Origin of the sequence: Pseudomonas sp. PSE14, assembly GCF_029203285.1 — a bacterium.
Classification (GTDB): Bacteria; Pseudomonadota; Gammaproteobacteria; order Pseudomonadales; family Pseudomonadaceae; genus Pseudomonas.
The window spans coordinates 2,256,350-2,368,051 of record NZ_CP115669.1 but is presented as its reverse complement, the minus strand read 5'-3'; the positions used below and the strand labels follow the sequence as shown (position 1 = coordinate 2,368,051).

The window sequence follows — 111,702 nt, the reverse complement described above, 5'->3', positions numbered from 1 at the left end:
TGTGACGCAGCAGCGACTTCGGAGTCATCACGATCAGCGGCTTGCGCAGCGGACGGATCACCTGACGACGCAGCATGTGGTAGACCTGGGCCGGAGTAGTCGGCACGCAGACCTGGATGTTCTGCTCGGCGCACAGTTGCAGGTAACGCTCCAGGCGCGCGGAGGAGTGCTCCGGACCCTGGCCTTCGTAACCGTGCGGCAGCAGCATGGTCAGACCGCAGAGGCGCTGCCACTTGGTCTCGCCGCTGGTGATGAACTGGTCGATCACGACCTGCGCACCGTTGGCGAAGTCACCGAACTGGGCTTCCCAGATCACCAGCGCGTTCGGCGTGGTGGTGGCGTAGCCGTATTCGAAGGCCAGTACGGCTTCTTCCGAGAGGTAGGAGTCGTACAGGCTGACGCGCGGCTGGCCGTCGAACAGGTGAGCCAGCGGAATGTAGACCGAGTCGTCCTTCTGGTTGTGCAGCGCAGCGTGGCGGTGCGAGAAGGTGCCGCGGCCGACATCCTGACCGGTCATGCGCACCGGGTGACCTTCGAACAGCAGGGTGGCGTAGGCCAGGTTCTCGGCGAAGCCCCAGTTGATGGGCATGCCGCCGGCAGCCATCTTCGCGCGGTCTTCGTAGATCTTCTGCACCTGACGCTGCATGACGAAGCCGTCCGGAGTTTCCAGCAGCTTGGCGGACAGATCCTGCAGGGTCTTCAGGTCGAAGCGGGTGTCGTGACGCGCGGTCCAGGCATGGCCCACGTACGGACGCCAGTCGACGAAGAGCTCCTTGTTGGGCTCCTTCACCAGGCTCTTCACCACGTGCTGGCCGTTGTCGAGAGCGTCGCGGTATTCGTCGACCTTCTCCTGGGCCTGCGCGGCAGTCTGCACGCCCGCGGCGATCAGCGCGTCGGCGTAGATGTCGCGAGTGGTGCGCTGCTTGGCGATCTGCTGGTACATCAGCGGCTGGGTGCCGCTCGGTTCGTCGGCCTCGTTGTGGCCGCGACGGCGGTAGCAGACCAGGTCGATGACCACGTCACGCTTGAACTGCATGCGGTAGTCGACGGCCAGCTGGGTCACGAACAGGACCGCTTCCGGATCGTCGCCGTTCACATGGAAGATCGGCGCCTGGATCATCTTGGCCACGTCGGTCGCGTACTCGGTGGAACGAGCATCGTCCTGGCGGCTGGTGGTGAAGCCTACCTGGTTGTTGATCACGATGTGGATGGTGCCGCCCGTCTTGTAAGCACGGGTCTGGGACATCTGGAAGGTCTCCATGACCACGCCCTGCCCCGCGAAAGCGGCATCGCCGTGGATGGAGATCGGCACGACCTTGTCGCCACTGCCGTCCTTACGACGATCCTGACGGGCGCGTACCGAGCCCTCGACCACCGGGGAAACGATTTCCAGGTGCGAGGGGTTGAACGCCAGGGCCAGGTGGACTTCGCCACCGGTGGTCATGACGTTGGAGGAGAAGCCCTGGTGGTACTTCACGTCGCCGGAGCCCAGCTCGACCAGCTTCTTGCCTTCGAACTCGTCGAAGAGGTCGCGCGGGTTCTTGCCCAGGGTGTTGACCAGGACGTTCAGACGGCCACGGTGGGCCATGCCGATGACGATTTCCTTGACGCCGTAGGAGCCGGAGCGCTGGATGATCTCGTCGACCATCGGAATCAGGCTCTCGCCGCCTTCCAGGCCGAAACGCTTGGTGCCCGGGTACTTGGTGCCCAGGTACTTCTCCAGGCCTTCGGCAGCGGTCAGGCGCTCCAGCAGGTGGGAACGGGCGTCGGCGGAGTACGCCGGACGGCCACGCACGCTTTCCAGGCGCTGAGCGAACCAGTGGCGCTGCTCGGAATCGACGATGTGCATGAACTCGGCGCCGATGGTGCTGCAGTAGGTCTGCTTCAGCGCATCGACGATTTCACGCAGGGTGGCTTCTTCCTTGCCGATGTAGAGCTCACCGGTACGGAAGGTGGTGTCGAGGTCTGCAGCAGTAAGCCCGTAGTGCTCCAGCGACAGGTCGGCGGGAGCGGTACGCACCCAGAGGCCCAGCGGATCGAGCTTCGCCGCCTGATGGCCGCGCAAACGGTATGCCAGGATCAGGCGCAGGACTTCGACCTGCTTCTTCTCGTGCTCGGTGCTTACGCTGCCAGCGGAAACAGGCGCAGCGCGGCGCTGGTTCTTGGCCAGGAGTACGAAATGATCACGGATGGAGGAATGCGAGACGTCGGGGGCGGGATTGCCGTCGGCGGGGAGCTTCTGGAAGTACGTGCGCCACTCTTCTGGCACAGCGTTCGGGTCGTGCAGGTAGAGCTCGTAGAGCTCTTCGACGTAGGCAGCGTTACCACCGGATAGATGGGCACTGTTCCACATCCGCTGCATTACGCTTTCGTGCATGCTTGGTCACCCTCGGTAAGGGGACTCCACCTGATGAAATCTCTGGCTTGAAGTCATACACAGCGACTTCTAGCCACCGATTCCCGCAGATAGTCCGGGTACCAGCCCGGATGCCCCTGCTGGTCATATATACGTTTTCAAGTCAGGACCCCCGCTTTGTGGGCTTGGGTCCGCAGTACTGCACCGCCGGATTGTTCCGGCGGTGCAGGTGTTGCTCTTGCAGTGACTCGTGGCTTGGGCCGCGAATCAGGTGCCGCTTTGCAGCAGCATGTTACGTACGTGGCCGATTGCCTTGGTCGGGTTCAGACCCTTCGGGCAGACGTTCACGCAGTTCATGATCCCGCGGCAGCGGAATACGCTGAACGGGTCATCCAGCGAAGCCAGACGCTCTTCGGTCTTGGTGTCGCGGCTATCGGCCAGGAAACGATAGGCCTGCAGCAGCGCAGCGGGACCGAGGAACTTGTCGGGGTTCCACCAGAAGGACGGGCAGGAGGTCGAGCAGCAGGCGCACAGGATGCACTCGTACAGACCGTCCAGCTTCTCGCGCTCTTCCGGGGTTTGCAGACGCTCGATGGCCGGAGCCGGAGTATCGTTCTGCAGGAACGGCTTCACCTTCTCGTACTGCTTGTAGAAGATGCTCATGTCGACGACCAGGTCACGGATCACCGGCAGGCCCGGCAGCGGACGCAGCACCAGCTTGCCGCCTTTCAGGCCAGCGGCCGACAGCGGAGTGATGCAGGCCAGACCGTTCTTGCCGTTGATGTTCATGCCGTCGGAACCGCAGACGCCTTCACGGCAGGAGCGACGGTAGGAGAAACCTTCGTCCTGTTCCTTGATCAGCGCCAGCACGTCCAGGACCATCACGTCCTTGCCGTCGGTATTGACCTGGAAGTCCTGCATGTAGGGCGCAGCGTCCTTCTCAGGGTTGTAGCGGTAAACACTCACTTGCAACATGGCGGGCACCCTTAGTAAGTACGAACCTTGGGTTCGAATGCCGGAACAGTCTTCGGCGCGAAGTTGACGGCACGCTTGGCAACGCGCTTCTCACCCGGGAAGTACAGGGTGTGGCACAGCCAGTTCTCGTCATCGCGCTCCTCGAAGTCTTCGCGAGCATGGGCGCCGCGGGACTCTTTGCGATGCTCGGCGGCGATCGCGGTGGCTTCGGCCACTTCGAGGAGGTTCTGCAGTTCCAGCGCTTCGATACGCGCGGTGTTGAAAGCCTGGCTCTTGTCGTTGATCTTGACGTTCGCGATACGCTCACGCAGATCAGCCAGTTGAGCGATGCCCTTCTGCATGTATTCGCCGGTACGGAATACACCGAAGTAGTTCTGCATGCACGATTGCAGCTCGCGCTTGAGCGGGGCGACTTCTTCGCCGCTGGTGCGCTCGTTCACGCCATTCAGGCGCTTGAACGAAGCTTCCAGGTCGCTCTCGGAGGCGCCACGGTGCTCGATACCCTCTTTGAGGGCCTTTTCCAGGTGCAGACCGGTTGCGCGACCGAAGACCACCAGGTCGAGCAGCGAGTTGCCGCCCAGGCGGTTGGCGCCGTGTACCGATACGCAAGCCACTTCACCGACCGCGAACAGGCCTTCGACGATCTGGTCGTTGCCGTTGGCGTCCATGGTCAGGGCCTGGCCATGGATGTTGGTGGCAACGCCGCCCATCATGTAGTGGCAGGTCGGGATAACCGGGATCGGAGCAACGACCGGGTCGACGTGGGCGAAGGTCTTGGACAGTTCGCAGATGCCGGGCAGGCGGCTGTGCAGAACTTCCTCGCCGAGGTGGTCGAGTTTCAGCAGTACGTGGTCCTTGTTCGGGCCCACGCCGTTGCCGGCGATCACTTCCTTGACCATGGAGCGGGCAACCACGTCGCGGCCGGCCAGGTCCTTGGCGTTCGGAGCGTAACGCTCCATGAAGCGCTCGCCATGGGCGTTGATCAGGTAACCACCTTCACCACGGCAGCCTTCGGTGACCAGCACACCGGCGCCGGCGATGCCGGTCGGGTGGAACTGCCACATTTCGATGTCCTGGACCGGTACGCCAGCGCGCAGGGCCATGCCCACGCCGTCGCCGGTGTTGATCAGGGCGTTGGTGGTGGAGGCGTAGATACGGCCGGCACCGCCAGTGGCCAGTACCACGGCCTTGGAGCGGATGTAGACGGTTTCGCCGGTCTCGATGCAGATGGCGATGATGCCGACAACGTGACCGTCCTGGTTCTTCACCAGGTCGACCGCGTACCACTCATTAAGGAAGGAGGTACCGTTCTTCAGGTTGGCCTGATAGAGGGTGTGCAGCAGCGCGTGACCGGTACGGTCAGCGGCGGCGCAGGTACGGGCAGCCTGACCACCCTTGCCGAAGTCCTTGGACTGGCCACCGAACGGACGCTGGTAGATGCGGCCCTGCTCGGTACGGGAGAACGGCAGACCCATGTGTTCCAGTTCGAACACGGCTTCCGGGCCGACGGAGCACATGTATTCGATCGCGTCTTGGTCACCGATGTAGTCGGAGCCCTTGACGGTGTCGTACATGTGCCAGCGCCAATCGTCGTTCGGGTCGGCCGAAGCGATGGCGCAGGTGATGCCGCCCTGGGCGGATACGGTGTGCGAACGGGTCGGGAAGACCTTGGTCACCACGGCAGTCTTGTGGCCGCCCTGGGCCAGTTGCAGCGCGGCACGCATGCCGGCGCCGCCGCCACCAACGATGATGGCGTCGAAGGAAAGAGTACGGTTGCTAGCCATGGATCAGTTACCCCAGAGAATCTGCACACCCCAGACGAAGAATGCGAACATGGCCATGCCGCATACTGCCTGGACGAGGAAACGCACGACGGTCGCGGCTTTGCCGAGGGCCATCGGAGTCAGGTAGTCGGTAGTGATGGTCCACATGCCGACCCACGCGTGCACGCTCAGGGCAACCAGCGTCAACAGGCTGAAGATTTTTATCAGGCTGTGGGAGAACAGACCATGCCACTCCGCGTACGAGATGTTCGGGTGCGCGACGAGGTAGCCCAGCAGGAACAGAACATAAGCCGCGAGAACGACCGCGGAAACGCGTTGAGCCATCCAGTCATAGAGGCCGGAACGCGAGAAGTTAGTGACGTTAGTTACCATACCCAGACCCCCGCCAGAACGATCAGTACCACTGCAACAGCGAGTACGATTTTCGAACCACGCTTACCGCCTTCCAGCGTTTCACCGACACCCGCGTCCATGACGAGGTGACGAACACCAGCTACCAGGTGGTACAGCAGCGCAGACAGCAGGCCCCAGATCACCAGTTTGGCCAACGGATTGGCCAGACACGCCTTCACCTGCTCGAAGCTTTCTTCCGATGCGAGGGACTTGTCGAGTGCGAACAGCAGCACGGCAATGCCCACGAACAGGATGACGCCAGAGATGCGGTGGAGAATGGACGTGTAAGCGGTGACAGGGAGTTTGATGGTCCTTAGGTCTAGGTTTACAGGTCGTTTGCTATTCACGGCTTTTTTCACACTGAGAGCCCTTTAGGAGCAGGGCTAGTTGTCGGGAGGTGCACTTGTCAGGTACCCATCACCTTCGGGAGTGACAACCACCAATCAAGCAAGGCCGGACGGCCCTTGGCGGCTGGTCGCCGAGTATAGACAGTTAGGCCCCTAATGACAACGGAAAGACCTCCACCTAAGGACTAATTGCCGCACCCCCCTAAAAGGCGTAAACAGGCAATTTTTTTCGCCAAAACAGAGGCTTGGAGGAGCCGATCTCGTCCGATTGTGCAAATTGACATTCGGATTTATCTCTCTATAGTGGTGCGGGCCCTGCGTGGGGGGTCGTACAGATGATTTCAAGCATAAATAGGAGGCCTACATGGCTGACAAAAAAGCGCAGTTGATCATCGAGGGCGCAGCCCCCGTCGAACTGCCTGTCCTCTCCGGCACGCTGGGTCCCGACGTTGTCGATGTTCGCGGCCTGACCTCCACCGGCCACTTCACTTTCGACCCCGGCTTCATGTCCACCGCCTCCTGCGAGTCGAAGATCACCTTCATCGATGGTGATAAAGGTGTCCTGCTGCACCGTGGCTACCCGATCGAGCAGCTCGCCGAGAACTCCGACTACCTGGAAACCTGCTACCTGCTGCTCAAGGGCGAACTGCCCACCGCCGAGCAGAAGGAGCAATTCGTCGGCACCATCAAGAACCACACCATGGTTCATGAGCAGCTGAAGACCTTCTTCAACGGCTTCCGCCGTGATGCGCACCCGATGGCCGTAATGTGCGGCGTGATCGGTGCCCTCTCCGCCTTCTATCACGACTCCCTGGACATCAATAATCCGAAGCACCGGGAAGTCTCGGCACATCGCCTGATCGCCAAGATGCCGACCATCGCCGCCATGGTGTACAAGTACTCCAAGGGCGAGCCGATGATGTATCCGCGCAACGACCTGAACTATGCAGAAAACTTCCTGCATATGATGTTCAACACTCCTTGCGAGACCAAGCCGATCAGCCCTGTGCTGGCCAAGGCCATGGACCGCATCTTCATCCTGCACGCCGACCACGAGCAGAACGCCTCCACCTCCACCGTACGCCTGGCGGGCTCCTCGGGGGCCAACCCGTTCGCCTGTATCGCCTCGGGCATTGCCGCCCTGTGGGGCCCGGCTCACGGCGGTGCGAACGAAGCCGTTCTGCGCATGCTGGACGAGATCGGTGACGTATCGAACATCGAGAAGTTCGTGGCCAAGGCCAAGGACAAGAACGATCCGTTCAAGCTGATGGGCTTCGGCCACCGCGTGTACAAGAACTTCGACCCGCGCGCCAAGGTCATGAAGCAGACCTGCGACGAGGTTCTCCAGGAGCTGGGCATCAACGACCCGCAGCTGGAACTGGCCATGAAGCTGGAAGAAATCGCCCGCCACGATCCCTACTTCGTGGAGCGCAACCTCTACCCGAACGTGGACTTCTACTCCGGCATCATCCTGAAGGCCATCGGTATTCCGACCAGCATGTTCACCGTGATCTTCGCCCTGGCACGTACCGTGGGCTGGATCTCGCATTGGCAGGAAATGCTCTCCGGTCCGTACAAGATTGGCCGTCCGCGCCAGCTGTACACCGGCAGCGCCCAGCGCGACTTCGTGTCCCTCAAGGACCGCAAGTAAGCGCCACGGCGTAAAGAAAAGGCCGCCTTCGGGCGGCCTTTTTATTGCTTTGGCGGGAAACCCCTCCTGTAGGAGCGAGCTTGCTCGCGAACAGGGCTCCCGGCGACACCAGCATCAAGCGGCTCGCGAGCAAGCTCGCTCCTACGAAGAGCCGACCGACATGCTCCTACCGGGAAAGAAAAAGCCGCCCGAGGGCGGCTTTTCGTCTGGGCAAACAGCGCTTACTTCTTCTCGGCAACGCTGCGCAGGCCCTTCAGGGTGTTCATCGGCGCATCGACCACGAAGCTGTTGGCCAGCCAGGACGGAATGCTGCCGCCCGGTTCGGTCTGCACCTGGTAGGTCACCTCGGTCACGCCGGCAGCCTTGGGCACCAGCTTCCACTCGCCGATCAGTTTCGGCACGCGGATTTCACCCTTCTCTTCCGGAATGTAGGTCGGCTCGGCCTTCAGGTGGCGGATCAGGCCACCGTCGGCGGTCTTCTCGGTGGTCGCGTGGATCACCACGTCACGCCCGGTCACCGGCCACGGCATGTCGATCTTCGAGTAGGTCCAGGTGTCAGCGCCCTCGCTCTTGAGCAGACGCATCTCGCCGCAGGCGTGAATCCACTTGCAGGAGCCTTTGACGTCCTCCTGCAGGGCGCTGATGGTTGCCACGTCAGCCTTGATGTCGACGACGCCACGGTAGGCCTTGTACTTGGAGCCCGGCACGCTGCTCAGATAGACCTTGACGCCATCCTCGTCCTTGGCCAGCTGCCAGTCTTCCGCCATCGCGGTCCCGGCCAGCCCCATCACGGCAGTGGCCAGCAGGGTCATACGCAGTACACCACGCATCGTCATACCTCTCTTTATTCTTGGTTTGTCGGGCACGCTCGCCCTCGGAATCCGCGGTCTTGAGCGGAATGGGGCTCAGTATGGCCCCTAAAATCGTGACCTCCAAGTCACTCAGACCGCGGTGATCCGCTCCCATTCGGTGAGGATGCGCAGGGCCTGCTCGTTGCTCTGGCCGCAGGCTTCGGGGTCGGCATCGAATGCCGAGCAGACGGCCGGCCGGCGCGCATCGCCGAACAGCTTGCAGAGATTGCGCTCGTCCAGTTGCACGCAACGCACACCCGCCGGCTTGCCATCGGGCATACCGGGAATGGGCGAGGAAATCGACGGCGCGATGCAACAGGCGCCACAGCCGATACGGCACTGCATTCGGGGACTCTCGAGTCGGACATCCGCCCAGGCAGGACGGGATGGTGAAAATCGGGCGCCGAGGATATAGCCCGCCGCGCTTGCCGCCAAGCTGACCGGATCAGTGGCCCGGACCTTCCTGTCTCACCAAGCATCCATTAGGCTTCGCACACCTCTCAGATGGAGCTCTTCACCATGCCGGTCTGGCTGCAAACCACCTTTCTCCTGGTGCTTTCCAACCTGTTCATGACTTTCGCCTGGTACGGCCATCTGAAGACCCTCAACACCAAGCCGTGGATAGTCGCAGCGCTGGTCAGCTGGGGGATCGCGCTGTTCGAATACCTGTTGCAGGTACCGGCCAATCGCATCGGCTACACAGCACTATCGGTCGGACAACTGAAGATCATGCAGGAAGTGATCACCCTGGCGGTGTTCGTGCCGTTCAGCGTGTACTTCATGCAACAGCCGTTGAAGCTCGATTACCTGTGGGCCGGCCTCTGCCTGCTCGGCGCGGTGTACTTCATCTTCCGCGCCTGAGACCGAACGGGTGCCGCCGCTGGCGGCACCCTCCCCGCTCAGGACTGCGGGCCGTCCTTGAGACGGGTGATCAGGCTGGAGGTATCCCAGCGGCCGCCGCCAGCGGCCTGCACCTCGGCGTAGAACTGGTCCACCAGTGCAGTGACTGGCAACTGGGCGCCGTTGCGGCGCGCCTCGTCGAGCACCATGCCCAGGTCCTTGCGCATCCAGTCCACCGCGAAGCCGAAGTCGAAGCGCCCCTCCAGCATGCTCTGGTGGCGGTTCTCCAGTTGCCAGGACTGCGCCGCGCCCTTGCTGATCACTTCCATGGCAGCCATGCCATCGAGGCCCGCGCTGCGGGCGAAGTGCAGGGCTTCCGAGAGCCCCTGCAGCAAGCCGCCGACACAGATCTGGTTGACCATCTTGGTCAACTGGCCGCTGCCCACGGGCCCCATCAACCGCACCATCCGTGCGTAGGTGGCGATTATCGACTCGGCACGCTTGAAGATCAGCAGATCGCCACCGACCATCACCGTCAGCGCACCGTTCTCAGCCCCCGCCTGGCCTCCGGACACCGGCGCATCGAGGAAGCCCAGCTCGCGCTCCGCCGCCAGCACCGCGAGCTCGCGAGCGACCTGCGCCGACGCGGTGGTGTGATCGATCAGTACCGCGCCCGGCTGCATGCCCGCCAACGCGCCGTCCTCGCCCAGCACCACGCTGCGCAGATCGTCGTCATTGCCCACGCAGCACATCACGAACTCCGCCCATTGCGCCGCCTCGCAGGGCGTCGCCGCCGAGCTGCCGCCGAATTGTTCGACCCAGCGCGCCGCCCGTGACGCCGTACGGTTGTACACGCACACCTCGTGCCCCTCGCGCTGCAGATGGCCCGCCATGGGGTACCCCATCACACCCAGGCCGATGAAAGCGACTTTAGCCATGCCCTACCCCTCGCCATCGAAAGGCGCTGAGCCTAGCACAGCGGTTTGCCGGTCCTGAAAAGCCCTTCCATACTGCGGAGACCTTCATCCGCGAGCATCCACTATGCCCCACTGGCTGGTGATCGACCTGGAAGCCACCACCGAGGAAGGCGGCTGGCCGGTCGAGGAAATGGAGATCATCGAAATCGGCGCAACGCTCGTCGCCGAGGCCGACGGCCGCGAGCTGGATCACTTCCAGCGTTTCGTCCGGCCACAGCGCCGGCCGCTGCTGACCAGTTTCTGCCGCGAACTCACCCACATCAGCCAGGCCAACGTCGATGCGGCAGCGCCCTTGCGCGAGGTCTGGCCACAGTTCGAACGTTGGCTCGCGCAGCACAGCCCGCGCCTGGCCGGCTGGACCAGTTGGGGCGACTACGACCGCCACCAGCTTGAGATCGAATGGCGCAGGCAGAGCCTGGACAGCCACCTCGCCCGCGTGCCACACATCAACCTCAAGCAACGCTTCGCCGAGGCCCGCCAACTGAAACGCCCGGTCGGCTTGAATGCCGCATTGCACCTGGCCGGCCTGCACTTCCAGGGGCAACAGCACCGCGCCCTGGAGGACGCCCGCAACACCGCCCGCCTGCTGCCGCTCGCCCTGCCGGTCACCAGCTGAATCCACGGTTCGCTGCCGACCGCACGGTCCCCTGCTGCGCCTCTAGTGACGCCGCCTGCGCCCTTGGGCATACTGGCCAGCCCTTTTTCACCCCTCTAGCAGGAGAAGCCCATGTTCAAGGTCAACGAGTACTTCGACGGCACCGTCAAATCCATCGCCTTCGACATGACCGCAGGCCCGGCCACCATCGGCGTGATGGCCCCCGGCGAATACGAATTCGGCACCAGCCAGCTGGAGGTGATGCACGTCGTCGCCGGCGCGCTGACCGTCAAGCTGCCGGGCAGCGACAACTGGGAAACCTTCGCCGCCGGCAGCAAGTTCACCGTGCCGGCCAACAGCAAGTTCCAGCTGAAGGTTGCCCAGGACACCGCCTACCTCTGCGAATACCGCTGAGTTCGGCACGTCATGAAAAAACCGGCCCTGATGGCCGGTTTTTTATGGCCCGTAATATCGAGGGCGAGCATGGCCTTGCAGGTGCCTGGATCAGACATCCTTCTCGCAATTGATCAGCCACGGCACCCCGAAGCGATCCTCCAACGAGCCGAACAGAACGGCCCAGAAGGTCTGTTCCAGCGGCATTGTCACCTTGCCGCCCTTGCTCAGGGCGTCGAAGATGCGCCGGGCCTCGGCCTTGCTATCGACATTGAGGGTGATCGAGCAGCCCTTCACCCCTTCGTATGTCCCGCATTGCGGCGATGCGTCCGAACCCATCAGCACGTGACCGTCCACCTCCAGGCGCACGTGGATGATGCGATTCTTCATTTCCGCCGGCATGTCTTCGCAGCCCGGCGCGTCGGAGAAGCGCATCAGCGCCGGCAGTTTGCCGTTCAGCACTTCGGCGTAATAACGGAAGGCTTCTTCGCAATTGCCGTTAAAGGTGAGGTAGGCATTCATCAACATGGTGGTTTCCTCCGATTTCAGGATTTGCGAGCGATCTGCTCGCGGATACGGTCTTCCTGCTCACGCAGTTCCGGGGTGAATTCGGCGCCGAAGTCCTCCGCCTCGAAAATCTGCCGGATCTCGATCTCCGACGGGCCGTCGAAGGGATTGGGGCAGCGCCTGACCCAGTCGATGCACTCCTGCAGCGAAGCGGTCTGGAAAATCCAGTAACCGGCGATCAGTTCCTTGGTCTCGGCAAAGGGACCGTCGACGACCGTACGCGAGGCACCGTCGAAGCGAACCCGTGCGCCCTTGGAGCTGGGTTGCAGCCCTTCCCCGGCGAGCATCACGCCGGCCTTGGCCAGCTCCTCGTTGTAGGCCCCCATTGCAGCGAGCAGCTCTTCCTTGGGCATCACACCGGCTTCGGATTCGGCGGTGGCCTTGACTATCACCATGAAACGCATGGCTTTTCTCCTCTTTGTATGGGTCATCGTGCGGCCGGGTATTCCCGGTTCCTGACGAGTAGTCGAAGGGCGCGCAGTGAAATCGACATCGGCCCGAAAAAATTTCGCGGCGTCTCGCAGGATGCCTGAGCATAGGCGGGAATGACCGGAACGCCCGGCCACCAGGAGGCGCGCGACAAAAGGCGAGAACCACCGCACGCGACGTGTCGCTCCCCCCATGCATCGGCCCCATGAATCCCACCGAGACAGACCAGCCTGCAGAGCCGTGGGCAGCGGAATTGCCGGAGCGTTCACCGAACCCGATGACAGGTCCGCGCCGACGACTGGACAGGCCCCGGTCCGCTCCCTAGATTGGAATGTTTTCCCAGTACAGGAAGCCTGCCCATGAGCCTGGAATCGGTTCGCGCCTTCTTCGCCGAAAAGGCCCCCGACATCGCCATCATCGAGCTGGAAACCAGCACCGCCACCGTCGCCCTGGCCGCCGAGGCCCATGGCGTCGAGCCGGGGCGGATCGCCAAGACCCTGTCCCTGCGGGTGGGCGAACGCACCGTGCTGGTGGTAGCCCGTGGCGATGCGCGGCTGGACAACCGCAAGCTCAAGGAGGCTTTGGGCGGCAAGGCCAAGATGCTCGGCGCCGAGGAAGTGGTGGAGCTGACCGGGCATCCGGTGGGCGGGGTTTGTCCGTTCGGGCTGGCCACGCCGCTGCCCGTGTATTGCGATGTGTCGCTGCAGGCATTCGACGAAGTGCTGCCGGCGGCCGGGGCGGTGCACAGCGCGGTGCGGATCGAGCCGCAGCGCCTGGCAGAGCTGGTGGCGGCGGATTGGGTGGATGTTTGCCAGGAATTGGCCTGATCGTCTTTGACGCCCATGACGTCTGATCTGTAGGAGCAACTGTCTTCTACCGGGTTAATCCCTGCCTGCGCTTCCCCCTCAGCCCAGCCCTCTCCCTCAGGGAGAGGGAGCCGTCCGTGCCGGCTGACACTACGGTTTCATCCTGCACCGAACAGTCCCCTCTCCCGCTTGCGGGAGAGGGTTAGGGTGAGGGGCCCTTGATCTTGTAGGAGCGGACTCTGTCCGCGATGCTTTTCGTTTGGGTGTTTCTGCGCCGCTTCGGCGTGCACTGAGAGATTTTGTTTCGCCCCCTCGGGCGACCTCCTTTGGCAAACGCCCCAAAGGAGGCAAAGGTCTTGCCCCGGACATCCGGTTTTTCGCTTGGGGCGAAAAATACCCTCGTTGAAGCAAAGTTTCAGGGGCGCGCCGCGAAGAGCCATCCCTGGCCCATCGCAGCTCTCGCGGCATCCATGCCGCTCAACCCCTGAAACTCCGCTTCAACGAGGCCTCCTGAACGGGGCGGTCGGAGTGCATGGACATTTCTCTGGAAATCTTCAGAGCCAAAGCCCAAGCCGGAGATATGGGCTCTTCGTAGGAGCGAGCTTGCTCGCGAACCGCCCAACGCCGACCATTCCCTTAATGGAGCGGGCCATGCTCGCGATCGCGGGCATGGCCCGCTCCTAGACCTGCTCCAGCACTGTTGCCCCAGCAACACCCACCCAACACTTTGCTGTCCATCCAGCGCTCCAACTGTTGGACAAAAACACCAACTAATTGATTTATAAGTAATTTAATTTCCGGCACAGCTTGTGCAATGACCTCATCAGACACACCCGAACACCGGGTCGATTCATCTGCCGAGGTCGCTGTACTGCCATGCCCCAACTCCCCGTATCCGCCCACTACGACATCCGCGAACCCAACGCGCACCGGATCGGCTCCGACGCCGAAGCCCTCTCAGTCGCCCACAAGGTCGCCGCGTTCCTGCTCGAAGGCGCCGCCGAGCGCGACCGCAACCGTGAAGTCCCACCGGAAGTCGTCGAGGTCTATTCCAACAGCGGCCTGTGGGGGATCACCGTGCCGCGTGAATTCGGCGGCGCCGAGGTGTCCTACGCCACCCTGGCCGAAGTCATCGCCATCGTTTCCGCCGCGGACCCGTCGCTGGGGCAGATTCCGCAGAACCACTACTGCCTGCTGGAAGACATCCGCCTGCAGGGTAGCGACGAACAGAAGCGCTTCTTCTTCGACCTCGCGCTCAAGGGCAACCGCTTCGCCAACGCGCTGTCGGAAACCGGCGGCAAGAACGTCCAGGACATCCAGACTCGCCTGCGCCATGAGGGCGACAGCGTGGTGATCGACGGCCGCAAGGGCTACTGCACCGGTTCGCTGTACGCCCACTGGATCGGCGTGCTGGGCCTCGACGAGCAGAACAACGCCCAGCTCGCCTTCGTCCCGCGCGGCACGCCGGGCCTTGTCATCGTCGACGACTGGGCCAGCATCGGCCAGCGCACCACCTCCAGCGGTACCGTGCTGGTGGAAGGCCTGCGCGTGCCGGCGTTCAATGTCTTCCCGACCCACCGCTCCTATGACGTGCCGACCCTGGCCGGCCCGTTCGCCCAGATCACCACCGCCGCCATCGACGCCGGCATCGCCCGCGCGGCACTGCGCGACACCATTGCCTTCGTCCGTGAGCAGGCGCGCCCGTGGATCGACGCCGGCGTGGAAAAGGCCAGCGAAGACCCGCTGACCATCATCCAGGTCGGTGAACTGGGCATCCGCATCGAAGCCGCCGACGCCCTGCTGGAACGCGCCGGCAAGGTGATGGACGCCGCCCGCCCGGCGCCCGACGAAGACAACGTCGCTCGCGCCTCGGTCGCCGTGGCCAAGGCCAAGGTACTGACCACCGAAGTCGCCATCGACGCCACCAACAAGCTGTTCGAGCTGGGCGGCACCCGTTCCACCCTCGCCCGCCACGGTTTCGACCGCCACTGGCGCAACGCCCGCGTGCACACCCTGCACGACCCGGTGCGCTGGAAGTACCACCTGGTCGGCAACTGGCTGCTCAACGACAAGCGCCCACCGCGCCACGACTGGAACTGAGGAGGCGCGATGAGCAAGCAGATCCGCCTCAACGCCTTCGCGATGAACTGCGTCGGCCACCTGTCGCCCGGCCTCTGGCGCCACCCGCGCGACCAGCAGGCCGCGCGCTATACCGACATCCACTACTGGATCGAGCTGGCGAAGACCCTCGAAAGGGGCAAGATCGACGGGCTGTTTCTCGCCGATGTGCTGGGCGTGTATGACGTCTACCATGGCAACGCCGACGCGGCGCTGTCCGCCGGCGCGCAGGTGCCGGCCAACGACCCGCTGCAGATCGTTCCGGCCATGGCCGCGGCCACCGAGCACCTGGGTTTTGGCATCACAGCTTCGGTGTCCTTCGAGCACCCGTTCCCCTTCGCCCGGCGCATTTCCACGCTGGACCACCTGACCCGTGGCCGCGCCGGCTGGAACATCGTCACCTCCTACCTCAACAGCGGCGCGCGCAACCTGGGGCTGAAGCAGCAGCTCAACCACCAGCAACGCTACGCCCTGGCCGAGGAATACCTGGAGGTCTGCTACAAGCTCTGGGAGGCCAGCTGGGACGACGACGCGGTGGTCGCCGACCGCGCCAGCGGCGTCTACGCCGACCCGCGCAAGGTGCACCCCATCGAACACAAGGGCGAGCACTTCGAAGTGCCTGGCTTCCACCTCAGCCAGCCGTCGCCGCAACGCACCCCGGTGCTGTACCAGGCCGGTGCGTCGAGCCGAGGCAAGGCCTTCGCCGCCGGCAACGCCGAATGTGTGTTCGTCGCCGCGCCGACCAGGCGTATCCTCCGCGACCAGGTGGCCGACCTGCGCCGCCTCGCCGTAGAAGCGGGCCGCCAGCCGGGCGACGTGCTGGTGCTGAACCAGCTCACCGTGATCGTCGCGCCCACCGACGAGGAGGCCCTGGCCAAACTGGAAGACTACCGCCAGTACAGCGACCGCGAAGGCGCCCTGGCGCTGGTCTCCGGCTGGACCGGCATCGACTTCGGCGAGTACGCACCAGACCAGGTGTTGCGCCACGTACAGAGTGACGCCATCCAGTCCGCGGTGGACGCCTTCAGCGCCGCCGACCCGCAGCGCCAGTGGACCGCCGCCGAGATCGCCGACTACTGCGCCCTCGGCGGCGACGGCCCGCTGCTGGTGGGTTCGCCGCAGACCGTGGCGGACCAGCTGCAGGCCTGGGTCGAGGAAACCGACGTCGACGGCTTCAACCTCTCCAGTCTGGTGGCGCCGGAAACCTTCGTCGACATCGTCGACCTGCTGGTGCCCGAGTTGCAGGCACGCGGGCTGTTCAAGCGCGAGTACGAGCAAGGCACCCTGCGCCACAAGCTGTTCGGCCAGGGCGACCGCCTGCGCGCGCCGCACCGTGCGGCGAAGCTTCGCCGGGGTAAACAGTGATGGACGGCTGGTTCCGCAACCTCGACTGGCACGACCTCGGCCAGGCCTGCCTGGACACCCTCGCCATGCTCGGCGGCGCGCTGGCCTTTACCGTGCTGCTGGGCCTGCCGCTGGGCGTGCTGCTCTACCTCACCGGCAAGCGCCAGCTGCATGAGAAACCCGGCCTGTACCGTGCGCTGTCGGTGGTGGTGAACATGCTGCGCTCGCTGCCGTTCATCATCCTGCTGATCGTGCTGATCCCGGTCACCACGCTGGTCACCGGCACCTCGCTGGGCGTGCCCGGCGCCATCCCGCCGCTGGTGGTGGGCTGCACGCCGTTCTTCGCGCGGCTGGTGGAAACCGCCCTGCGCGAAGTCGACCGTGGCCTGGTGGAAGCCACCCAGGCGATGGGCGCCAGCACCTGGCAGATCATCTGGCACACGCTGCTGCCGGAGGCGCGCACCGGGCTGATCGCTGCCGTGACGGTCACCGCCATCGTGCTGGTGGACTACACCGCGATGTCCGGCGTGATCGGCGGCGGCGGCCTGGGCGACCTGGCCATCCGCTTCGGTTACCAGCGCTTCCAGACCGACGTGATGATCATCACCGTCGCCCTGCTGATCCTGCTGGTGCAGGCGCTGCAGATGAGCGGCGACCGCCTCGTCGCGCGCTACACGCGGCGCTGAATTCCCCGCCCACTCCCCGCCCGGGAGCGGCACTTGCGATCCAGCCGCCGGCAGCCGGCCCCGCTGCCAACAAGGCCCCACGTCCACCCCACGACGGCCCACCCACTACTGCAACTTTCTAAACTAGCCACGGAGCAACACCCATGAAAAAGGCCATCGCCATCCTGGCGGCCGTCGTCGCCTTCTCCGCCCAGGCGGGGGAAAAACTCGTGGTCGGCGCCACCCCGGTGCCCCACGCCGAGATCCTCGAATTCGTCAAACCGGAACTGGCCAAGGAAGGCGTCGACCTGGACATCAAGGTCTTCACCGACTTCATCCAGCCCAACCTGCAACTCGCGCAGAAGAACCTCGACGCCAACTACTACCAGTACCGTCCGTTCCTCGATGACTTCAACAAGACCCGCCACACCGACCTGGTGCCGGTGGTGGGCATCCACATCGAGCCCTTCGGCGCCTACTCCACCAAGTACAAGTCCCTCGCCGAGCTGCCCGATGGCGCCAGCGTGGCCATCCCCAACGACCCGGTGAACACCGGCCGCGCTCTGGTGCTGCTGGCCGAGAGCGGCCTGATCAAGCTCAAGGACCCGAGCAATCCGCAGTCCACCGAGCGCGACATCACCGATAACCCCAAGCACCTGAAGATCCGTGAGCTGGAAGGCGCCCTGCTGGCCCGCGCGGTGAAGCAGGTGGACCTGGCCTTCATCTTCGCCAACTACGCGCTGGAAGCCGGCATCGACACCAAGAGCGCGCTGATCGTGGAGAAAGGCAAGGACCTGTATGCCGAGTTCCTCGTCGCACGCCCCGACAACATCCAGGACCCGGGCATCCAGAAGCTGGCCAAGGTGCTGAATTCGCCGGAGGTCCGCCAGTTCATCCTGACCCGCTACAAGGGCGAGATCGCGCCAGCGTTCTGATGCGAGATCGGGCGCGGGGGCGAAGCACCCTCTCCCCCCGCCCTCTCCCTGAAGGGAGAGGGAGCTATCTGAGCCGCCTGTGATCTCTGCTAGCACCTGCAACTGCACCACGCGCCTGGCCGGCTGAATCCGAGCTGGCAACGCACTCCGAACGGCCCCCTCTCCCTTCAGGGAGAGGGTTGGGGAGAGGGAGTCTCCCGAACAGCGATAACCACAGGAAACCGCATGACCAACGAATCCGCACCCAAGGACCTTCGTGACCAGGCGCCCCGGCTACTCCCGGCGCGCCGTATCGAGAACGATGCCCAGGCACTCGACGCCGCCCACGAAGTGGCCCGCCTGGCGAAACCCGGCGCCGCTGCCCGCGACCGCGAGCGCGCGCTGCCCTGGCGCGAGCTGGAGCATTTCACCGCCCTCGGCCTGGGCGGCATCAGCATTCCCCGCGAGTACGGCGGCGCGCAGGTTTCCTACGCCACCGTGGCCGAGGTATTCCGCGTGATCTGCGCCGCCGACCCGGCGCTGGGGCAGATTCCGCAGAACCAGTTCGGCCTGCTCAACGTCATCGACAACGTCGCCAGCGAGGCACAGAAGCGCGTGCTGTTCGGCGGTGTGCTCAGCGGTCGGCGCATCGGCAATGCCGGCCCCGAACGCAACACCCGCAACACCCTCGAACTCAAGGCACGTCTGGTTCGCAACGGCGAACACTTCCGCGTCAGCGGCGAGAAGTTCTATTCCACCGGCGCCCTGTTCGCCCACTGGGTCGCCGTGAAGGCCATCGACGAGCAAGGCCGTGCGGTGATGGGTTTCGTCGAGCGCGGCGTGGAAGGCCTGCGCATCGTCGACGACTGGTCCGGATTCGGCCAGCGCACCACCGCCAGCGGGACCGTGCTGCTGGACAATGTTCCCATCGCCGGCTCGCTGGTGATCCACAACGGCCGTCTGGCCGACGTGCCCAACATCCAGGGCGCGGTGTCCCAGCTGATCCAGGCCGCCATCGACGCCGGCATCGCGGCGAACGCCCTGGAAGATGCCATCGACTTCATCCGCACGCGCACCCGGCCCTTCATCGACGCGAACGTCGAGAACGCCAGCGAAGAACATTTCACCCTCTTCGAAATCGGCCGCCTGCAGGTCGAACTGCATGCCGCCGAAGCCCTGCTGGAGCGCGCCGGCCATGTGCTCGACGAAGTCAGCGCACGCCCCATCGACGACGAGTCCGCCGCCCGCGCGTCCATCGCGGTGGCCGAAGCCAAGGTGCTGACCACCGAGATCAGCCTGGCCGCCAGCGAGAAGCTCTTCGAGCTGGCCGGCAGTCGCGCCACCCTCGCCGAATTCAACCTCGACCGCCACTGGCGCAACGCCCGCGTGCACACCCTGCACGACCCGGTGCGCTGGAAGGTCCAGGCGGTCGGCGCCTACCACCTAAACGGCGCCCGCCCGGCGCGTCATTCCTGGATCTGAGGAGCGCCGATGAACAGCCTCGTTTTCACTAACCCAGAGCTGGCCAACCCCGTCCACATCATCCGCAGCGACGACGAAGCCCTGGAAGTCGCCCGCGCCCTGGCCGCCGACTTCCGCGAAGGCGCCATCGCCCGCGACCGTGAACGGCGCCTGCCGTGGGACGAACTGGAGCGTTTCAGCCGCTCCGGCCTTTGGGGCATCAGCGTGCCGCGCGAACATGGCGGCGCGGGCGTTTCCCGCGTCACGGTGGCCCGCGTGATCGCCATCATCTCCGCCGCCGATGGCTCGCTGGGGCAGATTCCGCAGAACCATTTCTACGCCGTCGAACTGCTGCGGGTGAACGGCAGCGAAGCGCAAAAGGCCCGCCTGTTCGCCGAAGTGCTGGCCGGCGTGCGCTTCGGCAACGCCCTGGCGGAAATCGGCACGCGCACCGCCCACGACCGCACCACCCGGCTCACGCGCGAGGACGGCCGCCTGCGTATTCACGGCCGCAAGTTCTATTGCACTGGTGCGCTCTACGCGCAGCGCATTCCGACCCTGGTGATCGATGACGATGGCGTGCAGCAGCTCGCCTTCATCGCCCACGATGCCCAGGGCGTGGAAGTGATCGATGACTGGTCCGGTTTCGGCCAACGCACCACCGGCAGCGGCAGCGTGGTGTTCGACGGCGCGCCGGTCGATGAGGACGATGTCGTGCCGTTCCAGAGCGCCTTTGAGCGCCCCACCACGGTCGGCCCCTTCGCGCAGATTCTCCACGCCGCCATCGACGTCGGTATCGCCCGTGGCGCCTACGAGGACGCGCTGGTGTTCCTGCGCGAGAAGGCGCGGCCATGGATCGATTCGGGCGTGGACAAGGCCAGCGACGATCCGCTGGCTATCAACGAAGTCGGCCGCCTGGCGATCCGCCTGCACGCCGCCGAAGCACTGCTGGATCGCTCGGGCCGCGTGCTCGATGCCGCCACTGCCGAGCCGACGGCCGAAAGCGTTGCCGCTGCGTCCATCGCCGTGGCCGAGGCGCGGGCGATCACCACCGAGGTCTCGCTGCTGGCCGGCAGCAAGCTGATCGAACTGGGCGGCAGCCGCGCCAGCCTCGCCGAGCTGGGCCTGGACCGCCACTGGCGCAATGCCCGCGTGCACACCCTGCACGACCCGGCGCGCTGGAAGTACTTCGCGGTGGGCAACTACTACCTCAACGGCAAGCTGCCGCCGCGTCGGGGGACGATCTGATGCTTCGTACCGAACACGCTTGTCGTAGGAGTGCTCTGCCCCGCACCGTGCCGGCTCTTCGTAGGAGCGAGCTCGCTCGCGAACAGCCCAAGCGCCAATCGGTTCGCGAGCAAGCTCGCTCCTACAGGGCATTTGCCAGCAAGGATTTCCCATGAGCCAGAAGCAGATTCTCCTCAACGCCTTCAGCATGAATTGCGTCGGCCACATCAACCACGGCCTGTGGACCCACCCGCGCGACCGCTCGACGGACTTCAACAAGCTCAGCCACTGGACCGACCTCGCTCGCCTGCTGGAAAAGGGCCTGTTCGACGGCCTGTTCCTCGCCGACATCCTCGGCGTCTACGACGTCTACCAGAACGGCATCGAGCTCACCGCCAAGGAGGCCATCCAACTGCCGGTGAACGATCCGCTGATGCTGGTCTCGGCCATGGCTGGCTCCACCCGGCACCTGGGCTTCGGCGTCACCGCCAACCTCACCTACGAGGCGCCCTACCCGTTCGCCCGCCGGCTCTCCACGCTGGATCACCTGAGCGACGGCCGCGTCGGCTGGAACATCGTCACCGGCTACCTGGAAAGCACCGCCCGCGCCATGGGCCAGGAGCGGCAGATCGACCACGACCGCCGCTACGACCGCGCCGATGAATACCTGGAAGTGCTCTACAAGCTCTGGGAAGGCAGCTGGGAAGACGACGCGGTGCTCGCCGACCGCCAGCGCCGCGTCTACGCGCAGCCAGGCAAGGTGCACAAGGTGCGGCACCACGGCGAGTTCTTCGATGTCGAGGGTTACCACCTCAGCCAGCCATCGCCACAGCGCACGCCGTTGCTGTTCCAGGCCGGTGCATCCAATCGCGGGCTGGCCTTTGCCGCCCGCCACGCCGAGTGCGTCTTCGTCTCGGCGCAGACCCGCGAAGCCACCCGCGTGCTGGTGGATCGCATCCGCCAGGCGGCGGTCGACGCCGGCCGCCGCCCGGACGACATCAAGGTGTTCATGGGCATCAACGTCATCGTCGCGCCGACCGAGGCCGAGGCCCGCGACAAGCTCGCCGAATACCGCCGCTTCGCCAGCGCCCAGGCGGGTCTTGCGCACTTCGCCAGCACCACCGGCATCGACTTCTCGCGCTATGCGCTGGACGAGCCGATCCGCTACGAGAAGACCAACGCCATCGAGTCCGCCACCAAGGCCCTGACCGTCGCCCGCACCGACGCCACCGTGCGCCAGCTGCTGGAGCAGCTCGCCCTCGGCGGACGCTACACCACGCTGGTGGGCGACCCGGTGCAGGTGGCCGATGAGCTGCTGGGTTGGATCAACGAGGCGGGCCTGGACGGGTTCAACCTGACCCGCACCGTGGAGCCGGAAAGCTACGCCGACTTCATCGACCTCGTGGTGCCCGAACTGCAAAGCCGTGGCGCCTACAAGACCGCCTACGCGGACGGCACCCTGCGGGAAAAACTCTTCGGCGCCGGCCGCGCCCGACTGCCCGCGCGGCATGTCGGCGCGAGCTTCCGCGCGCAATCCGCCACTGGAGCGACTCCGGCCCTCTCTCTTTAAGCCAATCAAAAAGGATTCGTTGCCATGCATGCACGCTTCAAGCTTTCCCTCGGCCTTTCGCTGAGCCTCCTCGCCGCCGGCCTCGCTCAGGCCGCCGACACCCTGCGCCTGGGCACCACCGCCGCCTTCGCTCCGCCCCTGGAAGTGGCAGTGAAGGAAGCCGCCCAGCAAGGGTTGAAAGTCGAACTGGTGGAGTTCACCGACTGGAACGCGCCGAACATCACCCTCGACCACGGCGACATCGACGCCAACTACTTCCAGCACACGCCCTTCCTGGAGAACGCCAACCGCGAGGGCGGCCTGCACCTGAAGGCGTTCGCGCCGGGGATCATCAACAACGTCGGCCTGTATTCCACCAAGTTCAAGGCCATCGCCGACCTGCCCGACGGCGCCAAGGTCGCCATCGCCAACGACCCGATCAATGGCGGCCGCGGCCTTCAGCTGCTGCAGAAGGCCGGGCTGCTCAAGCTCAAGGATGGCGTGGGTTACAAGGCGACGCTGGACGACATCGTGGCGAACCCGAAGCACATCCAGATCATCGAGCTGGAAGCCGTGCAACTGGTGCGCGCGCTGGATGACGTCGACCTCGCCCAGGGCTATCCGCACTACATCCGCCTGGCCGGAACGATCGACCCGAACAGCGCGCTGCTGTTCGACGGTATCGAGAACAAGGAGTACGTCATCCAGTTCGTCACCCGTGACGACTTCAAGGACCCGGACGGCCGACTGAAGAAGTTCGTCGACCTCTACCAGCACTCGCCGCAGGTCCGCGCCGCGCTGGACAAGGCCCACGGCTCGCTCTACCAGCCGGGCTGGAATTGACCCTGTAGGAGCGAACTTGCTCGCGAACCAACCACCCGCTGCGGGGCTGTTCGCGAGCAAGCTCGCTCCTACGAAGAGCACGCGTACCGACAGCACCTTTGCACTTACAGAACAGGCCCCCACCATGGTCAGCTTCAACCGCAATCTCGAACTCGCCACCCAGCACATTGCCCTGCGCGGCCTGGGCAAGACCTACGCCGGCCACCACGGCCCGGTGGAGGCACTGAGCGACATCGAACTCTCCGTCCGCCGCGGCGAAGTGTTCGGCATCATCGGCCGCAGCGGCGCCGGCAAGAGCTCGCTGATCCGCACCCTCAACCGCCTGGAAAACCCCAGCGTCGGCCAGGTGCTGATCGACGGCGAGGACATCGGCACCTTCGACGCCCAGCAACTGGTCGGCCTGCGCCGTCGCGTCGGCATGATCTTCCAGCACTTCAACCTGATGTCGGCCAAGACGGTGGCGCAGAACATCGCCCTGCCCCTGCGCGTGGCTGGCGTGCCGAAGGCGCGCATCGCCGAGCGGGTCGACGAACTGCTGCAGCTCGTGGGGCTGGAAGACAAGCGCTACGCCTACCCGGCGCAACTCTCCGGCGGGCAGAAGCAGCGTGTCGGCATCGCCCGCGCGCTGGTGCACCAGCCGGAAATCCTGCTCTGCGACGAGGCCACGTCGGCACTGGACCCGGAGAGCACCCAGGCCATCCTTGCACTGCTGCGCGACATCAACCGTCGCCTGGGCCTGACCATCGTGCTGATCACCCACGAGATGGCAGTGATCCGCGAAATCTGCGACCGCGTGGTGGTGCTCGAACGCGGGCGCATCGTCGAACAGGGCGACGTCTGGGAAGTCTTCGGCAACCCGCAGCACGAAGTCAGCCGCACCCTGCTCGGCTCGCTGCAGCAGCACCTGCCGCCGGACCTGCTGGCACGCCTGCAACATCCGTCCGCCGACGAAGTCATCCTCGACCTGCACTACACCGGGGTACGCGAACAGGAGCCCGACCTGCTGGCCATCGCCCAGGCCCTGGGCAGCCGCATCAGCCTGCTGCACGGTGGCATCGAGCGCATCCAGGGGCGCGCCCTCGGCCGCCTGCTGCTGAGCGTCGCCGCCCCCGCCGCCAGCGCCCCGCAACTGCTCGAACGTGCCCACGACGTTGCCGACCGCCTGGAGGTGCTCACCCATGCCTGAACGCCTGCTGCAAGGCCTGCTCGACACCCTGCTGATGATCGGCGCGTCCTCGGCCATCGTGTTCCTGGTGGGCATCCCGCTGGCCCTGGTGCTGGTCACCACCGGCCCCGGCGGGATCTTCCAGGCGCGCCTGGTCAACCGTAGCCTGGGCAGCGTGGTCAACGTACTGCGCTCGATTCCCTTCCTGATCCTGATGGTCGCGCTGATCCCCTTCACCCGGCTGATCGTCGGCACCAGCTACGGCGTGTGGGCCGCGGTGGTACCGCTGACCATCGCCGCCACGCCGTTCTTCGCGCGCATCGCCGAAGTCAGCCTGCGCGAGGTCGACCACGGCCTGATCGAGGCCGCGCAAGCGATGGGCTGCCAGCCCCGGCACATCATCTGGAATGTGCTGCTGCCCGAGGCGCGGCCGGGCATCGTCGCCGGCTTCACCATCACCCTGGTGACCATGATCAACTCCTCGGCCATGGCCGGCGCCATCGGTGCCGGCGGCCTGGGCGACCTGGCCTACCGCTACGGCTACCAGCGCTTCGACACCCAGGTGATGCTCACGGTGATCATTTTGCTGGTAGCCCTGGTGACGCTGATCCAGTTCGGTGGCGACCGTCTGGCGCGCTGGCTCAACAAGCGCCTGTGACGTTCGTCGGCTGACATTGCCACTGCCTAACTCCCACGCGGGTTGCGTCTAACCTGACAACACACCCGCCCCTCCGTGCCCTGGCACAGCTCGTGGATGCGTGGCGTCCCTGTGCTCACTGCGGAGGCGTTCGTCATGGCCAATCCCCTGTCCACCCTGGGTATCGTACATACCGTCATCAGCCTGGTGCCGCTCGTTGCCGGCCTCTGGGCGTTCTACCGGGCGGGGCGCATCGATCCACGCAGCCCGGCCGGGCGCTGCTATGTGTACGGCATGGTCCTCGGCGTACTGACCGCCTTCGGTCTCTCCAGCACCGGCGGATTCAATGCCGGGCACGCCATCGGCATCCTCTGTCTTATCGCCATCGCGGTGGGCAGCTATGCGCAACGGATCAGCGCGCTGGGCGGCCTGGGCGAATACCTGGAAACGGCGGCGATGAGCTTCAGCTTCTTCCTGATGATGATCCCCACGCTCAACGAATCACTGTCCCGCCTGCCGCCCTCCAACCCCATAGGCCACGGCCCGGACTCGCCGCCGGTGCAGACAGCCGTGATGATCGCCTTGCTGGTCTTTGTCATCGGCGTGCTCTACCAGTTCTACCGCATCCATCGGCGTCGCATGCCACCGGCGCGTCCGGCACACTGAGCGTCTATGCTGGCGGACTCCTGCTACGGAGTTTTGTCATGACCGTCCGCCGCATCGTCGCCAATCTCGCCACCGGCAAGCCCGCCGAGGTGGCGCGTTTCTACCGCGAACTCTTCGACCTGGAAATCGTCATGGACCACGGCTGGCTGCTCACCCTCGCCAGCGGCGGCAGCGCCCTGGCGCAGTTGAGCCTGGCCAGCGAGGGCGGCTCCGGCGCGCCGGTGCCGGACCTGTCCATCGAAGTGGACAATCTCGATGAAGTGCATGGCCGTGCACTGGCGGACCGTCACGAGATCGTCTATCCGCTGACCGTCGAACCCTGGGGCGTGCGGCGGTTCTTCCTGCGCGATCCGCTGGGGACACTGGTGAACGTGCTGGAGCACTGCGGCTGAGGACTCCGGCTTGCCGCAAGCCCCTTGGGCAACTAGGGTGAAACCACCCCACGAACAGCGCGCAGAACACCTGCAGGCGGCCCCTCATGTCCCTCGTGCTTTTTGGCCATCCGTTTTCCTCGTACACCCAGAAAGTCCTGATCGCCCTCTACGAGAACGACACGCCCTTCGAATTCCGCTGTCTCGGGCAGGACACCCCCGAACACTCGAAGGAATGGCTGCGCCTGTGGCCGTTGGCCAAGTTCCCGGTACTGCTGGACGGTGAGCGCAGCATCGCCGAGTCGAGCATCATCATCGAGTACCTGCAGCTCACCCAGGGCGGCGCGCAGCGCTGGCTGCCCGATGAGCCGATGACGGCCCTGCAGGTGCGCTTCCTCGACCGCTTCTTCGACCTTCACGTGATGAGCCCGGTGCAGCATGCCGTCTCCGGCGCCCTGACCGGCGACGCGGGCAAGCGCCAGGATGGCCTCACGGTCGCTAGCCAACGGCTCGAACTCGCCTACCGCTGGCTGGAAGACCACCTGACCGCCAGCGAACCCTGGGCCAACGGCGACGACTTCACCCTCGCCGATTGCGCGGCCGCGCCGGCCTTGTTCTACGCCGACTGGACCCACCGCATCAGTGATGCCTACCCGGTGTTGCGGGCATACCGTTCACGCCTGCTGGCGCGCCCTTCGTTCGCCCGCGCCGTCGACGAAGCCCGCCCCTACCGCCCGCTGTTCCCGCTCGGCGCGCCGAATCGGGACTGACGGCCGGTGCGGTTGCCCTCCTCCGGCAATTCTGCTGGGATGCCGGTTCCCCCGTTTGCAAGAGAAACACCCATGGCCTCCTACGAGGAACTCTTCTCCATCGGCGAAGGCTTCGATGCCTTCGTCGCCCACGGACTGCCGGACGAGATCGCCGGGGTGCGCAAGGTGCAGGATAGGCTGGCCGCGCCCGAGGCCATCAGCGCCGCCACCCGCCAGCGCCTGCAGGCCGTCTCGCGTCGCTATCACCTGCTGGTGGCCGGGGAAATGTGGTGCCCGGACTGCCAGATCAACGTCACCGTGATGGACTTCCTGCAGCGTGCCCAGCCGCGCATCGACCTGACGGTGATCACCAAGGGCCGCGCCGAGGACGACCTGCGCGAGCGGCTGGCGCTGGAGCGTATCCCGATCCCGGTGGTGGCCGTGCTGGATGAACGCTTCGAGCTGGTCGGCCGCTTCGTCGAGCGCCCGCAGGTGGTGATCGCCGGCGGCGACGCGCTGAAACCGGACTACCGCGCCGGGCAGTACCTGGAAGACACCCTGACCGATCTGCTGGACATCATCGAAGCAGCGGAAGGCCGCGCCTGATCCCCCGCCATCAACCCCCCGGCTGTCCCGCTCGCGGACAGCCGCCCATCCCCCGCGCTGCCCACCAGTGAACTCCTGCCGCCCATCGGCTGTCTGTCAGCTGTCGGCCCACCTGGGCGGGTTGCATGGCATTTCGCCATTTGATGCTGGATCGCGTCATTTCCCGCCCTGTTCATAACAATTTCCGGGCCGGCGATTTCACTCCCGCTCGCCGGGTCTGTTCCTATCGCCACGTGAAGATCAACCATGTCCCTATCTCGCCCGCTCGCTCCCCGTGTTTCCCCCCTCCAGACCCGTGCCCTGGGCGCCTGCCTGCTCGGTGGCCTGCTGGTGGCCACGCTGCCAGCCCGGGCCGAGGAGGCGCCCGGTAACGCCCGCTGGGTGAACGACAGCCTGACCACCTACGTGCGCAGCGGCCCCACCGATGGCTACCGCATCGTCGGCACCCTCGTCTCCGGACAGAAGGTCGAGCTGTTGAGCACCCAGGGCGACTACAGCCAGGTGCGCAGCGAGAGCGGCAGCACGGTGTGGATTCCCAGCCGTGAGCTGCAGGACAAACCCGGCCAGGCCGAGCGCCTGCCGCAACTGGAACAGAAGGTGGCCGAGCTGAGCAGCCAGCTCGACGGCATCAACGACAGCTGGAAGACCCGCGTGCAGGGCATGCAGGAAACCCTGGATGCGCGCAAGAAACTGATCGACGAACTGCAGGCGGCGCGCACCTCGCTGAACAACGAGCTGAGCCAGGCGCGCTCCGACCTGCGTTCGGTACAGGCGCAGCTGGGCGACGAGAACAAGCGCGTACTGATGCACTACATGGCCTATGGCGGCAGTATCGCCGGCGCCGGTCTGCTGGCCGGGCTGATCCTGCCGACCCTGCTGCGCGTGCGCCGCAAGCGTAACGATCAGTGGATCTGAGGCCAGCGGCGCTTCATTCCGCCAGGTGACAGACGCAACACAGCTTGTTGCCGTCCAGGTCGAGCACGTAGGCGCCGTAGTAGGTCGGCGAGTAGTTCGGCCGTAGCCCCGGCCCGCCTTCGTCGGCGCCACCCAGCTCCAGCGCGCGTCGGTGGAAGGCATCCACCTGCACACGGGTGCGCGCCTCGAAGGCCACCAGGCTGCCATTGCCGACGCTGGCCGGGCGGCCGTCGATGGGCACGTAGACGCAGAAGGCGATATCGCTGTCCGGGTGGGTGAACACCGCCCGCTCCGGGTTGTGGCGGTGCGCCAGCAGGCCGATGCCCAGGGGCTCGAGGATTCGCTGGTAGAACACGATGGCCCGCTGCAGGTCCGCGGTGCCGACGGTGATGTGGCTGAACATCGTGAGTCCTCGTTCCGGTAGCGCTATCAGAAGCCGCGCAGGTCATCCACCGGCATCGCCAACGCGCCGCCGGTGATGCGCGTCAGGGTGCGGGTCAGGATGTCGACGGCGTTGTCGAAGCAGCCATGGGCGGCGGCAATCTCCACCCGTGGGCTGCGGCAGGTAAGCACCTTCGGCTGGTCCAACAGCTGGATCTGCTTGCCCAGCGTAAGCCCCGCGCCGAGCAGCGCCTGCCGCCAGTCGCTCAGCGCCGCGCCGGTAGCGGAGGAGCCGTCCCAGCCGCGATAGTTCTGGTCCAGTACATTGGCCAGGCCGAGGATGGGCGTGCGCAGGTCGCCTTCCAGGGCATTGGACACCAGGTACAGCAGCGACTTGCGATAGAACGGCGTGGTGTGGTCGTCACGCTCAATGCGGTCGGAGAGGATGTCCAGGTACAGGTTCTTCATCAGCCGCGCGTGGGGCGCGTAGTGGCGGTTGGCGAACTGCACCGTGCACGCCGGCGCGTAGAGGTGGATCGTGGCGATCCGGTCGTCCACCCCACGCGCGGCCATCACGTCGACCAGCCAGCCAAGGAAGATCGCTCCGGCGGAGTGGCCGATCAGATGGATTTGAAGCTGCTCGCCCCAGGTGCGTTTGAGGTTCTGCAAGGCGCTCACCAGCAGATCGCCGCCGCGCGTGGGCAGGCTGGCGAACTCGGCGTTCTCCTTCATCTCGCTCCAGATGGGCCGCGCCAGTGGGCGGCCAACGGTGGTTTCCAGCACCGCGTCGGTGACGTCGGTCAGCGCCTCGCGCACTCCGCCGGCCAGTGCCGGCTCGCGACGGAGGCGATCGCTGATGATGTCGCCGATGGCCTCCAGCACGCCGGTCTTCCAGACCATGAACAATGGGTAGCAACCGTTGCCGATGAAGAAGCGCCCCATGGCGCGGGCGCGGGTTATGGCGGCTTCCTCGCTGTTGAGACCGCCATGGCAATAGATCACCAGTCGCTTGGTGGCGCCTGGCTGGGCTCGCAGCCACTGGTCCGGCAAGGCGCAGGCCTGGAACAGCAGCGTGCGGGTCAGCTCGTCCTGGGTCAGGTAGCGGCTCACCCGCCCATCGTTGCCGAGCACCACGCTGTGCTCGTAGGCGGTGGCCTCGTCCCACCAGAGCGCCTTGTTCGCCCCTGCCACCGCCGTGCCCACTTGGCTGCCGGCGGCCAGTTGGCCGAGCACCACGCCGGGCACGCCCAGCGCCGCCACCCAGGCATCCATGGCATTGGCCAGCCAGTCGGCGTAGCCGAGGATGGCGAAGCCGCCGCTGCCCCAGTCCGGCCCCCAGGAGTTCTGTACGATGAAGCCGTCGGTATTGAAGCCGACCAGGGCGAAGGCATGGCCATCGGTTTGCGATGGGCGTCCCGCGTAGGGAATCCGCTGCAAGCTTTCATGGCTGGGCGCCGCGGCTTTCTTCTTCGCCGAGGCACCAGGGCCAGGCGTACCGGGTAACTGGTTCCAGCCGTCGTGGGTGTAGGCGGAGACGTAGATCGCGCCGACCTCCTGGATGGCCGCCTGCAGGTCGGTGATGGATTGCACGTCGATGCGGTAGTAGACCCCCAGGGTGTTGCGCGTGGCGCGAGCGGCATAGCCGAAGCGCGGCTGAGTGATGCCCTGGGCGGTGTAGGGCCAGTCCTGCTCCAGGCAGACGCCATGGTGGAACCAGCCCTTGAGCGCGCCTCGGCAGCTGGAGCCTTCGTAATCCTCGCCGGCATACTCGTCGTAGCGCCGGGCGAAGTCATAGAGCATGCGCGGGCTGACGGACTCGAACCCACCCTCCGGGTTGCCCGCCTTGGACCAGCGCAGGTAGTTGATTACGCAGGCCAGCCCGAAGCCGGTACAGGCGCCCGCCTGGCCCTGGTCGAGGATCATCCCGGCCCGTGTGTAGTCGGCCAGGTAGCGCGCCACCTGGGTATCGTTGGGGAATCTGTCCGGCAGGCTGGCCGCCGGCGGCAGATAGATGCGGTCGCGCAGGTCCAGCGGGTCCTTGCTGGCGTTGAGGCGCGGCCTGGCGGCGGCCTTGGCTTTGCCCTTGCCGGTAGGTGGCGGAAGAATCCGGGCGGCGATCTCGAACACACTGGCGAAGCGCTCCAGCCCGCCGCTGGTACCGTTCACCCGCTTGCGCGCGGCGAGGAAGTCCCGGGGTTTGCCGACCAGGCCCGGCGGCAGCTTGGCGCGCAACTGCGTCGCGCCCTTGGCGAGGAACAGCGCCAGCAGGGCCGCTGCGACTTCCGGCGCATTGGCAAGGTCGGGCAGATCGATGAGGTCCACGCCGATCGCCGTGCCGTACTTCCGGTAGTCCGCCCGGCCGGTCAGCTGGACGTAGCCACGGCCGCGGAAGGTCGCGCCATCGCCCGGCTGGTCATTGCCCAGGTCCTTGCGCCCGTCGTAGGCACTGAAGGGCGGTCGCCCGGAAGGTGTATTGAGCTGCGAGGGGAACTCCGAGATCGGCATGAAGCCTTCGGTTTCCGCACGTATGATGCCTAGCGCCGTCAGCAGCAACGGACGGTCGGTGAGACCGGCGGCCTCCAGCGCGGCGGCGACGTAGGGCAGGTAGCGGCGGATGTTGGACGGCTTGGTCGCCGGGAACAGCTGCTGCACCTGCGCCAGCTGGATATCCAGGCCCTTGAGCGGCAACAGCCCCAGCAGGTTCAGGCAACAGGCGCCGACCACGCCATCGGCGATCACCCCGACGCCAGCCTGCCAATGGCGCACCGCGGCTTCAGTCTGGGCGTCGAACAGATCGCCCTTGGCCAGCCCGGGAAACTGCGCGGCATCGCCGCCCAGTACCTTGGCCAATTGGCGACGCAGGTCGCCGACCTCGGTGCCCTGATGTCCCTTTACCAACAGCGTCTTCATGATGCCGTCTCCCGCTATCCGTCGATGGAGTTCGCTGCAACACGGCACGTGCTCACCGAATACCCACCGACCGACAACAACGGCCACACCGTTCCACGAGAGCAGCATGCTCCGGAGCCTCTGCCCCGGTTCCCGCAAGGCCGTGCGCGCCTCCCTGGCTGCCTGGCGCCGCGCAACCCCGCCTTGAACTATAGCCTCGCTCCCAGCGCCTCCGGCGGCGCCCGGACGGACGCGTCAGTTGCCCGCGTGGGCACGCTCCAGCGCGGCCATGTCGAGCTTCTTCATGGTGAACACCGCCTGCATGGTGCGCGTGGCCCGCACCGGGTCGGCATCGGCCACCATCTCACCCAGGTGGCGCGGAACGATCTGCCAGGACAGCCCGAAGCGGTCCTTCAGCCAGCCGCACATCTGCGCTTCCACCGGGCCACCCGCGGACAGCTTGTCCCAGTAGTGGTCGATCTCCGCCTGGCTGTCGCAACAGACCATCAGCGAAACCGCCTCGTTGAAGGTGAACACCGGCCCGCCGTTGAGCGCGAGGAAGCCCTGGCCGTCCAGTTCGAAGGCCACCGTCAGCACCGAGCCGGGCTCCTTGCCGTGGTGCTCGCGGCCCGCCTCGCTGTAGTAGGCAACCTGGCCGATACGGGAGTTGGGGAAGATACCGGTGTAGAACTTCGCGGCCTCCTCGGCCTGGTTGTCGAACCACAGGCAGGGGTTGATGCGTTGCAAGCTGGGCATGGCGATGCTCCTGGTCTTCGCGCGGCCGATAGGGCCGGCGTGTGTAGTGGTCGCTTGGCGATGAGCGAAGTCGACAAGTCTAGGCGCTGCTTCGCCGGATTCCGGACAACCGGTCGAATGGCAGGCGCTGGCAGCAAACGAACGCAGCTTGTCCTGATTCGCCCCCAGCCACCGATTGCCGCTGGGCCACCGCGGATTTCCAATGAGCACGACACGGCGAGGGCCCCGCCGTCCCCAGCCACAACCCTGGAGATCCACCATGAGCCTCGAACTCGACGGCGTGAACGTCCCCGACAGCGCCCTCGCCCGCGCCATTACCGAAATGGTCCGCGACAACGCCACGCCCCTGCTCTTCCACCACTCCTCGCGCGTCTACTACTGGGGCGCGCTGACCGGCGCGCGCAACGGCCTCGCCTACGACGCTGAACTGCTCTACGCCGGCGCCATGTTCCACGACATGGGCCTGATGCCGCGCTACTGCAGCCAGTGCGAACGCTTCGAAGTGGACGGCGCCGACTGCGCCGCCGAATTCCTGCGCAGCCACGGCATCAGGCAGGACGACATCGATACCGTCTGGACGGCCATCGCCCTGCACACCACGCCGGGCATTCCGCAGCACATGAAGCCGGAGATCGCCCTGGTCACCGCCGGCGTGGAAATGGACGTGCTGGGCATCGCCCACGACCAGTTCCCCGAAGCGCAGCGCGACGCCGTGGTCGCCGCCCACCCGCGCGGCGGGCAGTTCAAGCAGGACATCCTGCAGGCGTTCTACGACGGCATCAAAGACAAGCCGCAGACCACCTTCGGCAACGTCAAGGCCGACGTGCTGGCGATGAAGGACCCGGACTTCGTGCGCGGCAACTTCTGCGACGTGATCCTCGGCTCGGCCTGGGACAGCTAGGCCCGTGCAGACACGGGCGGGCCCAGCACACCGGGCTCGCCCAGCAGTTGCGTCAGCCAGTGCATGAACACCCGCACCCGCTGCGGCAGGTGGCGGTGGGCGTAGAGCAGCGAGATGTCCATGGGCGGCAGCGGCACATCGCGCAGCACCTGCACCAGCCGGCCCGCCTCCAGGTCATCCAGCACGCCATGGATCGGTACCTGGATGATCCCCAGTCCTCCCATGGCTGCGCTTTCGTAGGCCTCGGCGCTATTCACCGAGAGCGCGCCGCCCATCGGCAGGTAACGCGTCTGGCCGTGCTGCAGGTACTCGAAGCCCGAAGGGCGCGAACCCAGCACATTCACGTAATGGATCAGCCGGTGCCCGGCGAGATCGTCCAGGGTTTCCGGCACGCCATGCGCGGCGAGATAGGCGGGGCTGGCGCAAGTGACCTGGGGAAACCGCCCGAGCGTGCGCGCGACCACCGACGGATCGCTCACCGCACCGACGCGCACCACGCAGTCGAAGCCCTCGCGCACCAGATCGACGCGGCGGTCGGTGCAACTCACCTCCAGCTCCAGCGCCGGATGCCGCGCGAGGAACTCGCCCAGGCGCGGCATCACCAGCTTGCGCGCCATCACCGTCGGCATGTCCACCCGCAGGCGCCCGACCAGCGCCTCGTCCTGCTGTCGGAACAGGCCCTGCAACTCGTCCAGCTGGGCCAGCATGTCCTTGCTGCGCTCGTAGAGCACCAGGCCGTCCTGGGTCGCCGTGACCTTGCGCGTGGTGCGTTGCAGCAGCCGCGCGCCGAGCAGGGCTTCGAGGGTCTGGATGTGCTCGGACACCGTGGAGCGCGGCAGGCCGAGCTGCTCGCCGGCCTGGGTGAAGCTGGCCAGTTCGGTGACGCGGACGAAGGTGCGCAGCAGCTCGGGACGGATCATGGCGGCAGGTCACTATTGTTCGGGCTATTGTTCGGAAGCTCCGACCAGTATTTCCGAAACCAGAAGATTTATCAGCAACAGAACGAACAATAAGCTCTCTCCATCCCCACCCAAACCGGAGCTTCGCCATGACCCGCAAGATCGCCCTCATCACCGGCGCCAGCCGTGGCCTCGGCCGCAACGCCGCCCTGCACCTCGCCGCTGCCGGCGTGGACATCATCGGCACCTACCGCAGCCAGGCCAACGAAGCCCAGGCGGTGGCGGCCGAGATCGAACAACGTGGCGGCCGCGCCCTGATGCTGTCGCTGGACGTGGCCGACAGCGCCAGCTTCGACGCCTTCGTCCAGCAGGTCCGTGACGGCCTGCGCGACACCTTCGGCCGCGACCGCTTCGACTTCCTGCTGAACAACGCCGGCATCGGCATCCACGCGGCCTTCGCCGAGACCACCGAGGCGCAGTTCGATCAGCTGGTGAACATTCAGTTCAAGGGCCCGTTCTTCCTCACCCAGAAGCTGCTGCCGCTGATCGCCGACGGCGGGCGCATCCTCAACGTCTCCACCGGCCTGACCCGCTTCGCCCTGCCCGGCTACGCCGCCTACGCCGCCATGAAGGGCGCGATGGAAGTGCTGACCAAGTACCAGGCCAAGGAACTGGGCGCACGCGGCATCGGCGTGAACATCATCGCCCCGGGCGCCATCGAGACCGACTTCGGCGGCGGCCTGGTGCGCGACAACGCCGAGATCAACCGGCAGATCGCCAGCAACACCGCCCTGGGCCGCGTCGGCCTGCCGGACGACATCGGCGGCGCCATCGCCACGCTGTTCGCCGACGGCAGCCGCTGGATCAACGGCCAGCGCGTCGAAGCCTCGGGCGGCATGTTCCTCTGAACCCATGCTTCGCTCCCGCCTGGCGCGGGAGCGAAGCATTCGCCAGCATTGGCCAGCCCGGCGCGGGCAGCTACCATCCAGCGGTCGTCCCGTTGCCCCTCAAGGATTCCCGCAATGAGCACCGCCCTGCTGATCATCGACGTCCAGTCCGACCTCTGCTCCGGCAGCAACCCCTGCTTCGATATCGACAACGTGCTGCAACGCATCAACGGCATGAGCCGCGCCGCTCGCGACGCCGGGGTGCCGGTGGTATTGATCCAGCACGAAGACAGCGACATGCCCTACCAGAGCGAGGCCTGGCAACTGGAGCCGCGCCTGCTGACCGGCGCCGATGACCTCAGGGTACGCAAGACCACCCCGGACTCATTCCTGCGCACCGAACTCGCCGACCTGCTGCAAGCGCGCGGCATCGAACACCTGGTGATCTGCGGCTTGCAGAGCGACTACTGCGTCGACACCACCACCCGCCGCGCCCTCGCCCAGGGCTACGCGGTGACCCTGGTGCGCGACGCCCACTCCACGGTGGACAACGCCGTGCTCAGCGCCGCGCAGATCAGCGCCCACCACAATGCCGTGCTGGGCAGCATCAGCAGCTTCGGCCAGCGCGCCAGGGTCGTCCCCGCCGCCGACGTACGCTTCTGATGGCAAGCCGGGATACGAGGAGAGCGCCATGAATTTCGACTGGAACGACATCCCGATCCTGCTCGCCCTGGCCCGCCACGGCAGCCTGAGCGCCGCCGGCCGCGCGCTCGGGGTCGACCCCTCGACCATGAGCCGGCGCCTGGTGGCGGCCGAGTCGGCGTTGCAGACCCGCCTGTTCATCCGCGACAACGCCGGCTACAAGCCCACCGACGCCGGAACGGCCTTCCTCGCCTATGGCGAACGTATCCTCGGCGATGTGCAGAGCATGCTGCTGGAAACCCGCAACGAGGCCAGCGCGATTACCGGCTCGGTGCGCCTGACGGCCATCGACTTCCTGTTCAGCCACTGGCTGGTGCAGCACATGCCGAAGCTGTCGCGCACCTATCCCAACCTGCAGCTGCAACTGGTCCCGGCCAACCGCGCGCTGTCCTTCACCCGCCGCGAGGCCGACTTCGCCCTGCGCATGGCGCGCCCGCAGGAAGACGCCGCGCTGGTGATGCGCAAGGTCGCCGACATCGGCTTCTCGGTGTACGCCGCCACGGCGCTCGCCGAGCTGCCGCCGCAGGACTGGCCGCAGCAACCCTGGCTGGCCTATGGCGAGGAACTCGACGACACCCCGGAAATGCAGTGGCTGCGCCACTTCGCGCCCAACGCCAGCTACGCGTTGCGTGCCAGCAGCGTGACCACCCTCACCCACGCCTGCGAAACCGGCCTGGGCATGGCCCTGCTGCCGTGCATCCTCGGCGAGCGCAACGGCCTGGTGCGCCTCACCGGCCCGGTGGTGGCGCGGGAAATCTGGCTGCTCAGCCACCGCGACGCCGGTCGCATCGGCCGCTTCCAGGCGGTGAGCGACTGGCTACGCGACATCTTCGACCAGGACGCGGCGCAGTTCAGTGGCGAGAACCTGGCCTGCCGCGACATCGGCTGTGCGCCGTTCGAGCCGACCCACCGCTAGGGTTTGAGCTAAAGCACACCCTTGAGCGGGTACTCAATGATCACGTAGAGCCGGTCGATGTCGGCGCCGGGCTGCTCGTCGTTGCCACGGTGACTGACCTGCGACAGGTGCAGCGACAGGTCCTTGGCCGGGCCGGCCTGGACCACGTAGCGCAGGTCGCTGTCGCGCTCCCAATGGCGTCCGCCGTCACCGTACTGCCCGGCATAGGCACCATCGGATGGCGCATGGCTGCCATCGATGCCACTGCCGCGCACATAGCGGGTCATGAAGCTCAGGCCGGGCACGCCGAGCACGCCCAGGTCGAGGTCGTAGCGCGCCTGCCAGGAGTGCTCGCCGGGTCCGTTGAAATCCGCGTACTTGATCGAGTTGGCGAGGTAGATGGAATCGCCGCCGACGAAGTCGAACGGCGTGTCGCCTTCGATCTTCTGGTAGCCCAGCATCACGCTCTGCGCACCCAGGCGATAGCGCGCCGCCAGGCTCCAGGCGGTGGTGTCGATGGCGCCGGCATGGGCCTGCCCTTCATCGCGGGTGCGGTAGAGGTTGCCGTCCAGCCACAGGCCTCCGTCGAGGTAATGCAGGTTCAGGTAGTACTGCCGCCAGGTGTCATCGAGCTGGCCGGCGAACAGCGAGCCGCCATAGTTATCGGACGGGGTGAAATCCGCGCCGGCGAAGCTCACCGCGCTGTCGCGGGTGGTGGCGCCATAGCCGTCGAAATCACCCCGGCCGGTGCTGGCGTCCTGGTTCTTGAAGGCGGTGAAGCGCCCGGCCTGGAAGCGCACGCCGTCCAGCTCGCGGGAGTCGACCAGGGTGCCGGTGGCGTACTCGGGTTGCAGGCGCTTATCGCCGGTATCGAACACCGGCGTCTCCACGGTCATTTCGCCGAACTTCAAGGTGGTCTGCGACAGGTCGAGCTTCAGCGCGCCACCGGCGGAGGAGTAGTCATCGTCCGCGCGCCCGTCGGCGTCCAGGGGCAACAGGCCGGTGCCGGCACGGCCGCGTCCGCTGTCGAGCTTGAGGCCCAGGAAGGCGTGAGCATCGACGCCCAGGCCGATCGTCCCCTGGGTGAAGCCGGACTCCAGGTTGGCGATGAAGCCTTGCGCCCACTCCTGGCGATAGCTCTGCCCGCTGGGCGAAGGCTGGGTGCGGTAGTCGGTCTGCAGGAAATAGTTGCGGCTGAGCAGCGACCAGTTGGCGCCCTCCAGCAGGCCGTCGTGCGGGGCGGCACAGACACCCGCGCCAGCCAGCGCCAGGAACGGCAGGGAAACTGAACGAAGCATGCAGCGGGCCATGAGAGTGGCTCCATCCTGGCGAAAGTAAAGCGCGGGCCCTGAGGCCCGCGCGAGTCTTCAGAAGGCGAAGCAGGAACAGCCGAAAGCGCCCCAGAAGCCCTGGAAGTCGCTCACCGGCACGCTCGACTGGCGCGCCCGCTCGTGGCTGTGGCCATGCACGCCACAGGAGCCGGCGCACTGGTGCACGGCCTGTTGCAGCGGCGCCTGCGGGCGCCAGTGCCCCGGCACCTTGGCCACCGGCGACCAGTCCGGCAGCACCGGAATCGCGGTCGGCGCCTGGCGCTCGAAGTCGCCGCTGCCGAACACCACCCGGCCGTCGACCACGGTGAGCACCGACTCGATGACCTTGATCTCCTCTTCCGGCACGCTGAAGTAGTCCGCCGAGAGCACGGCGAGGTCAGCCATCTGGCCCACCTTGATCATGCCCTTCTTGCCCTGCTCGTTGGAGAACCAGGCGCTGCCGTGGGTGTACAGCTCCAGCGCGGTGGCGCGGGACAGGCCCTCGGGGTACAGCTCCATGCCACCCACGGTCTTGCCGCTGACCATCCAGTACAGCGAGGTCCAGGGGTTGTAGCTGGAAACGCGGGTGGCGTCGGTGCCGGCGCCCACCGGCACGCCCTCGGACAGCATGCGCTTGATCGGTGGCGTGGCCTGGGCAGCCTGCTTGCCGTAGCGGTCGACGAAGTATTCGCCCTGGAAGGCCATGCGGTCCTGGATGGCGATGCCGCCGCCCAGGGCCCGGACGCGCTCGATGTTCTTCGGCGAGATGGTTTCGCAATGGTCGAAGAACCAGTGCAGGCCGTTGAACGGCACGTCCAGGTTGACCTTCTCGAACACGTCGAGCATCCGCGAAATGGACTCGTCATAGGTGGCGTGCAGGCGGAACGGCCAGCGCTGTTCGACCAGGTGGCGTACCACCGGCTCCAGGTCCGCCTCCATGTTCGGCGGCAGGTCCGGGCGCGGTTCGAGGAAGTCCTCGAAGTCGGCGGCGGAGAACACCAGCATCTCGCCGGCGCCGTTGTGGCGCAGGAAGTCGCTGCCCTGGCCGTAGGCGACGCTGCTGGTCCAGTTCTTGAAGTCGGCCAGCTCTTCCTTGGGCTTCTGGGTGAACAGGTTGTAGGCGATGCGCACGGTGAGCTGGTCGTCCTTCTCCAGCTGCTGGATCACCTGGTAGTCGTCCGGGTAGTTCTGGAAGCCGCCGCCGGCGTCGATGGCGCTGGTGACGCCCAGGCGGTTCAGCTCGCGCATGAACTGGCGGGTGGAGTTGACCTGGTACTCGAACGGCAGCTTCGGCCCCTTGGCCAGGGTCGAGTAAAGGATCATCGCGTTGGGGCGCGCCACCAGCATCCCGGTGGGTTCGCCGTTGCTGTCGCGGACGATCTCGCCGCCGGGCGGGTTCGGGGTGTCCTTGGTGTAGCCGACCACACGCAGCGCGGCGCGGTTGAGCAGTGCGCGGTCATACAGGTGGAGGACGAACACCGGAGTATCTGGTGCCGCCTGGTTCAATTCCTCGATAGTCGGCATGCGGCGCTCGGCGAACTGGAATTCGTTCCAGCCGCCCACCACCCGTACCCATTGCGGCGAGGGTGTGCGCAGCGCCTGTTCCTTGAGCATGCGCAGGGCGTCGGCCAGGGACGGCACACCCTCCCAGCGCAGCTCCAGGTTGTAGTTCAAACCGCCGCGGATCAGGTGCAGGTGCGAGTCGTTGAGGCCGGGAATCACCGTGCGCCCTTTCAGGTCGATGACACGGGTGGCGCCACCACGCAGGGCCATGGCTTCGGCGTCGGTGCCCACGGCGATGAACTTGCCGTCGGCGATAGCCACGGCGGTGGCGTTGGGTTTCTCGCGGTCGATGGTATGGAAGCGGCCGTTGGTCAGGATCAGGTCGGCATTCATGGAAAAAGTCCTCTTTCGATCAGCGGGCGTTGAGCCAGGCGGAGAACAGGCGCGTGGCCCGTGGCATGAAAACGTAGACCACCAACAGCACGATGGTGATGGTGATCAGCATGTTGGCCGGCACGAAGCCGCCCAGCAGCGGTACCCGGGCGAACAGCGGTTGCCAGAGCTGCGGCACCAGCATTACCAGGGGCAGGATCACCAGGTAGGAGACCGCCGCCTGCTTCCAGCGCGGCGGTTGCCGCTGATCGCTTTCCTGGGGGGTGAACCAGAACTCGTGATCACTGTGCAGTTCCTGCTGGTCGCCGTCGGTCAGAAGCGGCGATGCGCGTTCGATCAGTTCGCGGCGCTGCGCGGAGTCCAGCCAGACCTGCAGCTCGTTGGCGCTGGCGAAGCGCAGTACGGAGGTGAAGGCGTCGCCCTGGCGCATCACGTCCACGCCCAGGTGTCCGGGAAACTCGCTGGCGGCGCGGGTCAGTTCGCGCAGGATGGCTTCGTAGTCCGCGGCACGGCCGGGCTTGGCGCGATGGCGGATGATCAGCGTCACGGACTCTTGGTTGACTGGGGTGTTCATGGGGCTCCCTCCTGAGTGGCCTCCCCCGCCGGCGCGAGGGAGGGCGCATTGCCAAAGGCCGGATCAGTGACCTTCGCTGGCGTTGAACATGGTCTTCGCGTAGATCAGGCCCAGGCCGTAGGCGCCGCCATGCTCGATGGAGGTCTTCACGGTCTGGTCGTAGGTCTCGCCACGGGCCCAGTCGCGTTGCAGTTCGAGCAGGTATTGCAGGGACGTCATGGGGCGGGCGCCGAGCTGGATCATGCGCTGCAGGGCCATCTCGTGAGCCTCGGTGGACACGTCGCCACAGGCGTCGGCGATCACGTACACCTCGAAGCCCTGGTCGATGGCCGAGAGCGCCGGGCCGACGATGCACACCGAGGTCCAGAGGCCGGCGAGGACGATCTTCTGCTTGCCGTGCTTGTTCACCTCGACGGCGATGCGCGGATCTTCCCAGGTGTTCATGCTGGTGCGGTCGATGACGTTGTGCTCGGGGAACACCGACTTGATCTCGTCGAAGATCGGGCCGGAGAAGCTCTTCTCGGCAACGGTGGTGAGAATGGTGGAGACGCCGAATTCCTTCGCCGCCTTGGCCACCAGCGCTGCGTTGTTGCGCAGGGTTACCGCGTCGATGGATTTGGTCGCGAAGGACATCTGCGACTGGTGGTCGATCATGATCAGGGTGTGGTCGGCCGGGTTCAGCAGGGTCTTGCCCGGAGCGGCTTTGGCGATTGCGGTCATGACGTGTTTCCTTCTGCGTTGCGTGAGTGGGGTGGGTCTTGGTATCGATCGGGTCCGGCGGATTCGAGGGTGGTACCGAACCGTGGAGCCATCTTTGCCGATCACCCGAAGGTGCGGAACAGACAGCCTTGCAGGGCTACTTTGCAGTTCTGCAAGCCCCTCTCCAGGCCGCGCCACGCCTGGTCTGCGCGGCACCGGAGCGGAGTTGCGGAACGGCCTTGCGGCCCTATTTCAGGTGCACCTTCAGTTCTTCGCCGGCCTGGCGCAGGGCGGCCTGCACGGCGGGGACCTGGCTGACCACGTTGAGCAGCCCGTAGTCGTGGATCATTCCGTTGTAGCGCACCGAGGTGACCGCCACGCCGGCGGCATCGAGCTTGCGGGCATAGGCCTCGCCCTCGTCGCGCAGCACATCGGATTCGGCGGTCTGGACCAGCGCCGGCGGCAGGCCCTTGAGCTGATCCCGGGTGGCCCGCAGGGGCGACGCGTAGATCTCGGCGCGCTGTTTCGGATCGGTGGTGTAGTTGTCCCAGAACCACTGCATCATCGGCTTGGTGAGGAAGTGTCCCTGGGCGAACTGGTTGTAGGAGCCGGTCTCGAAACTGGCATCGGTCACCGGCCACAACAGGGCCTGGAAACGCAGCTTGGGCGTGCCCTTGTCCTTGGCCATCAGCGCGACCACCGCGGCCATGTTGCCGCCGACGCTGTTGCCGGCCACCGCCAGGCGCTTGCCGTCGACGCCGATTTCCTTGCCGTGCTCGGCAACCCATTTCGTCGCGGCGTAAGCCTGGTTGATCGCGGTCGGGTAACGCGCCTCGGGGGACGGCGTGTAGTCGACGTAGACCGCCGCCGCGCCGGAGTTCAGCACCAGGTCGTGGATCAGGCGGGCGTGGGTCGGGTAGTCGCCCAGTACCCAGCCGCCGCCATGGAAGTACATGAAGACCGGCAGCGTGCCCTTGGCATTGGCCGGGCGAACGATGGTCAGCTTGATCGCGCCGACCTCGGTGCTGATGGTCTTCTCGCTGACCTGGGTGCCGGAGAGGTCGACCTTCACCGACTGCTGCGCGCCGGTCAGCACCGCACGGGCGTCTTTCGGCGAGAGGGCTTCCAGTGGTTTGCCGTTGCCGGCTTCCAGCGCCTCGAGGAAGGCCTGGGTGTTGTGTTCGACGGTGGGATTGCCGGCGGCGAAGGCGTTGCCGAGGGTCAGTACGAGGGCTGCGGCGAGCAGGGTTTTCTGGGTGGTCATGATTCCGTTCCTGAGCAGTGGGAGTGGGTGGTTCCGAAGTGCGAATGCATCTTCGGCCAGGCTCGGGAAACGCGGAATAGACAGGTTTGCAGGGACGTTTTGCAGTTTTGCAAAGGGGGTGACAGAGGCTTTTCGCAGGATTGAGGGGACGCCCAGTCCTTGCTCACGGACCCTCGCCTTACGCCGGCTCGCCCGGCGCAATGCGTTCGCGAGCAAGCTCGCTCCTACAAAGCGGAATGCACCGGGGAACCTCCCCCGGACGACGACACGCCCACATCACTCTCCGTGTGACTACGGCCACCGAGTGACGCAGGGCGCATCGGCGTACAACCACGAACGGTTGTACGCCCTACTCCCCGCGCTGCCGCTTGCGGTGCTCGGCAACCTTATGTCGGTTGCCGCACGCCGCCATGCTGCACCAGCGCCGGCGGTGCGACTTGGTGCGGTCGTAGAACCACAGCACGCAATCGGGATGCTCGCACTTGCGCACCAGGTTGAAGTCCCCTTCCGCCAGCAGGCTGGCGGCCAGTTCCGACAGGGGCGCGAGCAGTTGCTCCGGCGATGCGTGCTCGCCAACCCGTTCCAGGCGCGGCGCGTCGACTCCTTCCCAGACCAGCCGCGGATGGCTGGACGCCTGCAGCAGGAAGTGGTTGAGCGCCGAAGGGTCGCCGCGCAGCCCGCCCTTGCGCTTGAGCACCAATTCGCGCACCGCCTCGCGCAAGGTTCGGGCAGCGTCCAGCAAGGCGCCCTTGGCAAACCGGACGGCGCCATCGCGCCTGAGCGCCATGCGTTCGAGCCAGGCCAGTACGTCGGCGTCGGACTGCCAGAAATCCACCAACTGCCCGTCCACCACCGCCACGGTGTTGATCATGTCCAGCGCGGGGTGATCGGCGATCACGAAGGGTTCGAGGGTCGGTGCGCTCATGGCGGTAGCTCCTGGCGGGAATGCACCCATCGTAACCCTTCATATCCATTTATCAAGTTACATCACATCAGAACGACCGTTCGTCCGCCCGAACATGTAACCACTATAAATATATTTGACAGGTTACAAAGGTGAGTCCAGATTTGCCCTCGAAGTAACCCATAAACAACTCTTAACCAGTTACAGAAGGATCTCGACATGAACGCCATCGCCCACACCGACTCCGCCATCCATTACCGCTTCGCCGATGCCGACGGCGTCCGCGTGTTCTATCGCGAGGCCGGCCAGCCAGGCTCGCCCGTGCTCCTGCTGCTCCACGGCTTCCCCAGTTCCTCGCACCAGTACCGCAACCTGATCCCGCTGCTGGCCGAGCGCTTCCACGTCATCGCCCCCGACCTGCCCGGCTTCGGCTTCACCGAAGTGCCGGCCGAACGCAGCTACCGCTACAGCTTCGCCAACCTCGCCACCACCCTCGGCGCCTTCGTCGATGCCCTGGGCCTGGAGCGCTACGCCCTGTACGTCTTCGACTACGGCGCCCCCACCGGCCTGCGCCTGGCGCTGGCGCACCCGGAACGGGTCACCGCGCTGATCTCGCAGAACGGCAATGCCTACCTGGAAGGCCTGGGCGATGTCTGGGCGCCGATCCGCACCTATTGGGCTGATCCATCCGCCGCCAACCGCCAGGTGGTGCACGACGCCCTGCTGACCCGCGAAGGCGTTCGTCTGCACTACGTAGAAGGCGCCTCGGACCCGAGCCTGATCGCCCCTGAGACCTACACCCTCGACGCCCTGCTGATCGAGCGTCCGGGCAACAAGGACATCCAGCTCGACCTGTTCTACGACTACCAGGACAACCTGAAGCTGTACCCCGACTTCCAGGCGTTCTTCCGCGCCACCCAACTGCCGTCGCTGATCATCTGGGGCAAGCACGACCCGATCTTCATCCCGCCGGGCGCCGAAGCCTTCGCCCGCGACAACCCCAACGCGGTGATCGAGTTGCTGGATACTGGCCACTTCGCCCTGGAAACCCACGTCGACCACATCGCCAAGCGCATCCATGAGGTGATCGGCAGCGCCCTGAGCTAGGTGCCCCGCCCTTCAGGCGACCAACCGCCACGCCGCCCGGCACGCCACGGGTGCCGGCGCGGCGTTTGGCCGGTACAATGCGCGATTGCCCGTGCCACGCCTGATAAAGAAGAAACCATGTCCCTGCCCAAACACCATCTGGAACTGCTCAGTCCCGCCCGCGATGTGGCCATCGCCCGCGAGGCCATCCTGCATGGCGCCGATGCCGTCTACATCGGCGGCCCGAGCTTCGGCGCGCGGCACAATGCCTGCAACGAAGTGAGCGATATCGCCCAGCTGGTGGAGTTCGCCCACCGCTACCACGCGCGGGTGTTCACCACGATCAACACCATCCTCCACGACAACGAGCTGGAGCCGGCCCGCGCGCTGATCCACCAGCTCTACGACGCAGGTGTCGATGCGCTGATCGTGCAGGACATGGGGATCATGGAGCTGGACATCCCGCCGATCGAGCTGCACGCCAGCACCCAGACCGACATCCGCACCCTGGAGCGGGCGAAATTCCTCGATCGGGCCGGCTTCTCCCAGCTGGTATTGGCCCGTGAGCTGAACTTGCAGGAAATCCGCGCCATCGCGGATGAAACCGACGCGGCCATCGAGTTCTTCATCCACGGCGCGCTGTGCGTGGCCTTCTCCGGCCAGTGCAACATCTCCCACGCCCAGACCGGCCGCAGCGCCAACCGCGGCGACTGCTCCCAGGCCTGCCGCCTGCCCTACACCCTGAAGGACGACCAGGGCCGCGTGGTGGCTTTCGAGAAGCACCTGCTGTCGATGAAGGACAACAACCAGAGCGCCAACCTCAGCGCCCTGGTGGACGCCGGCGTACGCTCCTTCAAGATCGAAGGGCGCTACAAGGACATGGGCTACGTGAAGAACATCACCGCCTATTACCGCCAGCGCCTGGACGGCATCCTCGCCGAGCGCCCGGACCTGGCCCGCGCATCCAGCGGCCGCACCGACCACTTCTTCGTGCCGGACCCGGACAAGACCTTCCACCGCGGCAGCACCGACTACTTCGTCAGCGAGCGCAAGATCGACATCGGCGCCTTCGACTCGCCGACCTTCACCGGCCTGCCGGTGGGCACCGTGGAAAAGGTCGGCAAGCGCGACATGACGGTGGTAACCAAGGACCCGCTGTCCAACGGCGACGGCCTCAACGTGCTGGTGAAGCGCGAAGTGGTCGGCTTCCGCGCCAACATCGCAGAACCCAAGGGCGAATTCGAAGAAGACGGCGAGAAGCGCTACCGCTACCGCGTCGAGCCCAACGAGATGCCGGAAGGCCTGTACCGCCTGCGCCCGAACCATCCGCTGTCGCGCAACCTCGACCACAACTGGCAGCAGGCGCTGCAGAAGACCTCCGCCGAGCGTCGCGTCGGCCTGTCGTGGGTCGCCAAGCTGCGCGAGGAACGCCTGGAACTGACCGCCACCAGCGAGGAAGGCGTCACCGCCAGCGTCACCCTGGACGGCCCGTTCGGCGTCGCCAACAAGCCGGAACAGGCGCTGGATCAGTTGCACGACCTGCTCGGCCAGCTGGGCACCACCCAGTACCACGCCGACAAGATCGAGCTGGACGCCCCGCAGGCGTTCTTCATCCCCAACTCCCAGCTCAAGGCGTTGCGCCGCGAGGCCATCGAGGCGCTCACCGAAGCCCGCGTGCAGGCCCACCCGCGCGGCGGCCGCAAGGCCGAAACCAACCCGCCGCCGGTGTACCCGGAGTCGCACCTGTCCTTCCTGTACAACGTGTACAACCAGAAGGCCCGCGACTTCTACCACCGCCACGGCGTGCAACTGATCGACGCCGCCTTCGAGGCCCACGAGGAAACCGGCGAAGTGCCAGTGATGATCACCAAGCACTGCCTGCGCTTCTCCTTCAACCTGTGCCCGAAACAAGCCAAGGGCGTCACCGGCGTACGCACCAAGGTGCAGCCGATGCAGCTGATCCACGGCGACGAAGTGCTGACCCTGAAGTTCGACTGCAAGCCGTGCGAGATGCACGTGATCGGCAAGATCAAGGGCCACATTCTCGGCTTGCCGACGCCGGGCAGCGACGGCGTGAGCAACATCGTCGGCCAGATCAGCCCGGAAGACCTGCTCAAGACTATTCGCAAGCCGGCGCACTAAGGTTCTTTTGTAGGAGCGAGCTTGCTCGCGAATGCTCTTCGCCGTCGATTCGGTGTTAGGCGGTTCGCGAGCAAGCTCGCTCCTACGAAGAGCAACACCCCTGCGCATTTCCCCGATCCCCCGCTATGATCGGGAACATGACTTCCACGCCTCCGCTCCGCCAGCAATGCCCGCCCGGTGCCTGCGACTGCCACCGCGAGCGGCTGCTGGAGAGTCCCAATGCTGACCTGCGCATCCTGCTGCTGACCCGGCACGAGGAGCAGCGCCTGCTCGAACGCCTGGAAAACCTGAAGGACCTGGCCGACCTGCAGCGCATGCAGCACAAGCTCTTTGAGCAGCTCGGCATCCGCCTGCACATCGCCCCCGGCTTCAACGAAGTGCGCACCATGCGCGGCATCGAATTCGACTTCGACGACCAGCCCGGCCTCTGCCGCAAGACCCGCCAGGCCATCCCCGCCGCGATCCGCCGGAGCATGGAGAAGAACCCGGAAATCGCCTGGCGCCTGCTGGATTCCCACGACCTGTTGGGCGGGCTCTGAATCCAATCCCCAATCCCCTCGCGCCGAACCCACCACGTAGGGCGTACAACCGTTCGCGGTTGTACGCCGATATACGATGGTCGGCGGTTCGCGAATTGGGGCGAGCTCGAAGTGCCGGGTCACAGGTGCCTGGTCGAAGTCCGTGCCGCCGGAAACCAAGGTCAAACGGCGTATAACGTCGAACGTTATACGCCCTACGTCCCCGGTCAGGCTCTCGTAGGAGCAACTGTCCTGTCCCGGCTGAATCTGTGCCAGGGCTTTCCCCCTCACCCCAGCCCTCTCCCTCAGGGAGAGGGGGCCAGATCGTGCCGGCTGACAGAGTAGTTTCATCCTGCACCGACGGTCCCCTCTCCCCCTGGGAGAGGGTTAGGGTGAGGGCCAACCCGAGCGCAGATGCATCTCGTAGGAGCGGATCTTATCCGCGATCCGACCGCCAGGCCGGCCACAAAAACAGGCAACGCTACTCCTTCGCCGCCCTCATCGCCCCGGCCAGCTCGCCAACGCCGCGCTGCTCCAACTCCCCAGCCGCCCCCAGCCGGTCCCGATCCTCCTTGTTCTGGCTGAGCTTGGACTTGCCGACGATCTCGCTGATCTCCACCTCGATGCCGACGATGTTCGCCAGCATCCCGCTGATGAATTCCGGCGTGGAGTCGCTCATCTTCCACGGCCGCTCCTCGCCCGCCTCATGGGTGCGGGTCAGGCGCCCGACCACGCCGCGCACGAAGCGCTCCTCGTCCATCACCTTCAGCCGGCCGCGCACATGCACCACCTGGTAGTTCCAGGTCGGCACCTGGCGGTGCTCCTCGTGCTTGCTCGGGTACCAGTTGGGCGAGACGTAGGCGTGGTCGCCCCGGAAGATCACCAGCACCTCGTCGCCATCAGCCTCCCGCCATACCGGGTTGTTGCGCGCGACGTGGGCCCGCAGCAGCGGCGTATCACCCGCCAGTTCCAGCTCGAAAGGCAGGTGATTGGCGTCCAGCACGCCGGCATGGCCGGTCACCAGAATGCCCAAAGGATGCTCGCGGATCAGCCGATGCAGCTCGTCAGGTCGGTTTTCCTCAAAGTGCGCGGGTACGTACATGATCGCCTCGAAATCAGGGAATGCCGCCATCATGCCGCTGCATTGGCACCCCATAAAGATCCATTAACAAGCCAGATAACAGATCCAATTCATCCGCACCACCGCCCTTCCCTGCGCGGATGCGCTGGACGGCAGTCGTGCCGCCCCCTACTCTAGCCATTAGCCAGCATTCGCCCAGGACGGCAGACACAGGCTCCCCCGATGACCGTACCCGAGTTTCCCGCCGAGCCTTCCCGGCAGTCCCAGGGCAAGATGCCGCCCAGCCTGCGTGTCGCCTACAAGGCCTATGTGGTCCGGCATTACCGGCGCTTCCTGCTGGCGATCAACTTAATTGCCATGGCGGCCTACGATTCCTACGTGCTGGCCGATGCCCTGCTGATCCCGGACATGGCAAAGGAATCGCTGCTGCTGCGCGCCGGCCTGAGCCTGATCGGCCTGCTCAACATCTTCCTGGTGTTCCGCTTCAGCCGCAGCGTGCTGGCGATGGACCTGCTGATGCCGGTGCACGACATCATTTCCACCGTCGCCTGGTTCGAGCTCCTCAAGCGCAGCGCCTCGCCCGACGTCCCCTTCTTCCTCTATGCCTCGGTGGTCTTCATCCTGCTCGGCAACCTGGGGGTGCGCTATTCGTTCAAGGGCATTGCGCTGGTCTCCGCAATCATCTCGGCGATCATCCTCTACAACGTCTGGCTGATCCACGACGGCGCTGCCAAGCCTGTGCTGACCTTCACCCTGGTCTACCTGCCGGTGGCGCTGTTCAGCCTGTTCATCAGCTGGACCAATATCCGGGGCGTGCGACAGGCCTTCCTCGCCGACCAGGAAGAACGCCGCCAACGCTCCGAACTGGCCTCGCTCAACCTGCGCCTGCAGGAACTGGCCAGCACCGACGCACTGACCGGTGTCGGCAACCGCCGCGCCCTGGACGCCCAGCTCAAGGCCAGCTGGGAGGGCATGCACGCCCACGGCCGCCCCTTCGCCCTGTTGCTGGTGGATATTGACTACTTCAAGCCCTACAACGACCATTTCGGCCACCAGACCGGCGACCGCTGCCTGTGTCGCGTGGCCGAATCCCTGGTCGGCAGCCTGCGCGGGGGGCGTGCCAGGGTCTATCGTTATGGCGGTGAGGAGTTTGTCGTACTGCTCGAAACCGGCAGCGTCGACGACCTGCGCCGCGTAGCCGAACGCCTGCGCGAGCAGGTGGCCAGCCTGAACATCGAACACCTTCACCGACCCGACGCCCTGCGGCACCTGACCATCAGCCTCGGGGCAGCGATGGCCAATGAGGAGGGCCTGAACCAACCGCTCGACCTGCTCGCGCGATGCGACCAGCGTCTTTACTGCGCCAAGCAGGACGGACGCAACCGCGTGCAACTCGGTAGTCCGCCGACGGACTGACGAAGGCAACCAACCCGACGAACCCGGCCGGCGTCCCTCGATCAGCTGGCAGGCGGACCCTGCACCCAGCGCCGGGTGGCGGACGCCCCCATACCAACTCAACGAGGCCCGTGTGAAGCGCGACATCCGCCTTGCCGTACTTCTGCTGTCGATCATCAGCCTGACCGTGGCGGCGGCCACCGCCTGGGAGCTGTGGGCCGCCCGCGAGCGCACCCTCGCCAAGGCCTACACCCACAACCTGAACCTGACCCAGGCGCTGGACACCTACGTCGAAGGCATCATCACCCAGAGCTCCATGCTGCTCCTGGGCGTCGCCGAGCGCCTGGAAGCCGACGGCACCGGCCCCGCGCAACTGGAGCGCCTGCGCCTATTGGCGCAGCACCAGCAATCCCTGCTCAGCCAACTCGACAGCATCGTCGTCTACGACGCCCACGGCCACTGGCTGATGACCTCCAATGGTCAAATTCCGCCCGACGCCACCAGCTCCGACCGCTCCTTCTTCATTCACCATCGCGACAACCCTTCGACCGACGCCTACATCGGCGAACCGATCCGCAGCCGCTCCACCGGCAAGTGGGTGATCACCGTCAGCCGCCGCTACAACCATCCAGACGGCAGCTTCGCCGGCGTCATCTCCGTCACCCTTGGCGTGGAGAACTTCCTCCAGCTGTTCGGCAAGATCGACATCGGCCGCCACGGCGCCATCGGCGTCACCACCGTCAACGGCCAGGTACTGGTGCGCTACCCGTTCCGCCAGGGCGACATGGGCCGTGTGCTGTCGCACTCGCCGATCTTCAGCGGCTACCTGGACCACGCCCAGGTCGGCACCGCCTCCTTCAACTCCTCGCTGGACGGCATCGAACGCATCTACGCCTTCCGCAAGAACGAGCGCTACCCCCTGGTGACCACCGTCGCCCTGGGCAAGGACGAAGCCCTGGCCTCCTGGCGCGCCGATGCCCTGCGCACGGTAGGCATCGCCTTCGGCCTGCTGTTGGTGATCGTGATCATCGGCTGCCTGATGATCCTCGCGATCAAGCGCCGCATCGGCACCGAAGCCCTGCTGGTGGCCGCCCGCGAAGAACTGCTCAAGGCCAACCGCCAGCTCGAAGTGCTGGCCTCCCGCGACCCGCTCACCGGCCTGCAGAACCGCCGCAGCTTCGACGACCGCCTCGCCGCCGAACTGCGCCGTGCCCAGCGCGAGCGGACCCCGCTGGCCCTGCTGCTGATCGACGTCGACTACTTCAAGCGCTTCAACGACACCTACGGCCACCCCGCCGGCGACGACTGTCTGCGCAGCGTCGGCCAACTGCTGGCCGATAACGTAAGGCGCCCCGGCGACCTGACGGCGCGCTACGGCGGCGAAGAGCTCGCGGTGATTCTGCCCAACACCGACAGCGCCGGAGCGCAGGCGGTGGCCGAACAGATCCTGCAAAACCTCTGGCAGAGCAACCTGACCCACGTTGGCAGCCCGCTCGGCCGGGTGACCGCCAGCATCGGCATCGCCGCCCTGCCCGCCGGCTCGGACGCCTCCGTCGCCGACCTGATCAGCGCGGCCGACCAGGCCCTGTACCGGGCCAAGGCCGCTGGCCGCAACCGCCTGGATTGCGCACCCGACCTCCCCGGAGCAGCGCAATGACCTTCGCCCCCGCCCTGCTCGACGCCCTGCGCAACGCCCGCCATGTGGTGGTCTTCACGGGCGCCGGGGTTTCCGCCGAAAGCGGCATCCCCACCTTCCGCGATGCGCTGACCGGTCTCTGGGCACGCTTCGAAGCCTCCCGGCTGGCCACCGCCGAAGCCTTCTGCGCCGACCCGGCGCTGGTCTGGGGCTGGTACCAGTGGCGCCGCAGCCTCGTGCATCGCGCGCAACCCAATCCCGCGCACCTGGCCATCGCCGCGCTGGCCGGCAAGGTGCCGCAACTGACCCTGGTGACCCAGAACGTCGACGACCTCCACGAGCGCGCCGGCAGCCCATCGGTCATCCACCTCCATGGCCAGCTCGAACGCCCGCGCTGCTTCACCTGCCAGCGCGAACCGGAAGCGCCGCTGCCGGTCCCCGACGAGCCAGAGGCCGGCCGCCACGTCACTCCGCCGGCCTGTGTCCATTGCGGTGGGCCGCTGCGCCCTGGCGTGGTGTGGTTCGGCGAAAGCCTGCCGATGAATGCCATGAACCACGCGTTCGAAGCCGCGGAGAGTTGCGACCTGCTGATCTCGGTGGGCACCTCCGGCGTGGTCTACCCGGCGGCGGAAATCCCGCAGGCCGCCTGGCGCGCCGGCGCCACCGTGCTGCACATCAACCCCACGCCAGGGCCATCGCACGGCGAACGCGACTTCGCCCTCGCCAGCGCGGCGGGTGTCGTCCTGCCGGCACTGGTAGAAGCAGCGTTCGGCTAGAGCCGGGGCGCTGAATGGAGATCGCGCCTACAGCTTCACGCCGGCGTGCTCTTCGTAGGAGCGACTGTCGGCGTATTCGTAGGGCGTACAACCGTTCGCGGTTGTACTCCGATTCACCAGGCTCCTCAGTTGGCACATTGGTTGAGCTCGAAGCGCTCGATACAAGATGTCCCGATTGAAGTTCGTGCAACCGGAAACCCAGGTCAAACGGCGTATAACGTCGAACGTTATACGCCCTACGTTCCAAGCACCTGGGCCAGTCATTGAAGCGGAGCGCGGGGCGGCCCTCGCAGGAGCGGACCTTGTCCGCGATCCGCCGGCAAGGCCGGCGCAGGAACAGGTTCGCGAGCAAGCTCGCTCCTACAGGTCCAGGTCAATGCGCACTTCATAGGAGCAAGCCCGCGAACAGGCACTACACCGCCGGCAAATGCGACGTCACACAATGGATGCCACCCCCACCAGCGGCGATAGGGTCGATATCCAGTTGTACGATCTCGCGATCCGGGTACAGCTCGCCGAGCAGCGCATGACAATGCTCATCCGCCGCCGCATCGCCGAACTTCGGCGCGATCACCCCGCCGTTCACCGGCAGGTAGTTGATGTAACCGGCGGCGAAGTCCGGGTTGTCGCGGTTGTACTGACTGGGCTTGGGCCTGGTCGGCGGCGGCAGGCTGTGCAGCTTCAGCGGCCGGCCATCGGCGTCGGTGGCGCCCTTGAGAATGTCCAGGTGGCGACGGGTCACCGCGTAGTCGTAGGACTGCGGGTCGTTGTCCAGGTTGACCACCACCACGCCCGGCTCGACGAAGCGCGCATAGAAGTCCACGTGGGCGTCGGTGATGTCCTTGCCGCGGATGCCCGGCAGCCAGATGATCTTGCGCAGCCCCAGGCGTTGCTTCAGCTCCGCCTCGATGCGCGGACGCGTCCAGCCGGGATTGCGGTTGTCGTTGACCCAGCAGCTCTCGGTGAGGATGGCCGTGCCATGGCCGTCCACCTCGATGCCGCCGCCCTCGCCACACAGCGCGCTGACGATATGCCGCGCTTCCAGCTCCTCGGCCAGGGTCGCCGCCACTTCGCCGTCGCGCTGGGCGTGCTGCTTGCCGCCCCAGCCGTTGAAGTTGAAGTCGGCCAGGGCCAGCCCACCGGCGTCGTTCACCAGGTAGCAGCCGCCGTAGTCACGAACCCAGATGTCATCCAGCGGCATGGCCATGAAATCGACGCCCTCCGCCGCGCACGCGCGCTTCGCCTCGGCCAGCTGCGCCGGCCGGCACAGCACCGTCACCGGCTGGAACTCGGCAATGGCGCGGGCCAGCCGCGCCACCGTGGCGTTCACCGCGGGTGCGAAGTCCTCCCAGACATCGGCACTCGCGGCGTAGGCAACGAACACCCGCTCCTGCTTGCGGTGCTCGTCGGGCATGTACCAGCGCTCCGTGGCCAGGGCGACGCGCCCCAGCCCCAAGCCGAGCCCCGTTGCCAGCGTCATGCCGGCGCCAAGCAGGTTCCTGCGAGTCAACATGTTCTCTCCTTAGCTGCCGGTGCCGGTCTTGAAGCTTGTCCAGGTACGCATCCGCGCACGCATGTCGCGCTGCGGGATGTCCTTGCCGGGGAACAGCCGCGCATAGGCCTTCTCATCAAGATAGATGTCCGGATTGTTGCGCATGCTGGCGTCAACCATCGGCCGCGCCTTGGCGTTGGACGTCGGGTAGCCGGTGGCGTTGCTGATTGCCGCCATCACCTGCGGGCGCATCAGGTAGTTGATCAGTGCGTAGGCGTACTCCGGGTGCGGCGCGTCGACGGGGATCGCCATGGTGTCCATCCACACCGAGGTGCCCTCGCGCGGCACGCGGTACTCGAAGCGCTCCTTCTTGCCGGCCTCGTCGGCGGCGCGCTGCGACTGGATGACATCGCCGCTGTAGCCCAGCGACAGACACAGGTCGCCATTGACCAGCTGGGTGACCGGCTGCGACTGGAACTTGCGGATGTACGGGCGAATACCGTTGAGCACCGCCAGCGCGTCCGCCAGGTCCTGGGGCTTGCCGCTGCGCGGATCGCGACCAAGGTAGTTGAGCACCACGGCGAGCACCTCGTCCGGCGAGTCGATCAGCGAGATGCCGCAGTCGGCGAAGCGCTTGGCCAGCTCCGGCTTGAACAGCAGGTCGAGGCTGTTCACCGGCGCGTCGGCCATGCGCTGGTCGATCTTGGCGCGGTTGAAGGTCAGGCCGATGCTGCCCCAGGTGTAGGGCACCACGGCATGCCGCGAGTACGGATACTTGGTCTGCAGGCTTTGCAGCCCCGGCTCGATGTCGCCCAGGTGCTCCAGCTTGCTGTCGTCCAGCTTCTGCAGCGCGCCGGCGCGCATCAGCCGCTCAGCCACGGTGTCGCCGGGGAAGACCAGGTCGTAGCCGCTGTGCCCGGCCATCATCTTGGCCTCCAGCGTCTCGCTGCCGTCCATCACGTCGTAGATCACCTTGATCCCGGTTTCCCGGGTAAAGCCGGCCAGGGTATCGGGGGCGAAGTAATCCGCCCAGTTGAACAGGCGCAGGACCTTTTCCTCCGCCGCCGCGGGTTGCAGGGCGCAGGCCAGGGACAGGCCCAGCGCGCCGATCAGCATCGATTTCATGGTCAGACTCCCTGGCCTTGCCAGCGTGAATGAAGGTGCCGGCCGTCGAGGCCGAGCAGCGGGCCGTACATTTCCGGGCGACGGTCGCGGAACACGCCCCAGGTCAGGCGCTCCTCGCGCGCCAGGCCCAGGTCCAGTTCACGTACCAGCACCGCCGCCTCGTTGCGCCCGGCTTCGGCAACCAGCGCACCCTTGTGGTCGGTGATGAAGGACGAGCCGTAGAAGCGCATGCGCAGTCGTTCATCGCTCGGCGCCACTTCCTCGCCGATACGGTTGGCCGCCAGCACCGGCAGCAGGTTGGCGGCGGCGTGGCCGCGCTGGGCGGTCTGCCAGTGGTCGCGGGAATCCAGATGCGCAGCCCCCGGCTCGGAACCGATGGCGGTGGGGAACAGCAGCAGCTCCGCACCTTGCAGCGCCAGGCAGCGCGCCGTCTCGGGGAACCACTGGTCCCAGCAGATGCCCACGCCGATGCGGCCGACGGCGGTATCCCAGACACGGAAACCGGTATCGCCGGGGCTGAAGTACTCCTTCTCCTGGTAACCGATGGCGTTAGGGATGTGCGTCTTGCGGTACACCCCGAGCAGGCGGCCGTCGGCGTCGGCTACGGTCAGCGAGTTGAAGTAGGCGTTGCCGGCGCGCTCGAACCAGCTCAGCGGCAGCACGACTTCGAGTTCCGCAGCGAGCCTGGCGAAGCGCCGCAGGATCGGGCTGTCCTCGTAGGGCTGGGCCAGCGCCAGGTGGTCGTGGTCCTGCTCGATGCAGAAGTACGGCGTGGCGAACAGCTCAGGCAGCAGGATCAGCCGCGCCCCGGCAGCGGCCGCCTCGCGCACGCGGCGTTCGGCCTCGTCGAGGTTGGCCGGCAGGTCCCAACTGCAGGAGAACTGCAGCACCGCAACGCTCAGCTTGCTCATCACACGCCCTCCAGCGGCCAGGCCGGCTGCTGTTGGGTGATGCAGTGCACCCCACCGCCGCCGTGGGCCAGGTGGTTGATGCGCACCGGCACCACCTCGCGGCCGGGGAAGGCGCGGGCCAGGGTAGCGGCGGCTTCATCGTCGGCGGCGATGCCGTAGGCCGGCATGATCACCGCGCCATTGGCCAGGTAGAAGTTGGTGTAGGAGGCGCAGAAGACTTCCGCTTCCGGGTCCACCGCCGCGCTGGCTTCGAACAGCTCGATCAGCTCGAAGGAACGGCCTTTGGCATCGGTGGCCAGCTCCAGGGCGCGGCGGTTCTCGCGCGCCACCTCGGCGTAGGTGCTGGAGGCATCGCGGGTAGCATCCACCAGCAGCACGCCGGGCCGGGCGAAGGCACAGACGCCATCGACGTGGCCGTCGGTCATGTCGCCGGTGACGTACTGCGGGTCGCCCGGCAGCCAGATGGTCTTGGTCACGCCCAGCAGGCGGGCGAAGATTTCCTCCATCTCGCGCTTGCTCACACCGGGGTTGCGGTTGGGGTTGAGCAGCACCGACTCGGTGGTGATCAGCGTGCCCTCGCCGTCCACATGGATCGCCCCGCCCTCGTTGGCCAGCGGCGTGCCGAAGCAGTCCAGCCCCAGGTGATTGAGCACGCGACGGCCCAGGCCCTCGTCCAGGGTGTGCGCCGACTTGCCGCCCCAGGCATTGAAGCGCCAGCTCACCCCGGCCGTGCCGTGCTGCGGGTGGCAGACGAAGGTCGGCCCGGAATCGCGGCACCAGCTGTCGTCGATCGGCAGCGGCACCAGCTCCACGTTCGGCCCGCACAGCTCGGCGGCACGGGCGACGGCGGACGGGTCGACCACCAGCTTCACCGGCTCGAAACGGGCGATGGCATTGGCCACCCGGGCGAAGTCTTCCTGCACCTGCTCCAGGGTCACCCGCCAGCCGCCCTCCCAAAGCGGGCGGTTATGCGGAAACGCCATCCAGGTCGCCGCGTGAGGTACCCATTCGGCAGGCATGCGCCAGCCGTTCTGCATATCGTCGAGATGCATATACAAAGCCTTTGGTTAGGAATTTTTATCGGAAGAAAAGGGTTCAGCGGCGCCTGAAACCATCCTAGGCCTGTGAATACGCGACAACAAACGATAGATTTTGTGTAAATCTGATCAGCAGAACTTATCGATCATGCTCAAACACTGGCCTCCCCTGAACACCCTGCGCGGCTTCGAAGCTGCAGCCCGGCTGGGCAGCTTCCACAAGGCGGCGGAGGAACTGCACCTCACCCAATCCGCCATCAGCCAGCAAATCCGCAGCCTGGAAAGCTTCGTCGAGCAACCGCTGTTCTACCGCTCCGGGCGCAAGGTCGCCCTCACCGACGCCGGCTTCGACCTGCTCAGCACCACCCAGTCGCTGCTGCAACAACTGGCCGTGGGCATCCGTCGCCTGGACCAGTACCGCAAGCCCAACCAGCTGGTGGTCAACACCACCCCGGCCTTCGCCCGCCACTGGCTGGTGCCGCGCCTGGGCGACTTCCACGCGCGCCATCCGCAGATCGACCTGTGGCTGCTGACCACCAGCGAAACCCCGGACATGGCCACCCAGACCATCGACATCGCCGTGCGCGACGACCTCACGGCCCAGGCCGAGTGTCGCTTCCGCGTGCTGCTGGAAGACCGCCTCTACCCCGCCTGCCATCCGCGCCTGCTCGACCAGCCACAGACCGCGCGCACCACCCTGCACGGCGAGCGGGAAATGGACTGGGCGCATTGGCAACTGCAGGGCGGCGCCGACATCGGCCAGCGCAGCGCGGGGCTGAACTTCTCCGACCCCGGCTTGCTGCTGGATGCCGCCAGCCAGGGCCTGGGTATCGCGCTGGTCAGCCAGTTGCTGGCGGGCGATGCGCGGAAGAGCAACCTGCTGACGCCGCTGTGCGAGCAGACCGTGCGCGGGCCGAACTGGTCATTGCTGGTGCACCAGCAGAGTGAGCGGACCACGCAGGCCGGGCAGTTCTGCGCGTGGCTGGAGGGGGCGTTGGGGTTGGCATAGCCGGCAAGCTGATCTTCCAGGAACGTAGGGCGTATAACGTTCGACGTTATACGCCGTTTGACCTTGGTTTCCGGCCACACGGACTTCGTCCGGACGCCCGTCAAGCAGCGCTTCGAGCTCGACCCATACGCCAACTGGGGATCATGGTGTATCGGCGTACAACCGCGAACGGTTGTACGCCCTACGCATGCGCAGACCGTTGCCCCACGTAAACCCCTCGGCCCTACGAAAGACGCTTTTCCAGGAGCGATTCCACCGCGTCTGCAACACCGATGGCATCTTCCCTTGACCTCAAGTCAACTTGAACTCGTAGGGTTACACCAAGCCCGCTCCGAGCACCCCGGACGCGCCCTTCCCCTTGCGTGAGCCCACGGAGAAACCATGAAGACCATCGCCATCCTCTACCACAGCGCCAGCGGTCGCACCGAGCGGATCGCCCAGACCATCGCCAGCGGCGCCCGCCTCGTGCCCGGCTGCGAAGTCCACCTGCTCAAGGCCCAGGACCTGATCGGGCGCCCGGACGCCCTGCTCGCCTATCACGGCCTGATCCTCGGTTGCCCCACCTACCTGGGCGGCGTTTCGGCGCCGATGAAGGCCCTGATGGACGCCACCGGCCCGCTCTGGCGCCAGCAGAAACTGCGCGGCCGCCTCGCCGCCGGCTTCACCGTCTCGGCGCTGCCGGCAGGCGACAAGCAGTCCACGCTGATCTCGCTGTTCACCTTCTGCATGCAGCACGGCATGCTCTGGGCCGGTAATCCGATCCTCCCCGAGCAGCACCTGGGCGTGCCCTATGACGAGGCCGCCAACCGCCTCGGCTCCTGGTCCGGGCTGATGGCCCAGGCCGACAAGACCGCCCAGGACTTCGCCCCCGGCGACCTGAAGACCGCTCGCATGTTCGGCCAGCACTTCGCCGAAACCCTCGCCCGCCTGCACCAGCCGCACCTGGAAGCCACGCAGGAGGCCCACGCATGATAGCCCGCCGCTACAGCCCGTTGCTGTTCGCGCTGATCCTGTCCGGCGTGATGACCCTGCTGGTCTCCGGCCTCTCCACCTTCCGTGCCGTCGGCCTTGTTTCCGACCTCAGCCGGCTCTGGCTGGGCGCCTGGCTCACCAGCTGGTGCGTGGCTTTCCCGCTGGTGCTGGTCATCGCCCCGCTGACACGGCGACTGGTGGAGAAGCTGGTTCAGCCCAATCCGTAGGATGGCGTGGAGCGCAGCGATACCCATCATCTCCAGTCGCAACGACAGAGGACGGCACCGGGCGCAGGGACCACTGAATGCGCCCGGTTCCGCCGACTCGCCTACGCTTATCCGGGCCCACTCCAACCCGGGGATAATCATGTCGGAGCACTTCGATAGCAGCCGCCGCCACCTGATGCGCCTGGCTGCCGTAGCACTGGCCGCGTCGCAACTGCCCAACGTGGCGCAAGCCGCCAGCGAACCGAGCAAGACCGTGCCGACGGCAAAGGCCGGCGGACATAGCCAATTCAAGGCGCTCAAACAGATCGACGCCGGCCTGCTCAGCGTCGGCTACGCCGAGGACGGCCCGGCGGACGGGCCAGTGGTCATCCTGCTCCACGGCTGGCCCTACGACATCTACAGCTTCGTCGACGTTGCCCCGGCGCTGGCGGCCCAAGGTTTCCGGGTCATAGTGCCCTGGCTGCGCGGCTACGGCAGCACGCGCTTTCTCTCCGACAAGACCCTGCGCAACGGCCAGCCGGCGGCGGTGGCCAGCGACATCATAGCCCTGATGGACGCTCTGAAGATCGACAAGGCCGTGCTCGCCGGATTCGATTGGGGCGCGCGCACCGCCGACATCATCGCCGCCCTCTGGCCGGAACGCTGCAAGGCACTGGTGGCCGTGAGCGGCTATCTGATCGGCAACCAGCAGGCCGGCAAGCAGCCCTTGCCGCCGGAAGCCGAATTCCTCTGGTGGTACCAGTTCTACTTTGCCACCGAACGCGGCGCGGCCGGCTATGCGAAGAACACCCACGACTTCACCAGGCTCATCTGGAAACAGGCCTCACCGAAGTGGAACTTCGACGACGCCACCTTCGAGCGCAGCGCCAAAGCCTTCGAAAACCCCGACCACGTCGCGATCACCCTGCACAACTACCGCTGGCGCCAGGCCCTGGCCGAAGGTGAGCCGCAATACGACGAGCTGGAACAGAAACTCGCCAAGGCCCCGCCCATCGGCGTGCCCACCATCACCCTGGAAGGTGACGCCAACGGCGCCTTCCACCCGCCACCCAAGGCCTATGCGGCGAAGTTCACCGGCAAGTACGAACACCGGACATTGACTGGAGGGATCGGGCACAACCTGCCGCAGGAGGCACCGGAGGCGTTCGTGAAGGCGGTGCTGGACGTGGCGGCCTGGTAACCGCGAGAGATCGGCTCTGGTGTACCGTCCTGCCGTCCACTCACGTAGCATCGGCAAACAACCGATGGAGCCATGACACCTTGAAAATCATCCGCAGCAAGCGCTTCACGGCGAACCGCCCCTGGGGGGCGCTGGACATCGCCAACATGAACGGAATCACCACCCGCCTGCACTGGACCGACCAGCCGTACAAGTGGCACATCAACGACGGCGAAGAGGTGTTTGCGGTACTCGACGGGCAGGTGGAGATGCATTACCGCGACGCGGATGGCGAGCATCGGGTCATGCTGGAGAGCGGGGATATCTTCTACGCCTCGATCGGCACCGAGCATGTGGCCCATCCCCAGGGCGAGGCGCGCATTCTGGTGATCGAAAGCGAAGGCAGTGTCTGACCCGCCCCGACGGAGCCTGTCCGCAGAAATGAAAAAGCCCCGCATTAGCGGGGCTTTTTCTACAAGTGGCGTCGATTAGACGGCGCGAACTTGCTCAGCCTGCGGGCCTTTCTGGCCGGCGGTCACGATGAAGCTGACCTTCTGGCCTTCGTCGAGGGACTTGTAGCCGTTGCCTTCGATTTGACGGAAGTGAACGAATACGTCCGGGCCGCTTTCCGGGGTGATGAAGCCGAAGCCCTTCTCAGCGTTGAACCACTTGACGGTGCCGTTTTGACGATCGGACATGATGTTGTCTCCAGATATAGATTGCTAAAGGCCAGCCGAATACCGACCAACCATGAGCTGAATGCGTAGTGAAGAGGTGCCGAGGAGATGGAACATCGTGTAGACAGAACATCAAGTCGCGGCGCTTTACCGGGCAGGCAGCGCGAGCAGAATACATGGGGCGTAGGGAATTGGTAGCTTTTTTTCACTCCGGCGGGGGTATTTGACGGGCGGTCGAGGGTTCGGAGCGGGGTTCGGACATGGGCGAAGGCCCGGTTTTCGGGCTTTTGCGCCTGTTGGGTGGGTGGATTTTCGATTGTTCTGCTGGAGGATCGAAAGCCAAGCCTGCCCGCTCGGAGAGGGGCTTTCGTAGGAGCGGACCCTGTCCGCGATGCTTTTCGTTTTGTTTGGGTGTTTCTGCGCCGCTCCTGCGCATGAACACCCAAGTCCGACAACGACAAAGTGCAGTTCGCGAGCAAGCTCGCTCCTACAGGCGCATGCCCCGCCTCAATGACTGAGGTAATGGCTCGACAACCAGTTCAATGCCCTCCCCGGCCTGGTCAGCGCATCGATGAAGCTCGGTCCCCAGAACCTGATGTCATTGGCCTGCAGCACCGCATACATGTCCCGGTGCCGCGCCCGGCGCTCGCTCAGGGGCATGCGCAGGGCGGTGTCGATGGCGTCGGCCAGGGCGTCGCGGTCGTGGGGGTTGATGATCAGCGCGCCACCCAGCTCGGCGGCGGCGCCGGCGAACTGCGAGAGGATCAGCACGCCGGGATCGTCCGGGTCCTGCGCGGCGACGAATTCCTTGGCCACCAGGTTCATGCCATCGCGCAGGGGCGTCACCAGGCCGATGCGGGCGTGGCGCATGACCATGGCGATGTCCTCGCGGCGATGGTTGCGCGCCACGTAGCGCAGCGGCACCCAGGACACGGCGCCAAAGCGCCCGTTGATGTGCCCTACCCGCGCGCTGACGGCGGCGTCGATGTCGGCGTATTCGGGGATGTCCTGGCGGCTGCCGGGCGATATCTGCAGGCAGGTCACGCGGTTGTGCCACTCGGGGTAGCGCTCCAGGAAGCGCTCGTAGCCGTCCAGGCGGTTGACGATGCCCTTGGAGTAGTCGAGGCGGTCCACCCCGACCATCAGCGCGCGGCCGCCCAGGCTTTCGCGCAGGTCGTCGGCGGCCGGGCTCTGCGAGGCCTCCTCGGCCAGTTGGCGGAAACCGGCGGCATCCACGCCCACGGGGAACACGCCGACACGAAAGTGCTGGTCTTCCAGGTGGTAGCGGCGGCCGTCGGGCGTGGCGGCGCCGACTATGCGGGTGAGGTAGCGAGCGAAGTTGCTGGCGTCGTTTTCGGTCTGGAAGCCGATGAGGTTGTATTCGGTGAGCGCACGGATCAGCTCGGCATGGTGCGGGATCGCGGTGAGCAGGTCCGCCGGCGGCATGGGGATGTGCAGGAAGAAGCCGATGCGGTTGGCGTGGCCACGGGCGCGCAGGGCCAGGGCGAGCGGGATGAGGTGGTAGTCGTGCACCCAGAGCACGTCGTCCGGCTCCAGCAGCGGGCTCAGGCGCTCGGCGAAGAATTCGTTGACGCGCCGGTAGCCGCCGAAGTCGGCCTCGCTGAATTCGGCGAGGTCGACGCGGTAGTGCAGGATGGGCCACAGCACGCGGTTGGCGAAGCCGTTGTAGTACTCGTCGAAGTCCTGCGGGTGCAGGTCGGTGAGCATGTAGGTGAGGTTGCCGCGTTCGAGGGTGGTCAGCGGGCCCGGTTCCTCGGCCACCTGCCCACTCCAGCCGAACCAGATGCCTTCGCGATCGCGCATGGCGGCCTCGATCGCGACGGCGAGACCACCAGGCGCGGCTGGGTGGTGTTCATCGGGCACCATGACCCGGTTGGAGATCACCACGAGGCGCGGCATAGACCTTCCTCCCAGCCGATGGAGAGACGCATGGCTGAGTTGATCAGCCCGGCCATGGAGTAGGTCTGCGGAATGTTGCCCCAGAGTTCGCCGGTGTGCGGATGCAGGTCTTCGGAGAGCAGGCCGTAGCGGTTGCGCGCGGCGATCAGTTCCTCGAACAGCGCACGGGCTTCGTCGCGGCGGCCGATGGCGGCGAGCGCGTCGAGGTACCAGAACTTGACCACCAGGAAAGCCGTTTCCGGCACGCCGAAATCATCCGGCGCGGCATAGCGCAGCAGGTGGCCATTGACGTTGAGTTCGCGGCCGATGCATTCGACGGTGGCGATGAAGCGCGGATCGTCGGCTTCGATGATGCCCAGCTCGTTCATCAGCAGCACGCTGGCATCGAGGTCGTCGTGACCGAAGGCGCCGGTGAAGCATTGCTTCCTTTCGCTCCAGGCCTCGGCGAGGATGCGCTCGCGCAGGCGGGTGGCCTTCGCCATCCAGGCCTCGCCCGCCTCGACCCGGCCCAGGCGTCGGGCGATACGTCCGACGCGGTCGCAGGCGACCCAGCAGAGCAGCGCGGAATGGGTGTGGATGCGCTGCCGTCCACGGTATTCCCAGATACCCGCATCGGGCTCGAAGGCCGCATGCACGGCCTTGTCGGCGAGGGACTCGAGCAGCTGCAGCATGCCGTCGCTGCTCGGGCTGGGCAGGCGGTCGTCGACGAAGCTCTGCAGCACCGCGAGCACCACGGAGCCGAACACGTCGTGCTGGTTCTGCTCCACCGCCTGGTTGCCGACGCGCACCGGGGCGTGGCCTGAAAATCCGGCCAGGTTCGGCTCGTCACGCTCGGTGAGGTCCATGTCGGGGATGATCCCGTACAACGGCTTGAGTTCGGCGTCACCGCTGGCCACGGTGGTGATGAAGTCGATGTAGCCCTCCATGGTGCGCGTGGCGCCCAGGCGGTTGAGGGCGAGGATCACGAAGTACGCGTCGCGCAGCCAGCAGTAGCGGTAGTCCCAGTTGCGCCGGGAGCCGGGCGCCTCGGGGATGGAGGTGGTGGTGGCGGCAATGATCGCGCCGGTCTCCTCGAAGTTGCACAGCTTGAGGGTGATGGCCGAGCGGATCACCACCTGCTGCCACTCGAAGGAGATGGCAAGACCCCGCACCCAGTCATGCCAGTGGCCCTGGGTGCGCTTGAGGAATTCGCGGACGACGTCGCCGGGGGCGTTGTCCAGCGGCTCGTCCATGCCGATCACCATGCTCACCGGGTGGCGCAGGGCGAAGCGGGTTTCGTTGAGCAGGTAGGACAGCGGTGCGTCGGTGGTCAGGCGGATCGGCTCGTCGCCATCCAGGTAGCGGATGTGGCTGGAACCGGCCACGCTGCGGCGCGGCTTGCCATAGCCATGGGTCGGACGCACGCGCAGGGTGACCTTGGGCAGCCCTTCCAGCGGCTCGATCAGCCGGCACAGCTGGGCCGGACGAAACACCCGGCCGTATTGCAGAAAGCGCGGCGCGAAGTCGGTAATGCGCACCGCAGCGCCACTGTCGTCGCGCAGGATGGTGGTGATGATCGCCGTGTTGCGCTGGTACTCGGACGTATGGCTGACCTGGCCGTCGAGCAGCACGTCGGCGAAGCCCTTTTCCTCATCGCCGGCCAGCAGCCGGGAGAACGCCGGGTCGCCATCGAAGTTGGGGTAGCACCACCACACCAGCCGGCCCTTCGGGTTGACCAGGGCGGCCACGCGGCAGTTGCCGATCAGGCCCAGTTCCAGTGCTCCTTCGTGCCGTTCAGTCATCGATCGTTTCCTCCTGCCGCCGTGATGAGTGCAGTACGGACCGCCGCTGCGTCGGCGAAGACGGCACTCGCCCCCGGCAGCGTGCGCCCGACCGAAAGTCCCAGCCCTTGCAGGCTGGGCATCAGGGCCAGGGCGGGTTGGTCGGTGAGGTCGTCGCCCACGAACAGCGGGCGACGACCGGCGAAGGCCGGCGTGGTCATCAGGCGCTCGATGGCGCCAGCCTTGTCGACGCCTTCGGCGACGATTTCATAGACCTGTTTGCCCCCCAGCAGGCATAGGCCCGCGCCTTCCGGCGCGATGAGCAGCGCCTGCAAGGCCACCCGCAGTGCCGGTGCGCTCTCGGGGGCGGCGCGGTAATGCAGGGCGAAGCTGCTGCCCTTGTCTTCGGCCAGTACGCCGGCATGAGCGCAGGCCAGCGCATTGAGCTGCACGCGCACGCAGGCGGGCAGGTCCCTGGTGGTACGGCGCAGCGGGCTGTCGCCGGTTTCGCGCCAGTGGGCGCCGTGACCGCCGCTGGCGGGCAGGCGCAGGGGATGGAAGAGCCGGTCCAGTTCCTCGACCGGGCGGCCACTGATCAGGGCCAGGGCACCGTCGAGACGTCGATGCAGCTCGCTGAGCGCATCGACCAACCCGGGCGGAACGCGCACCGCGTCGGGGGTTTCGGCGATGTCCAGAAGGGTTCCGTCGACATCCAGGAACACGGCGGTCTGCGCGTACTGGCCAAGCCAGAGTTGCAGCAGCGCGGTGGCTGAGACCTCGCTGAGCGGGGCCATGGCCGTGTCGACAGGTCCTCGTTGCGGGGGACGTGACATAAGCCATTTTCTCCGGTTGCAGCTCGTGCCGTTGTGCCTGCGAAGCCACAACGGACGGTTGAAGGAGTCAATGGACCGTAACACGCATGAACCAGGGGGTCGACCGGAAATGGCCCGGACGGTGCATGGCAGAAGGCCGCTTTCACAGCAGGCGGAGGTGCCGAGGCCCCTGCACCCGCCGTGTCGAGGGGGACCATCTACGCTACTAGGCTGACAACCGACTTCTGAGCACGAAAAGGACCCGCACATGCACACGATCACACGCTGGCTGGGCACCGCGCTGCTCGCCCTCGGCCTGCTGGGCCAGGGCGTCACCGCCGAGGAGCGCAAACCGATCCACTTTGGCGAACTGACCTGGGAGAGCGGCAGCCTGATCACCGAGATGCTGCGCCTGCTGGTGGAAAAAGGTTACGGCTACCCCACCGACACCCTGCCGGGCAGCACCGTGAGCCTGGAGGCGGCGCTGGCGCACAACGACATCCAGGTCATCGGCGAGGAATGGGCCGGGCGTAGTCCCGCCTGGGTCAAGGCCGAGGCCGAACACAAGGTTTACGGCCTGGGCGATATCGTGAAGCACGCCGACGAGGGCTGGTGGGTGCCGGACTACGTGGTCCACGGCGACCCCGCGCGGGGCATCGCCGCGCTAGCCCCGGAGCTGCGTTCGGTGAGCGACCTGCCGCGCTACCGCGAGGTGTTCCGCGACGCCGAGTCGCCGGACAAGGGCCGCTTCCTCAACAGCCCCACCGGCTGGACCTCGGAGATCGTCAACTCGCAGAAACTCAAGGCTTACGGCCTGGACAGCAGCTACGTGAACTTCCGCAGCGGCTCGGGCGCGGCGATGGACGCCGAAATCGCCTCGTCGATCCGCCGGGGCAAGCCGGTGCTGTTCTACTACTGGTCGCCGACCCCGCTGATGGGCCGCTACAAGCTGCTGCGCCTGGAAGAGCCGCCGTTCGACGCCGAGGCCTGGAAGACCCTGTCCGACCCCGACAATCCCAATCCGCGCGGCAGCCGCTCGCTGCCGGCGAAGCTGTCGGTGGGCGTCTCCGCGCCCTTCCACCAGCAGTACCCGGAGCTGGTGGCGTTGTTCGAGAAGGTCGACATCCCCATCGACCTGCTCAACGCCGCCCTGGCGAAGATGAGCGAGACGCGCCAGCCCCCACGTGACGCCGCACGGGGCTTCCTCAAGGCCAACCCGCAGGTCTGGCAGGGCTGGCTGCCGGCCGAGCAGCGCGCCAAGGTCGAGGCCGCCCTATGACTGATGCCGAGCATCATGGCCGGTCTCAACCGGACGGCGATGATGGCGCTGCCGATGGTGGCCTCGATGATCGGCGCGCGTGGGCTGGGCGAGGATGTGCTGGTGGGCATCCAGACGTTGTACGTCGGGCGCGCCTTCTAGGCGGGCCTGTCGCTCGAGCACGGAGAGATAGGCGTTGACCGAAACCTCGCCGCTGCACGCCGTGTCGCCGAGCCTGGAAAACGTGCTGCGTCTGCGCCTGCTGGGCTGCGGGCTGTCCATCGACGATTTTGGCTGTGGCGACCCGGGCCGACTCGGTGGCCTGCCTGGCCGACTGATGTTGCGCGCAAAAGAAAACGGCTGCTGCCGACATCCTGTCCGCACCAGCCGTTTAGGTTGCCCTCAGCAAAGGACCCACGAACTGTAGGCCATTGCCATCAATTTGCCTTCCCCCTCCTCCCGCATCGGACTTCCGTACGAGCATCGAACCATTTCCCCCGCTGTGATGGTTCCGCTATCCCAAGGCCTTCGACAGTGGCTACCATGCACGCTCGTACCGGCTGGCAGGCAATCTCCAGCCCCCTCCCCACAACAGCGATTCGACCGCCCCTCCATGACCGACTCCGCCCGCCGTCCTGCCCTGCGCCTCGCCCTCTGCGCCACCGCCCTGACTCTCGCCACTGCCGCCGGATTCTTCCTCTGGCAGAGCTTCTACCCGGTCCGGGCTGCCGATGGCTGGAGCGTCGAAGTAGTACAGCGCGAAGTGAAGAAGGCCGCTTCCATCGTGCCCCTGCCCGACGGCGGCCTGTTGGTCAGCCAGGAACTGAAGGACGGTCAGGGCAACATCCTGCGCATCACTCCCAGCGGCGAGCGCAAGGTGGTGATCGACGGCCTGTCCAAACCGGACGGTCTGATCGCCGCCCAGGGCGGCTGGGTGTTCAGCCAGGAAACCGACGACAAGCCCGTGCAAATGCTGCGGGACGGCAAGCTCAGCACGCTGTTCCAGGGCAACTCGGTGCAGGGGCTGTGGGACGACGGCGACTTCCTCTACGCCATCGAGGACCGCCACGACAGCGGCCGACTGCTGCGCTACCGCTGGAGCGACGGCGAACTGAACGTGGTGCGCGACCGCCTCGACGAAGCCGAATCGATCACTCGCTGCAGCGACGGCCGCCTGCTCTACACCCAGAAGAACCAGGGCAAGCTCCGTCAGCTCAGCGATGATGGCAACGACCCGGAAATCCTCAGCGACTTGAACAAACCCACCTTCGTCATGTGCGATGCACGCGGCATCTGGATCAGCGAAGACTCCACCCACCGCGCGCGCCTGCTGCTGTGGGACGGCAAGGGCGAGCCGCAGACCGTGCTGTCGTTCCTCAAGGCGCCCCAGGCCCTGGTCGCCGACGGCAAGGGTGGCTACCTGCTCGCCGAGGGCGGGCGCAACCGCGTGCTGCGGCTCGCGCCGGCGAAATGACGCAGCCGCCCTACTCCGCAAGCCCCGGCATCACCAGGCCGGGGATTACCTCAACCAGCGCATCGATGGCCAGACGGACTTTGCGCGGCAACTGAGTGGTCTGCAGCCAGGTGGCGTGGACGCCGTAGAGGAAGCCAGGCTGCTGCGGAAGAAGTTCTTCCAGCTCGCCGGCCATAATGGCTTCGCCCACCAGCCAATACGGCAACCACGCCAACCCCATGCCGCGAACCGCAGCATCGGCGATGGCCGCCAGGTCGTCGAAACGCAGCCGCGAGTTCGGCGCAAACTCCACCGGCGCCTGCCCTTCGCAGGGGAACAGCCACGGGTTGATTCGCCCGGAGCGGTGATAGACCAGCAGGTGGTGCTCAGCCAGTTCCGCGATGCCTGCGGGCCTGCCGTGTTGCGCCAGGTATGCCGGTGCGGCGCATACCACCATGCGTTGCCGGCCGATACGGCGGGCAATCACCCCGGCCCGTGGCTCCGGTTCGCCGGTACGGATGGCCAGGTCGATCTGTTCATCCGCCAGGTCGGTCAGGCGGTCGCTGAAGCGCAGGTCCAGTTCCAGGTGCGGATAACGCTGTGCCAGTTCCAGCAGGACCGGCGCTACGCAGCGCCGGCCGAAATGCACCGGCATGGCCACCCGCAGCCGGCCACGCGGCTCGGCCACCTCGCCGGCGGCGAGGATGTCCGCCGCCTCGGCATCGGCGAGCAACGCACGACAGCGCTCGTAGTAAATCCGCCCGGCCTCGGTGAGGCTCTGCCGGCGCGTGCTGCGCTGCAGCAAGCGGACACCCAGGCGCTCTTCGAGAAAACGCACATGCTTGCCCACCATGGGGGCGGACATTTCCAGGGCATCGGCCGCGGCCGCGAAGGACCCGAGGTCCACCGCGCGAACGAACACCGACATACTGGTCAGACGATCCATTCGTAACTCCTGATTTCGACTCAACATTTCCATAGGCCATTTATCGCCTTTTTTCCATGCCGGATAGTGGCTTTACGTCGAATCACTTTCGTATAGGAGCTTCACATGGAAAAAGTCACCACACGAGCCGTTCGCTTCCACCAGATCGGCGGGCCGGACGTCCTGCGCATCGAACCGCTGGAAATTCGCCAACCCGGCCCGGACGAGGTGAGCATCCGGGTCAAGGCCCTGGGGCTGAACCGTGCCGAGGTGCTGCTGCGCACCGACCGCTACATCGAGAGCCCGCGACTGCCCTCCGGCCTCGGCCTGGAGGCCACAGGCATCGTCGAGGCGGTGGGCAGCGAGGTTCACGGCTTCGCTGCAGGGGATGCGGTGAGCGTGCTGCCTCCCACGTCGATGCAGGAGCAGCCAACCCACGCCGAGCACCTGGTAGTACCGCAGTCGCGCCTGGTGAAGAACCCGACGGGGCAGACCTGGAGCGATGCCGCCGCCACCTGGATGCAGTACCTCACCGCCTACGGCGCGCTGGTGCAGGTCGCCGGGTTGCGCGCCGGTGACTTCGTCGTGATCACCGCTGCCTCCAGCAGCGTCGGCCTGGCCGCCATCCAGATTGCCCGGCGCGTTGGCGCGGTGCCGATCGCGGTAACCCGCAGTTCGGCGAAACGCGATGCGCTGCTGCAATCGGGCGCCGCCGAGGTGATCGCCAGCGACGAGGAAGACCTGCGCGCGCGGCTGTTCGAGATCACCGGCAAAGTCGGCGCGCGAGTGGTGTTCGACCCGGTGGGTGGGCCGATCTTCGAGCCGCTGACCGCCGCAATGGCCGAGGGCGGCATGCTCATCGAGTACGGCGGGCTGAGCCCCGAGCCGACGCCCTTCCCGCTGTTCGAGGTGCTGAGCCGCTCGCTGGTGCTGCGCGGCTACCGCGTCTACGAAGTGCTGGAAGACCCGGCGCGCCTGCAGGCGGCCAAGGACTTCATCGTCGAGGGGTTGGCCGACGGCTCGCTGCGGCCGGTCATCGCCCGCCGCTTCGGGTTCGACGAGATCGTTGAGGCCTACCGCTACCTGGAATCGAACCAGCAGTTCGGCAAGGTCGTGGTCACCCTGTAGCCATCGCACACCCCGCTGCGCAGGATGAAGCGGAGCCAGGGTGCCCGTTAACTAGAGGCCCCGCGGCCGTTCCGGTGGGCGGCACGCCGGGCGCATTCGGCGTGCCGCGTCAGCTCAGGGTGGCCAGGTAGCTGAAGGCATCGCGGACGGAGTCCGCTCCTAGGTTGCATGGCTTTTCCTGTAGGAGCGGACTCCGTCCGCGATTCGCCGGCAACGCCGGCGCGTCCAAGGTTCGCGAGCAGGCTCGCTGCTACAAATTCTCTAGAACCATCGGCCGATACAGCGGCTCGCAGGCCAGCAGCTTGATACCGGCCGGAGAGCTTTCCAGCAGACGGCGCTCGCCGTCGGCAACCTGCAACTCAAGAACGAAGCCCTGTCCACCTAGCGCGTCCGCGATGGTACGCACGGCGTCGCGCGCCCAAGGCAGGTCGGAGTCGAAATGGCCGAGCAACTGACCGTGTCGCTGGATGGTGAGGCGGTACTTCTGCATGGGATCTCCTTGGTGGAATCATTGGATGCGACACTTTGTATCGAGTCGATACCTTGACGAAGGCTACCCATCTGAACGATTTTGTCCAGGTAGTTTTTGATCGACACCATAACCGGGAGCGTCCATGAGCCTGCCCAGTATTTCCCTCGACACCCTCCTCACCGGCCGCGCCGATCCCTTCACCCGTCCCGGCTCGCGCAGCGCCATCGCCAAGGCGCCGCGCCAGGGTTCGCTGGCGGTCACCAGCCTGGGCCTGGAGAGCGACGAGCAAGGCGACCTGCGCGTGCACGGTGGCGTGGAGAAGGCCATCCACCACTACCCCCGCGAGCACTACGCACAGTGGATCGCCGAGCTGGGCGAACACCCGCTGCTGACACGCCCCGGCGCCTTTGGCGAGAACTTCAGCACCCACGGCTGGACCGAGGCGGACCTCTGCCTGGGCGACCGGGTGCGCGCCGGCACGGCGCTGCTGGAGGTGTCCCAGGGGCGCATGCCGTGCTGGAAACTCAACGACCGTTTCGAGTTGCCACAGATGGCCCTGCGGGTTCAGGAGTCCGGACGCACCGGCTGGTATTACCGGGTGCTGGAGGAAGGGGGGATCGCCGCTGGCGCACCTCTGGAACTGGTAGAGCGGCGCCATGGCGACTGGTCGTTGCAGCGACTCTCCGCCGTGCTCTTCGACAAGCGCGTGGACGCCGAAATCCTGCGCGACTGCCTGGAACTGCCGCTGCCGCCGAACTGGCGCCGCACCCTGTCGCGGCGCCTGGAGAACGGCGCGGTGGAGGACTGGAGCCCGCGCCTCGAAGGCAGCCCGAAGGCCTGAATCAGGACTCGACGGCGCGTGCCGGAGCCTCGGCCGGCGCACGGTGCAGGCCGATGGCCCAGAGCACGCCACCGGTCAGCAGGACGATGGCCAGCGCCTCCACCGGGCTCGGCAGGCGCTGTTGGTGCAGGTAGGCGTAAGCGCAGGCGAACAGCGTCTCGAAGACGATCAACTGGCCGCCCAGGCTCATCGGCAGGCGACGGGTCGCGGCGTTCCACAGGCCGTTGGCCACCCAGGAGCCGAATACGGCGAGGAACAGCGACACCCAGAGGAAGGCCATCCAGCGCTCCGCCGCGATGCCGGTGGGCACCGCCTGCGGGGCAATCAGCACGCCCACGCCGGCCAGCACGATGGCCATGACGCCGGTGACCACGCCGATCAGCGTCGACCATTCGTGGCTGTTGAAGTGGCTGGCCTTCAGGTAGCGCGCGTTCGCCGTGGCGTACCAGGACCAGCAGGCCACTCCGCAGAAACCGCAGACGATACCGAGGATGCGCTCGCCCGGCGTGCTCCCGGAGGCCATCAGCGCGGTGGGGTCGAGGTTGATGCAGAGGATGCCCAGGGCCACCAGCGCCAGCGGGAATTTCATCCGCGACAGCGGCAGCGAGTCGTGCTCGGAACGGCTGCAATAGCTGATCGCCAGCGGCATGATGCCGTTGATCAGCGAGGCCGCCGCCACCCCGGCGAATTGCACCGCCGCCGAGAGCAGCGCGAAGTACAGCAGGTTGCCGGCCAGGGACAGGCGCACCAGCATCGACAGGTCCTCGCGGCTGATCCGGCGAAACAGGCCGACGGCGACCGGCAGCGCGATCAGCAGGGAAATGGCGCCGTACAGGGCGAAGCGCACGGAACTGATCAGCAGCGGGTTGAATTCCGGCACGAGCGACGGCGCGAGGATCACCCCGCCCCAGATAGCACCCGCCATGCCTGCATAGACCACCCCGCGCTTCATTACCCGTTACCCCTGTCAGTCGGAAATGCCGCCACGGTAGCGCCTGTGCTAGCGTCTGACCAAGGATAAATCCGCACCGAGACATTCCTCGCAGGAATGTCGCAAGACTTTCACCGGAGAGCCGTCATCAGCCGTTACCTGCGCACCCTGCCGCCCCTGGAAACCCTGATCACCTTCGAGGCTGTCGGCCGTTGCGGCAGCTTCACCCTGGCCGCCACCGAGCTGTTCCTCACCCAGAGCGCGGTGAGCAAGCAGATGCGCGCGCTGGAGGAGAGCCTCAAGGTGCCGCTGTTCGAGCGCAAGCCGCGCGGCGTCACCCTCACCGCTGCCGGCGCCGAGCTGCTGGGCACCGTGGACATGCTGCTCGACCGCCTGCAGCACAGCGTGCGGCGCATCCGCAACGTGCACCAGAGCAACGCCGTGTCGGTGCTGGCGACCCACGCGCTGGCGCAGTTCTGGCTGTTCCCCAAGCTGATCGAGTTCAACAAGGCGCACCCGGGTATCGCCGTGCACGTGCATGCGATCAACGAGATGGACGAGGCCAGCCTGGTGGACTTCGACCTCGGCATCCTCTACGGCGCCGGCGACTGGACCACGCTGAACAGCCAGTTCGTGCTGCCGGAGATCGTCTACCCGGTGGCGCGCCCAGACCTCGACGTCTCCGCCATCCGTACGCTGGAGCAACTGGCCGCGGCGCCCCTGGTGCAGCTCGACACCTCGGCCTGGAGCTGCCTGGACTGGCACGACTGGTTCGGCCACTTCGGCAAGGACTACCAGCCAGCGGAGAGCGACCCGGTGTTCAACCAGCTCACCCTCGCCTATCGCGCCGTGCAACAGGGCATGGGCATTGGCCTGGCGTGGAGCTTCATGGCCGACGAGGCGGTGGCCAAGGGCGAGATGCAGCGGGTGACCGACCACGCGTTGGTGACCGAGCGCGGCGAGTACCTGGTGTCGCTGCGGCATCGCCAGCTGTCGCCATCGGCGCAGCTGTTCCATGACTGGCTGCTGGCGTCGGTGGGTGCGGCCTCAGGCTGAGTCGGTCAGGCCGACGAAGCGGAAGCCGCCGCTCGCTTCCTTGCGCCTCTCCAACTCGCGCGCCTCCTCCCGCGTGGCGGTGGTGCGGAAGAGGATGTAGCAACGCTCTTCGAGAAAGGCCCGCCGTCCCGCCTCGCTCTTGAGGTCGTAACCCTCCGCTTTGGCGAAGAACAGGTGCTTGGTGAGGATCGACTGCTTGCTTTCAACATCCCGGGGATTGCTCCAGTCCCCGCCCGCCTTCAGTACCAGGCGGCTCTGGCGGGAACGGTAGTGCTGGGCCAGGCGCTTGCGCAGGTTCTTGCCGATGCCGACCTTCAGCGCCTGGCCATCCAGGGTATGGATTTCATAGAGGCCGGGCTCGGCGGGCACATGCAGGTCTATCTCGGCAAAGCGAATCCGGGTCATCTCGTCCATGGGCAAGCGTTCCTTGGTCAACGAGGGGCCAGGATACGCCACCGTCGCTCAGGCTTCGCCCTCCTCGTGCAGTCGCAGCACCACCAGCAGTTCCTCGCGCAGCCAGGGCGCCTCGATTTCCGGCAGGCGCTGGCGGATCTGCCGGGCGACCCAGCGCTGGCCACGTCCGATGAAGTCGAAACGCAGCGCCAGATCGTCGATGGCCATGGCGCTGGCATGGAAGTCGCCGATGCCGCTGTCCGGCTGCGCGCCCAGGCGCTCCAGGCAGGTACGCAGGCGCCGGCAGCTTTCCGCCTCGCCCTGGTGCAGGTGTTCCAGGCGGCGGCGCACGGCGGGCTCGTCGGTCTGCCGCAGGCTGTCGAGCATGACCCGCGCGCCGGCACGCTCGGCGCGCATCAGGGTCTGCAGCCAGTCGATGAGGTCGATGGTGATGGCGGACATGAAAGGTCCCTCGGTGATCGCGAAGGCCCATGCTAGACCGCCCGCAGGCGCGGATTTAAATGAATTGAATTGCACTGACGCAGCACTTTTTCGAATGCATCCGCCGCGTGCGCTACCTCGTCATTTCCGCCGCCACGCACGTCACCCTTGATCCTGAGCAAGGCGCGCCAGAGCGCTTGCGTGGCAGGCGCGGTGGTTTATATCAAAAATACTGCACTTAGGCTGCATTATTATTCGTTTGTTGCATCCATCCCGTCTGTTCAGACTGTTTCGGCTCCCCTGCGGCGAATTGCCTCCCACGACGCTCGCCCGTCCGCCCGTACCCCTTCGGCGGACAGGGAGCCGTCAGCCAACCGAAGTACGACGGAATCCAGATGGACAGCGCGATACCCCTCGATCAAGAAACGACCTACAACTACGACATCGTTCGCCGGTTCACCCTTACCACCCTGGGCTGGGGCATCCTCGGCATGCTCATGGGCGTATTCATCGCCGCCCAGCTGGTATGGCCGCAACTGAGCCTGGACATGCCCTGGACCAGCTTCGGGCGCATCCGGCCGATCCACACCAACCTGGTGATCTTCGCCTTCGGCGGCAGCGCGCTGTTCGCCACCTCCTTCTACGTGGTACAGCGCACCTGCCGGGTGCGGATCATCTCCGACGGCCTGGCCAACCTGCTGTTCTGGGGCTGGCAGGCGAGCCTGGTGGCGATGGTGGTGAGCTACCCGCTGGGCATCACCACCTCCAAGGAATACGCCGAGATGGAGTGGCCCATCGCCCTCTGGGTCACGGTGCTCTGGCTGGTGTACGCGTACCTGTTCTTCGGCACCATCGCCCGGCGCAAGGTGCGCCACATCTACGTGGGCAACTGGTTCTACGGCGCCTTCATCGTGGTTACCGGGATGGTCCACGTGGTCAATCACCTGGCGGTGCCGGTGACGCTGCTCAAGTCCTACCCGATCTACTCGGGCGCCACCGACGCCATGATCCAGTGGTGGTACGGCCACAGCGTGGTGGGTTTCATCCTCTCGGTGGGCTTCCTCGGCATGATGTACTACTACGTGCCCAAGCAGGCCGAGCGGCCGATCTATTCCTATCGCCTGTCCATCGTGCACTTCTGGGCGATCATCACCCTGTACATCTGGGCCGGTCCGCACCACCTGCACTACACCGCGCTGCCGGACTGGGCGCAATCGCTGGGCATGGTGATGTCGCTGATCCTCCTGGCGCCGAGCTGGGGCGGCATGATCAACGGCATGATGACCCTGTCCGGCGCCTGGCATAAGTTGCGCACCGACCCGATCCTGCGCTTCCTCGTGGTGTCGCTGGCCTTCTACGGCATGTCCACCTTCGAGGGGCCGATGATGGCGATCAAGACGGTGAATTCGCTGTCGCACTACACCGACTGGACCATCGGCCACGTGCATGCAGGCGCCCTGGGGTGGGTGGCGATGATTTCCATCGGCGCGCTCTACCACATGATCCCGAAGCTCTACGGCCGCGAGCAGATGCACAGCATCGGGCTGATCAACGCGCACTTCTGGATGGCCACCATCGGCACCGTGCTGTACATCGCCTCCATGTGGGTCAACGGCATCACCCAGGGCCTGATGTGGCGCGCGGTGAACGAGGACGGCACGCTGACCTACGCCTTCGTCGAAGCCCTGCAGGCCAGCCATCCGGGTTACATCGTGCGGCTGATCGGCGGCGCCACCTTCGCCAGCGGCATGCTGCTGATGGCCTGGAACACCTGGCTGACCGTGCGCGGTGGCAAGCCGGTGCGCCAGGGCACGCCGGCCACGGCCTGAGGAGTACGACGATGCTGCTGACGCTCATTGGCCTGCTGGCCTGTGCCGTGGCGTGCTGGCGCGCCTGCCGCGGCGAGACTTTCGAGCAGGCCGCGCTGCTGCCCTTCGCCGACGATCCGGAAGCCGCCCGACGCATGACCGCCGCCACCGGTCGGCGCTGCGAGCGGATCGTTGCGCCGCTGCCCGAACCCGGCCCGCTGGATCGCCTGCGGGCCTGAACTTCCCCCCAGGGATGGGGCCTCCCGCGTGCCGTTCGCGGCACCTTGCAGGGCTCTTGCCGCAAGAGCCCGTTTTTTTTCCGGACCTTCTTCCAATGCCCGCCCTGACCGGCTGGCGGCAGCGCGCCGCCACGTACCTTCCCGACATCCCCCACACCCGCCCTCATGAATGGCTGCGCGCATCAATCGGCGCCAGCCTGGCATTCCTGCTCAGCGCCATTACCTGCGGGTTGCTGTTCGGCTCCTCGGTGGCGCTGCATTTCGCCGGTCCCTGGGCGGCTTCGGCGATCCTGCTGTTCGCCGTCTCCTCCGGCGCCCTGGCCCAGCCCTGGTCGGTGATCGGCAGCTACCTGTGTGCCTCGCTGATGGCGCTGCTGATCGGCCTGTGGCTGCCCGCCGGGGTGGTCAGCGCCGCCCTGGCGCTGGGCCTGAGCCTGCTGCTGATGTACCCGCTGCGCTGCCTGCACCCGCCGGGCGGCGCACTGGCCTTCTGCATGGTCTTCGCCGCGCCGCTGCCCGGCGAGCCGGCCTGGATGGCGCCGCTGCCGGCCATCAGCGGCGGTCTCGGCCTGGTGCTGCTGGCGGTGCTGTTCAACAACCTCACGCGCATGCCCTACCCGCGTCGGCGCACGATCATCAAGGACGATCACCACACCCAGGACCCGGCACCCGGCGAGCGAGTCGGCATCCAGTCCGCCGACCTCGACCAGGCGCTGGACGAGGTCGGCGCCTTCGTCGACATCACCCGCGACGACCTCGAACGCATCGTCCGCAGCACCGAGCGCCACGCCCTGCGCCGCAGCATGGGCGACACCCGTGCGCGGCAGATGATGTCCCGCGACCTGGTCTGCGCCACGCCGGAAACCCCGGTACACCACGCCCTGCGCCTGCTGGTGAAGCATCACCTGAAGGCACTGCCGATCCTCGACGAGGAGCGCCGGCTGGTGGGCATCGTCAGCCTGATCGACCTGCTCGCCCCCAAGCGCGCGGGGCGCGGGTTCAAGCGACTGCTCGGCAGCCTCGGCCTGCGCCGCGACCGCGTGCTCGGCGAGCTGATGAGCAGCCCGGTGCTGCACGTCGACGCCGACGCCCATGCGGTGGAGCTGATCCCGCTGCTCTCCGACCGCGGCCTGCACTGCCTGCCGGTACTCGAACACGGCGAACTGGTGGGCGTGATCACCCAGACCGACCTGATCGCCGCCCTGCACCGCGACCTGCTCAGCCACCTGGGCTAGCCGCGCTTTCCGCTACACTGGCCGCCTGATTCGCGCAGACCCCGCCCATGGACATCGACCTGACCCGTACCTTCCTGGAAATCGTCCGCCACGGCAGCTTCGTCGCCGCCGCCGAACGCATGCACATCACCCAGACCGCCGTCACCGCGCGGGTACAGAAACTGGAAGCGCACCTCAACTGCACGCTGTTCGTGCGCAACCGCGCCGGCGCCCGCCTGACCCCGGACGGCGAGGCCTTCGTCACCTACGCCAACCAGATCCTGCAGACCTGGGAAGCCGCCCAGCGCGACCTGCCGTTGCCCGAGGGCTACCACAACGTGCTGCACATCGGCGGCGAGGTGAGCCTGTGCAACCCGCTGATGCTGCGCTGGGTCAGCCGCATCCGCCAGGTGATCGGCGACCACGCGGTGCGCGCCGAGATCGGCGACGGCCAGAGCCTGCTGCGCCAGCTGGAACTGGGCGTGCTGGACGCGGCGCTGGTCTACCACCCGACCTACTGGCCGGGCATGCAGGTGGAGCAGTTGCTGGAGGAAAAGCTGATCCTGGTGCGCGCGCAGAATCCGGAGCCTTACGTCTACATCGACTGGGGCGAAGGCTTCCGCCAACTGCATGACAGCGCCCTGCCGGAGCTGTCCAAGGCGCCGGTGTCGTTCAACCTCGGCCCGCTGGCCCTGCAGTACATCCTGGAGAACGGCGGTTCGGGCTACTTCCGCACGCGGGTGGTGCAGAGCTACCTGGACCGCAAGGTCTTGCGCCGCGTGCCCAAGGCGCCGGAGTTCAGCTACCCGACCTACCTGGTGTATTCCCGCGACCGCGATTCGCAGGCGCTGCAGCAGGCGTTCAGCCTGCTGCGCGAGGTGGTGGCGCAGGACCCGGACTGGTCGCAGCGCTGGGACCCGATGATCTGACGGACACTCCGTACGGCCGCTGGCAATACCGGCGCATTGCGCGAAAATTACCTGATACCCCTTCTCTGCGGTGCGCCCTGCGCACCGCCCGCGAGCACCGCCATGACCGACCTTCCCATCGAGCTGGTACAGACCGGCCCGGAACACATCGAGCTGATCCGCAACCTCTACCAGTTCTACGCCTACGAGTCCTCGGACTGGGAGCAGGAGGACGTGGAAGTGGACGGCCGTTTCTACATCCACGAGGAACACCTGGCGCGTTACTGGAGCGAGCCGGAATGGAGCGCCAACCTGATCCTCGTCGACGGCTTCATCGCCGGCTTCGTGCTGATCGAGGGCAGTGAACTGCCGGGCATCGACGCGCTGGAACTGGCGGACGTCTTCGTGCTGAAGAAATACCGTCGCAAGGGCGTCGGCCGGACGGTCGCCACCCGGGTACTGCTGGACAACCCCGGCCCCTGGCTGGTGCGCTACTACACCGGCGACGAGCTGGCGGCGGCATTCTGGAAAGCGGTGCTGGGCGCCCTGCCGCGCCCGGTAAAGCACATCGATCCGGGCGACGATCCGCAGCTGGCGAGTTTTTTCATCAATCCCTGGACACACTAAAAACCATCGGGCGGTTGTGCAGCAGGATCAATCTTCTGTCATTTCCGATCATTGAGCCGGTTCCGTGCGCGGTCGTATCGTCCTGTTCAAACGACAAGAGCGATCAGGAGGTATCCCATGTCCGCCCTCAACCTGAATACCCAGGCCGCCGCATCCCTGGAGCGCTGGCACCAGATGGTTGCCCGCAAGGACTTCTCCAACCTGCCGGAGCTGCTGGCGCCGAACATCGTGTTCCGCTCGCCCATGGCCCACACGCCCTACCCCGGCGCGCCGGTGGCCGCGACCATCCTCGGCACCGTGCTGCAGGTGTTCGGCGACTTCGTCTATCACCGCCAGCTGGCCACCGCCGATGGCCTGAGCGTGGTCCTGGAGTTCAGCGCCACGGTCAACGGCCGCGACCTCAAGGGCATCGACATGATCCGCTTCGACGAGGCCGGGAAGATCGTCGAATTCGAGGTGATGATCCGCCCCATGAGCGGCCTGCAAGCCCTCGGCGAGGAAATGGGTCGCCGCCTGGGCGCCTACCTCTCCGCCCAGAAGGCGCCGGCACACTGATCACCACGGCGGCAGCCGGCGCCCGCTAGCGCCGCTCCAGCATGAACTCGATGAACGCCCGCACCCGCGACGGCACATGCCGCGCGTGGGGGTAGATCAGCAGGAACGGGCGCGTGGTGCCGCCGTAGTCGCGCAGCACCTCCACCAGTTCGCCGGCTGCCAGCTCCGCCTGCACGGTGAAGCGATAGGCCTGCATCAGCCCGCCGCCATGCTTGACCAGGGTCGCGGTGGCCAGGTAGTCCTCCAGCACCGTGCAGTTGCCCGCGGTTTCCACTTCCACGGCCCGGCCATTGACCCGGAACGACCAGGGCACCCGCCGCCCGGTGCTGGGCAGGTCGTACTGGATGCAGTCATGGCCGGCGAGATCGTCCGGCGCCTGCGGCACGCCGGTGCGCTGCAGATACTCCGGAGTACCCACCACCACCAGCTCGGCATCTTCCAGGCGCCGCGCCACCAGGCTGGAATCCGCCGGCTCGCGGCCACGCACCGCCAGGTCATAGCCTTCGTCGGCGAAGTCGATGTTGCGGTTGCTGACGTGAATGTCCACGGTCACCTGCGGGTAGCGCCGGCGGAACTCCGGCAGCAGCGGCAGCAGGCGGTAATGCGCGTAGGGCGTCGGCACGCTGATGCGTAGCCGGCCGGACGGCACGCTCTGGCCGCCGGTGACCTCGCGCTCGGCATCCACCAATTGGCCCAGGGCCTGGCGGCACTGCTCGAAGTAGTTGCGCCCACCTTCGGTCAGGCGCATCTGCCGCGTGGTGCGGACGAACAGGCGCACGCCCAGGCGCTCTTCCAGGCGCGCCACCGAACGGCTTACCGCCGCCGGGGTGATGCCGGCCTCGTTGGCCGCGGCGGTGAAGCTGCCGGTTTCCGCGGCGAGGCAGAACAGCTCGATGCTGCCCAGTTGCAGGTCGTCGAAATGGCGAGTCATGGCGCTGACCAATTCATTACATGAGGTATCAATTCAAATGCCATGAGCCTCATTTTTCAAGCATCGTTTGCAGCCTAGATTGGCTTCCAAGACGCGGGCACACCGCCCCGCCTCACTTGAGGAGACTCAATCATGAGCAAGACCGTCATCGTCACCGGCGCTTCCAGCGGCCTGGGCTTCGCCATCGCCGAGGCTTACCTGGCACGCGGCTACAACGTGGTGGGCAACGCCCGCAGCCAAGCCCGCCTGCAGGAGGCCGCAAGCAAACTGGGCAACCCGGCCAACTTCCTGCCGGTGGAAGGCGACATCGCCAAACCGGAGACCGCCAGGCGCCTGTTCGCCCAGGCCATCGAGGCCTTCGGCAAGGTGGACATCCTGGTCAACAACGCCGGCATCTTCATCGCCAAACCGGTGACCGAGTACAGCGAGGCGGAGGTCGAGAGCATCGTCGACACCAACCTCAAGGGCTTCTTCTATCCGTCCCAGGCCGCCGCCCGGCACATGGCCGCCAACGGCTCGGGGCACATCGTCACCATCACCGCCGCCATTGCCATGCAGCCCAACGCCAAGGTGCCGGCGCTGCTGCCGGTGCTGATCAAGGGCGGTCTGAACAGCGCAGTGCGCGGCCTGGCCCTGGAGCTGGCGGGGTCCCAGGTGCAGGTCAACGCCGTGGCGCCGGGGATCATCCAGACCCCGATGCATGCCACCGACGAGCAGACCCGCGCCTTCCTCGGCGGCCTGGCGCCCACCGGCCGGATCGGCACGCCGCAGGACATCGTCGACGCCGTGCTCTACCTGACCGACTCGACTTTCGTCACCGGTGCCATCCTGAATGTCGACGGTGGTTCCACCACCGGCACCTGGTAAACCCGAGGAGAACCCGAAATGCCCTACGTGAACATCCAGGTCACCGATGAAGGGGTGACCGCCGAAGAACGCCGCCAGCTGATCGAAGGCGTGACCGAACTGCTGGAACGCGTGCTGAGAAAACCGCCGGCGAGCACCTTCGTGGTGATCCAGGAAATCCCCACCGACAGCTGGGGCGTGGGTGGGGAGACGGTCAAGGCGCTGCGGGCGCGGGAAAGGAAACCCGGTTGAAGCTGCGGGCACGCCGGGGGGCCGCCAGGTCCTCCGGCGATTGCCTTGCACCATAAGGGTGCTGCTAGGATCGCGGCATACCGTTTCGCCATCGCAGAGGCAAGGAATGCTCGCCGCGCTCAAGCGTTATCCGCTACAGGTCAATCTGCTGCTCTGCGCCACCTTCCTGCTGACCCTGGCGCGCGGCATCACCCTGCCCTACCTGGTCATCTACCTGTCGACGAACTTCGACCTGCCGGTCGACCGCATCGGCCTGGTCATGGGCGGCTCGCTGTTCGGCGGTGCGCTGCTGAGTCTCTACGGCGGCTACCTGATCGACCGCCTGCCGGGCTTCCGGCTGATCCTCGGCTTCGGCCTGTGCTTCGTCGCCGCCTTCCTCGGCATGCTGCTGACCCGGCAGTTGTGGCTGTTCTTCCTGTTCCTGCTCGGCTTCAACTTCGCCTATTCAGTCACCGACGTGGTGGTCAAGACCGTGTTCGGCCGCCTGCTCGCGGCGGGCGAACAGGGCCGCGCCTTCTCCATCCGCTACACCCTGATCAACCTCGCCTACGCCATCGGCCCCTTCATCGGCGCGGCGCTGGCCCATGTCAGCCAGAAACTGCCTTTCATCGTCTCGGCCGCACTTGGCGCCCTCTTCCTGCTGGCCTTCCTGCGCTACGGCGACCGCGACATGCGCCCGGCCGGGGGCACCGCGCCGCCGTCCTTCCTGGCGGTAATGAGCGTGCTGTCGAAGGACCATCGGCTGATGTACTTCACCCTTGGCGGGGTGTTCACCGCCGTGGTATTCGGCCAGTTCTCCGCCTACCTGTCGCAGTACCTGGTGACCACCGGCAGCGCGGAATACGCCTACCAGGTGATCCAGACGCTGCTGGGGGTCAACGCCGTCTCGGTGATCGCCCTCCAGTACCTGCTGGGCAAGCGCATCGACAACGACCATCTGCAGCGCTGGCTGCTGGTCGGGCTGGGCCTGTTCGTGCTGGGCATCGTCGGCTTCGGCCTGTCGCAGAACGTGGTGCACTGGGGGCTGGCGATGGTGGTGTTCACCCTCGGCGAGATCATCGTGATCCCCGCCGAGTACATGTTCATCGACCGCATCGCCCCGCCGCACCTGCGCGGTGTGTATTACGGCACGCAGAACCTGTCGAACCTCGGCGGCGCGGCCGGCCCGGTGCTGGTCGGCTTCGCCCTCAGCCTGTGGGCGCCGCACTGGGTGTTCGTGATGCTCGCCGGCTGCATCGTCAGCGGCGCCTTCTTCTACGTCGCCGGCGCCTCGCTGTCGCCGCCCCGGCCACGGGACTGACGGGGCGCCTTGCGCGGCTTCTCCGTCCGCCCGCGCGATGTGGTGCGGATGGCGACATTCATCAGCCGCTGGAACTTCGGACAGGCCAAGTGATCCGGCGCCGGGCACTCGGCGGCGTGGCGCAAGCTGTCGCGGATGGCGCTGAGCCGACGGATGCTGCGGTCCAGTTCCTCCGCCTTCTCCCGCAACCGTTCGCGATCGATCAGCGGCCGCGCGCCGCCGACGAAGATGGCGCCGATCTCCTCCAGGGAAAACCCCGCCTCCCGCCCAAGCGCGATCAGTGACAGGCGCGACAGCACCTCATCGCTGAACACCCGGCGCATGCCGTTGCGGCCGATGGAGCGGATCAGCCCCTTCTCCTCGTAGTAACGCAGGGTCGAAACCGGCAGGCCGGACCAGCGCGCCACCTGGCCGATGTCCATCTCTTTCATGCTTGACCTCAAGTCGACTTGAGTTGGAATGCTGTGTTGATCGGAGTTTCACCATACCCTTTCAGGAGACCTGTATGAACCCGGTCATCACCTTCGTGCTTCACAGTCTGCTCATCGGCATCGTTGCGACCCTCGTTATGGATGGCTGGACGCTGCTGCTCAAGCGCGTCTTCGGCGTCCCCGCGCTGGACTACGCCCTGGTCGGCCGCTGGGTCGGCCACATGCTCCACGGTCGCTTCCGCCATACCGCCATCGGCAAGGCCCCGGCCATCGCCGGTGAACGGGCGCTCGGCTGGCTCGCCCACTACCTGATCGGCATCGGTTTCGCCGGGGCGCTGCTGATACTGGCCGGCCCCGACTGGCTGTCCCGGCCCGGTCCGCTACCGGCGTTGCTATTCGGCCTGGTCACGGTCAGCCTGCCCTTCCTGGTGGTGTAACCCGCGCTGGGCATGGGCATCGCCGCGGCCAAGGCGCCCGATCCACGCAAGGCGCGGATCAAGAGCCTGGGCACGCACCTGGTGTTCGGCATCGGCCTGTATCTGGGCGCCTTGGTCAACGCCGCGCTGATGTCTAGCGCCGGTTGAGGCGCTGTAGCTCAACGGATTGCTCGAAAATCATCGGCGGCCTGAGGCGATAGAGTATCGATAGTGGCATCGTGGCGAGTGGCGAGTGGCGAGTGGCGAGTGGCGTCAACGCGACAGGCCGCTTCTGGCCGGTTCCGCGACAAGGCCCATCGGCAGGACCTCGCGAGAACCCGCCCTTTCATTGACCTGTTAGACCTGCAGCGAAGATCCAGGCCTCGATAATGGCAAGACCGCATGCGGCTGCGGCAACGTCCGTCAGCCCATCCAAGCCTCAACCGGGCGGCCTGCCGTGGAAGCGCCGCCTCAGGAGCCCATCATGCCAGGCAACCGAGCCCGCGCCCTGCGAGCCGTACGCTCCGCCTCGTTCAACAATGATGTGGTGGTCGAGCTGCTACGGGAAATCACTCCGCTGATCGATAGCCACGAACTGAGCCGTCGACTGCGCTGCGCAACCCGGCAACTCGAACGCGACGCCCACACCCTGGAAGACGTGTGGGAAGACATGCTCACTAACGGCGCCCGCGTTCCGCAGCGCCCGCATCCTCGCTGACGCCAGCGGGCGCGCCGGTTCACGCGTGCTGTATACCGGCACGCTTGAGCAGTTGCCGGCAGCGCTCCGACAGGTGCACCACGCGCAGCTGCTTGCCGGCCTTGGCATAGCGCTCGCGCAGGGTCTTCAGTGCGGCGATGGCCGAATAGTCGACGAAGCTCAAATGCGCGCAGTCCAGTGTGACCTGCTGCGGATCGCCCGCTGGATCGAACTGGTTGAGGAACGGTGTGGTGGAGGCGAAGAACAGCGTGCCGTGCACGCGATAGAGCCGGCTGCCGTCGACCTCGTCATGCACGTCGGCGTACAGCTCGCGGGCATGCTTCCAGGCAAAGTCCAGGGCGGCGATGACGATGCCGCAGAACACTGCGATCGCCAGGTCAGTGGCCACGGTGATCGCGGTCACCGCGATGATCACCAGCACATCGCTGGTCGGCACCTTGTTCAGCACCCGCAGCGAAGCCCAGGCGAAGGTCTGCTGCGACACCACGAACATCACGCCCACCAGCGCCGCCAGCGGGATGCGCTCGATCAGCGGCGAGAGGAACAGCACGAAGAGCAGGACCATCACCCCGGCCACCACGCCCGACAGCCGGCCCCGGCCGCCTGAGCTGAGGTTGATCACCGTCTGGCCGATCATGGCGCAGCCGCCCATGCCGCCGAACAGCCCGGAGACGATGTTGGCGCCGCCCAGCGCCACGCATTCGCGGTCGGGGAAGCCCCGACTTTCGGTGATCTCGTCGGTGAGGTTGAGGGTCAGCAGGGTTTCCAGGATGCCGACCATGGCCATGAGGAAGGCGTAGGGTGCGACGATCCGCAGGGTTTCCAGGTTCCACGGGATATCCGGCAGGGCGAACGGCGGCAGGCCGCCGGCGATGTGCGCCATGTCGCCCAGGGTGCGGGTCGGCAGGCCCAGCAGGTAGACCAGCAGCCCGACGCCGAGGATCGCCACCAGCGCCGGCGGCACCGCGCGGGTCAGCTTCGGCAACAGGTAGACCACCGCCATGGTCAGCGCCACCAGCCCCAGCATCAGGTACAACGGGATACCACTGAGCCAGTGCTCACCGTCCTTGAAATGCTCCATTTGCGCCAGCGCGATGACGATGGCCAGGCCGTTGACGAAGCCGAGCATCACCGGATGCGGCACCATCCGCACCAGCTTGCCCAGGCGCAACACGCCGAAGGCGACCATGACCAGGCCGCCCAGCAGCACCGTGGCCAGCAGGTACTGCACGCCGTGCTGCACCACCAAGGCGACTATCACCACCGCCATCGAACCGGCGGCGCCAGAGACCATGCCGGGACGGCCGCCGAACAGCGCGGTCAGAGTGCAGAGGATGAAGGCGCCGTACAGCCCCATCAGCGGGTTGAGGTGGGCGACCAGGGCAAAGGCGATGCACTCGGGCACCAGGGCGAAGGACGTGGTCAGTCCGGCCAGGACATCGGCACGCAGGCGGGCGGGTTTCATGGTTCGACTCGGGGTGGGACTGCGGAAAAGGCCGGCAATGGTACGCAAATGCCCCACGCCCGGCCACTCGCCATGCCCTGCGGTCGCAGGCATCCCCGGCAGCGACTCAGCGAGCGCACTTGCCGATCAGCTCTCCGGACCCCAGGGCCCGACTTCGACGATACGTCGGACAAAGATGCGCGGCTCGGGCATGACGGGCTCGTCGAGGGGCTCTCCCGAGAAACACCGCCAATGGTTGATCACCATGTCGTACCCCGAAAGCTGGCTGAAGGCCACGCCCGCCGAAAACCGGGGGTTGATGTCCATCAGCAGCGGGGTGCCGGCGTGCATCAGGAACTCGACGTTGATGCAACCATTCAGATCGAGGGCGCGGGCGACTTCGAGGGCCGCATCGGTCAGCGCCGGATCGTTCAGCATCCTGACGGTCATGCCGGCGCCGTTGGACGTCCGCATCAGTTCCTGCCTGGCCATGGCCGCCACGCGTCCGCTGGCGCGCTGGCGCACGACGTCCACCACACACACCTCGCCGTCGAGCAGCGGCTGCACGATATAGCCACGCTCGTCCAGCTTCCTGCGGAAGTAGACAAGGTCATGCACATCGTATATCCGCTCCAGCCCTTCGCTGCTCCGGCCACCGCGCGGCTTGGCGATCAACGGGAGGGTCAACCCCGTCGAGGGAAGCGCCTCCAGCCGCCAGGTGGGGATGGTGTGAATGAGCGGATCACTGCAGAACATCTCGAAGACGCGCCACTTGTCGCGAGCCAGGCGCAGGCTTTCCACCGGTGACATGCACAGTGTGATGCCAAGGCGGGAGAACGCCTCATGGTGCAGGACGAAGGCATCCACCTCGATGTCCGTCAGCGGCAGTACATGGGTTATCCGTTCGGATTCGCAGAGCGAAAGAATGCGTTCGACATAGGCCTGCGGGTCCCGCGCGGTGGGCACCTGGCACACGCTATCGAGCAAGGCCGAGGTGGCCGTCCATTCCTGCGGAACCGTGCTACTGCCCAGGATTCGCATGTGCGAACAGCGGCGCAACGAAGTGATTACCGCTTCTGCGGCGAAGGAACCAATGGCGGTGACGAGGAGCGTCGGGATCGATCCGTGGGGAGGTGACGTTTTCACGTCGAATTCCCGCCGCTGGCGCGTCGGGAAAACAGTGGAGCAGGGACACCCGTTTCCATCTCCAAGGCCTCGCATTGACTCTGCTGCCTTACCGCCGAATCACCCTCCTGGCCCTTTGTCCTGATGGGTTCAGCGTAGACCCTGGATGCATGGGCGACGGACCGGTCAGCGGAACCAGGTCCGGCATCGCCTGGCGGTCCGGCCCTACCCCGCCTGCGTCTGCACCAGCGCACCCTGCAGGAACAGCCGCTCCAGCACACTGGCCGAGCTGGAGCTGGCCGCCCGGCCGTAACGTTCGGCGTCGACCATGCCGTAGAGCATCGAGAGGAAGAGTTCGGTGAACACCGCGGCGGTGATGTCGATGCGGAACACGCCGTTCTGCTGGCCGCGCAGGAAGAAGGCGTCCACGGCGTCGATGTAGTAGCTCCAGCGCTCGGTGGCGGTCTCCACGTCGAGGCTTTCGGTGCGGAACTGGAATATCAGGAAGGCCAGCATGTCGCGATGCTTGAGGTGCTCGGCGATCAGCCGGCGCAGAGCGTCCAGCGACGGGTCCTGCTGCAGCTCGGCAGCCTCGAGGATCTTCCGGATCACCGAATGGCCGTAGCTCTCCAGCATCTGCACCAGGTTGTCGCGGGTGCCGCAGAAGCGATGCAACGTGGCCTTGCTCACCCCCGCCGATTCCGCCAGCTCCTTCAGTGTCGCCCGTGGGCGATCGACGATGGCCACGGCCAGCGCGTTGAGAAGGCGTTCATCGTGGGCAGTGAGTGTCATTCGTAGCCTCGGAACCGGATGTCGGGTTGTTTCGATGTTGGAAAGTCTCATTGTGCAGAAGAAGACCCTCCTTTTGAAAGGAGATGACACATTTTATACAAACAGGAAGCAAATGAGACAATATTGACTCATTTTAAATTTGAAAGGATCATACGCACCTTTCCAGTTAGACAGACCCGGGTGAATCATGGGCAGCGTGCGTGCAATAGGGATGATCAGTGCTTTGGTAGCGGCAATGGCGCTGGCCGGCTGCGGACCTTCGGGCGAGCCGGAAGCGGCCGCCGAGGTTGCCCGTCCGGTGGATGTGGTGGCGGTGGTCACCGAACCACTGGTGCTGACCTCGGAACTGCCCGGGCGCATCGAGCCCGTGCGGGTGGCCGAAGTCCGCGCGCGGGTGGCCGGCATCGTGTTGCAGAAGCGCTTTGCGGAAGGCGCCGATGTGAAGGCCGGCGACCTGCTGTTCCAGATCGACCCAGCGCCGCTGAAGGCCGCCGTGTCCCGCGCCGAGGGCGAACTGGCGCGTGCCCAGGCCACGCTGTATGAAGCGCAGGCGCGGGTCAAGCGTTACCAGCCGCTGGTGAAGATCGAAGCGGTCAGCCAGCAGGACTTCGACAGCGCCACCGCCGACATGCGCAGCGCCCAGGCGGCGGTGCGTTCGGCACAGGCGGACCTGGAAACCGCGCGGCTGAACCTGGGTTACGCCTCGGTCAAGGCGCCGATTTCCGGCCGCATCGGTCGTGCGCTGGTCACCGAGGGTGCGCTGGTCGGCCAGGGCGAGGCGACGCTGATGGCGCGCATCCAGCAGCTCGACCCGATCTACGCCGACTTCACCCAGCCGGTGGCCGACGCGCTGCGCCTGCGCGAGGCGCTCAAGGGCGGCGACCTGTCCGCCGGCCAGAGCCAGGCGCTGAGCATTCGCGTCGATGGCACCGACTACGAGCGTCAGGGCGAGTTGCTGTTCACCGATATCTCGGTGGACCGTGGCACCGGCCAGGTCTCGCTGCGCGGTAGCTTCGCCAACCCCGATGGTGTGCTGCTGCCGGGCATGTACGTGCGGGTCACCGCGCCCCAGGGCAGCGACGCCAAGGCGATTCTGGTGCCGCAGCGCGCCGTGCAGCGCGCCACCGACGGCAGCGCCCACGTGCTGGTGATCGGCGCCGACAGCCGCGTCGAGACTCGCCAGGTACAGACCGGCGCCATGCAGGGCGCACGCTGGCAGATCAGCCAGGGCCTGGCCAGCGGCGACCAGGTGATCGTCGGTGGCCTCACCGGCCTGCAGCCGGGCAGCAAGGTCGAACCGCGCCAGCCGCAGGAGCAACAGGCAGCCCGCCAGTAAGACCGGGCTCGCCGCGAGGAATATCCCATGTCCAAGTTCTTCATCTTGCGCCCCAACTTCGCGTGGGTGGTGGCGCTGTTCATTTCCCTGGCCGGCCTGCTGGTCATTCCGCTGCTGCCGGTGGCGCAGTACCCCAACGTGGCGCCGCCGCAGATCACAGTCACCGCCACCTACCCCGGCGCCTCCGCACAGGTGCTGGTGGACTCGGTCACCAGCGTGATCGAGGAAGAGCTCAACGGCGCCAAGGGCCTGCTCTACTTCGAATCCACCAGCAACTCCAACGGCACCGCCGAAGTGGTGGTCACCTTCCAGCCCGGCACCAATCCGGAGCTGGCCCAGGTGGACGTGCAGAACCGCCTGAAGAAGGCCGAGGCGCGCATGCCGCAACCGGTGCTCACCCAGGGCCTGGAGGTGGAGCAGACCAGCGCCGGCTTCCTGCTGATCTATGCGCTGAACTACAAGGAAGGTGCCCAGCGCAGCGATACCACCGCCCTGGGCGACTACGCCGCGCGCAACATCAACAACGAGCTGCGCCGCGTCTCCGGCGTCGGCAAGCTGCAGTTCTTCTCGTCCGAAGCGGCCATGCGCGTCTGGGTCGACCCGCAGAAGCTGGTGGGCTACGGCCTCTCCATCGATGACGTGAGCAACGCCATCCGCGGGCAGAACGTGCAGGTGCCGGCCGGCGCCTTCGGCAGCTCGCCGGGCAGCGCGGCCCAGGAAGTGACCGCGACCCTGGCGGTGAAAGGCACCCTGGACGATCCGGCGGAATTCGGCCGCATCGTGCTGCGCGCCAATCCCGACGGTTCCACCGTGAAACTGGCGGAAGTCGCGCGCCTGGAAGTGGGCAGCGAAAGCTACAACTTCGCCTCGCGCCTGAACGGCAAGCCGGCGGTGGCCGGCGCCATCCAGCTTTCCCCCGGCGCCAACGCACTGCAGACCGCCGCATTGGTGAAGGAGCGCCTGGCCGAGCTGTCGGTAAATTTCCCCGACGACGTCGAGTACTCGGTGCCCTACGACACCTCGCGCTTCGTCGACGTGGCCATCGAGAAGGTGATCCACACCCTGATCGAAGCCATGGTGCTGGTGTTCCTGGTGATGTTCCTGTTCCTGCAGAACGTCCGCTACACCCTGATCCCGGCCATCGTCGTGCCGGTGTGCCTGCTGGGCACGCTGACGATGATGTACCTGCTGGGCTTCTCGGTGAACATGATGACCATGTTCGGCATGGTGCTGGCCATCGGCATCCTGGTGGACGACGCCATCGTGGTGGTGGAGAACGTCGAGCGGATCATGGCCGAGGAAGGCCTCTCTCCCGCCGCCGCCACCGTCAAGGCGATGGGCCAGGTGTCCGGCGCGATCATCGGCATCACCCTGGTGCTCTCGGCGGTATTCATGCCGCTGGCGTTCATGGCCGGCTCGGTGGGTGTGATCTACCAGCAGTTCTCCCTGTCGCTGGCGGTGTCGATCCTGTTCTCCGGCTTCCTCGCCCTGACCTTCACCCCGGCGCTGTGCGCGACCCTGCTCAAGCCGGTCCCTGAAGGCCACCACGAGAAGCGCGGCTTCTTCGGCGCCTTCAACCGTGGCTTCGCGCGTCTGACCGCGCGCTACACCCGGCTCAACAGCGCGCTAGTCAAGCGTGCCGGGCGCTACATGCTGGTCTACGCCGGCATCATCGCCGTGCTCGGCTACACCTATGTGCGCCTGCCGGAGTCCTTCGTGCCGGTGGAAGACCAGGGCTACATGATCGTCGACATCCAGCTGCCGCCGGGCGCCACCCGTGCGCGCACCGACCTCACCGGCCAGGAGCTGGAGCGCTACCTGATGTCCCGCGAGGCGGTGGACTCGGTGTTCCTGGTGATGGGCTTCAGCTTCTCCGGCATGGGCGAGAACGCCGCGCTGTCCTTCCCGACCCTGAAGGATTGGTCCGTGCGCAGCGCCGAGCAGTCCGCCGACGCCGAAGCCGCGCTGACCAACGAGCGCTTCGCCGGCCTCAGCGACGGCGCGATCATGGCGGTCACCCCGCCGCCGATCGACGGCCTGGGCAACTCCGGCGGCTTCTCGCTGCGCCTGCAGGACCGCGCCGGCCTCGGCCGCGAGGCGCTGCTGGCGGCCCGCGACCAGTTGCTCGGGCAGGCCAACGGCAACCCGAAGATCCTCTACGCGATGATGGAAGGTCTCGCCGAGGCACCGCAGCTGCGCCTGGAAATCGACCGCGACAAGGCGCGCACCCTCGGGGTGAGCTTCGAGTCCATCAGCAGCGCGCTGTCCACCGCCTTCGGCTCGTCGGTGATCAACGACTTCGCCAACGCCGGCCGCCAGCAGCGCGTGGTGGTACAGGCCGAACAGGGCGAACGGATGACCCCGGAAGCCGTGCTCAAGCTCTACGTGCCCAACGCCAGCGGCGAGCTGGTGCCGCTGTCCGCCTTCGTCAGCACCCATTGGGAAGAAGGCCCGGTGCAACTGGTGCGCTACAACGGCTACCCGACCATCCGCATCGCCGGCGACGCCGCACCCGGCGTCAGTACCGGTGAAGCCATGGCCGAGATGCAGCGCCTGGTCGCCGAGCTGCCGGCCGGCATCAGCTACGAATGGACCGGCCTGTCCTACCAGGAGAAGGTCGCCAGCGGCCAGGCGAGCCAGCTGTTCGCCCTCGCCATCCTGGTGGTGTTCCTGCTGCTGGTGGCGCTCTACGAGAGCTGGGCGATCCCGCTGTCGGTAATGCTGATCGTGCCCATCGGCGCCCTCGGCGCGGTGCTCGCCGTGATGGTCGTGGGCCTGCCCAACGACGTGTACTTCAAGGTCGGCCTGATCACCATCATTGGCCTGGCGGCGAAGAACGCGATCCTCATCGTCGAGTTCGCCAAGGAACTCTGGGAGAAGGGCTACAGCCTGCGCGAGGCCGCCATCGAGGCTGCCCGCCTGCGCTTCCGCCCGATCATCATGACCTCCATGGCATTCATCCTCGGCGTGGTGCCGCTGACCATCGCCAGCGGCGCCGGCGCCGCCAGCCAGCGCGCCATCGGTACCGGGGTGATCGGCGGGATGCTCAGCGCCACGCTGCTGGGGGTGATCTTCGTGCCCATCTGCTTCGTCTGGCTGCTGTCACTGCTGCGCCGCAAGCCCAAACCCGCCCACCCATCCCTTGAGGCCACGGAGTGACCGCCATGCGCAAACCAGCCTTTACCCCCAGCGCCCTGCTGCTGGCGCTGGCCCCGCTCCTGCTGATAGCCGGCTGCTCGATGGCGCCCACCTATGAGCGCCCCGACGCGCCGGTGGCCGCGAACTGGAGCGGCCCTGCCGCGCAGCCTGGCCGCGCGGCCAGCAACCTGGACTGGCAGACCTTCATCGTCGACAGCGAGCTGCGCGACCTGGTGAACATCGCCCTGAACAACAACCGCTCGCTGCGCCAGACCCTGCTGGACATCGAGCAGGCCCGCGCGCAGTACCGCATCCAGCGCTCCGAGCGGGTGCCGGGCCTGAGCGCGTCGGCCAATGGCAACCGCCAGCGGCTGCCGGGTGACCTGTCCAGCAACGGAAGCTCCGGCGTGAGCAGCAGCTACCAGGTCGGCCTGTCACTGCCCGAGTACGAGCTGGACCTGTTCGGCCGGGTGAAGAGCCTGACCGACGCCGCCCTGGAGCAATACCTCGCCACCGAGGAAGCCGCGCGCAGTGCGCAGATCGCCCTGATCGCCGAAGTCAGCCAGGCCTACCTGAGCTACGACGGCGCCCAGCGTCGCCTGCTGCTGACCGAGCAGACTCTGGCCAGCCGCGAAGACTCCCTCGCGCTGATCGCCCAGCGCCGCTCGGCGGGCGCCGCCACCGCCCTGGACTACCAGGAGGCGCTGGGGCTGGTGGAACAATCCCGCGCCGAACAGGAAAGCAACGCGCGGCAGAAGCAGCAATCGCTCAATGCCCTGGTGCTGCTGCTCGGCACGCCGGACGCCGCCAGCCGCATCCCGCTGGTGTCGTTGGACAAGCCGATGCTGGTCCAGGACATCGCACCCGGCACGCCATCCGAGCTGATCGAACGGCGCCCGGACATCCGCGCCGCCGAGCACCAGCTCAAGGCGCGCAACGCCGACATCGGCGCGGCGCGGGCGGCGTTCTTCCCGCGCATCAGCCTGACCGGCAGCTTCGGCACCTCCAGCGCGGAAATGTCCGGGCTGTTCGACGGTGGTTCGCGCTCCTGGAACTTCGTGCCAACGCTGTCGCTGCCGATCTTCGATGCCGGCCGCAACAGCGCCAACCTGGACCTGGCCAAGGTACGCAAGGACTCCGCCGCGGCCGCCTACGAAGGCACCATCCAGACCGCCTTCCGCGAAGTGGCCGACGCGCTGGCCGCCACCGACACCCTGCGCCGCGAGGAAATCGCCCGCCGGGCGCTGGCCAACACCACCGAGGAGACGCTGAAGCTGGCCAAGGCACGCTACGAAGGCGGCGTGGACAGCCACCTGCGCTATCTGGACGCGCAGCGCAGCAACTTCATCAACGAGGCGGCCTACATCGAGACCAGCACCCAGCGGCAGATCGCCCTGGTCGACCTGTTCCGCGCCCTCGGCGGTGGCTGGGATGGCAAGCCGGTGGCGCAGCGCTGACCAGACGCCTTGGCTCCTACGAGATATATCTGCGCACGAGTCGGCCCTCACCCCAGCCCTCTCCCAGGGGGAGAGGGCTGGGGTGAGGGGGATGAATAGGCACGGGCTCCCCAGAAGAAGACAGTTGCTCCTACAGGTCAGCGCCCTAGGGTGCTGATCAGGCGTCGAACACCGGTCGGAAGAAACTCCGCTCGTAGCTGATGATGCAGCGGGTTTCTTCCGCGTACCGGAACGCGGCCTGGCAGTCGGGATCGATCATTGACTGCTGCCGATAGCGTTCGTAGTCGGCCAGGCTCGGGAAGCTGAACATCGCCAGCGCGATATTGCTGGCACCCTCTGACGGCAGGAAATAGCCATGGTGCTTTCCGCCGAACTTCTCCACCAGTCCGATCCATAGCCGGCCGTAGTGTTCGAATTCCTTGAGCTTGTAAGAGTCCAGTACGTAACGCAGGTGGCAGGTAACCATCTCGTTGGCTCGCTTCAGGCTAGTGAATGAGAGCACCACCCTACCGAACGAACCTCGCGTGGCGACAGCGGCAGGGCCGACAGTATCAGTATCTGTCCGCCAATCCTCCGGCCTTTGGCTTCGGCGCAAGATCGGCGGAGAGTTGGTCGATCAGCGAGGAGTCTCAAGAAAACGTCCATGAAAAAGGGAGCCAATCGGCTCCCTTTTTCATGGACCAGTCTCAGGCGAAGACGAAGTACTTGCGCACCGTCTCCACCACTTCCCAGGTGCCCTTCATGCCCGGCTCGATGACGAACACATCGCCGGCCTTCAGGTGGATCGGCTGCTCTCCTTCGGGGGTGATGACGCAGTAGCCGTCGAGGAAGTGGCAGTACTCCCACTTCTCGTAGTTCACCTCGAACTTGCCGGGGGTGCAGATCCAGGTGCCCATGATCTTGCTGCCATCTTTCGAGGCGTAGGCATTCAGGTTGACGGTGTGCGGGTCGCCGCCGATGCGCTTCCACTTGGTGGCGTCCAGCACCGGGGTCGGACAGGTTTCTCGCAGCACGGTAATGAAGTCGGACATCTCAGCTCCGGGTCGATCCAGTGAAGGGCCCGTCACCATAGGTCGGCGAACTCGACGAGAGTTGCCTGGGGCCGACCTGCGGTTGTCCGTCGACGGCCTGCCCGGCCAGGCAGCACGCCGAAGCTGTGGCGGACCTGTCCGCCTGCAATAAAAAAGCCCCACCGTCGAAACCGACGGCGGGGCCTTGGCGAACGGCTCAGGCCCATCTGCTGACGAGATGGGCGCGCGCCGGGTGATTACCAGTTGTAGCCGACACCCGCTCCAACGGAGAAGGAGTTCTGCGTGTCGACACTACCGCCGATCTTGGCAGTCCACTTGCCGTCGTTGGTGGTGTGCGAGACGCCCATCGACACGGCCGACTGGCCATTGAAGTTGCCGATGCCCACCGACGTGGTGCTGCCACCGTTGACCATCGGTTGCGGCAGGCTGGCGATGGCGATGGCACCCGCGATACCGGCGCTCAGGCGGTCGTCCTGCTCGTGCAGGTCTTTGCGCAGAGCGTTGTAACGCGAATCGGACTGGTTGGCGAAGTCGCTCAGGGCGTCGTTCATCTGACCCAGGTTGACCGCATCGGTACGCTCGGTACCGGCGGCAACGCTGGTAATCTGGCGTTCATTGCCGGCACTGCCCACCGCGACGGAGTTGTCGCGAGTGGCCACCGAGTCGGTACCAATGGCCACCGAGTTCTTGCCCTTGGCGCGAGCGCCATTACCCATCGCAGTGCTGCTGGCGCCCGAGGATTCGGCGCCAGCACCGACCGCCACCGAGTCGGTGCCGGTCGCCTTGGGCTTGCCGCGATGGGAGGTGTCGTTCACCTGCGCCATGCCGTCCGTGCCGTTCTGCAGGTTGGTGACGTTGTTCTCGACGGTGGTCACACGCGTCTTGACCTCGTTGACGTCGCCCACCACGTTGCTGACGCTGCCGGCCAGGCCATCGACCTTGCTGTCGGTGTAGGACTTGGATTCCGCCACCGCGCCGTCGAGCTGACGCACGTTGACCGCATCGTTGTCCGCCACGCCGTCGGCCACGTTGCTGATGGTTCGGGTTTCGCCAGTCGCCGCATTACCCACGGAGACGGTACCAACGACATTGTCGTTGTTCGCGCCGGAGTATTTGCCGACATAGGGCGCTTCCGCACCACGCCCGGCATCGCTGGAGTTCTGACCAAGCGCCACGTTGCCGTTGCCGGTCGCCTGCGCGTTGTCACCCAGCGCGACGGAACCACTGCCGCCCGCCTGGGCGCCGCCGCCAATGGCGACCGCATCCGCACCACTGGCCACCGAGTCGGCCTTGCTGGAGCTGGTGTGGAAGTACTTGATGCCACCGCCATTGACGATGTTGGTCACGCTGCCTTCAAGGTTGGTCACACGGCCATCGATGATCGACACCTGGTTGTTGGTGGCGAACAGTTGTGCGCCGGTCACGGCATCGGTGCTGTCCGCGGTCAGGGCGCCAGCCTTGACGTTGGTCAGTTGCACCGGAGTGCCGGCGTTGCCGAAGGTTACCTTGTCATGGGCCGCCGAGTCGTACATCACCGCATCGCCCATCACGCCGGTCATGTTGGTGATGGCGGTGTTGATGGAGTTGATGTCAGTGGTGTTCTGGGTAGTACGGCCATCCAGGTTGCTGATCGCATCGCCGACGTTGCTGACGGTGGTGGTAGAACCATCGAGGTTGGTGACGCTGTAGCTCGGCGCCGAGATCGAGCCATCCGGGTTGACGATGGAACCGCCGCCCATGGCGGTGGCTACCGACTGGCTCACGCCGAACAGCTGGCCACCGTTGACCGCGTCCTTGCTGCCGGTGGCCACAGTGCCGTCGGCCACATTGATCAGCTTGCGCGCGCCGGCAGTGCCGGCGAAGTCCACTGCCGCACCATCGGTATCCTTGCCCACGGTCAGGTTGGCGCCCGGAGCGGATTGCTGGACCAGGCCGACCGAGCCGTTGTTGATGTTGTTGGTAAGGGTGCTGATATCGGTGGTGTTCTGGCCAACCTGCTGATTCGTCGCAAACAGCTGCGAGCCGTTGACCGCATCGCTGCTGTCCGCACTCAGGGCGCCAGCCTTGACGTTGGTCAGTTGCACCGGGGTGCCGGTATTGCCGAAGGTCACCTTGTCGTGTGCCGACGAGTCGTACTTCACCGCATCCGCCAGACTGTCACCCATGTTGGTGATGGAGGTGTTGATGGAGTTGATGTCGGTAGTGTTCTGGGTGGTGCGGCCATCCAGGTTGGTGATCGCATCACCGACGTTGCTCACCGTGGTGGTCGAACCATCGAGGTTGGTCACGCTGTAGCTCGGTGCCGAGATCGATCCATCGCTGTTGACGGTAGAGCCGCCGCCCATGGCGTTGGCTACCGACTGGCTGACACCGAACAGTTGGCCACCGTTGACCGCGTCCTTGCTGCCGCTGGCGACAGTGCCGTCGGCGACATTGATCAGCTTGCGCGCACCGGCGGTGCCGGCGAAGTCCACTGCCGCACCATCGGTATCCTTGCCCACTGTCAGATTGGCGCCCGCAGCGGACTGCTGGACCAGGCCGACCGAACCGTTGTTGATGTTGTTGGTGAGGCTGTTGATGTCGGTGGTGTTCTGGGTGGTACGGCCATCCAGGTTGCTGATCGCATCGCCCACGTTGTTGACGGTGGTGGTCGAGCCATCCAGGTTGGTCACGGCGTAGCTCGGTGCCGAGATCGATCCATCGCTGTTGACGGTAGAGCCGCCGCCCATGGCGTTGGCTACCGATTGGCTGACGCCGAACAGTTGGCCGCCGTTGACGGCGTCCTTGCTGCCGCTGGCCACGGTACCGTCGGCCACATTGAGCAGCTTGCGCGCACCGGCGGTGCCGGCGAAGTCCACTGCCGCACCATCGGTATCCTTGCCCACGGTCAGATTGGCGCCCGCAGCGGACTGCTGGACCAGGCCGACCGAACCGTTGTTGATGTTGTTGGTAAGGGTGTTGATATCGGTGGTGTTCTGGCCGACCTGCTGGTTGGTCGCAAACAGCTGCGAACCGTTGACTGCATCGCTGCTGTCGGCGCTCAGTTCACCCGCCTTGACGTTGGTCAGCTGCACCGGAGTGCCGGCGTTGCCAAAGGTCACCTTGTCGTGGGCCACCGAGTCGTAGGTCACCGCATCGGCCATCACGCCGCTCATGTTGCTGACGGTGGTGTTCAGGCTGTTGATGTCGGTGGTGTTCTGAGTGGTACGACCATCCAGGTTGCTGATTGCATCGCCCACATTGTTGACGGTGTTGGTCGAGCCATCCAGGTTGGTCACGGCGTAGCTCGGTGCCGAGATCGATCCATCGCTGTTGACGGTAGAGCCGCCGCCCATGGCGTTGGCTACCGATTGGCTGACGCCGAACAGTTGGCCGCCGTTGACGGCGTCCTTGCTGCCGCTGGCCACGGTACCGTCGGCGACATTGATCAGCTTGCGCGCACCGGCGGTGCCGGCGAAGTCCACTGCCGCGCCATCGGTGTCCTTGCCCACGGTCAGGTTGGCGCCTGCGCCCGCCTGTTGCACCAGGCCCACGGTACCGTTGTTGATGTTGGTGGTGAGGCTGCTGACGTCGCCTTCGACGTTGGTTACACGGCCGTCGAGGTTATTGATGGAAGTGGTGTTACCCGCGATATCAGCGGTGTTCTGGCCAACCTGCTGGTTGGTCGCGAACAGCTGCGAACCGTTGACCGCATCGCTGCTGTCGGCACTCAGTTCACCCGCCTTGACGTTGGTCAGCTGCACCGGAGTGCCGGCGTTGCCAAAGGTCACCTTGTCGTGGGCCGCCGAGTCGTAGGTCACCGCATCGGCCATCACGCCGCTCATGTTGCTGACGGTGGTGTTCAGGCTGTTGATGTCGGTGGTGTTCTGAGTGGTACGACCATCCAGGTTGCTGATTGCATCGCCCACATTGTTGACGGTGTTGGTCGAGCCATCCAGGTTGGTCACGGCGTAGCTCGGTGCCGAGATCGATCCATCGCTGTTGACGGTAGAGCCGCCGCCCATGGCGTTGGCTACCGATTGGCTGACGCCGAACAGTTGGCCGCCGTTGACGGCGTCCTTGCTGCCGCTGGCCACGGTACCGTCGGCCACATTGAGCAGCTTGCGCGCGCCAGCGGTGCCGGCGAAGTCCACCGCCGCGCCGTCGGTGTCCTTGCCCACGGTCAGGTTGGCGCCTGCGCCCGCCTGCTGGACCAGACCAATGGTGCCGTTGTTGATGTTGGTGGTGAGGCTGCTGACGTCGCCTTCGACGTTGGTTACACGGCCGTCGAGGTTATTGATGGAAGTAGTGTTGCCCGCGATATCGGAGGTGTTCTGGCCGACCTGCTGGTTGGTCGCAAACAGCTGCGAACCGTTGACTGCATCGCTGCTGTCGGCACTCAGTTCACCCGCCTTGACGTTGGTCAGCTGCACCGGAGTGCCGGCGTTGCCAAAGGTCACCTTGTCGTGGGCCGCCGAGTCGTAGGTCACCGCATCGGCCATCACGCCGCTCATGTTGCTGACGGTGGTGTTCAGGCTGTAGATGTCGGTGGTGTTCTGAGTGGTACGGCCATCCAGGTTGCTGATCGCATCGCCCACGTTGTTTACGGTGGTGGTCGAGCCATCCAGGTTGGTCACGGCGTAGCTCGGTGCCGAGATCGATCCATCGCTGTTGACGGTAGAGCCGCCGCCCATGGCGTTGGCTACCGATTGGCTGACGCCGAACAGTTGGCCGCCGTTGACGGCGTCCTTGCTGCCGCTGGCGACAGTGCCGTCGGCGACATTGATCAGCTTGCGCGCGCCGGTGGTGCCGGCGAAGTCCACCGCCGCGCCATCGGTGTCCTTGCCCACGGTCAGGTTGGCGCCTGCGCCCGCCTGTTGCACCAGGCCCACGGTACCGTTGTTGATGTTGGTGGTGAGGCTGCTGACGTCGCCTTCGACGTTGGTTACACGGCCGTCGAGGTTATTGATGGAAGTGGTGTTGCCCGCGATATCGCTGGTGTTCTGTGCCACCTGCTGGTTGGTCGCGAACAGCTGCGAGCCGTTGACCGCGTCCTTGCTGCCGCTGGCCACGGTACCATCGGCTACATTGAGCAGCTTGCGCGCACCGGCGGTGCCGGCGAAGTCCACCGCTGTACCATCGGTGCTCTTGCCGACGGTCAGGTTGGCGCCCGCGGCAGCCTGCTGGACCAGGCCCACGGTGCCGTTGTTGATGTTGGTGGTGAGATTAGTGAGGTTGGTAGTGTTCTGGGCAGTACGACCATCCAGGTTAGCAAGCGCATCGCCGACGTTACGCACGGTGCTGGTGGAGCCATCAGCATTGGTAACCGTATAGCTGGGAGCGTTGATGGTCCCGTCTGGGTTCACCTGTGCACCGCCACCCAGTGCAGTGGTCACGCCCTTGAGCTGCGATACGTTCACGGCATCTGTATCGGCGGTACCACGAGCCACACTGATGATCTGGCGGGTCGTCGTGGCCGTGCCAGTTCCCCCGCTACCCACCGAGACCGCTCCGGCAGTACTGCCGCCGACACCACTACTGCGGTCCGCAACTGTGCCCTGTCCCAGGGCAACCCCACCGTTGGTGGTAACGCTGCTGCCAGCGCCCAGTGCCGAACCATTCGCGGCATTACTGGTCGCATCGGCGCCCAGCGCGACCTGATTGTTCGCACCAGCGGCGTTCAGTGTGGTGGCACTATAGCCAATAGCAGTAGAACTACCGCCACCCGCGATGGCCGACTGCCCCAATGCGACATCGCCGAGATAAGTTGATTTAGCACCATCACCGATGGCGATGGAGCCACTGGTCGGCGTGGAAGCGACGGATACCGAAGCGTTACGTCCAATAGCGATGGTCCCCGTATCCCCAGCAGAGGCGTTAGGGCCAATCGCTACCGAGTCCACCCCGGCGGCAGACGAATCGGCCAATGTGGAGTTGACATGGAAATAGGTGCTGCCCACGACCGCCTGCAGGTTCGAACCCAGCAGACGGACGCCCTGTACGCTACCGGTGTTGGCACCCGGGCTGCTTATCGAATCCTCGCCAGTGAGAGCAAGAGGATCGCTCTCACTTTCTTCGGCCGGTACGGGTGATGTTGTCTCAGCAAACGCGGACTGGGCAATGCAGGCACCAGTGGCGCCCAATAGGGTGGCAAGTACTAACCCCTTTATCGAACGCGCAGACTTTGTCCGGCCCTTGGCCTGCTCGGATGCAGCCACATAAGTGCCCGTCTTCTCACACCAGACGCTGCGGTACACAAAGTTCATGAAAGAAATCCCCACTAAATAGTTGATGGCCGCTGTCAACCGAGACATCGCGAGCCTCTGGTGGACGGGTGCGCAGATGCTAAGGAGCGAGGGACTTCAGCGAATTCAGGAGGCTCTGAAGGCTGCGTAGGGCATTTCCTAATTCCGGAAAGCCCTCTCAGCACAAATTTCGAACATTGACGAGGGGTGGAAACACGCGGACGCTCTGGCTCCGGCGTACCGGGCACTGCCGACAACGGATAATCGGCAGCGGGGCAAGCGAGCAAACTGCAAGCGTTGTAGGCAGCGGCAAATAGCAGCGAATGAAACGGCGACAGTCCGACTGCCTACCGCCTGACAAGGCGAGCCCGTGCGGACGAGCGTTGGAACGTGAAAAAGCGGGCGGAGCACACCCCGCCCAGGGACATCAATGCGCGGTCTGGGGGCGAGCGGCGCCAGGAGCGATGTAGGTCGCCTGGACCCGATAATCAGTGCCCTGGATCAGGCCACGGCCGAGCCAGAGTTGCCCGTCCTGCTCCAGCGTCATGCCGCCGAAGCTCGCCGCGCTGTAGCGGGCACCCTCGTCGCTATCGAAGCTCAGGTGGTAGGCATCCAGTTGGTTCAGGCGCATCGTCGCGCTGGCGGCCGGCAAATGCTGTTGCACCAGTCGGAGGTAGGACGGCGCCAGGGTGGCGAACAGCCGGCGGGCCTGGTCGCCATACTGCGCCACGCTCAGCCCCGGTTGTTCCGACAGCCGCTGGGCAATATAGGCAAAGATATCCGCATCCGCGCGCGCCTGGGCCATGCGCAACGGCAGCAGGCGATTCAGGGCCTGGGGGTCGAGCTCCCGCTCGTGCTCGGCCCTGGTGACCGCAGGGCTCTCTGCCTCACCCTTCTGCGCATGCTCCTTGGATGTATGCGCCTTGTCATCCGGCGTCGAAGGGGTGGCTGCCTTGGGCTTGGTCACCACATCACGCATCAGCTCCTGGGGATTCACCGGCACCAGCGCGGCACTCGCCTGGTAGGCGGCGCAGGCGGTTGCCTGGGCTGCCCGGTCGCCATTCACCAGCAGGGCCAGGCCATCACCGCCCTGGTGCGGCATCTGGTCCGGAACGAAGCCCATCGAGGTGAGTTGGGCGCGGTTCTGTTCAGCGCTCACCTGCCCCGCCGCCAGCAAACAAAGCTGGTTGGCCAGCACCGGAACATGTTTGCCATTGAAGGTCGGCGACAGCGAGCGAACCGCCTCCTTGATGATCGGCAGCGCGGGCGTCGAAACCAGGCCAGTGTGCACGGGGACTTTAGCCGCCTCGCCCTGGCCACAGCCGGTCAGACCAGCCACCGAACAGATCGCCACTACCAGAATTCGGAGTTTCATCATCGCACCTCGACTCAGCCGAAATTCCCGCAGGCAGTGGCCTGCGGCTCCGGCGGAATTCTAGGGAGCGGCGCTAAGCAGCACGGTCGTCGAACTCTTAGGCTGCTGTCAGAAAAATCCTATCCGTCAGGATTGCCCGAGGACGACTCCAGGTGCAGTTATTCGCGGACAGACGTTGCCTTAATGCCGCGAGTGCTGGCGATCAGCGCGCCTGCGCGCGCACGCAGCTGTCCGCAGCCGCCATCCACGTCCTGCCCGGCACTGTTGCGCACCTTTGTCAGCACGCCCCGGCTGTGCAGGTAGCGGACGATCTCATTGATGCGCTCACCGTCCGGGCGCTGGTACTGGTCGCCTTCGAGGCTGTTGAAGGGGATCAGGTTGAGGACGCCGAGCTTGCCCTTTAACAGGCGCAGGATGCCGTCGAGTTCGTCCCGGCCGTCGTTGATGCCCTTGAGCAGCGTCCACTGGTACTGGATGGGATAGCCAACCTGCCGGGCGTAGGTCTCGCCCAACTCCACCAGCTCGTCGGGGCTGAGCTTTGGTGCGCGCGGCAGCAGTTGCTCGCGCAGTTCGGCCTTGCTGGTGTGCAGCGACAGCGCCAGGGCCGGCTTGATGCGCTGCCGGGGCAGGCGCTCGAACACGCGCGGATCGCCCACGGAGGAGAACACCAGGTTCTTGTGGCCGATGCCGCCGTCGGTACCGAGGCGGTCGATGGCTTCGAGCACATTGTCGAGGTTGTGCGCTGGCTCGCCCATGCCCATGAACACCACGCGCTTCACCGGCCGCAGGCGGCGAGCGAGCACCACCTGGACGAGAATCTCCATGGCGCTCAGCTGGCGCAGCAAGCCGCCCTTGCCGGTCATGCAGAACAGGCAGCCCACCGCGCAGCCAACCTGGGTGGACACGCACACGCCACCGCGCGGCAGCAGCACGCTTTCCACCATCTGCCCGTCGCGCAGCTGGACCAGCAGACGCTCGGAGCCGTCCGCGCCGGGATGGCGGGAATGCAGGCGCGCCAGTTGCTCAAGCTCGTCTGCGATGTCCGCCACGCCGCGGCGTACGCTCAGCGGCAGGAAGTCCTCGCTGGCCTGCCGCTTGGTGCCGGCGTCCAGCGCCCTGCCCTGCAGCCAGGCGCGAAGCATCCGGGCGCGGTGCATGGGCAGCGCGCCGAGGTCGGCAAGGCGTTGGTCGAGGTCGGTGAAGTGCATGGGGCGCGCATGCTATCACCCGCGGGGCTCGCGGCGTAGCACAGGCTGTCGCCGCGGCCACTGGAGCGATGGACGCGGCGGTGCTAGGGTCAGCCCTTGCCCATCGCAACAGGATGTTCGCCATGCGCCTGACCGGCCTGCTCGCACTCAGCTGCTCACTCAGCCTCACCGGCATTCCCACGGCCAACGCCTACACGCCGGACTTCGACGCCAGGGTGCAGAAGGCCGCCGAGGCGGTGATGCGCGAGAATGGCATCACGGGGCTGGCGATCGGCGTCACCGATAACGGCGAGCAGCGCTTCTACAACTTCGGCCTGGCCTCCCGGGAGAACCACCAGCCGGTCACCAGCGACACGCTGTTCGAGATCGGTTCGATCAGCAAGACCTTCACCGTGACCCTCGCCGCCTTCGCCCAGGCCGCCGGCAAGCTGTCGCTCAAGGACAGCCCCAGCCGCTACATGCCGGAACTGCGCGGCAGCGCCCTGGACAAGGTCAGCCTGATCAACCTCGCCACCCATACCGCCGGTGGCTTCCCGTTGCAGATTCCCGACACAGTGCAGACGCCGGAGCAGCTCACCCAGTACTACAACGACTGGCAGCCGCAGTACCTTGCCGGCACCCAGCGCACCTACGCCAATCCCAGCATCGCGCTGGTCGGCTTCGCCACTGAACGGGCGCTGGACGTGCCGTACAAGACGGCGATGCAGCGCAACCTGTTCGCCCCGCTGGGCCTCTCCAACACCCATATCGAGGTGCCGGTGACCCGCCAGGGTTACTACGCCCAGGGCTACGACAAGGACGACGCGCCGGTGCGAATCAACCCCGACGTGCTGGCCGACGTGGCCTATGGCGTGCGCACCAGCAGCCGCGACCTGCTGCGCTTCGTGGAAATCCAGCTGGGCCGGGTCAAGCTGGGAGAAAAGCTGCAGGCCGCGCTCGACGCCACCCGCACCGGTTACTACAAGGTCGGCCCGATGACCCAGGATCTGATCTGGGAGCAGTACGCCTACCCACCGAAACTGGCGGAGCTGCAACAGTACAACGGCAGCCAGATGATCCAGGGCAGCCAGCCGGTCACCGCCATCACCCCGCCGCTGCCGCCGCAGCAGAAGGTCTGGGTGAACAAGACCGGCGCCACCGCCGGCTTCGGCGCCTACGTGGCCTTCGTACCGGCCAAGCAGCGCGGCATCGTGCTGCTCGCCAACCGCAACTATCCCAACGAGGCGCGGGTGAAACTCGCCTGGGACATCCTCTCCCGCTTGCAGTGAGCTCAGGCGTCGGACTGGGCCTTGAGGAACAGCGCGAACAGCTCCGGCTGCGACTTGATGTTCAGCTTGGCGTAGATGTGCCGGCGGTGGACCTTCACCGTCTCGGCCGAGATATCCAGCTTGTTCGCCACTTCCTTGTTCGAGCAGCCACCGAGCATCAGGCGGATCACGTCCAGCTCGCGCGCCGTCAGCGGCGTGCCGAGGCGCTCCATCGCAGCCTCCAGGTCGCCCTGCCAGCGCGGCGCCTGGCGCACCGGCTGCTCGGCCATGACGCCTTCGAAGAACAGGCGCTGGCGCATCAGCCCGGCAACCCAGGGGCGGATCAGTTCCAGCAGCGCGATCTGCTCCGCCGTGAAGCGCCGCCTGCTGCCCAGTGACAGGCACAGGGTGCGCGCCTCGTCGAGCTGCACGTTGTACTGCACCTCGTCTTCCTTGACGTTGCGGTCGAAGTACAGGCGGTAGTACTCGGTCTGGCGAAAGCGCTCGGGCGCCACCTCGGACAGGCGGAACAAGCCGCTGCCGGGCCTTTCGCGGTTCGCGACGTAGAACGGGTCGAGCAGGTACAGGCCCTTGATGTAGTCGTGGAACAGCGGATCGGGCGATTCCCCCTCGTAGGGACTCTCGGCGAACAGGTAGGGTCGGCCATCGCTGAACAGCAGCGCCACCCAGTTATCCAGCGGCACGAACTCATCCAGCACCCGCGCCAGCGCAGGCCAGAAGCCGGGCCGGTCGAGCGACTCGATCAACTGCCCTACCGACCGGTTCCAGGCCACATCCGCAAGGCTGAGGTTCATCCGCATACCCCCCGGGGTTAACTACTCGACGTGATAGGAAATCCTGAAGCGAAACGCATACTTGCATTGCCTCCGGGGCCTTGTCACCCGCCCCGGCGGGACCCACTCGAACAACAACAAGGCCCGACAATGAAACTCGAACTGGTACAGCTGGCAGCCCGTGACGGCGACACCGCCCACAACCTGCAGCGCATCCTCAAGGCCATCGCCACCTGCGCGCCGGACACCGACCTGGTGGTCTTCCACGAATCGCAGATCACCGGCTTCCTCGACGCCGGCAACATCGCCGCCAACGCCGAGTCCCTCGACGGCCCGAGCGTGCGCGCCATCGCCCAGGCCGCCCGCGACCATGAAGTTGCCGTGGTGGTCGGGCTGATCGAGAACGACGGCGGACGCTTCTACAACACCACGCTGTTCATCGCCCCCGAAGGCATCCTGGCGCACTACCGCAAGACCCACCTGTGGATCTCCGAACCCGGCCTGGTGGAGCCCGGCGACCGCTACGTGACCTTCCCGTGGCACGGCATACGCATCGGCCTGCTGATCTGCTACGACACCGAGTTCCCCGAGACCGCCCGCGCCGTGGCCGAACTGGGCGCCGAGCTGATCCTGGTCACCGACGGCAACATGGAGCCCTACGGCCACGTGCACCGCACCTCCATCGCCGCCCGCGCCCAGGAGAACCAGGTGTTCGCCGTGGTGGTGAACCGCGTGGGCAGTGGCGACGACGACCTGGTCTTCGCCGGCGGCAGCGCCGCGTTCGATCCCTTCGGCCACCTGCTGTTCGAGGCCGGGCGCGAGGAATGTCGGCACAGCGTCGAGCTGGACTTCACCCGGCTCGCCGGCGCCCGCGCGTTGTACGACTATCACCGGGAGAAACGCTTCCGCCTGCCGGGCGAACGCATCAAGCACGCCGACGGTCGCCGTGAACTGCTGATTCCCTGAAGCGACCCGCTCTTTACCGGTTGCAACCTGCCCATAACAATTCCAATCAGAACCGCCGGCGCTCCTCACGGAAGCCGGCCAGGAGCATCCCATGAAAGCCCCTCGTCTACTGGCATCGGCCCTGGCGTTGGCCACCCTGATCGGCGCGCCCCTCGGCGGCGTCCAGGCCGCCGACGGCCCCACCGTGCACCTGTACAACTGGTACGACTTCATCGCCCCCGAAACGCCCGGGGAGTTCCAGCAGGAAAGCGGCATCACCCCGGTGCTGGACGTGTTCGACAACGCCGAGGTGATGCAGAGCAAGCTGATGGCCGGACGCACCGGCTACGACGTGGTGGTGGTCAGCGGCGACGTGCTGCCCAACCTGATCAAGGCCGGTGTCCTGCAGGAACTGGACCGCACCAAGTTGCCGAACTGGCCGCACCTGGACCCGGAAGTGCTCGCCACCCTGCAGAAGAACGATCCCGGTAACCGCTATGGCGCGCCCTACCTCTGGGGCACCACTGGCATCGGCTACGACGTCGACAAGATTCACGAGCTGTTCGGCGACCAGGCGCCGGTGAACACCTGGGACCTGATCTTCAAGGAAGAGAACATCGCCAAGCTCAGCCAGTGCGGCGTGGCCATGCTCGACTCGCCGACCGAGATCGTCTCCATCGCCCTGCACTACCTGGGGCTGCCGGCCAACAGCCAGAACCCCGACGACTACCGCAAGGCCGAGGCGCTGCTGCTGAAGATCCGCCCCTACGTGCGCTACTTCGACTCCTCGAAGTTCATCACCGACCTGGCCAACGGCAACACCTGCGCGGTGGTCGGCTGGGAAGGCGGCGTGTTCGATGCGCGGCTCACCGCCGAGCGCGCCGGCAATGGCCGCAAGATCGCCTACAGCATCCCCCGCGAAGGCGCACCGGTGTGGGTGGAAAGCTTCGTGCTGCTCAAGGACGCGCCGCATCCCGAACAGGGCCTGACCTTCATCGACTACATGCTGCGCCCGCAGGTGGTGGCCAAGAGCTCCGACTACGTCGGCTACCCCAACGCCAACCGCGACGCCACGATGCTGGTGAACGCGAAGCTGCGCGACGACCCCGGCGCCTATCCGTCGAAGGAAGTGATGGCCACCCTGTTCCCGCTCGAACCCCTGCCGCTGAAGACGGAGCGAGTCCGCACACGGGTGTGGAGCAAGGTCAAGACCGGGACCTGATGGACTGCGTCATTGTCACTGATGATGGACGAACGCAAGCGCTGATGGCGTGGCGTGAGAGAGCTGAGCTCGGCTGCTGATCACCCCATCCTCGAAGTCCCCTGTAGGAGCGAGCTTGCTCGCGAACCTCCTGGCCTCGGCGCCTGGGCCGTTCGCGAGCAAGCTCTCTCCTACGAAAAGCCGATCGACCTCAGTCGCTGGCCAGCTCGAACAGTTGCCAGCGCACCGAGCTGACGCCCTTCTCCAGGCTGATGCGGCTGACCATGCGCTCCAGCTGGCCGCTGGCGCCGTGGCCGCCGAGCAACTCGGCGCGCACTTCCAGCCTGGCCGGGTTGGGCTGGTCCTCACTGTGCAGCGACTGCAGGCGCAGTTCGCCGCCGTCCAGGCTGTGCAGCATCAGGCTGCGCACCTGGATCTCGTCCTCGGCGCGGCAGACGATGGCGACACCGTAGCGTTGCTCCGCCTCGTTGGCCGGCAGCACCTCCTGATGGTTCAGGCGCTGAGCGATGTCGCGCAGCAGGATGTTGGCGCACAGCACCACCACGCTGCCCAGCGCGGCCTCCAGCAGCAGCCCCATGCTGCACAGCACGCCGATGGCGGCGGTGCACCAGAGCGTGGCGGCGGTATTCAGGCCACGCACGTTCAGGCCATCGCGCATGATCACGCCGCCGCCCAGGAAACCGATCCCAGACACCACGTAGGCGGCGATGCGCGGCGCGTCCGCCGAGAGGCCCGGCATGGCCTGGGTCATCAGCACGAACAGGCAGGCACCGGTGCTGACCAGGGCGTTGGTACGCAAGCCGGTGAGACGCTGGCGCAGCTGGCGTTCGGCGCCGATCAGGGCGCCCAGGGCGAGTGCCACGGCGACCCGCAGCAGGAAGATTTTCCAATCCATGTTCCACCTCGTATCCGGCGCACGGCCGGTCCATGCGCCGGGCGAGGCCGGCGCGCTATCGGGGATGGATCGCGAAAGATCGAAAGGCCTGGATAGGCCCCGGAGGGGAATGGTGAAACGTCATCCGCCAGGGGATGCGTTTCGCCACTGTCCGCTACGCAGCGAGACAGCAGCAGGGTTCTGCCGGACGGCTCGCTGTTCAGACCTGTCGCAATCGACCAGGGCAAGTGTCCACGGCAGGACTCCCATGCAAGTTGAAAAAAACGACCGGACCCGGCGTGAGCACTATCCGGGACAGCTCCGGTCGCAAGTCCTCATCATCCCCGCGCCACCTTAAGGTTTTCTTAGGAGCCGGCACGCCGGCTTTCGATCCAGTGCTGCATCCGAACGCTCGTCTGAACATCGCTGCGGGCGCCTGGCCGGAATACTATGGCGAACGAAAAGCGCGTCAGCCCCAAACGACAGGAGAGCGTCATGCCGTTGCACGTCAGCACCCGCGAACACTGGATCAGTACCGAAAAGGGCCAGCTCTTCGCCCAGGACTGGACGCCCGACGAAACACGCGGCGAACCGATCCTGCTGTTGCATGACTCCCTGGGCTGCGTGGCGCTGTGGCGGGACTTCCCGGAACAGCTGGCGCGCACCACCGGCCGCCCGGTGATCGCCTACGACCGCCTCGGCTTCGGCCGCTCCGAACGCCACCCCGGTGCCCTGCCCCTGGGCTTCATCGACGACGAGGCGCGGGTGAACCTCCCGGCGTTACAGCAGCACTTCGGCTTCGAGCGTTGCGTGGTATTCGGCCACAGCGTCGGCGGCGCCATGGCGGTGGCCTGCGCAGCGCAGCACCCGCAGGCCTGCGCGGCGTTGATCACCGAATCGGCGCAGGCCTTCGTCGAGCACCAGACCCGCGATGGCATCCGCGCGGCCGAACAGGAATTCGCCCAGGAGGGCCAGTTGGAACGCCTGCAGAAGTACCACGGCGAAAAGGCCTTCTGGGTGCTGCGCGCCTGGGTCGATACCTGGCTGTCGAACGACTTCAGCGACTGGAACCTGGATGCCGAACTGGCCCTGGTGAAGTGCCCGATCCTCAGCCTGCACGGCGAGCAGGACGAGTACGGCTCGGCGGCGCACCCCGAGCGCCTCACCTCGGTACCCGGCGTGCCCTCGGTATTGAAACTGCTGCCCGACTGCGGCCATGTCCCGCACCGCCAGCAGCAGGCGGTGGTGCTGGAAGCGGTGGAAGAATTCCTCCGGCGTTTCAGCCACTAGGATCGCCCCATAGAGCCATGCGACTTTGGCCCGCGCAGTATCGGTCGGGGTCGCGGGCGGACGTCCGAGTGGCCGCTCGACTCGCTCTGTCCCCGATATCCCTGCGCTCAGGGACCCGGATGGAACGAAAAAAGCCCGACACGCGAGTCGGGCTTCAAGGGGTTGGGTTTTAGTAGGTGGCCGGCGCTGGTCTCCGGCTTACAAGGTTTCTGAGGAATCTGGCGGAAGAGATTCAACCTCTCCACTTCACGCGGCGTATGGGACAAATCTTGTTGTTGCCAGCCGTGTACCCCGGGAACGTGCCCCACGTCTCCTTGCTATCCACTTGCGCATCAGTCTGCGTTCTCACCTACTGGATTGAGGGTAGCAAAAGTCCCGGCAAGCGGACCGGGACTTTTTAGACCGATTTCCACCGCTGGCGCGATGGTCAGAATGGAAAGAACTATCCACGACCGGCAGGCCGGAGCAGCACCAGGAACCTCGGTTCTACTCCGGTGAACAATCACTCCGCCATGTGCAGTTCCGGCAGTCGATCGCGGAACAGGCGAGTGGCGCTGAGCAGGCAGATGAAACCCAGGCACATCCAGCCGAAGCCGATCAGGAAGGTCATGCCGGACAGGCTCGACCACAGCCAGATGGTGCTGAGGAACCCCAGCGCCGGCAACGCACCGTAGTACAGGTAGTAGCGCGTACCGCGCAGCTTCTGGTCGATCAGGTAATGCTTGATCACGGCCAGGTTCACCGCCGAGAACGCGAACAGCGCACCGAAGCTGATCATGCTGGCGACGGTATCCAGGGTAACGAACAGCGCGATCAGCGAGAGCAGGCTGATCAGCATGATCGCGGTGGCGGGAACGCGCTTCTTCGACACCAGTTTGCCGAATACCCGAGGCAGCGCGCCGTCCCGGCCCATGGCGAACAGCACGCGCGATACGCTGGCCTGGGACACCATCGCGGAGGCGAAGCAGCCCGCCACATAGGTGGCAGTGAAGAAGGTCACCAGCCCCTCGCCACCGACGCGACGCATCACGTCCAGCGAGGCAGAGTCGGCGTCAGTCAGCGCCGCCCATTCCGGGAATACCAGCTGGCCGAAATAGGCGGAGACGATGAACAGCAGACCGCCGATCAAGGTCACCAGCATGATGGCTGCGGGAATCTGGCGCTTGGGATTGGGCGTCTCTTCCGCCATGGTCGAGACGGCGTCGAAGCCGAGGAAGGACAAGCACAGGACGGCCGCGCCGGACATCACCAGCGTGAAGCTGAACTGCTCGTCATAGATGGGTTTGAGCAGCGAAACCGGCTCCGTCTGCGCGTTCATGTGGCTCCACGAAAGCGCGATGAACACCACGATGAATACGGCCTGGGCAACGATGAGAATCCAGTTGACCCGCGTGATGGACTCGATGCCGATGAGGTTGAGAAAGGTCACCAGCGCGATGGAGCCCAGGATCCACGCCGCCGCGGGAACCGCCGGGAAATACTCGGACATGTAGATGCCGATCAGCAGGTAGCTCAGCAGCGGCAGGAAGATGTAGTCGAGCAGCAGCGTCCAGCCCGCCATGAAGCCGAAGTAGGCGCCGAAGGTCTTGCGCGTGTAGGTGTAGACCGAGCCGGAATACGGGTGGGCCTGGACCATGCGCCCGTAGCTGTACGCCGTCAGCAGCATGGCAGCCAGGGTGATGACATAGGCGGTGGGCAGGTGGCCCATGGTCATCCGGGTAACCAGGCCATAGGTGGTGAACACCGCCAGCGGCACCATGTAGGCCAGCCCGAAGACTACGAGCGCGGTAATGCCCAGGGATTTGCGGAACGTGCGGGACGACGTCGACTCGCGATGAGGCTGATGGGTCGGGTGAGAGGTATCCATTACGCCTGTTGTTTTTTTCATGGCTGACTCAAGGCACTCCTGCTTCGCACGCCTCAAAGGACGTTGTTATTCGAATGGGGCGCGCATGGTGCGTCAGCTTCCCGCTGAGGAAAATTATTAAAAATATGTTCGAGCCCAATGAAAAAAATGGTCGACATGAGCCCTGCCACCACGCTCGATTCCCCGGCGCTCATACGAACTGCGCGTGCAGTACCCACCCAATCCGGCAAAAAAAAGCCGCCTCCTTGGGCGAGCAAAATCGCCTTGTCTGTCGATGAGGCCAGGCAAGGTCAACTTCACAAAA

105 protein-coding genes and 2 pseudogenes (1 of these 107 running past the window's edge) are annotated in these 111,702 nt (G+C 65.9%); 60 read left to right on the top strand and 47 right to left on the bottom strand.

Features of this window, described 5'->3' with window-relative positions:
• The 5 genes from O6P39_RS11120 to sdhC form a co-directional block, all read right to left on the bottom strand.
• Window positions 1-2,377, bottom strand: partial view of a 2-oxoglutarate dehydrogenase E1 component gene (locus O6P39_RS11120; RefSeq protein WP_275611389.1) — the 5' portion only. Its footprint begins 455 nt before the window's first position; only the first 2,377 of its 2,832 coding nucleotides appear in the window; its start codon is at window positions 2,375-2,377; its stop codon lies off the left edge, out of view.
• Window positions 2,378-2,623: 246 nt separating this feature from the next.
• The gene (locus tag O6P39_RS11115) at window positions 2,624-3,331 is read right to left on the bottom strand and encodes a succinate dehydrogenase iron-sulfur subunit (protein WP_275611388.1); all 708 of its coding nucleotides are present in this window, start codon (window positions 3,329-3,331) and stop codon (window positions 2,624-2,626) included.
• An 11-nt stretch (window positions 3,332-3,342) separates the two neighbouring features.
• Window positions 3,343-5,115 carry a succinate dehydrogenase flavoprotein subunit gene (sdhA, locus tag O6P39_RS11110; protein WP_275611387.1) on the bottom strand — a complete coding sequence of 591 codons (1,773 nt, stop codon included), beginning with the start codon at window positions 5,113-5,115 and terminating at the stop codon, window positions 3,343-3,345.
• Between the two features lie 3 nt (window positions 5,116-5,118).
• Window positions 5,119-5,487 (bottom strand): succinate dehydrogenase, hydrophobic membrane anchor protein, encoded by a 369-nt coding sequence (sdhD, locus tag O6P39_RS11105; RefSeq protein WP_275611386.1) that lies wholly within the window; start codon window positions 5,485-5,487, stop codon window positions 5,119-5,121.
• Window positions 5,481-5,867, bottom strand: coding sequence for a succinate dehydrogenase, cytochrome b556 subunit (gene sdhC, locus O6P39_RS11100; protein ID WP_275611385.1), 387 nt, complete (start codon window positions 5,865-5,867; stop codon window positions 5,481-5,483). The genes sdhD and sdhC overlap by 7 nt, the downstream gene beginning before the upstream one ends.
• 352 nt (window positions 5,868-6,219) lie before the next feature.
• On the opposite strand from sdhC, the gene gltA reads away from it, so the two are divergent.
• Window positions 6,220-7,506, top strand: a complete 1,287-nt coding sequence (gene gltA / locus O6P39_RS11095; RefSeq protein WP_207883036.1) for a citrate synthase — start codon at window positions 6,220-6,222, stop codon at window positions 7,504-7,506.
• 221 nt (window positions 7,507-7,727) lie between these two features.
• Here the strand turns inward: gltA and O6P39_RS11090 are convergent, their stop codons facing one another.
• Together O6P39_RS11090 and O6P39_RS11085 are read right to left on the bottom strand one after the other, a co-directional pair.
• Window positions 7,728-8,336: an START domain-containing protein gene (locus tag O6P39_RS11090; RefSeq protein ID WP_275611384.1), complete on the bottom strand. Its 609-nt coding sequence runs from the start codon at window positions 8,334-8,336 to the stop codon at window positions 7,728-7,730.
• 111 nt (window positions 8,337-8,447) lie between these two features.
• Window positions 8,448-8,702, bottom strand: coding sequence for a YkgJ family cysteine cluster protein (locus O6P39_RS11085; RefSeq protein WP_275611383.1), 255 nt, complete (start codon window positions 8,700-8,702; stop codon window positions 8,448-8,450).
• A gap of 174 nt (window positions 8,703-8,876) precedes the next feature.
• Between O6P39_RS11085 and O6P39_RS11080 the strand changes: the two genes are divergently transcribed.
• Window positions 8,877-9,218: a DMT family protein gene (locus tag O6P39_RS11080; protein WP_275611382.1), complete on the top strand. Its 342-nt coding sequence runs from the start codon at window positions 8,877-8,879 to the stop codon at window positions 9,216-9,218.
• A gap of 38 nt (window positions 9,219-9,256) precedes the next feature.
• Here O6P39_RS11080 and O6P39_RS11075 read toward each other — a convergent pair whose 3' ends face one another.
• Window positions 9,257-10,135, bottom strand: a complete 879-nt coding sequence (locus O6P39_RS11075) for an NAD(P)-dependent oxidoreductase (RefSeq protein WP_275611381.1) — start codon at window positions 10,133-10,135, stop codon at window positions 9,257-9,259.
• Between the two features lie 103 nt (window positions 10,136-10,238).
• Between O6P39_RS11075 and O6P39_RS11070 the strand changes: the two genes are divergently transcribed.
• Both O6P39_RS11070 and O6P39_RS11065 read left to right on the top strand, forming a co-directional pair.
• Window positions 10,239-10,790, top strand: coding sequence for an exonuclease domain-containing protein (locus tag O6P39_RS11070; RefSeq protein ID WP_275611380.1), 552 nt, complete (start codon window positions 10,239-10,241; stop codon window positions 10,788-10,790).
• A gap of 111 nt (window positions 10,791-10,901) precedes the next feature.
• The gene (locus O6P39_RS11065; protein WP_275611379.1) at window positions 10,902-11,183 is read left to right on the top strand and encodes a pyrimidine/purine nucleoside phosphorylase; all 282 of its coding nucleotides are present in this window, start codon (window positions 10,902-10,904) and stop codon (window positions 11,181-11,183) included.
• A 90-nt stretch (window positions 11,184-11,273) separates the two neighbouring features.
• Here the strand turns inward: O6P39_RS11065 and O6P39_RS11060 are convergent, their stop codons facing one another.
• Window positions 11,274-11,690: a VOC family protein gene (locus O6P39_RS11060; RefSeq protein ID WP_275611378.1), complete on the bottom strand. Its 417-nt coding sequence runs from the start codon at window positions 11,688-11,690 to the stop codon at window positions 11,274-11,276.
• A 17-nt stretch (window positions 11,691-11,707) separates the two neighbouring features.
• Entirely contained in the window at window positions 11,708-12,133 is a 426-nt protein-coding gene (locus O6P39_RS11055; protein ID WP_275611377.1) for a YciI family protein, read from the bottom strand.
• 384 nt (window positions 12,134-12,517) lie between these two features.
• On the opposite strand from O6P39_RS11055, the gene O6P39_RS11050 reads away from it, so the two are divergent.
• The 16 genes from O6P39_RS11050 (at window position 12,518) to O6P39_RS10975 (ending at window position 28,194) form a co-directional block, all read left to right on the top strand.
• Window positions 12,518-12,985: a YbaK/EbsC family protein gene (locus tag O6P39_RS11050; protein WP_207883018.1), complete on the top strand. Its 468-nt coding sequence runs from the start codon at window positions 12,518-12,520 to the stop codon at window positions 12,983-12,985.
• Window positions 12,986-13,840: 855 nt separating this feature from the next.
• Complete coding sequence (locus O6P39_RS11045) at window positions 13,841-15,064, top strand: SfnB family sulfur acquisition oxidoreductase (RefSeq protein ID WP_275611376.1); 1,224 nt, start codon at window positions 13,841-13,843, stop codon at window positions 15,062-15,064.
• Between the two features lie 9 nt (window positions 15,065-15,073).
• Window positions 15,074-16,447, top strand: coding sequence for an LLM class flavin-dependent oxidoreductase (locus O6P39_RS11040; RefSeq protein ID WP_275611375.1), 1,374 nt, complete (start codon window positions 15,074-15,076; stop codon window positions 16,445-16,447).
• Window positions 16,447-17,112 (top strand): methionine ABC transporter permease, encoded by a 666-nt coding sequence (locus O6P39_RS11035; protein ID WP_045208070.1) that lies wholly within the window; start codon window positions 16,447-16,449, stop codon window positions 17,110-17,112. Before O6P39_RS11040 ends, O6P39_RS11035 begins: the two co-directional genes overlap by 1 nt.
• A gap of 143 nt (window positions 17,113-17,255) precedes the next feature.
• Window positions 17,256-18,026: a MetQ/NlpA family ABC transporter substrate-binding protein gene (locus O6P39_RS11030; RefSeq protein ID WP_275611374.1), complete on the top strand. Its 771-nt coding sequence runs from the start codon at window positions 17,256-17,258 to the stop codon at window positions 18,024-18,026.
• 225 nt (window positions 18,027-18,251) lie between these two features.
• Entirely contained in the window at window positions 18,252-19,487 is a 1,236-nt protein-coding gene (locus O6P39_RS11025; RefSeq protein WP_275611373.1) for an SfnB family sulfur acquisition oxidoreductase, read from the top strand.
• 9 nt (window positions 19,488-19,496) lie between these two features.
• Entirely contained in the window at window positions 19,497-20,714 is a 1,218-nt protein-coding gene (locus O6P39_RS11020) for an SfnB family sulfur acquisition oxidoreductase (protein ID WP_275611372.1), read from the top strand.
• A 151-nt stretch (window positions 20,715-20,865) separates the two neighbouring features.
• On the top strand, window positions 20,866-22,263 hold the full coding sequence (locus O6P39_RS11015) for an LLM class flavin-dependent oxidoreductase (RefSeq protein ID WP_275611371.1): 1,398 nt from the start codon (window positions 20,866-20,868) through the stop codon (window positions 22,261-22,263).
• 24 nt (window positions 22,264-22,287) lie between these two features.
• Complete coding sequence (locus O6P39_RS11010; protein ID WP_275611370.1) at window positions 22,288-23,085, top strand: MetQ/NlpA family ABC transporter substrate-binding protein; 798 nt, start codon at window positions 22,288-22,290, stop codon at window positions 23,083-23,085.
• A 124-nt stretch (window positions 23,086-23,209) separates the two neighbouring features.
• On the top strand, window positions 23,210-24,271 hold the full coding sequence (locus O6P39_RS11005) for an ATP-binding cassette domain-containing protein (protein WP_275611369.1): 1,062 nt from the start codon (window positions 23,210-23,212) through the stop codon (window positions 24,269-24,271).
• Window positions 24,264-24,908, top strand: coding sequence for a methionine ABC transporter permease (locus O6P39_RS11000; RefSeq protein ID WP_275611368.1), 645 nt, complete (start codon window positions 24,264-24,266; stop codon window positions 24,906-24,908). The genes O6P39_RS11005 and O6P39_RS11000 overlap by 8 nt, the downstream gene beginning before the upstream one ends.
• A gap of 135 nt (window positions 24,909-25,043) precedes the next feature.
• Window positions 25,044-25,553, top strand: a complete 510-nt coding sequence (locus O6P39_RS10995; protein ID WP_275611367.1) for a hypothetical protein — start codon at window positions 25,044-25,046, stop codon at window positions 25,551-25,553.
• Window positions 25,554-25,591: 38 nt separating this feature from the next.
• Window positions 25,592-25,945, top strand: a complete 354-nt coding sequence (locus O6P39_RS10990) for a VOC family protein (protein WP_275611366.1) — start codon at window positions 25,592-25,594, stop codon at window positions 25,943-25,945.
• Between the two features lie 86 nt (window positions 25,946-26,031).
• Window positions 26,032-26,694, top strand: a complete 663-nt coding sequence (locus O6P39_RS10985) for a glutathione S-transferase family protein (protein ID WP_275611365.1) — start codon at window positions 26,032-26,034, stop codon at window positions 26,692-26,694.
• Window positions 26,695-26,766: 72 nt separating this feature from the next.
• Window positions 26,767-27,279 (top strand): thioredoxin family protein, encoded by a 513-nt coding sequence (locus O6P39_RS10980; RefSeq protein ID WP_275611364.1) that lies wholly within the window; start codon window positions 26,767-26,769, stop codon window positions 27,277-27,279.
• 246 nt (window positions 27,280-27,525) lie between these two features.
• Complete coding sequence (locus tag O6P39_RS10975) at window positions 27,526-28,194, top strand: TIGR04211 family SH3 domain-containing protein (RefSeq protein WP_275611363.1); 669 nt, start codon at window positions 27,526-27,528, stop codon at window positions 28,192-28,194.
• Window positions 28,195-28,207: 13 nt separating this feature from the next.
• Here the strand turns inward: O6P39_RS10975 and O6P39_RS10970 are convergent, their stop codons facing one another.
• From O6P39_RS10970 to O6P39_RS10960, 3 genes are all read right to left on the bottom strand, one after another.
• Window positions 28,208-28,597 (bottom strand): VOC family protein, encoded by a 390-nt coding sequence (locus O6P39_RS10970; RefSeq protein WP_275611362.1) that lies wholly within the window; start codon window positions 28,595-28,597, stop codon window positions 28,208-28,210.
• A 26-nt stretch (window positions 28,598-28,623) separates the two neighbouring features.
• Window positions 28,624-31,485 (bottom strand): C1 family peptidase, encoded by a 2,862-nt coding sequence (locus tag O6P39_RS10965; protein WP_275611361.1) that lies wholly within the window; start codon window positions 31,483-31,485, stop codon window positions 28,624-28,626.
• 234 nt (window positions 31,486-31,719) lie between these two features.
• Complete coding sequence (locus O6P39_RS10960; protein WP_275611360.1) at window positions 31,720-32,220, bottom strand: VOC family protein; 501 nt, start codon at window positions 32,218-32,220, stop codon at window positions 31,720-31,722.
• 259 nt (window positions 32,221-32,479) lie between these two features.
• Between O6P39_RS10960 and O6P39_RS10955 the strand changes: the two genes are divergently transcribed.
• Entirely contained in the window at window positions 32,480-33,121 is a 642-nt protein-coding gene (locus tag O6P39_RS10955) for an HD domain-containing protein (protein ID WP_275611359.1), read from the top strand.
• Here O6P39_RS10955 and O6P39_RS10950 read toward each other — a convergent pair.
• A complete protein-coding gene (locus O6P39_RS10950; protein ID WP_275611358.1) occupies window positions 33,118-34,041 on the bottom strand; it encodes a LysR family transcriptional regulator in 924 nt (307 codons plus the stop codon). The genes O6P39_RS10955 and O6P39_RS10950 overlap by 4 nt on opposite strands.
• A gap of 128 nt (window positions 34,042-34,169) precedes the next feature.
• On the opposite strand from O6P39_RS10950, the gene O6P39_RS10945 reads away from it, so the two are divergent.
• The 3 genes from O6P39_RS10945 (at window position 34,170) to O6P39_RS10935 (ending at window position 36,525) form a co-directional block, all read left to right on the top strand.
• Window positions 34,170-34,928 (top strand): SDR family oxidoreductase, encoded by a 759-nt coding sequence (locus O6P39_RS10945; protein WP_275611357.1) that lies wholly within the window; start codon window positions 34,170-34,172, stop codon window positions 34,926-34,928.
• 114 nt (window positions 34,929-35,042) lie between these two features.
• The gene (locus O6P39_RS10940; protein ID WP_275611356.1) at window positions 35,043-35,570 is read left to right on the top strand and encodes a cysteine hydrolase family protein; all 528 of its coding nucleotides are present in this window, start codon (window positions 35,043-35,045) and stop codon (window positions 35,568-35,570) included.
• 28 nt (window positions 35,571-35,598) lie between these two features.
• Window positions 35,599-36,525, top strand: a complete 927-nt coding sequence (locus O6P39_RS10935; RefSeq protein WP_275611355.1) for a LysR family transcriptional regulator — start codon at window positions 35,599-35,601, stop codon at window positions 36,523-36,525.
• 8 nt (window positions 36,526-36,533) lie between these two features.
• Here O6P39_RS10935 and O6P39_RS10930 read toward each other — a convergent pair whose 3' ends face one another.
• The 6 genes from O6P39_RS10930 to O6P39_RS10905 all read right to left on the bottom strand — a co-directional run bounded on the left by O6P39_RS10930 (window position 36,534) and on the right by O6P39_RS10905 (window position 43,172).
• Window positions 36,534-37,802 carry an OprD family porin gene (locus tag O6P39_RS10930; protein ID WP_275611354.1) on the bottom strand — a complete coding sequence of 423 codons (1,269 nt, stop codon included), beginning with the start codon at window positions 37,800-37,802 and terminating at the stop codon, window positions 36,534-36,536.
• Window positions 37,803-37,871: 69 nt separating this feature from the next.
• Complete coding sequence (locus O6P39_RS10925) at window positions 37,872-39,710, bottom strand: amidohydrolase (RefSeq protein ID WP_275611353.1); 1,839 nt, start codon at window positions 39,708-39,710, stop codon at window positions 37,872-37,874.
• Window positions 39,711-39,729: 19 nt separating this feature from the next.
• On the bottom strand, window positions 39,730-40,284 hold the full coding sequence (locus tag O6P39_RS10920) for an antibiotic biosynthesis monooxygenase (RefSeq protein WP_275611352.1): 555 nt from the start codon (window positions 40,282-40,284) through the stop codon (window positions 39,730-39,732).
• 63 nt (window positions 40,285-40,347) lie between these two features.
• The gene (locus O6P39_RS10915; protein WP_275611351.1) at window positions 40,348-41,004 is read right to left on the bottom strand and encodes a hydrolase; all 657 of its coding nucleotides are present in this window, start codon (window positions 41,002-41,004) and stop codon (window positions 40,348-40,350) included.
• Between the two features lie 226 nt (window positions 41,005-41,230).
• Window positions 41,231-42,247, bottom strand: a complete 1,017-nt coding sequence (locus O6P39_RS10910) for an alpha/beta hydrolase (RefSeq protein WP_275611350.1) — start codon at window positions 42,245-42,247, stop codon at window positions 41,231-41,233.
• Between the two features lie 349 nt (window positions 42,248-42,596).
• A complete protein-coding gene (locus O6P39_RS10905) occupies window positions 42,597-43,172 on the bottom strand; it encodes an ABATE domain-containing protein (protein ID WP_275611349.1) in 576 nt (191 codons plus the stop codon).
• 198 nt (window positions 43,173-43,370) lie between these two features.
• Here O6P39_RS10905 and O6P39_RS10900 point away from each other — a divergent pair, with 198 nt between their 5' ends.
• From O6P39_RS10900 to O6P39_RS10890, 3 genes are all read left to right on the top strand, one after another.
• Entirely contained in the window at window positions 43,371-44,258 is an 888-nt protein-coding gene (locus O6P39_RS10900) for an alpha/beta hydrolase (RefSeq protein WP_275611348.1), read from the top strand.
• Window positions 44,259-44,375: 117 nt separating this feature from the next.
• Window positions 44,376-46,379, top strand: a complete 2,004-nt coding sequence (locus O6P39_RS10895) for a U32 family peptidase (protein ID WP_275611347.1) — start codon at window positions 44,376-44,378, stop codon at window positions 46,377-46,379.
• 137 nt (window positions 46,380-46,516) lie between these two features.
• The gene (locus O6P39_RS10890; protein WP_275611346.1) at window positions 46,517-46,918 is read left to right on the top strand and encodes a hypothetical protein; all 402 of its coding nucleotides are present in this window, start codon (window positions 46,517-46,519) and stop codon (window positions 46,916-46,918) included.
• A gap of 460 nt (window positions 46,919-47,378) precedes the next feature.
• On the opposite strand, the gene O6P39_RS10885 is transcribed toward O6P39_RS10890, so the two are convergent.
• Window positions 47,379-47,999: an FMN-binding negative transcriptional regulator gene (locus tag O6P39_RS10885; RefSeq protein ID WP_275611933.1), complete on the bottom strand. Its 621-nt coding sequence runs from the start codon at window positions 47,997-47,999 to the stop codon at window positions 47,379-47,381.
• 201 nt (window positions 48,000-48,200) lie between these two features.
• On the opposite strand from O6P39_RS10885, the gene O6P39_RS10880 reads away from it, so the two are divergent.
• The 3 genes from O6P39_RS10880 (at window position 48,201) to O6P39_RS10870 (ending at window position 51,785) form a co-directional block, all read left to right on the top strand.
• The gene (locus O6P39_RS10880; RefSeq protein ID WP_275611345.1) at window positions 48,201-49,394 is read left to right on the top strand and encodes a GGDEF domain-containing protein; all 1,194 of its coding nucleotides are present in this window, start codon (window positions 48,201-48,203) and stop codon (window positions 49,392-49,394) included.
• A 112-nt stretch (window positions 49,395-49,506) separates the two neighbouring features.
• Window positions 49,507-51,030, top strand: coding sequence for a sensor domain-containing diguanylate cyclase (locus O6P39_RS10875; protein ID WP_275611344.1), 1,524 nt, complete (start codon window positions 49,507-49,509; stop codon window positions 51,028-51,030).
• Complete coding sequence (locus O6P39_RS10870) at window positions 51,027-51,785, top strand: NAD-dependent deacylase (protein WP_275611343.1); 759 nt, start codon at window positions 51,027-51,029, stop codon at window positions 51,783-51,785. The genes O6P39_RS10875 and O6P39_RS10870 overlap by 4 nt, the downstream gene beginning before the upstream one ends.
• A gap of 412 nt (window positions 51,786-52,197) precedes the next feature.
• Here the strand turns inward: O6P39_RS10870 and O6P39_RS10865 are convergent, their stop codons facing one another.
• Genes O6P39_RS10865 through O6P39_RS10850 form a run of 4 tightly spaced genes read right to left on the bottom strand, consistent with a single transcriptional unit; the run spans window position 52,198 to window position 56,365 of the window.
• A complete protein-coding gene (locus O6P39_RS10865; protein ID WP_275611932.1) occupies window positions 52,198-53,265 on the bottom strand; it encodes an agmatine deiminase family protein in 1,068 nt (355 codons plus the stop codon).
• A 42-nt stretch (window positions 53,266-53,307) separates the two neighbouring features.
• A complete protein-coding gene (locus O6P39_RS10860) occupies window positions 53,308-54,393 on the bottom strand; it encodes an extracellular solute-binding protein (protein ID WP_275611931.1) in 1,086 nt (361 codons plus the stop codon).
• Between the two features lie 11 nt (window positions 54,394-54,404).
• Window positions 54,405-55,313, bottom strand: coding sequence for an N-carbamoylputrescine amidase (gene aguB / locus O6P39_RS10855; RefSeq protein WP_275611342.1), 909 nt, complete (start codon window positions 55,311-55,313; stop codon window positions 54,405-54,407).
• Window positions 55,313-56,365: an agmatine deiminase family protein gene (locus tag O6P39_RS10850; protein ID WP_275611341.1), complete on the bottom strand. Its 1,053-nt coding sequence runs from the start codon at window positions 56,363-56,365 to the stop codon at window positions 55,313-55,315. Before O6P39_RS10850 ends, aguB begins: the two co-directional genes overlap by 1 nt.
• Window positions 56,366-56,498: 133 nt before the next feature.
• Between O6P39_RS10850 and O6P39_RS10845 the strand changes: the two genes are divergently transcribed.
• The 5 genes from O6P39_RS10845 (at window position 56,499) to O6P39_RS10825 (ending at window position 60,130) form a co-directional block, all read left to right on the top strand.
• Window positions 56,499-57,359 (top strand): LysR substrate-binding domain-containing protein, encoded by an 861-nt coding sequence (locus tag O6P39_RS10845; protein WP_275611340.1) that lies wholly within the window; start codon window positions 56,499-56,501, stop codon window positions 57,357-57,359.
• Window positions 57,360-57,740: 381 nt separating this feature from the next.
• On the top strand, window positions 57,741-58,331 hold the full coding sequence (locus O6P39_RS10840) for a flavodoxin family protein (protein ID WP_275611339.1): 591 nt from the start codon (window positions 57,741-57,743) through the stop codon (window positions 58,329-58,331).
• Entirely contained in the window at window positions 58,328-58,558 is a 231-nt protein-coding gene (locus O6P39_RS10835; protein ID WP_275611338.1) for a DUF2798 domain-containing protein, read from the top strand. The genes O6P39_RS10840 and O6P39_RS10835 overlap by 4 nt, the downstream gene beginning before the upstream one ends.
• A gap of 139 nt (window positions 58,559-58,697) precedes the next feature.
• Complete coding sequence (locus tag O6P39_RS10830) at window positions 58,698-59,738, top strand: alpha/beta hydrolase (protein ID WP_275611337.1); 1,041 nt, start codon at window positions 58,698-58,700, stop codon at window positions 59,736-59,738.
• 80 nt (window positions 59,739-59,818) lie between these two features.
• Entirely contained in the window at window positions 59,819-60,130 is a 312-nt protein-coding gene (locus O6P39_RS10825) for a cupin domain-containing protein (RefSeq protein WP_275611336.1), read from the top strand.
• 75 nt (window positions 60,131-60,205) lie between these two features.
• Here the strand turns inward: O6P39_RS10825 and O6P39_RS10820 are convergent, their stop codons facing one another.
• From O6P39_RS10820 to otsB, 4 genes are all read right to left on the bottom strand, one after another.
• The gene (locus O6P39_RS10820; RefSeq protein ID WP_015477564.1) at window positions 60,206-60,415 is read right to left on the bottom strand and encodes a cold-shock protein; all 210 of its coding nucleotides are present in this window, start codon (window positions 60,413-60,415) and stop codon (window positions 60,206-60,208) included.
• A gap of 486 nt (window positions 60,416-60,901) precedes the next feature.
• Complete coding sequence (gene otsA / locus O6P39_RS10815) at window positions 60,902-62,314, bottom strand: alpha,alpha-trehalose-phosphate synthase (UDP-forming) (protein ID WP_275611335.1); 1,413 nt, start codon at window positions 62,312-62,314, stop codon at window positions 60,902-60,904.
• On the bottom strand, window positions 62,296-64,095 hold the full coding sequence (locus tag O6P39_RS10810; RefSeq protein WP_275611334.1) for a glycoside hydrolase family 15 protein: 1,800 nt from the start codon (window positions 64,093-64,095) through the stop codon (window positions 62,296-62,298). The genes otsA and O6P39_RS10810 overlap by 19 nt, the downstream gene beginning before the upstream one ends.
• Entirely contained in the window at window positions 64,092-64,868 is a 777-nt protein-coding gene (gene otsB, locus O6P39_RS10805; RefSeq protein ID WP_275611333.1) for a trehalose-phosphatase, read from the bottom strand. The genes O6P39_RS10810 and otsB overlap by 4 nt, the downstream gene beginning before the upstream one ends.
• A 286-nt stretch (window positions 64,869-65,154) precedes the next feature.
• Between otsB and O6P39_RS10800 the strand changes: the two genes are divergently transcribed.
• The 4 genes and pseudogenes from O6P39_RS10800 to O6P39_RS10785 all read left to right on the top strand — a co-directional run bounded on the left by O6P39_RS10800 (window position 65,155) and on the right by O6P39_RS10785 (window position 67,618).
• Window positions 65,155-66,165 (top strand): ABC transporter substrate-binding protein, encoded by a 1,011-nt coding sequence (locus O6P39_RS10800; protein WP_275611332.1) that lies wholly within the window; start codon window positions 65,155-65,157, stop codon window positions 66,163-66,165.
• Window positions 66,166-66,168: 3 nt separating this feature from the next.
• Window positions 66,169-66,303 (top strand): annotated as a pseudogene (locus O6P39_RS10795) (proline/glycine betaine ABC transporter permease); the annotation flags it as partial.
• Between the two features lie 37 nt (window positions 66,304-66,340).
• Entirely contained in the window at window positions 66,341-66,571 is a 231-nt protein-coding gene (locus O6P39_RS10790) for a hypothetical protein (protein ID WP_275611331.1), read from the top strand.
• 186 nt (window positions 66,572-66,757) lie between these two features.
• Window positions 66,758-67,618 carry a hypothetical protein gene (locus tag O6P39_RS10785; protein ID WP_275611330.1) on the top strand — a complete coding sequence of 287 codons (861 nt, stop codon included), beginning with the start codon at window positions 66,758-66,760 and terminating at the stop codon, window positions 67,616-67,618.
• 10 nt (window positions 67,619-67,628) lie between these two features.
• On the opposite strand, the gene O6P39_RS10780 is transcribed toward O6P39_RS10785, so the two are convergent.
• Window positions 67,629-68,543, bottom strand: coding sequence for a LysR family transcriptional regulator (locus O6P39_RS10780; protein ID WP_275611329.1), 915 nt, complete (start codon window positions 68,541-68,543; stop codon window positions 67,629-67,631).
• Between the two features lie 105 nt (window positions 68,544-68,648).
• Here O6P39_RS10780 and O6P39_RS10775 point away from each other — a divergent pair, with 105 nt between their 5' ends.
• The gene (locus O6P39_RS10775) at window positions 68,649-69,650 is read left to right on the top strand and encodes a zinc-dependent alcohol dehydrogenase family protein (protein ID WP_275611328.1); all 1,002 of its coding nucleotides are present in this window, start codon (window positions 68,649-68,651) and stop codon (window positions 69,648-69,650) included.
• A gap of 250 nt (window positions 69,651-69,900) precedes the next feature.
• Here the strand turns inward: O6P39_RS10775 and O6P39_RS10770 are convergent, their stop codons facing one another.
• Complete coding sequence (locus tag O6P39_RS10770) at window positions 69,901-70,140, bottom strand: cytoplasmic protein (protein ID WP_275611327.1); 240 nt, start codon at window positions 70,138-70,140, stop codon at window positions 69,901-69,903.
• 124 nt (window positions 70,141-70,264) lie between these two features.
• Here O6P39_RS10770 and O6P39_RS10765 point away from each other — a divergent pair, with 124 nt between their 5' ends.
• On the top strand, window positions 70,265-70,963 hold the full coding sequence (locus O6P39_RS10765; RefSeq protein WP_275611326.1) for an MOSC domain-containing protein: 699 nt from the start codon (window positions 70,265-70,267) through the stop codon (window positions 70,961-70,963).
• Window position 70,964: 1 nt separating this feature from the next.
• On the opposite strand, the gene O6P39_RS10760 is transcribed toward O6P39_RS10765, so the two are convergent.
• On the bottom strand, window positions 70,965-71,915 hold the full coding sequence (locus tag O6P39_RS10760) for a DMT family transporter (RefSeq protein WP_275611325.1): 951 nt from the start codon (window positions 71,913-71,915) through the stop codon (window positions 70,965-70,967).
• Window positions 71,916-72,011: 96 nt separating this feature from the next.
• Between O6P39_RS10760 and O6P39_RS10755 the strand changes: the two genes are divergently transcribed.
• Window positions 72,012-72,950 carry a LysR substrate-binding domain-containing protein gene (locus tag O6P39_RS10755; RefSeq protein WP_275611324.1) on the top strand — a complete coding sequence of 313 codons (939 nt, stop codon included), beginning with the start codon at window positions 72,012-72,014 and terminating at the stop codon, window positions 72,948-72,950.
• Here O6P39_RS10755 and O6P39_RS10750 read toward each other — a convergent pair.
• Window positions 72,942-73,364, bottom strand: a complete 423-nt coding sequence (locus O6P39_RS10750; protein WP_275611323.1) for a hypothetical protein — start codon at window positions 73,362-73,364, stop codon at window positions 72,942-72,944. The genes O6P39_RS10755 and O6P39_RS10750 overlap by 9 nt on opposite strands.
• A gap of 48 nt (window positions 73,365-73,412) precedes the next feature.
• Window positions 73,413-73,805: a DUF6306 domain-containing protein gene (locus O6P39_RS10745; RefSeq protein ID WP_275611322.1), complete on the bottom strand. Its 393-nt coding sequence runs from the start codon at window positions 73,803-73,805 to the stop codon at window positions 73,413-73,415.
• 374 nt (window positions 73,806-74,179) lie between these two features.
• Here O6P39_RS10745 and ccoN point away from each other — a divergent pair, with 374 nt between their 5' ends.
• The 6 genes from ccoN to O6P39_RS10715 all read left to right on the top strand — a co-directional run bounded on the left by ccoN (window position 74,180) and on the right by O6P39_RS10715 (window position 79,135).
• Window positions 74,180-75,613: a cytochrome-c oxidase, cbb3-type subunit I gene (gene ccoN, locus O6P39_RS10740; protein WP_275611321.1), complete on the top strand. Its 1,434-nt coding sequence runs from the start codon at window positions 74,180-74,182 to the stop codon at window positions 75,611-75,613.
• 11 nt (window positions 75,614-75,624) lie between these two features.
• The gene (locus O6P39_RS10735; protein WP_275611320.1) at window positions 75,625-75,831 is read left to right on the top strand and encodes a hypothetical protein; all 207 of its coding nucleotides are present in this window, start codon (window positions 75,625-75,627) and stop codon (window positions 75,829-75,831) included.
• A gap of 95 nt (window positions 75,832-75,926) precedes the next feature.
• Entirely contained in the window at window positions 75,927-77,066 is a 1,140-nt protein-coding gene (locus O6P39_RS10730; RefSeq protein ID WP_275611319.1) for a CBS domain-containing protein, read from the top strand.
• Window positions 77,067-77,113: 47 nt separating this feature from the next.
• A complete protein-coding gene (locus tag O6P39_RS10725) occupies window positions 77,114-77,974 on the top strand; it encodes a LysR family transcriptional regulator (RefSeq protein WP_275611318.1) in 861 nt (286 codons plus the stop codon).
• Between the two features lie 102 nt (window positions 77,975-78,076).
• Window positions 78,077-78,580, top strand: a complete 504-nt coding sequence (locus O6P39_RS10720; RefSeq protein ID WP_275611317.1) for a GNAT family N-acetyltransferase — start codon at window positions 78,077-78,079, stop codon at window positions 78,578-78,580.
• A gap of 117 nt (window positions 78,581-78,697) precedes the next feature.
• Complete coding sequence (locus tag O6P39_RS10715) at window positions 78,698-79,135, top strand: nuclear transport factor 2 family protein (protein ID WP_275611316.1); 438 nt, start codon at window positions 78,698-78,700, stop codon at window positions 79,133-79,135.
• Between the two features lie 25 nt (window positions 79,136-79,160).
• On the opposite strand, the gene O6P39_RS10710 is transcribed toward O6P39_RS10715, so the two are convergent.
• A complete protein-coding gene (locus O6P39_RS10710) occupies window positions 79,161-80,066 on the bottom strand; it encodes a LysR family transcriptional regulator (protein ID WP_275611315.1) in 906 nt (301 codons plus the stop codon).
• 132 nt (window positions 80,067-80,198) lie between these two features.
• Between O6P39_RS10710 and O6P39_RS10705 the strand changes: the two genes are divergently transcribed.
• The 3 genes from O6P39_RS10705 (at window position 80,199) to O6P39_RS10695 (ending at window position 82,464) form a co-directional block, all read left to right on the top strand.
• Window positions 80,199-80,933 (top strand): SDR family oxidoreductase, encoded by a 735-nt coding sequence (locus O6P39_RS10705; protein WP_275611314.1) that lies wholly within the window; start codon window positions 80,199-80,201, stop codon window positions 80,931-80,933.
• Window positions 80,934-80,951: 18 nt separating this feature from the next.
• Window positions 80,952-81,164 (top strand): 4-oxalocrotonate tautomerase family protein, encoded by a 213-nt coding sequence (locus O6P39_RS10700; protein WP_275611313.1) that lies wholly within the window; start codon window positions 80,952-80,954, stop codon window positions 81,162-81,164.
• 106 nt (window positions 81,165-81,270) lie between these two features.
• Window positions 81,271-82,464, top strand: a complete 1,194-nt coding sequence (locus tag O6P39_RS10695; protein ID WP_275611312.1) for an MFS transporter — start codon at window positions 81,271-81,273, stop codon at window positions 82,462-82,464.
• Here the strand turns inward: O6P39_RS10695 and O6P39_RS10690 are convergent.
• A complete protein-coding gene (locus O6P39_RS10690) occupies window positions 82,419-82,895 on the bottom strand; it encodes a helix-turn-helix domain-containing protein (protein WP_275611311.1) in 477 nt (158 codons plus the stop codon). The genes O6P39_RS10695 and O6P39_RS10690 overlap by 46 nt on opposite strands.
• 74 nt (window positions 82,896-82,969) lie before the next feature.
• Here O6P39_RS10690 and O6P39_RS10685 point away from each other — a divergent pair.
• Window positions 82,970-83,479, top strand: a pseudogene (locus O6P39_RS10685) (DUF2938 domain-containing protein).
• Between the two features lie 316 nt (window positions 83,480-83,795).
• Window positions 83,796-84,029, top strand: a complete 234-nt coding sequence (locus O6P39_RS10680; protein ID WP_275611310.1) for a hypothetical protein — start codon at window positions 83,796-83,798, stop codon at window positions 84,027-84,029.
• A 19-nt stretch (window positions 84,030-84,048) separates the two neighbouring features.
• Here O6P39_RS10680 and O6P39_RS10675 read toward each other — a convergent pair whose 3' ends face one another.
• The 3 genes from O6P39_RS10675 to O6P39_RS10665 all read right to left on the bottom strand — a co-directional run bounded on the left by O6P39_RS10675 (window position 84,049) and on the right by O6P39_RS10665 (window position 87,390).
• Complete coding sequence (locus O6P39_RS10675) at window positions 84,049-85,494, bottom strand: SulP family inorganic anion transporter (RefSeq protein WP_275611309.1); 1,446 nt, start codon at window positions 85,492-85,494, stop codon at window positions 84,049-84,051.
• Between the two features lie 126 nt (window positions 85,495-85,620).
• Window positions 85,621-86,619, bottom strand: coding sequence for an ATP-grasp domain-containing protein (locus O6P39_RS10670; protein ID WP_275611308.1), 999 nt, complete (start codon window positions 86,617-86,619; stop codon window positions 85,621-85,623).
• A gap of 204 nt (window positions 86,620-86,823) precedes the next feature.
• The gene (locus tag O6P39_RS10665; RefSeq protein WP_275611307.1) at window positions 86,824-87,390 is read right to left on the bottom strand and encodes a transcriptional regulator; all 567 of its coding nucleotides are present in this window, start codon (window positions 87,388-87,390) and stop codon (window positions 86,824-86,826) included.
• A 187-nt stretch (window positions 87,391-87,577) separates the two neighbouring features.
• Here O6P39_RS10665 and O6P39_RS10660 point away from each other — a divergent pair, with 187 nt between their 5' ends.
• From O6P39_RS10660 to O6P39_RS10650, 3 genes are read left to right on the top strand one after another with little or no spacing between them, the layout of a single operon-like run.
• On the top strand, window positions 87,578-88,726 hold the full coding sequence (locus O6P39_RS10660; RefSeq protein WP_275611306.1) for a MexC family multidrug efflux RND transporter periplasmic adaptor subunit: 1,149 nt from the start codon (window positions 87,578-87,580) through the stop codon (window positions 88,724-88,726).
• 27 nt (window positions 88,727-88,753) lie between these two features.
• Entirely contained in the window at window positions 88,754-91,885 is a 3,132-nt protein-coding gene (locus O6P39_RS10655) for an efflux RND transporter permease subunit (RefSeq protein ID WP_275611305.1), read from the top strand.
• A gap of 5 nt (window positions 91,886-91,890) precedes the next feature.
• A complete protein-coding gene (locus O6P39_RS10650; protein WP_275611304.1) occupies window positions 91,891-93,321 on the top strand; it encodes an efflux transporter outer membrane subunit in 1,431 nt (476 codons plus the stop codon).
• Between the two features lie 157 nt (window positions 93,322-93,478).
• On the opposite strand, the gene O6P39_RS10645 is transcribed toward O6P39_RS10650, so the two are convergent.
• The 5 genes from O6P39_RS10645 to O6P39_RS10625 all read right to left on the bottom strand — a co-directional run bounded on the left by O6P39_RS10645 (window position 93,479) and on the right by O6P39_RS10625 (window position 103,159).
• Complete coding sequence (locus tag O6P39_RS10645) at window positions 93,479-93,787, bottom strand: NIPSNAP family protein (protein ID WP_275611303.1); 309 nt, start codon at window positions 93,785-93,787, stop codon at window positions 93,479-93,481.
• Between the two features lie 220 nt (window positions 93,788-94,007).
• Window positions 94,008-94,352, bottom strand: coding sequence for a cupin domain-containing protein (locus O6P39_RS10640; protein ID WP_275611302.1), 345 nt, complete (start codon window positions 94,350-94,352; stop codon window positions 94,008-94,010).
• Window positions 94,353-94,588: 236 nt separating this feature from the next.
• Window positions 94,589-99,751 (bottom strand): YadA-like family protein, encoded by a 5,163-nt coding sequence (locus O6P39_RS10635; RefSeq protein ID WP_275611301.1) that lies wholly within the window; start codon window positions 99,749-99,751, stop codon window positions 94,589-94,591.
• Window positions 99,752-101,003: 1,252 nt separating this feature from the next.
• Window positions 101,004-101,951, bottom strand: coding sequence for a hypothetical protein (locus O6P39_RS10630; RefSeq protein ID WP_275611300.1), 948 nt, complete (start codon window positions 101,949-101,951; stop codon window positions 101,004-101,006).
• Between the two features lie 158 nt (window positions 101,952-102,109).
• Window positions 102,110-103,159, bottom strand: coding sequence for an RNA methyltransferase (locus O6P39_RS10625; protein ID WP_275611299.1), 1,050 nt, complete (start codon window positions 103,157-103,159; stop codon window positions 102,110-102,112).
• Window positions 103,160-103,281: 122 nt separating this feature from the next.
• On the opposite strand from O6P39_RS10625, the gene ampC reads away from it, so the two are divergent.
• A complete protein-coding gene (gene ampC / locus O6P39_RS10620) occupies window positions 103,282-104,427 on the top strand; it encodes a class C beta-lactamase (RefSeq protein ID WP_275611298.1) in 1,146 nt (381 codons plus the stop codon).
• A gap of 2 nt (window positions 104,428-104,429) precedes the next feature.
• Here ampC and O6P39_RS10615 read toward each other — a convergent pair whose 3' ends face one another.
• The gene (locus O6P39_RS10615) at window positions 104,430-105,221 is read right to left on the bottom strand and encodes a LuxR family transcriptional regulator (protein WP_275611297.1); all 792 of its coding nucleotides are present in this window, start codon (window positions 105,219-105,221) and stop codon (window positions 104,430-104,432) included.
• 129 nt (window positions 105,222-105,350) lie between these two features.
• Between O6P39_RS10615 and O6P39_RS10610 the strand changes: the two genes are divergently transcribed.
• Both O6P39_RS10610 and O6P39_RS10605 read left to right on the top strand, forming a co-directional pair.
• The gene (locus O6P39_RS10610) at window positions 105,351-106,166 is read left to right on the top strand and encodes a carbon-nitrogen hydrolase family protein (RefSeq protein ID WP_275611296.1); all 816 of its coding nucleotides are present in this window, start codon (window positions 105,351-105,353) and stop codon (window positions 106,164-106,166) included.
• Window positions 106,167-106,257: 91 nt separating this feature from the next.
• Entirely contained in the window at window positions 106,258-107,367 is a 1,110-nt protein-coding gene (locus O6P39_RS10605) for a polyamine ABC transporter substrate-binding protein (RefSeq protein ID WP_275611295.1), read from the top strand.
• 190 nt (window positions 107,368-107,557) lie between these two features.
• Here the strand turns inward: O6P39_RS10605 and O6P39_RS10600 are convergent, their stop codons facing one another.
• Window positions 107,558-108,262 (bottom strand): MgtC/SapB family protein, encoded by a 705-nt coding sequence (locus tag O6P39_RS10600; protein ID WP_275611294.1) that lies wholly within the window; start codon window positions 108,260-108,262, stop codon window positions 107,558-107,560.
• Between the two features lie 474 nt (window positions 108,263-108,736).
• Here O6P39_RS10600 and O6P39_RS10595 point away from each other — a divergent pair, with 474 nt between their 5' ends.
• Window positions 108,737-109,531, top strand: coding sequence for an alpha/beta hydrolase (locus O6P39_RS10595; RefSeq protein WP_275611293.1), 795 nt, complete (start codon window positions 108,737-108,739; stop codon window positions 109,529-109,531).
• 502 nt (window positions 109,532-110,033) lie between these two features.
• Here O6P39_RS10595 and O6P39_RS10590 read toward each other — a convergent pair.
• Entirely contained in the window at window positions 110,034-111,419 is a 1,386-nt protein-coding gene (locus O6P39_RS10590) for an APC family permease (RefSeq protein ID WP_275611292.1), read from the bottom strand.
• Window positions 111,420-111,702 lie beyond the last annotated feature (283 nt).

What these genes read in the sequence shown, in the direction of transcription:
- O6P39_RS11005 (WP_275611369.1), top strand. Translation starts at nt 23,210, where the DNA reads ATGGTCAGCTTCAACCGCAATCTCGAACTCGCCACCCAGCACATTGCC.
- O6P39_RS10675 (WP_275611309.1), bottom strand. Translation starts at nt 85,494, where the DNA reads ATGAAACCCGCCCGCCTGCGTGCCGATGTCCTGGCCGGACTGACCACG.
- O6P39_RS10890 (WP_275611346.1), top strand. Translation starts at nt 46,517, where the DNA reads ATGACTTCCACGCCTCCGCTCCGCCAGCAATGCCCGCCCGGTGCCTGC.
- O6P39_RS10745 (WP_275611322.1), bottom strand. Translation starts at nt 73,805, where the DNA reads ATGTCCGCCATCACCATCGACCTCATCGACTGGCTGCAGACCCTGATG.
- O6P39_RS10680 (WP_275611310.1), top strand. Translation starts at nt 83,796, where the DNA reads ATGCCAGGCAACCGAGCCCGCGCCCTGCGAGCCGTACGCTCCGCCTCG.
- O6P39_RS10645 (WP_275611303.1), bottom strand. Translation starts at nt 93,787, where the DNA reads ATGGTTACCTGCCACCTGCGTTACGTACTGGACTCTTACAAGCTCAAG.
- O6P39_RS10630 (WP_275611300.1), bottom strand. Translation starts at nt 101,951, where the DNA reads ATGAAACTCCGAATTCTGGTAGTGGCGATCTGTTCGGTGGCTGGTCTG.
- O6P39_RS10720 (WP_275611317.1), top strand. Translation starts at nt 78,077, where the DNA reads ATGACCGACCTTCCCATCGAGCTGGTACAGACCGGCCCGGAACACATC.
- O6P39_RS10700 (WP_275611313.1), top strand. Translation starts at nt 80,952, where the DNA reads ATGCCCTACGTGAACATCCAGGTCACCGATGAAGGGGTGACCGCCGAA.
- O6P39_RS10650 (WP_275611304.1), top strand. Translation starts at nt 91,891, where the DNA reads ATGCGCAAACCAGCCTTTACCCCCAGCGCCCTGCTGCTGGCGCTGGCC.
- O6P39_RS10625 (WP_275611299.1), bottom strand. Translation starts at nt 103,159, where the DNA reads ATGCACTTCACCGACCTCGACCAACGCCTTGCCGACCTCGGCGCGCTG.
- O6P39_RS11030 (WP_275611374.1), top strand. Translation starts at nt 17,256, where the DNA reads ATGAAAAAGGCCATCGCCATCCTGGCGGCCGTCGTCGCCTTCTCCGCC.
- O6P39_RS10850 (WP_275611341.1), bottom strand. Translation starts at nt 56,365, where the DNA reads ATGCATCTCGACGATATGCAGAACGGCTGGCGCATGCCTGCCGAATGG.
- O6P39_RS10590 (WP_275611292.1), bottom strand. Translation starts at nt 111,419, where the DNA reads ATGAAAAAAACAACAGGCGTAATGGATACCTCTCACCCGACCCATCAG.
- O6P39_RS10780 (WP_275611329.1), bottom strand. Translation starts at nt 68,543, where the DNA reads ATGGATCGTCTGACCAGTATGTCGGTGTTCGTTCGCGCGGTGGACCTC.
- O6P39_RS10810 (WP_275611334.1), bottom strand. Translation starts at nt 64,095, where the DNA reads ATGACTGAACGGCACGAAGGAGCACTGGAACTGGGCCTGATCGGCAAC.
- O6P39_RS10860 (WP_275611931.1), bottom strand. Translation starts at nt 54,393, where the DNA reads ATGCTGATCGGCGCGCTGGGCCTGTCCCTGGCCTGCGCCCTGCAACCC.
- O6P39_RS11045 (WP_275611376.1), top strand. Translation starts at nt 13,841, where the DNA reads ATGCCCCAACTCCCCGTATCCGCCCACTACGACATCCGCGAACCCAAC.
- otsB (WP_275611333.1), bottom strand. Translation starts at nt 64,868, where the DNA reads ATGGCCCCGCTCAGCGAGGTCTCAGCCACCGCGCTGCTGCAACTCTGG.
- O6P39_RS10985 (WP_275611365.1), top strand. Translation starts at nt 26,032, where the DNA reads ATGTCCCTCGTGCTTTTTGGCCATCCGTTTTCCTCGTACACCCAGAAA.
- O6P39_RS10640 (WP_275611302.1), bottom strand. Translation starts at nt 94,352, where the DNA reads ATGTCCGACTTCATTACCGTGCTGCGAGAAACCTGTCCGACCCCGGTG.
- O6P39_RS10775 (WP_275611328.1), top strand. Translation starts at nt 68,649, where the DNA reads ATGGAAAAAGTCACCACACGAGCCGTTCGCTTCCACCAGATCGGCGGG.
- O6P39_RS10895 (WP_275611347.1), top strand. Translation starts at nt 44,376, where the DNA reads ATGTCCCTGCCCAAACACCATCTGGAACTGCTCAGTCCCGCCCGCGAT.
- O6P39_RS11050 (WP_207883018.1), top strand. Translation starts at nt 12,518, where the DNA reads ATGAGCCTGGAATCGGTTCGCGCCTTCTTCGCCGAAAAGGCCCCCGAC.
- O6P39_RS10770 (WP_275611327.1), bottom strand. Translation starts at nt 70,140, where the DNA reads ATGCAGAAGTACCGCCTCACCATCCAGCGACACGGTCAGTTGCTCGGC.
- O6P39_RS11065 (WP_275611379.1), top strand. Translation starts at nt 10,902, where the DNA reads ATGTTCAAGGTCAACGAGTACTTCGACGGCACCGTCAAATCCATCGCC.
- O6P39_RS11075 (WP_275611381.1), bottom strand. Translation starts at nt 10,135, where the DNA reads ATGGCTAAAGTCGCTTTCATCGGCCTGGGTGTGATGGGGTACCCCATG.
- O6P39_RS10655 (WP_275611305.1), top strand. Translation starts at nt 88,754, where the DNA reads ATGTCCAAGTTCTTCATCTTGCGCCCCAACTTCGCGTGGGTGGTGGCG.
- O6P39_RS10665 (WP_275611307.1), bottom strand. Translation starts at nt 87,390, where the DNA reads ATGACACTCACTGCCCACGATGAACGCCTTCTCAACGCGCTGGCCGTG.
- O6P39_RS10990 (WP_275611366.1), top strand. Translation starts at nt 25,592, where the DNA reads ATGACCGTCCGCCGCATCGTCGCCAATCTCGCCACCGGCAAGCCCGCC.
- O6P39_RS10735 (WP_275611320.1), top strand. Translation starts at nt 75,625, where the DNA reads ATGCTGCTGACGCTCATTGGCCTGCTGGCCTGTGCCGTGGCGTGCTGG.
- O6P39_RS10605 (WP_275611295.1), top strand. Translation starts at nt 106,258, where the DNA reads ATGAAAGCCCCTCGTCTACTGGCATCGGCCCTGGCGTTGGCCACCCTG.
- O6P39_RS10870 (WP_275611343.1), top strand. Translation starts at nt 51,027, where the DNA reads ATGACCTTCGCCCCCGCCCTGCTCGACGCCCTGCGCAACGCCCGCCAT.
- O6P39_RS10610 (WP_275611296.1), top strand. Translation starts at nt 105,351, where the DNA reads ATGAAACTCGAACTGGTACAGCTGGCAGCCCGTGACGGCGACACCGCC.
- O6P39_RS11040 (WP_275611375.1), top strand. Translation starts at nt 15,074, where the DNA reads ATGAGCAAGCAGATCCGCCTCAACGCCTTCGCGATGAACTGCGTCGGC.
- O6P39_RS10885 (WP_275611933.1), bottom strand. Translation starts at nt 47,999, where the DNA reads ATGTACGTACCCGCGCACTTTGAGGAAAACCGACCTGACGAGCTGCAT.
- O6P39_RS10710 (WP_275611315.1), bottom strand. Translation starts at nt 80,066, where the DNA reads ATGACTCGCCATTTCGACGACCTGCAACTGGGCAGCATCGAGCTGTTC.
- O6P39_RS10865 (WP_275611932.1), bottom strand. Translation starts at nt 53,265, where the DNA reads ATGACGCTGGCAACGGGGCTCGGCTTGGGGCTGGGGCGCGTCGCCCTG.
- O6P39_RS10980 (WP_275611364.1), top strand. Translation starts at nt 26,767, where the DNA reads ATGGCCTCCTACGAGGAACTCTTCTCCATCGGCGAAGGCTTCGATGCC.
- O6P39_RS11010 (WP_275611370.1), top strand. Translation starts at nt 22,288, where the DNA reads ATGCATGCACGCTTCAAGCTTTCCCTCGGCCTTTCGCTGAGCCTCCTC.
- O6P39_RS10975 (WP_275611363.1), top strand. Translation starts at nt 27,526, where the DNA reads ATGTCCCTATCTCGCCCGCTCGCTCCCCGTGTTTCCCCCCTCCAGACC.
- O6P39_RS11025 (WP_275611373.1), top strand. Translation starts at nt 18,252, where the DNA reads ATGACCAACGAATCCGCACCCAAGGACCTTCGTGACCAGGCGCCCCGG.
- O6P39_RS11080 (WP_275611382.1), top strand. Translation starts at nt 8,877, where the DNA reads ATGCCGGTCTGGCTGCAAACCACCTTTCTCCTGGTGCTTTCCAACCTG.
- O6P39_RS10945 (WP_275611357.1), top strand. Translation starts at nt 34,170, where the DNA reads ATGACCCGCAAGATCGCCCTCATCACCGGCGCCAGCCGTGGCCTCGGC.
- O6P39_RS10595 (WP_275611293.1), top strand. Translation starts at nt 108,737, where the DNA reads ATGCCGTTGCACGTCAGCACCCGCGAACACTGGATCAGTACCGAAAAG.
- O6P39_RS11020 (WP_275611372.1), top strand. Translation starts at nt 19,497, where the DNA reads ATGAACAGCCTCGTTTTCACTAACCCAGAGCTGGCCAACCCCGTCCAC.
- O6P39_RS10915 (WP_275611351.1), bottom strand. Translation starts at nt 41,004, where the DNA reads ATGACCGCAATCGCCAAAGCCGCTCCGGGCAAGACCCTGCTGAACCCG.
- O6P39_RS11090 (WP_275611384.1), bottom strand. Translation starts at nt 8,336, where the DNA reads ATGCGTGGTGTACTGCGTATGACCCTGCTGGCCACTGCCGTGATGGGG.
- O6P39_RS11000 (WP_275611368.1), top strand. Translation starts at nt 24,264, where the DNA reads ATGCCTGAACGCCTGCTGCAAGGCCTGCTCGACACCCTGCTGATGATC.
- O6P39_RS10835 (WP_275611338.1), top strand. Translation starts at nt 58,328, where the DNA reads ATGATAGCCCGCCGCTACAGCCCGTTGCTGTTCGCGCTGATCCTGTCC.
- O6P39_RS10845 (WP_275611340.1), top strand. Translation starts at nt 56,499, where the DNA reads ATGCTCAAACACTGGCCTCCCCTGAACACCCTGCGCGGCTTCGAAGCT.
- O6P39_RS10935 (WP_275611355.1), top strand. Translation starts at nt 35,599, where the DNA reads ATGAATTTCGACTGGAACGACATCCCGATCCTGCTCGCCCTGGCCCGC.
- O6P39_RS11115 (WP_275611388.1), bottom strand. Translation starts at nt 3,331, where the DNA reads ATGTTGCAAGTGAGTGTTTACCGCTACAACCCTGAGAAGGACGCTGCG.
- O6P39_RS10760 (WP_275611325.1), bottom strand. Translation starts at nt 71,915, where the DNA reads ATGAAGCGCGGGGTGGTCTATGCAGGCATGGCGGGTGCTATCTGGGGC.
- O6P39_RS10690 (WP_275611311.1), bottom strand. Translation starts at nt 82,895, where the DNA reads ATGAAAGAGATGGACATCGGCCAGGTGGCGCGCTGGTCCGGCCTGCCG.
- O6P39_RS10800 (WP_275611332.1), top strand. Translation starts at nt 65,155, where the DNA reads ATGCACACGATCACACGCTGGCTGGGCACCGCGCTGCTCGCCCTCGGC.
- O6P39_RS11060 (WP_275611378.1), bottom strand. Translation starts at nt 11,690, where the DNA reads ATGTTGATGAATGCCTACCTCACCTTTAACGGCAATTGCGAAGAAGCC.
- ccoN (WP_275611321.1), top strand. Translation starts at nt 74,180, where the DNA reads ATGGACAGCGCGATACCCCTCGATCAAGAAACGACCTACAACTACGAC.
- O6P39_RS10905 (WP_275611349.1), bottom strand. Translation starts at nt 43,172, where the DNA reads ATGAGCGCACCGACCCTCGAACCCTTCGTGATCGCCGATCACCCCGCG.
- O6P39_RS10995 (WP_275611367.1), top strand. Translation starts at nt 25,044, where the DNA reads ATGGCCAATCCCCTGTCCACCCTGGGTATCGTACATACCGTCATCAGC.
- O6P39_RS10925 (WP_275611353.1), bottom strand. Translation starts at nt 39,710, where the DNA reads ATGAATGCCGACCTGATCCTGACCAACGGCCGCTTCCATACCATCGAC.
- aguB (WP_275611342.1), bottom strand. Translation starts at nt 55,313, where the DNA reads ATGAGCAAGCTGAGCGTTGCGGTGCTGCAGTTCTCCTGCAGTTGGGAC.
- O6P39_RS10940 (WP_275611356.1), top strand. Translation starts at nt 35,043, where the DNA reads ATGAGCACCGCCCTGCTGATCATCGACGTCCAGTCCGACCTCTGCTCC.
- ampC (WP_275611298.1), top strand. Translation starts at nt 103,282, where the DNA reads ATGCGCCTGACCGGCCTGCTCGCACTCAGCTGCTCACTCAGCCTCACC.
- O6P39_RS10765 (WP_275611326.1), top strand. Translation starts at nt 70,265, where the DNA reads ATGAGCCTGCCCAGTATTTCCCTCGACACCCTCCTCACCGGCCGCGCC.
- O6P39_RS10950 (WP_275611358.1), bottom strand. Translation starts at nt 34,041, where the DNA reads ATGATCCGTCCCGAGCTGCTGCGCACCTTCGTCCGCGTCACCGAACTG.
- O6P39_RS10615 (WP_275611297.1), bottom strand. Translation starts at nt 105,221, where the DNA reads ATGAACCTCAGCCTTGCGGATGTGGCCTGGAACCGGTCGGTAGGGCAG.
- sdhD (WP_275611386.1), bottom strand. Translation starts at nt 5,487, where the DNA reads ATGGTAACTAACGTCACTAACTTCTCGCGTTCCGGCCTCTATGACTGG.
- O6P39_RS10820 (WP_015477564.1), bottom strand. Translation starts at nt 60,415, where the DNA reads ATGTCCGATCGTCAAAACGGCACCGTCAAGTGGTTCAACGCTGAGAAG.
- O6P39_RS10705 (WP_275611314.1), top strand. Translation starts at nt 80,199, where the DNA reads ATGAGCAAGACCGTCATCGTCACCGGCGCTTCCAGCGGCCTGGGCTTC.
- O6P39_RS10955 (WP_275611359.1), top strand. Translation starts at nt 32,480, where the DNA reads ATGAGCCTCGAACTCGACGGCGTGAACGTCCCCGACAGCGCCCTCGCC.
- O6P39_RS10930 (WP_275611354.1), bottom strand. Translation starts at nt 37,802, where the DNA reads ATGCTTCGTTCAGTTTCCCTGCCGTTCCTGGCGCTGGCTGGCGCGGGT.
- O6P39_RS10970 (WP_275611362.1), bottom strand. Translation starts at nt 28,597, where the DNA reads ATGTTCAGCCACATCACCGTCGGCACCGCGGACCTGCAGCGGGCCATC.
- O6P39_RS11015 (WP_275611371.1), top strand. Translation starts at nt 20,866, where the DNA reads ATGAGCCAGAAGCAGATTCTCCTCAACGCCTTCAGCATGAATTGCGTC.
- O6P39_RS10715 (WP_275611316.1), top strand. Translation starts at nt 78,698, where the DNA reads ATGTCCGCCCTCAACCTGAATACCCAGGCCGCCGCATCCCTGGAGCGC.
- O6P39_RS10730 (WP_275611319.1), top strand. Translation starts at nt 75,927, where the DNA reads ATGCCCGCCCTGACCGGCTGGCGGCAGCGCGCCGCCACGTACCTTCCC.
- O6P39_RS10725 (WP_275611318.1), top strand. Translation starts at nt 77,114, where the DNA reads ATGGACATCGACCTGACCCGTACCTTCCTGGAAATCGTCCGCCACGGC.
- O6P39_RS11035 (WP_045208070.1), top strand. Translation starts at nt 16,447, where the DNA reads ATGGACGGCTGGTTCCGCAACCTCGACTGGCACGACCTCGGCCAGGCC.
- O6P39_RS10965 (WP_275611361.1), bottom strand. Translation starts at nt 31,485, where the DNA reads ATGAAGACGCTGTTGGTAAAGGGACATCAGGGCACCGAGGTCGGCGAC.
- O6P39_RS10695 (WP_275611312.1), top strand. Translation starts at nt 81,271, where the DNA reads ATGCTCGCCGCGCTCAAGCGTTATCCGCTACAGGTCAATCTGCTGCTC.
- O6P39_RS11070 (WP_275611380.1), top strand. Translation starts at nt 10,239, where the DNA reads ATGCCCCACTGGCTGGTGATCGACCTGGAAGCCACCACCGAGGAAGGC.
- O6P39_RS10960 (WP_275611360.1), bottom strand. Translation starts at nt 32,220, where the DNA reads ATGCCCAGCTTGCAACGCATCAACCCCTGCCTGTGGTTCGACAACCAG.
- O6P39_RS10660 (WP_275611306.1), top strand. Translation starts at nt 87,578, where the DNA reads ATGGGCAGCGTGCGTGCAATAGGGATGATCAGTGCTTTGGTAGCGGCA.
- O6P39_RS10840 (WP_275611339.1), top strand. Translation starts at nt 57,741, where the DNA reads ATGAAGACCATCGCCATCCTCTACCACAGCGCCAGCGGTCGCACCGAG.
- O6P39_RS10785 (WP_275611330.1), top strand. Translation starts at nt 66,758, where the DNA reads ATGACCGACTCCGCCCGCCGTCCTGCCCTGCGCCTCGCCCTCTGCGCC.
- O6P39_RS10750 (WP_275611323.1), bottom strand. Translation starts at nt 73,364, where the DNA reads ATGGACGAGATGACCCGGATTCGCTTTGCCGAGATAGACCTGCATGTG.
- otsA (WP_275611335.1), bottom strand. Translation starts at nt 62,314, where the DNA reads ATGCCGCGCCTCGTGGTGATCTCCAACCGGGTCATGGTGCCCGATGAA.
- gltA (WP_207883036.1), top strand. Translation starts at nt 6,220, where the DNA reads ATGGCTGACAAAAAAGCGCAGTTGATCATCGAGGGCGCAGCCCCCGTC.
- O6P39_RS11085 (WP_275611383.1), bottom strand. Translation starts at nt 8,702, where the DNA reads ATGCAGTGCCGTATCGGCTGTGGCGCCTGTTGCATCGCGCCGTCGATT.
- O6P39_RS10910 (WP_275611350.1), bottom strand. Translation starts at nt 42,247, where the DNA reads ATGACCACCCAGAAAACCCTGCTCGCCGCAGCCCTCGTACTGACCCTC.
- O6P39_RS10830 (WP_275611337.1), top strand. Translation starts at nt 58,698, where the DNA reads ATGTCGGAGCACTTCGATAGCAGCCGCCGCCACCTGATGCGCCTGGCT.
- sdhA (WP_275611387.1), bottom strand. Translation starts at nt 5,115, where the DNA reads ATGGCTAGCAACCGTACTCTTTCCTTCGACGCCATCATCGTTGGTGGC.
- O6P39_RS10920 (WP_275611352.1), bottom strand. Translation starts at nt 40,284, where the DNA reads ATGAACACCCCAGTCAACCAAGAGTCCGTGACGCTGATCATCCGCCAT.
- O6P39_RS10600 (WP_275611294.1), bottom strand. Translation starts at nt 108,262, where the DNA reads ATGGATTGGAAAATCTTCCTGCTGCGGGTCGCCGTGGCACTCGCCCTG.
- O6P39_RS11055 (WP_275611377.1), bottom strand. Translation starts at nt 12,133, where the DNA reads ATGCGTTTCATGGTGATAGTCAAGGCCACCGCCGAATCCGAAGCCGGT.
- O6P39_RS10755 (WP_275611324.1), top strand. Translation starts at nt 72,012, where the DNA reads ATGTCGCAAGACTTTCACCGGAGAGCCGTCATCAGCCGTTACCTGCGC.
- O6P39_RS10900 (WP_275611348.1), top strand. Translation starts at nt 43,371, where the DNA reads ATGAACGCCATCGCCCACACCGACTCCGCCATCCATTACCGCTTCGCC.
- O6P39_RS10880 (WP_275611345.1), top strand. Translation starts at nt 48,201, where the DNA reads ATGACCGTACCCGAGTTTCCCGCCGAGCCTTCCCGGCAGTCCCAGGGC.